Raw genomic sequence first — 115,343 nt, forward strand, 5'->3', positions numbered from 1 at the left:
CTGCAATTTCCTTATTAGAGTAGCCAAGTGTGATTAATGGTAAAACTTCACTCTCACGTTTGGACAAGCCAGCATAACCATCGAGGTTAACAGCGGTGCCATCGGTGTTAATTTTGGCCAAGTCATCAGTGGTGAGCTTGATGTTTTTATCCACGTACTCTTGACCGTTCATGAGTTGACGTAGCGCTTTGAGTAATTCATCGTCCGAGGAACTTTTCAGCACGTAGGACATAGCGCCATTATGCAGTGCTTGATTGATGTATTCCTGTTCTTCGTGCATCGATAGTATCAGAATACGGACGTTGGCAAAATTGTCATGGATTCGCTTGGTCGTAATCAAGCCACTTTCCCCAGGTGGCATGCTGAGATCCATAATTAAAATATCGATGTCGCCTTGCTCCACTCGTAGATAAGTTTCGGTCCCGTTAGCGGCCTCGTCAACGACGTTAAACTCAGGTTGCTTATTAACGAGTGTTGACAAGCCATAACGGACCACCGCATGGTCATCTGCAATTAAAACGTTATACATTAATTCTGTCCCCCTTAAGCAGTCGCCACTGGAAACTTGGCGGTCACCGTAGTACCGTTTCCTGGTTCAGATGTGATTTCAAATGATCCATTGAGCGCCTTTACCCGTTCGTTCATATTCATTAGCCCCAGTGAACGACCATTGAACTGACGGTGTTTTGGTACATCGAAGCCAACCCCGTTGTCGATAACTTCTAAATTAATAAAGTGATTGTGAGCGACTAATAACAAGCTAATTTCACTCGCTCGTGCGTGCTTCAATGCGTTATGAATGGATTCTTGGGCAATGCGATATAACACGCTTTGGACGTTAGTGCTCAGTTGATCGGTGTCTGCGTTGCCAACCACATCGACAGTGACGCCGGAGTTTTCTTCTGTTCGCTGGCCCAAAACACGAAGGGCAGGTAACAACCCGAAGTTATCCAAAACGGAAGGGCGAATATCCAATGCCATGCCCTTGACTTCAGTTAGCGTATCGTTTAACTGACGTTCAATAATCGAGGTCAGTTTGGCAACGTTGGCTTCGGAAAGTTCTTCTTCATTTAAGCGCCGGACGCCCATAATCGCGGAGTAGACGCCTTGCGCGATACTATCATGTAAGTCAGCGGAGATTTTTTTACGTTCCTCTTCATGGGCCCGGTTGACGTACTGGTTAAGTTGGCGTTGTTCAGCAACCTGATCCATGCGCTCGATGATGCCACGGCTCTTAAGTGTTAACGAAAAAACGTGATTGTCGGCATCGATGACGTGGTAAATCAAAAAGTACTCAAGCGGGTGAAGTTTGTCATTAGCAAGTGTGATTGGAATGGAAATTTCTTTCATCAAGTTGCGAATTGAGCATTTGAAACAATCGTCAGTTGGTGACAGTTTTTGTTTTACTGATGCATCCGCAACCTGAGCCAAATAGTTTGGATCAATCTTCAGCTCAGCTTGCAGGTCCTTGGCCAACTGATTGCTCACCAATAGGTTTTCTTCTTTAAAGATAAAGACAGCGTCCGTTACTTCATCAAAATAACGTTCGATCCAATTCAAAGTTTCCAGCAAAAAAGCCGACCTCCCAACGCCGCACTTTAAAAAGTGGTGAGGTAGTTGGCAAGACGGCTGGTTGATTCTTGTGAGACTTGCTGATCACTGCGATAGCCGGCTAACAATACGCCATCAACAATACGGATGGCACTTGTGTAGATGGGGATCGCGGCAGCACTTTGCAGGGCTTCAACTTGAGCGATTGGTGTATAGAGTTGGTTACTATACTCAAACCGTTGTAAGTTATTCTGCCAAAAAGGTTTACCAGTTTTAACAACCAGACCGGCAATGCCAATACCACTTCGTAGTACGATTTTTCGAAATTGCTCGTTCTGGTTACCAGCAACGAAGTACCACTTAATGGTGGACTGACCCGCAGCGGGTAGTGCAACACCAACGAAGTCGAAGTCCGTGCATTGGTAAACGTGATTCACCAAGCTTTGATAGTCGTTGTGTGCATCGAATTTTTCCAGACTCAAGTTTATTCCCTCCTATCATAACATTTTTATAAGTAATTGAAAGCGCTTAGACCTAAGAAATTCTCAAAAATAACATAAAATTGGAATAATGTGTCTATTCTGAATATTCCTGATCGATATCAAGCTTAAAATTCGGGTCAACATACTGACTGTAATGATCGTAGTCAGCCGCAATGGCTTGGATTTGTAAGTCAAGCTTATCCAGTCTATCATCTTTTTCCAGTGAACGCATCTCTTGATTGACCTCAGCAATCGTGTTTTCAACGAGTGTGCGACGAATTGTAAGGTCGGTTAGTGCAACCTGTAATAATTTTTGAAAATCAGGATCAGTCATTTGTGTTTTAGTCAGCATGACGTGTTACCTCCGGGGTATTGTAGTTAATGAATAATTCGGCGTTAGCAAAAGCAATGGGGTTGCAGCGTTGAACTTCAGTGATAAAGTAACTTAACCGGTAATCATCGAGTAATAAAAAGTCACGAAGTTGCGCGTGGTCGAGCGTCATATGCGCCAGCGTATAGTGATCTGCAACGGGCGTGCGAGCATAACAGTTTGCGTGATTAGCTAAGGTGGATAACACGTCCACGGAAACCAACGGATAATCAACGGCTAATGTCAAAAAATCCTGAGGTTGGTCAAATCGGCAGGCTACGGCATAAAGGCCGCTCAGTGGACCATTCTGGACAAAGGGTGGTTGGTCAACAATCACGTTAATATTGGCAGAATGAACAAATTGTTCAGTGAGGGCATCAACGTTACGGCTACTGGCACTTACTAGAACCTCATCACATAAAATCGTGAGCTTGTCGACGGCCAGTTGTGCGTTATTGACCGATTGATTTGGGAACTGATAAAGTGCCTTATCTTGACCAAATCGGCGTGAGCCACCACCAGCTAATACAACTCCAATCATGTTTAACGCCTCCCATCAAACCTAGTCTTGGTAAACAAAGTGACCACTTTTACCGCCGTCTTTTTCGACCAAGTGAACTTGGTTGATCAACATGCCGCGATCAATGGCCTTACACATATCATAAATCGTGAGTAACGTTGTTTGAACTGCTAGTAGCGCTTCAATTTCGACGCCAGTCACGTGTTTCGTTTTAACTTTTGCCGTCACAGTGATCGTATCGGTATCGTTATCAGTAAAGTGAATGTCGACGCCAGTTAGCGGAATGAGGTGACACATTGGAATGAGACTGCTGGTTTGTTTGGCGGCCATGATGCCAGCAACTTGAGCTACCGCTAACACATCACCTTTTTTGATTTGACCTTCGTGAATCCGGTTAAGGGTGTCTGGGTGCATCGTAATTTGACCAGTTGCCAGTGCCACACGGTGGGTAACCGCTTTATCCGTTACGTCGACCATTTTGGCACGGTTTTGGTCGTTAAAATGAGTCAGTTCATCTGACACGTGATCAACTCCTTGATGAATGTAGTTTTTGACCCAGTCGATAATGGCTGGTAAACCATTTAATGACGCGTCCGGGTGCTCAGACAGACTAGCAAAGACCTTTACATTGGCAAAATTTTGAAAATCTGACGCCTGATCTTGACTGCGTAACATCACAATTTTGGGGTAAGGGTCTGGTTTAAAGCCTTCAATCAGTAAAATATCCGATTGATCAGGTAGCCAGTCAGCGATGGCATCAGCACTCGTTGGTGCACCATCAGTTTGGTGATAAAACAAGCCTTGGTCAGACTGTAAGACCACACTGTGAGCACCGGCTCTGGCAAAACGGTCGGAATCAGTACCTTGGACGTCCATGGCAGCTTGGTGCGCGTCGTGCTTAATCGCATTGACGCGGTAAGTTGGACTGAGCGCTTTAATTAACGCTTCAGTAACAGCCGTTTTACCACTTTTTTTATAACCAATTATTTGAAGGGGAGTAACCATGTCGTCACCTCGGCGTTCAACGCAATTGGTTCAGTACTGTGAGGAATTTTAACTAAACAAGTCGTCGTTTGCAGGTTGCCGAGGGCCCCAGATTGGTCAGAACCATTAGGATAGACCTTCAAGCCGGTAGCGGCGAACTCAACTGTGCTCCGTAAGACCCGGTCATAACCGTTCGTTTTGTGATACGCCGCAGCCAGAGTAGCCGTTGTTTTGCGAACTCGCGAGGCTTGGTTTGTGAACCGACGCAGGAGGGGTTCGACGTACAGATAAAAACCAGTAAAGCAAGCGCCCGGGTTACCGGAAAGGGCCATCACAATGGTGTTGTCCTGAACAAAGGCTGTCGTCACACTACCTGGTCGCATTTTTAGTTTGTTGAATAACAAGTTATCAGCGTTCCGAGCAGCGTCGGCAACAAAGTCAAAGTCGCCAACTGAAACGGCGCCGTCAGTGATGACCATGTCGTTTTCAGCGATTGCTTTTTTCAGTGCGGCCTTCAACAAGTCCGTATCATCAATCAGTTGTTCGTAACTCGTAACTTCACCACCAGCTTCTGTGACCAACTGCTTGATCATTGGGCCGTTACTATTGTAGATTTTGCCAGCTTGGAGTGGTTCATCTGGCTGCATTAATTCGGTACCAGTAGTGATAATTGCAACGCTTGGCCGTTTGTAGACCGTGACATTTTGAATGCCAAAGGCCGCTAGAATTGCCAACCCGCCCGGATTAAGTTCAGTATCCTTGGCAATTAACTGGGCACCTTCAGCAAATTCAGTCCCCACTTCAGTGATATTCGAGTGTTTTTCGGTTACTAACATTTTGACGTGATCGGGATCATCTTCTATTTCGCGAGTTTGCTCCAGCATGATTACCTTACCAGCGTTTTCAGGCACAAATGCTCCCGTCATAATGCGGGCTGTTTCATTTTCACCCAGTGGACCGTCAAAGGTTGCACCGGCTGGAATATTGCCGACCACCTTGAAAACTTTAGGATAATTCTGGTCATCTTCGGCTCGAATGGCATAACCATCGTAACCAGAGCGGCGAAAATGTGGGTAGGCATATGGGGCCACTACGGCTTGCGCCAAGACACGGTGGTTCGCCTCATCGACTGAAATCGTCTCTGTATCAGTGGTCACACTTAATGCGTTTAGTTTTGCTTGTGCTTCGTCAATTGAAATTGGGTATCGTCTAGTTAACATTGTTGGTCTCCTATTATTTATTTACGTCGTTCAAAGAGAAGGTGTTCGTATTCCGGTAAAATGAGTGCCGTCATCGCAGTTTGGCAAGCGTTGGTGGAACCCGGCAGACAGTAGCATAGCTGTTGACGTGTGTTAAAACCGGCAATGGCGCGGGAAGCTAACGCACGAGTGCCAACCTCTTTAAAGGATAGTTCACGAAAAGCTTCACCAAAACCATCAATTTGAGTTGGTATCAGTGGTGTCAAGGCGGGGATGGTGACGTCACGTATTGCAATGCCAGTCCCACCGTTAGTTAAAATCATGTCTGGTGATTGTTGTTCAAACAGTAGAAATTGGGTTTGAATGTCAACTGCATCATCGATCACTACTTGGCGGTCCAAGACATTGACACCTTGTGATTTGAGCGCCGTTTCTAAGTACAGTCCCGATTTATCAGCGTTCAAATCACGGGTATCGCTAACGGTTAAAATCATGGCAGTTGTCATGTTCAAATCGCCTCCTGATTAATGGTTGATGCCAGAGCCTGTTTCAGACTGGCATAAATGGGTTGCGCTTCATCTAAAGTTGGTACTCCATATAACAGTAGTTTGCCGTTTTTAAATAAACTGACGGTGTAGTCTTGCCAGTTGAACGTGGTGAAACTTTTGAACTGACGGTTGGCAAGCTTGCGGTCATTTAACCAGTTGGCTAATTGATTGAGCGTTGGTGTATTGCTCATCTGGACGCTATAGGTTTGGGTGCCACAAAGCGTTGTCAACTGATCCGTAGTGTCATCAGCATCTAACGACCAATCATGGTGCTGGCAGACAGGACAATTAGTATTTTTGGTCACTTTAAAGGATTGCTGTGTTAGTTGCCAGTTATCGATTGTTACCAGTTGGTTAAAATTGACGCTTGAACGATCAACAAAGTAGTGAAGCGCCAATGATACTTGTAGTCCGGAAATAATCGGAATGAGTGCTGTATTGACGCCAATCAAGTCACAATCAGTTTGCTTGAGCGCTTCGAGATTGGGGTAAAGGCAGTTTAAACAAGCATGCTGGTTTGGCGAAACGGCCATGACGCTGCCAAAGGTACCCGCACAGCTGGCAAAAATGAAATCGAACCGATTATTGAGGGCTGCTTTATTAAGTAAATCACGGGTTCGAAAATTATCCAAACAGTCGAGGACTAAGTCAAAGTCTAGGTTAGACAGGTGCTCGCCACTTAATGGTTCAGGGTAGATGTCAATTGTGACGGTGTGATCGATTGCCAGCAAGTGTTGCTTGGCGGCTTCCACCTTAAACTGTCCATTTGCCACATCAGCTTCTGTAAAGAGCGCTTGGCGTTGCAAGTTAGTGGTTGAAACAACGTCGGGGTCAACTAATATCAAATGGTGGACACCTGCGCGAACCAGTTGGCTGGCGGTGTAACTGCCCAACGCGCCAACGCCAGCAATCAAGACAGTGGCGTTGCTGATGTTTTGCTGACCAAGCTTTCCAATGACTTTGACGCGTTCTTGTCGATCGTAACGGTTCATGTTGGGGCTCCTTTCTGGGTTTATTTCAATAGTATTGTGTTTTTAAATTTTTGGGGGAAGTGTCGGATGGTTGTTAGTCACCGGATTCTTTGTGAAGTGTTTCGCTGGTGGCTTGACTAAACGTGCGCCACCAAGCAGAGACTTGCATATAGTGAGCTTTGCCCGCAGTCCCACAAAGTTCGCGGAACCACGGGCAAAGCTCACTATATTTCAGTCTCTAACCGCTTGGTTCTGCACTCTGAAATATAGGACTTTCCCTAGTCGAAGTATACCAAGTCACATGCTAATCTTGATATTAGGGAAATGGCTTACTTTTAGATTTACCAGTTCTCGGAAAGTAATGCACCATTGATTTCGAACACAGAGGAGGTCGCAGAAAAGTGAAAAAATCCCGCTTTTTTAACCGCGTTGAAAAATTCAATGGGACCTTCACTCAGCTAGAAGAACACAATCGTCGCTGGGAGAAGCTCTACCGTCAACGCTGGGCACATGATAAAGTTGTTCGGACAACTCACGGTGTTAACTGTACGGGGTCTTGTAGCTGGAATGTTTATGTCAAACAAGGGGTGATCACTTGGGAACATCAAGCAACGGATTATCCTGAGTGTGGCGCCAACATGCCTGGTTACGAACCACGTGGGTGTCCTAGAGGGGCTAGTTTTTCGTGGTACGAATACAGCCCAGTTCGGATTAAATATCCTTATATTCGTGGCAAGCTATGGCAACTTTGGACGGATGCTAAAAAGCAATATGACAACCCAATTGATGCTTGGGGCAGTATTGTTGAGGATCCAGAAAAAAACGCAACTTACAAAGCTGCGCGTGGCCATGGTGGCATGGTTCGGGTTCACCGACCAGAGGCGTTGGAACTCATTTCAGCGCAGTTGTTGTACACCATTAAGGCCTATGGACCAGATCGGATTGCCGGCTTCACGCCAATTCCAGCCATGTCCATGATGAGTTATGCTTCCGGCGCCCGGTTCATTTCGTTACTTGGTGGTGAAATGCTGAGCTTCTATGACTGGTATGCTGATTTACCACCTGCATCTCCTCAAATCTGGGGCGAACAAACGGATGTGCCTGAATCAGCCGACTGGTATAACAGCCAGTACATCATGATGTGGGGGTCAAACGTGCCGTTAACTCGGACCCCAGATGCTCACTTTATGACTGAATCACGTTACCACGGTGCTAAAATCGTGGCCGTCAGTCCTGATTACGCTGAAAACGTTAAGTTTGCTGATAACTGGTTAGCACCAAACCCAGGGACTGACGCTGCTTTGGCTCAAGGTATGACACATGTGATCTTAAATGAGTATTACCAAGAAAAAGACGTGCCGGAATTCCGAAACTACGTCAAGCAATACACCGATTTACCATTCTTGATCACGTTACAGCCAAGTGCTGCTAATGATGAAGATTACACGTCAGACAGATTTGTTCGGATTTCAGATTTAACCAATGAAGCCATCGAAAATGCTGAGTGGAAGCCAGTTGTCTTTGATGCTAACCAACAAAAAATCGTGGTACCAAATGGGACCATGGGCCAACGTTGGGAGGCTGGTAAACAATGGAACTTAACCTTGAAGGATGCAGATGGTAATGCAATTGATCCAGAACTATCCATTAAAGCAGACCAACAAGTGACGGTTGATTTTCCGACCTTTGATAACGCTGGTAACGGCGTCTTAAAGCGCCATATTAATGCTAAAAAGCTAACGTTTGCTGATGGTAGCGAACACTTCGTAACCACTGTATTTGACCTCATGATGAGCCAATACGGTATCAAACGCGATGCCAACGATGACTTAGCGGCTAAGGGCTATGACGATGCCGACAGCTTCTACACACCGGCCTGGCAAGAAAAGGTCACCGGCGTTAAACAAAGTCTCGTGGTTCAAATTGCCCGCGAATTTGCTCAAAACGCGCTAGATACTGGTGGTAAGACCATGGTCATCATGGGTGCCGGGATCAACCACTGGTTCAATTCAGATATGACGTATCGTGCCATTATTAATAACTTGATTCTTTGTGGCTGTGAAGGCGTGCAAGGTGGTGGCTGGGCTCACTACGTTGGTCAAGAAAAGCTACGTCCTCAAGAAGGTTGGGCGACCATTGCCTTTGCCAATGACTGGCAAAAGGGTGGTGCACGTCAACAAAACGGGACTTCATTCTTCTACTTTGCTTCTGACCAATGGAAGTATGACGAGCTAGATAACAAGGCACTCAAATCACTAGTTGCCAAATCGTCTCACAGTTACGACCACACTGCCGATTACAACGAATTAGCCATTCGGCTCGGTTGGTTACCCTCATACCCACAATTCGACCGTAGCAACTTGTCGTTTAGTGAGCAATATGGTACCACCGATATTGCTGAAATTAGTCAAAAAGTGGTTGAAGAGTTGAAGGCTGGTAGTTTACACTTTGCCGCTGAAAACCCTGACGCTAAGCAAAACTCACCGAAGAGTCTGTTCATCTGGCGTTCAAACCTGTTTACCAGTTCTGGTAAGGGTCAAGAGTACTTCATGAAGCATTTGCTCGGAACTGAAAACGGTTTATTGGCTAAAACTAACGAACGCAACAAACCTGAAGAAATGGTTTGGAACGATGATACGATTACCGGTAAGCTGGATCTGGTTATTGACATGGACTTCCGGATGGTTGCAACGCCAATGTACTCTGACGTGATTTTGCCCGCCGCAACCTGGTACGAAAAAGAAGATTTGTCTTCTACTGATATGCACCCATTCATTCACCCATTTAATGCAGCAATCAGTCCAATGTGGGAATCAAAGAGTGACTGGCAACAGTTCAAGACTTTAGCGAAGACTTTCTCAGGCATGGCCAAGAAGTACTACGCTGAACCACAGTACGATTTGAAGACCCAACCACTAGGCCACGATTCCAAGGGTGAAATCACGCAGCCAATGGGTGTCATCAAAGACTGGAAGAAGGGTGAAATCGAACCAATTCCTGGTAAGACTATGCCATCATTAGCCTTGATCAAACGTGATTACACTGCTGTTTACGACAAATACGTTGCTTTAGGGCCAAACGCTCGAGGCAAGGTCGGCGGTGAAGGTTACGCCTATGATGTTTCGCCGGAGTATGATGAACTCAAAGACATGCTGGGGACGTTCGACCGTGGTGCTAATGAAGGCTGCCCTAAATTGGATGAAGATAAGAACGTTTGTGAAGCAATTTTGCATCTATCAAGTACTTCAAACGGTCACGTGGCTGTCAAAGCTTGGCATAATGCTGAAGAAATTACCGGTCAAAAGCTCAGTGATATTCCGGCTGGCCGTGCAGAAGACCAGATGACGTTCAAGAACATTACTGCTCAACCGGCAGAAGCTATTCCAACGCCAATCTTTACCTCATCGAAGCATGATGGTGATCGTTATTCACCATTTACGGTGAACATCGAGCGCTTAGTGCCATTTAGAACCTTAACTGGTCGTCAACAGTTCTTCTTGGATCACGAAATTTTCCAAGAGTATGGTGAATCCTTAGCCAGTTATAAGCCAACGTTGCCACCACAAGTTATGGCCCCAACGGATACAGAAGTGGCCCCCGCTGAAGATGGTCAAGAATTGACGTTGCGTTACATGACGCCTCATGGTAAGTGGAACATCCACACCATGTACTACGATAACTTGGAAATGCTCACATTGTTCCGTGGCGGTCCAAACGTCTGGCTCAGTCCTGTTGATGCCGATAAGATTGGCATTAAAGATAACGACTGGTTGGAAATTTATAACCGTAATGGGGTTGTGACCTGTCGTGCGGTGGTTTCACACCGGATGCCAGCGGGTTCAATGTACATGTACCATGCTCAAGACATGCAGATTCAAGAACCACTGTCGACCATTACAGGGAACCGTGGTGGGTCGCACAACGCACCAACGCAGATTCACGTTAAGCCAACCCAAATGGTCGGTGGGTATGCACAATTGAGCTACGCATTTAACTACTACGGCCCAATCGGGAACCAACGTGACTTGTACGTCAATGTTCGCAAGTTAAAGAAGGTGAACTGGAATGAAGATTAAAGCCCAAATCGGAATGGTGCTCAACCTGGATAAGTGTATTGGGTGTCACACCTGTTCCGTAACGTGTAAAAATACCTGGACCAACCGTCCGGGTGCTGAATATATGTGGTTTAATAACGTTGAAACTAAGCCAGGGGTTGGGTTCCCTAAACGCTGGGAAGATGAAAGTCACTACAAGGGTGGCTGGGAATTGAACAGCAAAGGTAAACTACAACTCAAGGCTGGTAACAAGATCAACAAGGTGGCCCTGGGTAAGATTTTTTGGAACCCCGACATGCCTGAACTTGATGATTATTACGAACCATGGACCTATGATTATCAAACACTGTTCGGTGCTGAACGTAAGCACCAACCAGTGGCCCGTGCGAAATCACAAATCACTGGCTTGAACATGGACCTAAAAACGGGTCCTAACTGGGACGATGATTTGGCAGGCTCACCGGAATATTTCAAGCAAGATCCGAACATGGACAAGATTGAAACTGACATTAAGGCGAACTTTGAGTCAGCTTTCATGATGTATTTACCACGACTATGTGAGCACTGTTTGAACGCACCTTGTGTTGCTTCTTGCCCTTCAGGCGCCATGTATAAGCGTGACGAGGACGGTATCGTCTTGGTTGACCAAGAACGTTGTCGTGGCTGGCGCTTTTGTATGACTGGCTGCCCTTACAAGAAGGTCTACTTTAACTGGAAGACCAACAAGGCTGAAAAATGTACGTTCTGCTATCCACGAATCGAAGAAGGCGAACCAACCGTCTGCTCCGAAACCTGTGTTGGCCGAATTCGCTACATTGGTGCCATGTTATACGATGCTGACCGCGTTGAAGCTGCTGCTGAAACCGAAGACGAAAGCAAGCTCTACGAAGCCCAATTGGACTTATTCTTGGATCCTAACGACCCAGAAATCGTTGAACAAGCCTTAGCAGATGGTATCACGGAAGAAATGATTGAAGCGGCTCAAAAGTCACCAATCTACCGCATGGCAGTTGAAGAAAAAATTGCCTTCCCATTGCATCCAGAATACCGGACGATGCCAATGGTTTGGTACATTCCTCCTTTGAGCCCAATCATGAGCTACTTTGAAGGCCGCGATTCAATTAAGGATCCTGAGATGATTTTCCCAGGTATCGATGAAATGCGGGTGCCCGTTGACTACCTGGCCAGCTTACTGACTGGTGGTAACGTGGACGCAATCAAGTACGCACTTTACAAGTTAGCTATGATGCGGTTGTATATGCGCGCACAAACTAGTGGCAAGGACTTTGATACCAGCAAGTTAGACCGCGTTGATTTGACTGAAGGCACCGCTACGAGTCTGTATCGCTTACTTGCTATCGCCAAGTACGAGGATCGTTTCGTTATTCCAAGAAGTCACAAGGAACATTTCGAAGACGTCCAAAGTGAACAGGGTGGTTTAGGCTACGATGAATGTGAAGGCTGTTCATTAGCACCACAACACGGCTCAATGTTCAAGAAGGCCGAAGCTGGTGAATCGACCAACCAGATTTACGCAGAAAGTTTCTATGGGGGGATTTGGCGTGATTAATTTTGATCAATTACACGCGCTTTCCGAGGCCTTCGTGGATCTTTCCCGGTTTGTTGACTATCCAGACGAAGAGACGTTTAACGACGAATCTTACGATGACTTTGTTAAACATTATCCGGAAACCGCGCAAAAACCACAGCTGATGGCAGTCATTGATGAACTCCGTCAAGATGACTTGCTGAAGCAACAAGCACATTATTCTAACTTGTTTGAAATGAACAAGCGCTACACACTGTATATGAGTTACTACAAGATGACTGATTCCCGGGAACGGGGTACTATTTTGGCCAAGCTTAAGATGCTGTACGAGATGTTTGGCGTGACTATCGACGGCAACGAACTCGCTGACTTTTTGCCAATGTTACTCGAATTTTTAGCTTTCGGTAGCTTTGACAATGATCCACGGCGGCAAGACCTTAAGTTGGCTTTTCAGGTCATCGAGGATGGAACCTATGAGTTGCTGAAAAACGCAGCGGCTGATATTGACGATCCATACTTCAGATTAATTCAAATCATCAGAGAAGAACTCAAGAGCTGTGTCGAAGTGGAGGTGGAAGCCAAATGAGTGACTTTGGTTCGATTTTACTTTGGGTGATTTACCCGTACGCCATGTTGTTATCCTTCGTCTTCGGCACCATCATCCGTTTCGGTTGGTTCCGTGGCGGTATCACCGCCGTTTCTAGTGAAATGCTTGAGAAACGTAAGTTGATGGTGGGAAGCCTAGTCTTTCACGTCGGGATTATTCTGGCCTTCTTCGGTCACATTTTGGGGATTTTAATTCCTAAAACCTGGACGGCGTTCTTCGGTATTTCTGACGAAACCTATCATATTTTTGGGTCATTAATGATGGGGACTGGTGCCGGGTTGCTGGCGCTGGCTGGTATAATCATCCTAACTTACCGGCGTTTTAGTAATCCACGGGTGTTCTTGACCAGTTCGTGGAGTGACTTGGTGGTTAACGTGGCGTTGTTGATCACGATTATTTTGGGGTTAGCCTCAACTATTTCTAGTGGGTTTGTGGAATTTGATTACCGCTCAACGTTATCAGTTTGGGCCCGGTCATTGTTCTACCTCCACCCACAGTGGCAATTGATGGCTACCGTGCCTTGGATCTATAAAATCCACGTGATTTGTGGATTCGCCATCTTCGGGTTCTTCCCTTATACCCGATTGATCCACGCACTGACCTTACCTTGGCAGTATATTTTCCGTCGGTTTATTGTTTATCGGCGTCGGCCAAGATATTAAATTGTAAATGATTTGTTGAAGCAGGCTTGATGATGAGCCTGTTTTTTTATTGCTTTGAAAATCATAAATGGAAACGATTCTTAAAATATACCCGAAACTAAACAAAAAATTTAATTAACAGAACAAACAAATTAAATTAATAACATAATACGTTAAAGGTATAGTAAAATAGCTACAAAGACTATTACCGTCAAATGCTCCGATACTAATTTTTGGCCCAGAGACTGGCACTGGTTCATACGGCAACAGTTTATAGCGTTACAAAGCATGATGTTTACTATACTTCTCATGGAACAAACTATCTACACAAGGCCTTACGTCATGCAAATTCGGCGAGTAAACTTTATCATTCCGCAATTAAAATTCGAAAATATCGAATAATAAAAATGCATATTTGATTAGTCATAGGTGAGAAAATGAAGAAATTAAAAATAGTACTAATAATTGTATTAATTTGTTTATTAGGGATCAGTCTACGTTGGCTACCATTTTCCTATAAAAATGCAATTAGATTTAATTTGCTAATGCACGGTCAAGTAGTTGGCTCAGTTTTTTGTGAGCCGACTTTTAAAAGCGCAAACGAATCACTGTCGTTACCAAAAAAGGGCGCCAAAATTTATTCTATTGGAAAGTACAATTATATGGACTACGATTTAGCATCAAATATCACAGATTACGAAGCGTATACTTTTAAAGGAAAAATCATTGCTAAACCATTGGCTGAATACATGCCTTAATTCTATTGATAGCCGTTCCTATTGGACTATACCAATATTCACTTAACAAATTCGCTTTAGTACATTAGTAGACGTTTCAAGGATTTCAAGTCTTGGAGCGCCTTTCTTATTATTGGTATAGGTAATTATCATTATTAGAATACCGCGTTTTAAAATCAAGTTAGCCACTCGCAGTAAAATTTTGAGCAAATAAACTTACCCGGATTTAAACTAGTAAAATATTTTAAGGTACACAAATAGGCCATAGAGATCTACACTTTAAACATCGACGAATAAAGAAAGAAGTCTCTTCATGATCCAAGTAAATACCACACCACTTGTACCTACCAACAACTTTCAGAAGCCGAAGGAGGTGCTATTCAAGCGTTTCATGAAGATCATTATTCTATTCGTGAGATTGGTAAACGACTTCATCGAAGCCCTAGTACCATCAGTCGCGAACTCTGGTGTGGCACCGTTCGTCAGCTTAATTCAGATTATTTGTCTTACTACCAATACTACGCCGTTGCTGGTCAAGCTAACTATCTCAAACACCGTGCTAACTCTCATTCTAAAGGGCTTTTCAGCGGTGCTGGTTGTTCTTTTCAATGCTCTGTAAAGCGCTCAAAACGCACGTTCGCGTTGATAGTGTCGATAGTTTCGTTCACCGGTTTCGAGCCATGCCCCTCAACACCAACCGTTTATCGGTACATCGACATGGGTCTGCTTAATTAGATAACACTGACTTGCCAGCCAAGCTCCGACGGCGTGTTAAAAGCACTCGCAAAGGCCATGCACGTATGAACAAGACAAACTTGGGAACTTCCATTGATGAACGCCCGGATTCCATCGATAACCGCCTAACACTTGGTGACTGGGAAGGCGACCTAGTCAAAGGTAAGCTAATCACTAGTGAACCCGCTGTATGACTTTGACTGAACGTTTGAGTCGCTTTGAAATCATCGTTAAGATTCCAGACTATCACGCTGAAACTTGTCGTGACATTCTTCAAGCGATTCTCAATGAATACAGTACTGAGAAGTTTCACTCGATTACTTTTGACAACGGTTGTGAATTCTCCTTAATGAACCAAGTTGATGGGACACAGATCTACTTCGCCCATTCTTACACACCTTGGGAACGTGGCAGTAACGAGAATCAAAACAGTTTGATTCGAGAGTTTATACCCAAAGGTAAATCACTGCGTGCTTACGATGAACACTACATCGCTCAAATTCAAGATCCTCTTAATCATCGTTTATGAAAATCCTTGAACTACCTGAGCGCTGGTGAAGCTTTTGAGCTTTTTTCACCGTTTCAGTTAAAGCTACGTTAACAGCAGCTCTCCATGGTCAGGTTATTCGGGTATGTGTCGCACTTGATTTGACAATTCGGGGGTAAATTTAATGTTAAAGAAGCTAAAATACATTTTAATTTCGATTTGTATTCTACTTGTTTTTATTTTTTATTTCTTTGTATGTACACCACTTGGCAGCGCATATGCGTATGTCCTGGTATATGATTGGAACGGCTTTCCACATGCGCTAAGTTATCGATTTTCCATAAAATATAAAAGTCAGAATACCATAGTGTATAAACTAAATAAACCGTTTAGTGACAACGGAAATTATGTATTAGAGTTCAAAGGAACACACGATGGCATCATTTGGAAAGTCGGACCACATAATGATCCGCTTGATTTTCCTAGTCCCTAAATCTTTTTCCCAAATTGCAATAAAATAAATGCCTTTAAACCTTAAGTTGAGTGACAGTTTCCATGTTAAACGAACAACCTTCATGATTTTTTGTGAGGGTTGCTTTTTTGCTAAATTCGTTACTAATCTGTGAAATTTAAATTTCTTGTCCTGTCTAATTTGCTTTTATTATCCGATATTGTTAGGTTCTATCTCAGGATCGGAGGTTAGGTCCGTGTCAACAAACAAAAAAATCTCATTGCCACAGGAGTTAGTTGATTAGAAGCATTGCAGTATGTACCACGGTGCATGATCACACAGCAAAGGACAGGAAGCATGAATTAAATTTTGGGTAATCGTTAAGAAACCGAACACTAATAAGGTTAGGACTGAAAACTAACACAGTGCCTATTAAATAATAGATGCAAGTCATTTTGGATATAGACTGGGTTCTTAGTTAGCTTATACAAAGCATTTTTAAATAAACTAAACAATAAAAATTGCACCTATTTTTCAATAGGCACTGTATCAAAGTAAAAAAGAAGTTTCGACACTAATTGAGTAACATGCGATCATTTTCACGGTAACGAGAACGGAGATTAGCGGTTTTTTTCGGTTGCAGTGACAAGTCCTTCTTAGCGCAGAGCGGTTAGAAGGACTGGACGTTTCTGAGACCCATGGGGTTGGGGCTCAGAAACGAGGCGGAAGCCACGCGTTTCATGCGTGGCTGAAGACGGTCCCACAGCAACCGAAAAAGGCCGCTAGGCGTAGTGGCAGTGGCCGAGAAAAGGATATGTAATCGATAACCTCATAAGTTGAAAATGAGGTGTAACTTCACTGAGTCAAGTTAATTGCTATTTCAACCCGAACTGACTATGATAATGACGCTTTAATCAATAAGCGTCGTTGTTGCAGCAGTGAATTAAAACTTGGAGGAGATAGTAATGGCTGAAACAATTAACTCAGGTGTCGCAGTACTGAAGACGTTGGAAAGTTGGCACGTTAATCATATTTATGGCATTCCGGGTGGAACCATCAATAATTTAATGTATGCGTTACACAAAGAACAAGAAAACATTCAGTACATTCATGTCCGCCACGAAGAAGTTGGCGCATTGGCTGCTGTCGCTGATACAAAGTTAACGGGGCATATTGGCGTGGCTTTTGGCTCAGCTGGACCTGGCGCAACCCATTTATTTCAAGGGGCCTATGATGCGATGGCCGATAAAGTACCCGTGTTATTTATCGTTGGCCAAAACCCTCAGGCAATGATGAATCAAGACTTCTTTCAAGAGTTCGATGAAGATCCGTGGTTTGATAATCCGGGAGTTTATGCTCGGACAGTGACAACTGCTGAAAGTCTGCAACACGTGATTGACGAAGCTATTCGGCGGGCATTTGCCGAACACGGTCCAGCTTTTGTAACCATTCCGAATGATTTGGCCAATAAACCGATCCCAGCGGATGGTTACTATAGTGCCGCGGCTAACTTTGCACGGCCAACTTTGGCTGCTGGGTCGGATGAACAAGTACAGCAGATTTTGGCACTTTTAAAAAACGCCAAGAAACCGCTGATTTATGTTGGTCAAGGTACGGTTGGCGCGGCAGAAGAAGTTATGCAGTTTGCCAAACAGTTCCAAGTGCCAGTGGTGACGACGGCGCTAGGTAAAGAGGTGATTCCATATGACTTCGAGTCGCTGCTGGGGTCAGCAGCGCGGGTAGCTTCGAAACCAGCAAACGAAGCGTTGAAGGAAACAGATTTTATGCTGTTTGTTGGATCAAACTATCCGTTTGCCGAAATCATGTTTAAACCAGACGTGAAATTCGCCCAAATCGATACGAACCCGGCGATGCTAGGAAAGCGGCACCGTACTGATGTTGCCATTTTGGGTGATGCCAAGGCAACTCTACAGAAATTAATCGTGTTGGGTGACACGGCGGCCCCATCGCCATGGTATCAAGCCAATGTAGCCAACGTTGCCAATTGGCACCAGTATAATGACGATATGATGAATCGAACCGAGGGCCAGTTACGATTTGAACCAGCTTTTAAGGAAATCAATCGGATTGCGGCTGAAGATGCGATTTTCTCAATTGATGTGGGTGATGTGACGCAAAATGCCGTTCGACTGTTAAAAGTGAACGGTAAGCAGCCATGGATCACATCAGGGTTATTTGCCACCATGGGTGTTGGGTTACCAGGTTCGATTGCTGGGCAATTAAGTTTCCCGGGACGACAGGTCTTTAACCTCACTGGTGATGGGGCGGCAGCTATGGTGATGCAGGATCTCAGTACGCAAGTCACCTATAAATTGCCAGTCATTAACGTGGTCTTTACGAACTTAGCCCTCGGTTTCATTGAAGACGAGCAGGAAGATGATGGTCAGGAGTGGTTTGGAATTAGCCTGCCGAAGACCGATTTTGCCAAAGTTGCTGAGGCGCAGGGGATGACCGGTATTACCGTTACAACGGTAGAAGAGATGAAACCGGCGTTTGACCGGGCACTGGAATTAACTCAGGCTGGCAAACCAGTGTTGATCGATGTCAGAATGTCTAATGAGCGACCGATTCCAGTTGAAAAGCTAGCACTGGATCCCGACCAATTTGACGCCGAAACTATCGCGGCCTTCAAGAAACGATACTACGCAGATAACTTGGCACCGTTGAGCCAGTATTTGAAGCAGTATGGTGTGTCGTAAAATTCGTTATAATAATTTGAAGTATTTTTCAAATTTGGTGATTGGAAGAAGAATGATTGCATTTCTCAATTAATTATGGCATGATTAGGCCACAAGCTAGGGGTGCTCATTCGAGCTGAGATGGCAGTCGCCAGACCCTTTGAACCTGAGAGTTAACACTCACGTAGGAAAGCTATTGATCGTGTGAATCAGACTCTCGAAGCTTGCTTCGAGGGTCTTTTTTTGTCTAACTTAGGTTCGTGGCTGAGTTTGTACCACGAAGGGACTTTGTAATATGGATAGTTCAAAAGCGTCATTGTTGGCAGCGGTAACGGCTCAACAAGACCACTTGGTGACAATTTTGTCACGATTGGTGGCCTTTGAAACAGTTTCACCACCCGCACGTAACACGATTGGTGTTCAACAGTACGTGGCCAATCAACTCACCGAAGCTGGCGCCACGGTCAATCAGCAGCCGTTTTATGAACAAGACCGCTTATTATCGGCCGTCCTAAGGGGCAGTAATCATATGCACTATCAGAGTTTGATTTTAAACGGCCATGTGGACGTGGCGGCACTGACGGATGCGGATAAGTGGGAAACCGACCCGTTTACATTAACGCAAGAGGCTGATCAGCTGTTTGGTCGCGGTGTTAGTGATATGAAAGGGGCGATGGCCTGCTTTATTTACCTGGCCTACTTATTAAAGCAACAAGGGATAACGCTGCCAGGAGATTTGATTTTTCAGTCGGTGGTTGGTGAAGAAGCGGGTGAGGCCGGGACTAAAACACTGTTGAAGCAGGGTGAGACAGCTGATTTTGCAATCGTGGGCGATACCAGTAATCTGACCTTTCAGGGGCAAGGTGGTGTGGTCACTGGCTGGATAACACTTCGTAGTCCGCATACCTATCATGACGGCAACCGGGTGAACATGTTGCGGGCTGGTGGTGGATTAAAGGCCGCAAGTATGGTTGAAAAAATGCCGGTGATCATTGAGGCCCTCCAAAAATTGGAACACTATTGGGCGGTGACAAAACAGTATCCCGGTTTTCCAGCGGGCACCGATACCATTAACCCTGCGTACATTGAGGGGGGCATTCACCCCGCTTTTGTTGCCAACGAATGTCGCCTCTGGATCACGGTTCATTTTTATCCAAATGAAACAGTGGCTCAGGTTACCAAAGAAATTGAAGCGCAAGTCTTGGCAGCAGCCAAGGCGGATCCATGGTTGAAAGATCAGTTACCAACCTTTCAGTGGGGTGGCGATTCAATGCTGGTCGATAAGGGTGAGGTATTCCCTGCGCTGCAAATCGACGTTCAGTCGCCAGCGGTTCAATTACTTAGTCAGGCACACGAGCAGCAGTTAGGTCACAAACCAGACATTTCAATGTCAACCACGGTCACGGACGGCGGTTGGTTTGAGGCCTACAATATTCCAGCAGTCGTATATGGACCAGGTGAACTAGAACAGGCCCACAGTGACAACGAGATGGTGCAGTTATCGCAATTATTGACGTATACCAAAGTGTTGGCGGCATTTGTAATTGATTGGTGCAATCAGGCCAAATAACGGGAGGATCCAACTATGAAAAAACATTTTCACCTGCAAGATATTATCTTAATTACTATGATTGCCTTAATTTTTGGGGCGATTTTTGTCGGTACAGATTACTTGTACAATGTATTATTTGTGGCGGTCGGGCCATTTGCAAATGAAATTTTGTTTGGTCTGTGGATCATGGCCGGACCACTGGCCATCTATCTTACCCGAATTCCTGGTGCGGCCATCGTCGGTGAAGTACTGGGTGCGGCGGCTGAAGTGATTTTTGGCGGTACCTTTGGCATTGCAGCCCTCTTGTCTGGTATCGTGCAGGGGGTCGGCAGTGAGATTGGGTTTGCCGTTTGGCGCTACAAACAGTGGAATTGGTTGAGTTTACTGACATCATCCGTGACAACCACCATCGTCGCCTTTACGTATGAGGTCTTCAAGCTGGGCTACATTCACTATTCGCTGGGAATGATCGTGGCCTTATTTACGGTACGGCTGATTTCCGTGATTTTCTTTGGCACCGTTTTGGTTCACAGTATCTTTGCACTGCTAGAGCGGGCGCATGCGCTTCGGCATTTGAAATCAGAAGAATAGTTGTGATTTGATTAAACAATTGGCAGTGATGTGGTGTGGTGTGTTTATTTAACTCTATGACATCGTCGAACCGTGAAGAAAGTGAAATTTTTTGAGCAAATTAAAAATACGAAGTCGAGACCCTTCACTGATACAGTGACTCAGGTTCTGACTTCGTATTTTTGTGAGTTGATCCAATGATTGCGCCTGTTTTGAAAGACGAAATCATACAAATCTAGCTGGTTATTTTCTATTCACGAACTCTGAGTGAGGCTGCGTGACCGATTCCTTTCGCATGTCGTGCCTTTAGCGGACGCTTCTGTGGTCGCCCAATCAAGAAGCCAAATGGATAAACTTTATAGCAGAACCAAGCAATCAAGAACGAGTAGGAGAGTACAAACAGGCTACCAAGTGGGATGGCAACGACTAGCGCCCAGTCACCAAGTTGTAAGTGATCCAAGATAAGTCGTAGGGTGATTAAACCAATGATTTGGTTCAGGTAAATACCGAAGTTGACCTTAGCACTGCGTTGGATGATGCCGTCCAACCAACTAGGCATGCCATTTTGCCGCCAAGCTGCGTATTGTTTGCCAATCCAGAAAACGACCATAATCATGATGACGTCATAGATAAACAGGTAAGGTTGTTGCGTATCATCAGATGAGCTTTGGCCGAGGTGTAAAACAGCTTCGTCCCAGAATCGGAAATAGACGGTGGTACCAAGTCCCATCACAACGGCGGTAATCGCCAGCGGTTTAATGTGCGCATTGATCCAATCATAGACTTCATTATAGTGAATGGCAGTATAGCCACCCGCAATGAAGTAGAATTGGTAAACAAACACGTTAATGCCAAAGGTTTTGAACCAGTACGGCCAACTTGTCAGGTCCATTTGTTCCAGTTTGTATTTGATCACAAACATCATGGCTAACTGAATCACGAAACTTACGGTGAGAAGCGTGCCGTGATGGCCTTCCAAACGCTTGAAGAGCCAAACGAGTCCAGGAAATAGTAAGTAGAGTTGCATGATGATAATCATAAAGTATAGGTAGAAGTGACTGCCGTGGACGACATAGTTTAAGTACGATAGACTGAACTTCGAGAACTGAAAAGTATCGTTGTTTGCCCACATGATGACAACCATCATCAGAAAGTTCCAGATTAAGTAGGGTGGAATGCTGCCTTTGAAACGTTTCTTCAAAAATGCGCCCCAGTGGGGTTCCTTGTTGTAGTAGTTCAACATCAGCACTAAACCACTCATGAACAAAAAGCCCATTCGCGTGTAGTGCGGAATCATGCGGATGCTGTCCACTAAGTAGTAGGGTAAACCTGAAGTAGAACTCATATGATCCGTAAATACATTGACACTGTGATTGATTAAGACACCAAAAATGAAGAAGAGTCGCATGAAGTCTACTTCATAGAGGTGCACTTTATGTTTTGGCGTCGTTTGAGCCACGTGCTCATCTCCTTGAAAAAGTCATGAGCTTAGGTTAAGCCGGTTAACTTAAAGTGGGCTTAAAGCTGGAAATTGATAGTTGACCGACTGTTAAATATACTGAAACCTTCAAATCGGTAGGAATTAGATCGATTGTATTGGATCAACATTAATATGTATAATACAAGTAATTGATGTAACAGCGTTTATTAGTGATATCTTTGAGCTACTAATTCTCCCTAAAATGCCAGAAGTGTATACAATAAATTAATCTTCCTATAAATATTTTATATTGTGCAGGGCAATTAACTATGATAAAGTCAACCGTAAGTAATGTAGGCGATTTCAATCCGAGGGGGATTTCATCATGAATAAAACAACTGTAACGACCGTTGTTGCACTTGCACTTGGCCTAGGGGGTGGCTATCTTGCCACGCAACAGCCAACAGTTGCCCAGGCATCAGCGAAGTTTGCTAAAAAGGATCTTCAGAATCCATCTGGCTATTATTACACCAATAAGGGCCGTTATGCCTTTCACTGGCAAAACAAGAAGTCCGGTCATAAAACTTACCATTATCTCGTGATGTCTGATTTTAAAGCGGGTATCGTGTATACCGGCAGCATTTCATACCACCAGATCAGTGCTAATCGCCGCACGTTTACGACCACGTTTCGACTGTTGGACAATGGTGGAAAGCTGACAAGTACGAAATATAAGTTCGGGTTATATAAGTTAAGCAACTCGAAGTACCGGGTTAAACTCTATAACAGTGGTTCTCGGCGCTTGGTCAGCAATCATGGGACGACCTACGCGATTACCAGAACAACTAAGAATCCGTTCACGCGGATGTTTAATGCTTATACTAAGAAGTCACTGAAAGCTGATATCAACAAGGTGCTGACCGAACGTTACAACGATGGTTATTCAAAGGTTGATCCGAAGAGTTCGGACGGTCAAAAAGCCTTGAATACGGGTGTGCACGCTGGTTATGTTTATGTGAAGGATGCGTTTAGTTTGAAGGGATAATGTTTAACTTTGTAGGTTTCTTATCCTGCCTAAATAATTATTTATAACAAGTAGAGGCGACACCCAAGTGGAAACCTGGGTGTCGCCTCTATTTGCGTATTGGTTGATTTCTTATTTCTGATAAATTGATATATTGTAACAAGCATAAATACGTAACATTGGCGAAAAATTTGCAAATATCTGAAAAAATCTATCAAGTTTATGAGCTATTTACACTCGGATGTATCAGTCAGTTATCAATCATACTTCCGAATCTGCTTTCTCTTCACGCAAAATATTATGCAGATCACGACATTTCATTATGCGCCCTTTCCCTAATAGCATTCCCGCCCACACCCCGGTAAACTAAAAGAAAACCATGAAACGGGGGACACATTTTGGGACAGTTTAACTTTGACTTGAACGCTTCGCGACTGGACGCAAGTGGTCACTATGATTTTCAAAACGTGTTTGAATTTCCAGACTTTATTGAAATGCGGCCGCGGTTGCGTGACGCCGTGCGAACGGTGGCGCAAGAAGCCTTTGATCAGCCCGTGTTGCCGGTGAAAGTAGAACGGCTGACAACTTCACTGGAAGAACAGTTAGAACGTGAGACTCGTAAGTATGCGCGCCAGTTAGGCGTTTATCCCAACCAGAAGGGTGAACGCAATGAACTGGTGCGGTTATTTACCCACATTCTGCAGATTATTAGTCGAACGGATGATATCGATGAAGAATTGGAAGATATGATATATGCGGTCAATCAGACTCGATTAAGTCTGATTGGGCTACCTGAGCTGACGGGTGAAGGTGAACTCTACAACGCGGATCAAGACCAAGAACTTATCCCTGGCACCTTTTATTATGAGGTGACTAAGCAGCTTGTTAAGCCGTATTTGATTAATTCGAAGGGTGAGATGGTGCCTGAAAATGTCACAGAAGAAGGGCGTCACTTAGTAGTTAAGATGACCACGTACGCATACCGTGATTGGGATGCTTACTTGATGCACGAATACGACGAGCAACACATTATCAAAAACGAAAAGGGCCTTCAAGACGAGACCTATTTCAATAAATTAGAGGAAATTGAACTCAAGTACGCTGACCACGCTTACGCAGAAGTGTTAGCTGACACTTATCAAGATTTCAGCAAGCTGTTGGTACCGGACTTTGTGCCAGCCTTTGAAATCATGTCGACGGACTTGCGGCCACTGATTGCCAAACAACCAGGCTTACGCATTCGATTGACCGCCAAAATTGCTGATCGATTTAAACTTGACGCTGACGGTTTCGAACACGTCATGGATCAGCCACTAAACGAAATCAAAACCAAATACAACTTTTACCGTCAAAACTTTGCTTAGGATGTGACGAAGATGATGAACCAAGAACCCTTAACAGGGCCAGAAGCCAAAATGGGTTTACCGGAATTTGAAAACACACTATTTGTGCTGGATGTGGCACCGACCCAAGCGAATATTGAAGACTTTGCCATGCAAGGTAACTTGTATCCAGAACCTTTGGATGATGTGGCATGGGCGCTACCTGGGTATTTATCCGACGATTACAATTTATTTCTGATATTTGCCCCGAACGTTTTGGAGAACTGGACAATTACATGTGCACAGGTCGAAATTGTGAACGGTAACGAAATCACCCATATGAGTAACGTGGTGCCAACTGGAACTGGTTTGAATGCGATTGCGTCTATCAGTAAGAGTGGGTCAATTGAATTATTAGCATACTTTAAAACGCTGCAAGCGAACGGTTTAGGTCATTTTGACGAAGAACTTTGGAAACAAGTTTCACATTAAATCGTTGATGTGAATGAAAAACGCCTCGGTATGACTACTCACACCGGGGCGTTCATTGCTTATTCATTTACTTAGTAGCTGTTGAGCCTGATAAAATCAGGTTAGCTTGATGGCGACTCAACTGATAGTTGTAATATTTCTGGTAGAAGGCTTGCGTCTTTTGGGTCATGTGGAGCTGCTTGAACTGGGCAGGATGTAGTTTCTGCGCAGCCCAAAGCACTTGAAGGGCTTCTTCTGCACTGTAACGATCCCACGGGAAGGTGCCTTGTGGGTTGCCGTATACGTGACCAGTTTTGACCGCAGTCAGTTTGCTGAGGACGGGGTCTTTTTTCAAGGCTTTTAGGGCATTGGCGGTGGTTGTACTACCGACAATGATGACGTCGGGGTTAGACTTGGCCAATTTTTCAGTTGTGACCGAAATCATGTTACCTTTTTGAGACAGGGCGTTTTGACCACCAGCTGCCTTGATCCATTCGTCCACAATCGTGTTTTGGCCATCCACCACGTTTAAGTTGGTGCTGTTGACGATGTGGAGCACCTTTGGCTTGTTGGTGACACCTTTCAGCTGAGTTTTAACGTAATTCAAGTTGCTGGTTAAGTCCTTTTGGTAATTCTTAGCAACTTTAGGCGCGTTACCGCCTAGTACGTTTGCGGTTAGGTTTACGGAACGACGTAAGCCCGCAAAATCCTGATACATGGCGTTCACGGTCGGTAATTTAGCGTTTCGGGCCTGTTTAATTTGGCCAGGGTCAGATGAAATCACCACGTCAGGTTTCGTTTTGAGTAGCGCTTCAATCTGCATGTCCTCTCCGGAAAACGGTGCTTTAACTTTTGAAATGCCAGGGAAAATGGCGTTGATCCATGGCTCTGTTTTAATCATTTGTGTGGTTGCCACTAATTTCTTTTGACCGCCGAGTAGCATCACGACTTGATTATTTGCGTGCCAAAGGTCAGCAACTCGTGAGACTTGGGTGGGAAGCTTAACTTTGGTACCACTCATATCAGTCACCGTTCGGGTGGTCGTTGAGCTGTTACTGCTAGACTTGCTAGTATTCCCACAGCCGACCACAATGGTAGCCAATGCTAGTATACTTAAGATACCAGCGACAAAACGAACTTGATGTTTCATATAACAAACTCCTCCCAGAATAAATGCAGTGGTTCAAATAATTGCTGTTCAACGATTTTATAGTGTTCCAACATGAAGAGAATGAAACCGCTTATAAAATAATTATATCGTATTTTTGGTATATTTTCACTTAATTGACAGGAATATTTAAGCATAAAATTGACTGAAAACGCCGTTATATCAGCATTAATTGCAGCTGTTCGTCCGGCATCATCAACTTGCACCTTAACTCGTTTCAACTGTAATTTATACGGCCAGAGCAACACGAATTGCAACGGATGTGGTAACATAGTGAAAGCAGTTATTTTACGTTATAAACCCGTGGGGAGTGCGGGTAAATTCAAGGTAGAGGAGTGCCAAAGATGGTTCACAAACTATGGCGCCAGTTTCCACGAGTTCAGACACAACTACAACAGTTGCAACCTTATCTCGTAGATGTGGTGACATTACCAAACCAACCGATACATAAACGAATACTCGCGTTATTACAATCTGGGGGCAAGCTCTTACGGCCCGGTCTGTTTTACTTGTTTACTGAGTTTGGTGAACAACATGATGAAGACGCTTTGCGTGCAGGGGCTGCATCCTTGGAACTACTTCACGTTGCTACACTGATTCACGACGACGTGATTGACCGTTCGCCACTACGTCGTGGTGTGACGACGATTCACACGCTGTATGGCTCACGAAACGCTGTGTACGCGGGCGATTATTTGTTCACGGTTTATTTTAATGAAGTCATGAAAGCCACCCATGATATGGCCGAATTGCAGCTGAATATCAACAGCATGCGCGACATTTTGATTGGTGAGTTGGAACAGATGACGCTTAATTACAAGCGTGACGTGACTGAAGATGAGTATTTCCAAGAGATTAGTGGTAAAACTGCCGAGTTATTCTGGCTTAGTTGTCGACAAGGTGCATCGTTGAGTCATAGCTCACAAGCTGTGGTTGACTTGGCTGGTCAAATCGGCATGACGATCGGTCAGGCATATCAGATCTTGGATGATATCTTAGATTATGATGGACAGTCCAAAGCCACCAAGAAGCCAGTTTTAGAAGACCTTAAGTCGGGCGTCTATTCGTTACCGTTAATTCTGGCAATGAAGGGGGCTGGTCAGGTCTTTAAGCCTTATCTGGCCAAAAAAGACCAGATGACTAGTGACGACATGGTGCAGGTTCAACGACTGGTGACGCAATATGATGGTGTGGGTCAGGCAAAAGCTAAAGCGGCTGAATTGACACAACAAGCTTTAGCGTTGATTGATCAATTACCAGACCAGCCCGTCAAACAGGATTTGGCAACCTTAACCTCATGGTTGCTTGGGCGGCAACAGTAATGATTTTGAAATATGACAGAAGTACTTAGAATTCCGGTAATGGAATTTTGAGTGCTTTTTTTATTGGGTGTCACTGATACTGTGACCAGCGGTTTACCTACAGTTCTCGACACGTTAGTTCGATCGGTATTTAAACGTATAACGGTCAAGTGACGTTAGTGTAGACAATCAGGCCCGGTCCGCAGCAGTGACAAATGGCTGTTGGTGCTTTAGTATTTACAACCATTGGACGGTCATGAGACTCGGGTTGTGAGGCTCATGACCGAAGCGTAAGACACGGGAAACGTGGCCGAAGCTGGTCCCACGGCAGTGGACCGGGCCTGATTATCGAAACGAAAGCGGTGCGTAAAAGCGCATCAAACTAATCTAAAAACTCGCGATGCCCAATAAAAAAACCACCAAGCAATTAAACTTGGTGGTCAAATGACTATACCGGACGCTTCTTAGCGTTGTCCATCATTCGCTTGGCTTCACAGTCGTAATCACAAGCTGCGCACTTGCCTTGTTTGGAACGCTTCACAGCGCGGTAAATCTGATAGCCGGCAAATCCAACAATGGCGGCCATGATTAAAATATTAACAATCAAACTCATCTCGAATGCCTCTTTTCACATGAACAAAGAACCAATCTGAAAAATCAAAAAGGCTAAACTATAACTGATAAATAGGCTAGAGACCACCGAATAAGTGGCCCACTTACCAGAACCAGTCTCTGACTTAATTGTCCCAATCGTAGCAAAACATGGGATGTAAAGCAAGATAAAGACTAATAATGCATAGGCAGATAACATGTTGAAACTGCCACCCAATGCAGCGATTAACGCGGTTTGGTTGCTGGTATGGAATAACACCATCATGCTGGAACTGATGACTTCCTTAGCGAGGACGCCAGTCAACAACGCGCTGATTGGCTGCCAAGTTGTAATGCCAATTGGCTTGAAGGCGGGCAGTAACAGTTGACCTAAGTTAGCCGCAAAACTTTGACTAATATTGGTGGTGTAACCGTGCAAACCAAAGTTTGATAACAGCCAAATTAAGACGGTACCGGCAAAAATAATTGTGCCGGCTTTTTTGACGAAGCCCTTGCCTTTATCCCACGTCCCGTGCCAGATAATGTCAGGACGTGGCATGTGGTACTGCGGTAGTTACACGATGAAAACTGAGTTCTCTTTAACGTGAAATAAAACGTGGTAAAACTTAGCCATTAACAGACCAACCGTGATCCCCAAGAAATAAATTGATAACACAATCACGGCTTGATGACGTGGAAATAGGGCGGCTACGAACAGGCTGTAAATTGGCAGTCGTGCAGAGCAACTCATGAAAGGTGAAATCAGGGTGGTGATCAGTCGCTCTTTGGGTTGTTCGATCGTACGTGCGGCCATGATACCGGTGACGTTGCAACCAAACCCAATAATCAGTGGAATGAACGCCTTACCGTTCAGGCCAATCAGTTCCATGATTCGGTCAGTCACGAGAGCTGCCCGGGCCATGTAGCCGGAATCTTCAAGAATCGAAATACAGGCGAATAACACGAAAATCTGGGGCATAAACACTAGCACACCGCCAACCCCGGCGATTAAGCCATTGACGACTAATGACCGTAACATCGGCAACGCGCCAACTTGAGTAAGAAAATGATTTGCCCAGGTGGATATCGGGCCAGATAACAGTGCATCAAGCTGGTTAGACAGTGGCGTGCCAATCCAGTCAAATGATAGTTTAAACATTAAAAAGAAGACACCAATAAAGACGGGTAAACCGAGTAACGGGTGGGTGACCACTTTATCGATTTTTGACGTTATCGTAACGTGCTTCGTGGATTCGAGTGTCTCAGTTGCTGTGGTAAGCGTTGATTCAATAAAGGCCAAGCGGGTCTCAAAAATCGCATCCTCAAACTTCTGAGCATCATAATAAGCACGTTGGGAAAGTAACGGCTTTAAATCATGTGCTTTAGCGTATTTTCGAACCACTTTATTGCAATTAATGTACTGGATTGATAACCAATGAGCAAATTGTGGCTCAATTTTATAATCATTTACTAATGAATTAGTTGCCTGTCGGATGGCTTGATTAACCATCATCGGATAGTCTAGTTTCAGCGGTGAATTTTCATGGATCTGAGCTTGATCTTTTACTAATTCAGATTTTAATTGTTCCAACCCCTCTTTGCTGCGGGCATTAGTGGTACGAATCGGGCAGCCTAGAGCGTTTGCGAGCGTTTCCAAATTATAGTAATGGCCAGTTCGCTTTAAGTCATCGATCATGTTAAGTGTGATGATGACTGGCAAGCCCAGTTCCAATACTTCGATGGATAACAGTAGGTTACGCTTGAGCTGACTGGCGTTGGTGACGTTTAAAATCAGGTCAGGCTTGCTCCTGAGCAGGTAATTAGTCACCACGGATTCGTCCTTAGTGATTGGGTTGAGCGAATAAATGCCTGGCAAGTCTACAACCATAGTGTCACTGTGTTTAATTTGACCGACCTTTTTTTCTACCGTTACACCGGTCCAGTTACCGACGTAGGCGTACTTATCAGTCAATTCATTAAACAGGGTGGTTTTACCGGTATTCGGATTGCCTAATAATGCGACGGTTGTCATCATCTAACCCCCTATGAGTTGTCGAAAGACTTGGTAGCGAATACCGATTCGCTGCTGGTCGACTTGAATAATGACGGGTCCATGAAATGGGTAAAAGCGCACGGTTGTGAGTACGCTGCCAGTTTGAAGACCCAAGCTATGTAGTCGTTGTGTGGTTGAGTCGTCGAGGCCATTAAACTGGTGAATGGTAAATTGTTTCATGATCATCAACCTTTCTCGCAGTTAAGCGAACAAAAATATTCTTAAATCAGTTCAATTTCAAATTGTTATTATGAATATCTTACACCATATACTATCTCATAATATGATTTTTTTAGGTATAAGGGAAATGCCTAGTTTGAATATCGTGAGAAAACCTCTATAATCTAATGATGTAATGAACAATATTTGCGCCGATAAAAGTAAATGGGATGGTGGCGGTTACATTTTGGCTACGTTTCAGAAATATTCCTAAATATTCTTGTTGGTGATGACTAACTAGTGGAGGATGATTTTAATGGCAACGCTCGAAGTGAAAGATCTGCACGTTGAGATTGAAGAAGAAAAGGACCAAACTCGCGAGATTTTAAAGGGTGTTAATTTAACCATGAATACCGGCGAGATTCACGCCATCATGGGACCTAACGGAACGGGTAAATCAACACTGTCACAGACCATCATGGGTAATAGCGCCTATCACGTTACGCAGGGTGACATTTTATTAAATGGTGAAAGCATCTTGGACATGCCAGTTGACGAGCGTGCTCGTAAAGGTTTGTTTTTAGCAATGCAATACCCAGCTGAGATCCAAGGCGTGACCAACGCAGAATTCTTACGGGCGGCAATTAATTCACGTCGGCCAGAAGATGACCAAATTTCAGTCATGGCTTTCTTAAAGGAACTGGATAAGAACCTTGAATTATTGGATATGAGTGAAGAAATGACGGAACGTTACCTGAATGAAGGCTTCTCAGGTGGCGAAAAGAAACGAAACGAGATCCTTCAGTTATTGATGATCAAGCCATCATTTGCCTTGCTAGATGAAATTGACTCTGGGCTTGATATCGATGCACTTCAAGTGGTATCAAAGGGTGTTAACTCAATGCGGGGTGACAACTTTGGCTCATTGATCATTACCCACTACCAACGCTTGTTGAACTATATCGTACCTGACGTGGTTCACGTGATGATGGGCGGTAAGATCGTGAAGAGTGGCGACGCTGAACTCGCTAAGAAACTTGAAAGCGAAGGCTACGCTGGTTTACGTGACGAATTAGGGTTGGATGTTAGTTTAGTTGACGACAACCGTTAAGGAGGGGTAGTTGTGAAGAGTGCAGTTCAAGATTATGAAGCAATCAAGGCTTCAGTTGAAGCAGCTGCTAACGAGCATGGCGAGCCACACTGGTTTGTTGATCGTCGGTTAGCCGCAATCGATGCCATGCAGGATTTAGCACTGCCACAAGTACAGCGCTATGACTACCATCGTTGGCCATTGATGGACAACATGGATCTGAGTTGGCACCGTTCAGATAAGGCGTTGGCGGATTCAGTTCCAGCCGCAACTGACCAAATTCGGTTTGTTCAAGTAGGTCAAACCACGGTTGCCATCAATTTACCAGATGAATTGGATGAACAAGGTGTCATTTTGACCGATATCTTCAGTGCCTTTCGTGAACATCCACGATTGACTGAGAAGTACTTTATGGATAAGGTCACCAAAGCCGATGAAAACAAGTTGACGGCTTATCACCAAGCCTTTTTAAACGCAGGGGTTTTCCTGTACGTGCCAAAGGGCGTGACCATCAAACAACCAATCGAAGCCTATTTGATCCAAGATAGTACGGTCAAACAAGCGATGGTGTCACACGTGTTGATCGTGGCTGAAGAAGACAGCAGCTTTTCATTCATTCAACATCTCAACACCAAAGGCGACGAACAAAACGCCGCCAGTTGCATGGTTGAAGTGCTCGCTCGTGCCAACAGTAACGTGCATTTCTCAAGTGTCGATGAATTGGGTGAACACACATACTCATTCCTTCACCGTCGAGCTAACCTCAGTCGCAATGCGCGGTTCGATTGGGCCATTGGGGTGGTTAACGACCAAAATACCCTGGGTGATTTCACCAGCGAATTGATTGGCGAAGGTGCACACTCAGAGTCAAAGGTGATTGCCGTTACCACGGGTAAACAAAGCAACGGGATCAATAACCGGGTTGTTAATAAGGGTAAGCACACGGTAGCCAACATTTCCCAACGTGGTGTGTTGCTTGAGAAGTCCGAATTGGTCTTCAATGGTATCGGTGACATTATCCATGGGGCCTCAGGTGCCAATGCGGAACAGGAAAACCGGGTGCTCATGATGTCAGATCAAGCTCACGGCGATGCCAACCCGATTTTGTTAATTGATGAAAACGACGTCATTGCCGGCCACGCTGCCAGTGTGGGTCAAGTTGATCAGAATCAACTGTACTATTTGATGAGTCGTGGGATTGATAAGGAACAAGCACAACGACTTGTTATTCGTGGTTTCTTAGGCCCAGTTCTGGAAGACATTCCGTTACCAGAAGTTCGTCAGGAAATGATTGAAGTGATTGAAAGGAAGCTTGAGGATGGCCAACACTTTAAGTAAACTTAACCAAGATTTTCCAATTTTGAATCAAACTGTTAACGATGAACAACTTGTTTATCTGGATAATGCAGCCACTGCCCAACGTCCAAACCAGGTGATTGAGGCACTGACCCATTTTTATCAGACGGACAACGCCAATGTTCACCGTGGAGTCCACACATTAGCTGAACGGGCGACCGCAGACTACGAAGAAGCGCGGCGTAAGTTGCAAGCGTTCATCAATGCACCAGAACCTGAAGAAGTCATTTTCACGAAGGGCTGTACGGATGGCTTAAACTTAGTTGCCAGCACGTATGGTGAGGCCAACATTAAAGCCGGCGACGAAATCGTCATTTCCATCATGGAACATCACAGTAACCTGATTCCATGGCAACAATTGGCGATTCGCAAGCATGCCACGTTAAAGTACATTCATTTAACTGACGATGGTGAGTTAGACTTAGATGAAACCGCACAATTGATTACCGATAAGACTAAGATCGTTGCCGTTGCCCACGCTAGTAACGTCATGGGCACCGTTAATCCGGTCAAGCAATTGGCCGCTTTAGCACATCAACACGGTGCTATTTTCGTCGGCGATGGTGCCCAATCGGTGCCACACATGAAAGTCGATGTCCAGGATCTAGACGTTGATTTTTACGCCTTTTCTGGTCACAAGATGATGGGCCCAACTGGCATCGGCGTCCTGTACGGCAAACGTGAACTGTTAGAAGCCATGCCACCTTATCAATTTGGTGGTGAAATGATCGGCTTTGTTCACCAATTTGACAGTACTTGGGCTGAATTACCTTACAAGTTCGAGGCAGGTACTCAAAACATTGCTGGGGCAGTTGGCCTTGGTGCTGCAGCTGATTACCTGACCAATATAGGGATGGATCAAGTTCAAGCCCACGAACAAGCAATCGTGAATTATCTATTACCGAAACTAGAGGCGATTGACGGTGTGACCGTTTATGGCCCACAAGATCCCGCTAAGCATACCGGAGTCATTGCGTTTAACCTGAACGACTTACACCCACACGATGTGGCAACGGCCTTAGACATGGAAGGCGTAGCAGTGCGTGCTGGTCACCACTGTGCGCAACCATTGATGGAATATTTGGGTCTGACTGCTACCGCACGTGCCAGTTTTTATTTGTACAACACCCAAGCAGATGCTGATCGCCTGCTTGAGGCACTTCAAGAGACAAAGGAGTTCTTCAATCATGGGACTAGCGAAACTAAATAATCTATACCGAGAAGTGATTTTGGATCATTCTGACCACCCACATCACAAACACGCTTTGGCGGATGCAACGCACAAAATTACGTTGAAAAATCCCACCTGTGGTGACGTGATCAACCTGGATGTTCAACTTTCCGATGATGACAAAATCACCGATATTGGCTTTACTGGCGAAGGCTGCACTATCAGCCAATCCAGTGCCAGCATGATGACTGACGCCGTCATGGGTAAATCAAAAGACGATGCCTTACACATGGCCAAGACATTTTCCGATATGGTGATGGGTAAAGAACACTCACAAGCAGATCTTGACCAGCTTGAAGATGCGGCAATTTTAAGCAACATCATGACCTTCCCTGCACGGATCAAGTGTGCAACATTGGCATGGTGGGCGCTTCAACGGGCATTGCTCAAAGATGAGTCAGGCGAAGAGGAAGGGGAAGTATAGCTTATGGCAGAAGGAACAGGCGCACAAGGTGTCCCAGACATCGTTGCCAAAGATCAAGACTATGAATACGGGTTCCACGATGATATCAAGCCGGCCTATTCAACTGGCCGTGGCTTAACTGAAGCGACCGTCCGTGAAATTTCGGCTGCAAAAAAGGAACCACAATGGATGTTGGATTATCGGTTGAAGGCGTACGAAGCCTACAAGAAGATGCCAATGCCAGATTACGGGCCAGATTTATCTGATCTAGATTTAAAAAACATGTTGTACTACCAAAAAATGACCGATAAAAAGTACCGTGATTGGGATGACGTCCCTGACGATTTAAAGAAGACCTTTGATCGGTTGGGGGTCCCTGAAGCTGAACGAAACTATTTAGCTGGATCATCTGCACAATACGAGTCTGAAGTGGTTTACCACAACATGCGTAACGACTTTGAAAAACTCGGGATTATCTTTACAGATACCGATACTGCTTTACGGGAATATCCAGAGTTATTTAAGAAGTGGTTTGGTAAGTTAGTGAAGCCCACCGATAACAAGTTTGCGGCGTTAAACGCTGCAGTTTGGTCAGGTGGCTCGTTCATCTATGTGCCAAAGGGTGTGCAGACTAAAACGCCAATTCAGTCATACTTCCGGTTGAACGCCGAAAACTCCGGTCAATTTGAACGGACATTGATCATTGTGGACGAAGGGGCGCGCGTGGACTACGTTGAAGGATGTACGGCACCAAACTATTCATCGGATAGTTTGCACGCTGCGGTCGTCGAAGTTAACGTTGAAAAGGATGCCTATTGTCGTTACACCACCATTCAAAACTGGTCGGATAACGTGTACAGTCTGGAAACGAAACGGGCTGCTGCCGAAGAAAACGCCACGATGGAATGGGTCGACGGCAACTTAGGGTCAAAAGTTACCATGAAGTACCCAAGTGTATACCTAAACGGTGAAAACGCCCGCGGCACGATGTTGTCAATTGCCGTTGCTTCAAACGGCATTCGGCAAGATTCTGGTGCCCGGATGATTCATAATGCACCGAATACGTCGAGCTCAATCGTATCGAAGTCAATTGCTAAAACCGGTGGTGCCACTGATTATCGTGGGACGGTTCGTTTTACCAAGAAATCGGATGGCTCAAAGGCTCACGTGGAATGTGACACGATCATTATGGACGATCAGTCATCATCAAACACGATTCCATACAACGAAATCTATAACGGTAACGTTGCCATGGAACACGAAGCCAAGGTCTCAAAGATTTCAGAAGAACAGCTCTATTACCTCATGAGTCGTGGTATTTCAGAATCTAAGGCCACTGAAATGATCATCATGGGCTTCGTCGAACCATTCACAAAGCAATTACCAATGGAATATGCGGTTGAATTGAACCGGTTGATTAGTTTTGAGATGGAAGGGTCAATCGGTTAAGGTGTGCAAGGTGCGTAAAGAGGCGTTTAGAGACTGGAGCCTAAGGCGTCCTGCACATAAAGCCCGAACTTAGCTTTATGTGCGGGACGCCTTAGGTGCAAGTCTCTGCCTCTTGTAGCCCGATTAGACTAGATATAAGTGGAGTGCCATAAGGCCCGAAGGGTTACTTTTAGTGCGAGCCATTGCTTTGTGTAGCCCGATAAGGCTAGATAAAAGTGGCGCACACATAAAGCGTCAAACTTTAATAAAATCAATCAAAAAGGAGCCAATGCCTCAACGAGAGAGACATTGGCTCCTTTTCCTAAAATGACGGTAATTCACAAATCATCCGCCCCAACGTCGGCTCATAAATCAGCTTCAACGGCGTCTGATAAGTCTGCTGCAATCGTTCTTCCGTCAACAACTCATCTGGCGTGCCAGTTTCAAATGAACCATCTGGCGAGAATAAACCAACCATATGACCCAATTGAAAAGCATGGTTCGGATTATGCGTGGTATGGATCACGGCAAAGTGGTGCTGCGCTAAATCCTGAATGAGTGCCAGTACTTGTCGCTGTCGGCCAAAATCCAACGCAGCGGTGGGTTCATCTAAAATGACCAACTGAGGTTCTTGAACCAACGCTTTAGCAATTGTTACGAGCTGAAATTGGCCACCACTGAGTGTGTTCACTTGCCGGTTTGCAAGTTGCGTCAAGCCTAATTGTGCAAGCGCGTCTTCAACCCGCGCATATTCTTCCGCACCGGGAGCTTGCGCAAACGACATATACGGTGTTCGGCCAGTAACGACGTAATCATTAACCGTTAAACTACCTGGATCAGGCACGTGCTGTGGGACGTAAGCGACCAACTGAGCAAGTTGTTTTACTGATTGCTTTGCTAAGGGCACGTTGTTCATACTGATGGTGCCACTGGTTGGCTTTAAAAGCCCCATCAGGCATTTTAACAGTGTTGATTTGCCAATCCCATTAGGGCCTAAGATCGTGAGTACTTGGCCAGCCTGGAGCTGGCAATTGATGTCTTGAAAAAGGACAGCTTGCTTAGGATAGTGATAGGCGAGGTGGGACACATCAAGTAAGCTCATCGCAGGGTCACCTTCCTTGTGGCTAGAATATAGATAAAGATTGGCGTCCCAATAAAGCCAGTTAGAATACTGAGCGGAATTTCACCAGCCGATAACGTACGAGCTAGTGTGTCCACAATCAACAAAAAGATGGCACCAATCAGACCAGAAAGCGGCAGTGAGTACCGGGTGTTGGGACCGACTAGCATTCGGGCCATGTGAGGCACCACGAGGCCAATCCAGCCAATCGTACCACTCAAGCACACTGAGGCAGCAGTTAAAACGGTCGCACAGAGCACGACGATGCGCCGTTCAGTTGTGACGTTAATGCCCATACTTTGAGCGGCCGCGTCACCGAGACCAAGGACCGTTAATCGCCAGCGCATGATAAATAAGACCAGCGTGCCCAAAAGCAGCATGGGCAGTACGGACATGAAACTATTAACGGTAACTTTCGATAAACTCCCCAGTTGCCAATAGACGATGTTTTGCAGTTGTGAATCGGGATCCGCCATGTACTTTAAAAGGCCTAAAATGGCCTGCATGAGACCGCTGACAACGACACCTGCCAACACTAAGGTCAAGTTGGTTGAACGTCCCATCAGGCGCGGAATCAACACACTCAGCATGACCGCAGCCAGGCCGACGATGAACGCGAGTACCTGGGTACCAAAGCTATGTAATCCAAGCAAAATGGCAAGCGCAGCGCCAACTGCCGCGCCGTTGGAGACGCCCAGTAAGTCGGGTGACACGAGCGGATTTTGAAAAATACTTTGATAAGCCGTCCCAGAAATGGCAAGGGCGGCACCAATGCCAACGGCGGCCAACATTCGAGGTAACCGTAAACTAAAAATGATGTTGCTTTCAATTGGACTGACCAGTGGTTGACCAGTGAATTGCGCTAATATTGCATCATACAAATGAGACATCGGAATCTGATAATTACCAAAGCAAAGCGAAATAATGGCAAGTAAAATTAGCGTCATTAATGCAAACATGATGGTCCGAAATTGATGATGGGTGGTCGAAATAGCGCTCACCGCCTTTCTAAAATCGATTGAATTTGAGCCACAAATTGTCTGAGCCGTTGCTGATCAGTCTTGTCCATTCGTAAATCAATCAGTAATGGGGCTACTGCACGAGTCGCACCAGTTGACTGCAATCGCGCGTCAAATTTGGTGACGGCTAAACCAAAGTCGTCGCCGTACGCAATATCACCGGAACCAGCTACCGCGTACGTGAGGTGCGTCAAATTGAGCTCACTTAACGCGTCGTACAGGTCCAAGCCCTCCTCAGGTAAATCACCTTCACCATAAGTATACGGAACGATCACGGCTAAGTCACACTGAAGTAAATCTTGTTCATTAAATTGTGACATTTCAACTTGAAGCGCATCAAAACCGCGAGCAACTAGCTCACTCGTGATAAATTCAGCAATCTCTTCATTATTCCCGGTCAGGGATGCGAAAATCACGCGTGCTGTGGTCATTCTCAACCCCTCTTTCTTAAGTCCAGTATATCATTTTCGATTTTGACAATTATTAGGGATTTGACTAATTCAATCAGGAATATTCTTTTGAAATAATAAGAGTTGTAATTAAGTTTAGGAAAAACGGGTGGTCAATATGTATTACCTCAACATCGGCGATTCACCAATTAATGTGGATGCGCTGTACCAAAAACTAAAGGATCCACAATACGGTGGCATCGTGACCTTTGTGGGAACGGTGCGACAGTGGACGGGTGACATTGAAACCAAATACATTGATTATTCTGCTTATCATCCGATGGCCGAAAAGCAACTTGAGAAATTAGCTGCGCCAATCGAAGCGAAGGGTGCACGAGTAGTCATCGCCCATCGAACCGGCCATTTGGAATTGACCGATGAGGCTGTTTTTGTCGGTGTGGCAGCTGCTCATCGTGGCGATGCATTTCGTTGGTGTGAGTATTTAATTGATACCCTGAAACAAGAAGTACCAATTTGGAAAAAAGAAACGGATACCGACGCTGTGAGATGGGGGGATTAGTGATGCAGATTCAAGTGAAATTGTTTGCAATGTTACAAGAAGCGCTGGGTGAGACCGTGACTGTTGAAGTGCCTGCCACGCCGAGTGCCGAGGAAATTAAGGGTGCGGTGAGTCAAATTGCACCAAATTTAAAGCAAATGATTCAGACATCGCGGTTAGCGGTCAACCAAGAATTTACCACCAATGCACCAATTCAGCTGCAGTCAACTGATGAAGTTGCGTTGATTCCACCAGTGAGTGGCGGTTAGGAGGAGCTAGAATGGAAAAACTATACGATAAGTACGATCGACTCCACGATTACGTCCGATTATCAATCACGGACCGCTGTAATTTACGGTGTGTGTACTGCATGCCCAAGGAAGGGTTACCGTTCTTTCCAACAGATCGAGTGCTCTCCCAAGACGAAATCGTGCAAATGATTCAAAACTTCGCTGATATGGGCGTTTCCAAGGTTCGAATTACGGGCGGTGAACCATTGCTGCGAACGGACGTCGTTGAAATTGTCCGTCGAATTAAGGCCATCGATGGCATTAATGATGTTTCAATTACGACTAACGGTTTGTTTCTTGCTAAGAAAGCAGCTGCCCTAAAAGAGGCCGGCCTCGACCGGTTAAACATCAGTTTGGACACCTTCAAAGCTGATCGTTACAAAGAGATTACGCGTGGTGGCAATATCAACCAAGTCCTTGAGGGCATCGACACAGCCAGCAAGTTACATTTTAAGAAAATCAAACTCAATATCGTCTTGATTCGTGGCCAAAATGAAGATGAAGTTTTAGACTTTTTGCACTATACTAAAGACCATGATATCAATGTTCGCTTCATTGAATTTATGCCGATTGGGAACCCACTAAAAACCTGGCAAAAGGAGTATGTTGGGTTAAAGAATGTGTTTGAAACGGCGGATGAAGCTGGCCTGGCTTATCACCCAATTGAGTTGAAGGGGAATGGGCCATCTGATAACTATCAAATTGAGGGGTATCAGGGCAGTTTTGGGTTGATTCACCCAATCAGTTCCAAGTTCTGTGAAAATTGTAACCGCCTTCGAATTACGGCGGATGGTTACGTTAAAGCCTGCTTATACTGGAATGAAGAAATTGATATTCGTAAGGCGATTCCAGACAAAGCGGCCTTCCGTGAACTGATTCAAAAGGCACTGGACAACAAGCCTTTGAATCACGAAATGGCGATGGCTGAAACTGATCGGATTATTGATAAGGCGCCAACTTGGCGTCATATGAGTCAAATAGGAGGGTAATATTATGGCAACGCAAGAAGATGTGGCACATGGTAGTCGGTATAACGCATACATGGCGTTAATTCTATCAACGATTGCAATGATTGTTTGTTTTATGTCTTGGTCTAACTTCGCACCACTGGCTGCGCAGGTAGCAAAAATGTTTGGTCTATCAGTTGGCCAAAAGACCTTATTGTTAGCAACGCCAGTTTTACTGGGGTCGATCATGCGGATTCCAGTCGGGATTTTAAGTGACAAATATGGTGGCAAGAAAGTATACATTATTTTAATGATTTTCATTTTAATTCCACTGTTCATGATCACTAAGGTCCACACTTTTGGTATGTTATTGTTCGCAGCCTTACTCGTTGGGATGGCTGGGACTTCATTCGCGGTCGGGGTTTCCTATGCGTCGGTTTGGTTTCCAAAGGAAAAGCAAGGCTTTGCGTTAGGAATCGTTGCCATGGGTAACATGGGTAACGCCGTTGCAGCGTTGACTTTACCAAGAATCTCAGCGTCAAAGGGCTTTACGAACGTGTACTATTTCTTGATGATTATTACGGTAATCATTATGGTTTTATTCGCAATTTTCTGTAAGGAAATGCCAACGGATAAGACCAAGTCAGTAGCCGGTGCTTTGTCAGTCGCTAAGGAAAGCAATACTTGGTATCTTTCATTATTTTACTTCTTAACGTTCGGACTGTTCGTGTCATTCACGAACCTGACGCCAATGTTTCTCGGGGACATCTTTGGTATCAACGCTGTTACGGCTGGGTTGTACGCCGCACTCTTTGCCTTCTTATGTACAATTGTTCGGCCCATCGGTGGCTCTGCCGCTGACAAATTCCGACCAATGTCGATGTTACAGTGGATCTTCATCATTATTGCAGCGTTCTCGTTAGTCATCATGTTCTCATTCAAGTCACAACCACTATTTATCTTAGGCATTGTCGGGACCGGCTTGGCTGCTGGTTGGGGCAACGGGGTCATCTTCAAGATGGTGCCCGAAGTTTCTAAGGGTAACACTGGTGCCGTAACTGGTTTCGTTGGGGCCGTTGGTGGTCTTGGTGGCTTCTTCCCACCATTAGTTGTGGGTTGGATCAAAGGCTGGACCGGCAGTTATCAATGGGGCATTGCCTTACTGGTCTTGACCGCCTTAGTTTGCTGGTACATGCTTCGGCGTCGCTTCATTAAAGGTGACGTACACATCGTTAAATAAATCGCAATTATATCGTGGAGGGTTTAGCTATGAAGGTTTTATCACCGGATACAACGGTTTCGGAAGGTCCAGATCGACTGTTATCGCAGCATCATTTATCAATAGTTCGACTTGTGTTGCCAAAGGGTGATACAATTAAGAGGCACAGGTCATTGATGACAGTGACTGTGGTCGCCATCAAAGGTTCCATTCAATTTCACACTGATGACGAAGAGACCACTTTGGTACCTGGGAAAGCCGTTGTCATGGCACCAGGTGAATTTCATTGGCTTGAAGCACCCGATGAAGCCGGTGAAGTCATGGTGGTTCACGGCGTCTTAGCACAATAAACCGCAATCACTGCGTTATAAATAGGAGGTTCTTGATATGTCAGAAGAAGTTGGCGAAAAGTTCTCGCCCGTTGAAAACAAAGTTATGACTGCCCTAGAAGACGTGATCGATCCGGAACTCGGCATCGATATGGTTAACCTAGGCTTAATCTACGATATTAATGTGGACGAAAAGGGTCAATGTGTAGTGACGATGACCTTGACCACCATGGGTTGCCCATTGGGTAACTTGTTGGCGGATTCAATCAATAGTGCTGTACTTTCCGTTGAAGGTGTCACTGCCTGTGACATCAACTTGGTTTGGGAGCCAGCATGGGATATTAACCGTATGAGTCGGTTTGCTAAGGTGGCCCTTGGCATTCACGGCTAGTCAAGCTAGATAGGATTGATAGTATGAATATCGGCAAATTTGTTGAGCGGCGCAAAGCTTTGCGCATCTCACAGGTCAAGATGTGTGAAGGCATCTGTACCCAATCAACGTTGAGTAAGTTTGAGAGTGGCGGTCACATTCCATCACTCGTGATTTTAACTAAACTTTGCGCACGGATCGGTCTCACCATTGATGACTTAAATGAATCGGATACAATCACCGCTAACCAACTCCAGGCTCAATTAGACGACCTAGAGCAAGAATTAGTGATGGAAAATTATCAGGGCGTATTAGCTGGCCTCTCACAAATTGACGAACAGCAGCTTGACTCAATCCTGTTAAAGATGCAGTTCTACTATTTGCGCGGTTTACTAGGCGCACTGATCAATCAGCCACCAGAAGAAGTTTTGTATGATTTTTCGCAAATTTTAAATGATTTGGACGAGAGTCATGAAACGATTTTTACCCAACTCGTTTACGTCGGCTCTGGTGTGATGTATAACCGGATGCAGCAGGCCGACCGCGCCAACTTCTACTTTAAGAAGGTCCATGCCTTTATAAAGAACGTGATGAAGGATGAAAAACTGTACTTCAGACGTGTGGGTGACAATTACTTACGGTTATTGACAATGGTGTTCTTTACCGCTAGCTACTACAACGGTGTTGGTAAGCTGAAACAAAGCAAGCAGTTGGTGGCGACGGGTGTTGAGATTTGTGCCCAACACCACGTCACCTACTTCTTGCCGCGATTGAAGTTTTTAGCCGCTAAGAACGCGATTGAAGAGGGACAAGAAAAGGCTGTCGTGGATCGTTTGATCAATGAAGTGCTGGCCTTTGCCCGAATTAATGAGAATCAAGTCATTGAAGTGAAGGCGGCAGCGCTGACCACCCGTTATGCAAAGGGCGAGTCTTTGGTCGATTTGACGCCTTAGTGCCCAACGCAATACTGATGTGTTGAAAATTAATAACATCTGTGAATAGGATGATTGCCGATAGTGGCAGTTGTCCTATTTTTCATATCGTGAAAACTGATGTTAGCAGTGATTTACAAGATGCTTGTCAGACTATCTACGTTTCTAGATAACTTAGAAAAACGGTTTCATAAAAGTATAGGGTGGATTGGTAGATTATGGTATGATGAATTTGTAATAATAAAGTTATCTTTGGATAGGTATTTTACTTTTGGACCATGGGGAGGTCTCAGGATGAATAAGCGGAATTGTCTAGAAAAAAAGGTACATTATAAAATGTTTAAGGCTGGTAAAAATTGGCTGTTTGTCAGTATGACAAGTGTCGCCGTGTGGGGGAGTGTATTTATCAGTACGTCGATGACGGCCAATGCTGATACTGCTGAAGTAACAACGACCAATACGCAAACAGCAACTCAAGGTACGCCAGCAACCGATGCAGCCCAATCGAGTACGGCAGCGTCAGACGTGCAGGCAACTACACCGGCAAAAACTGAATCGACGACGAAGACAACGGATGAAGCCACTGGTAACACTGAGCCTGAACAATCTCTGGTTTCGCCGACTCAATCGGCGACAGCAGCTACTACTGCGACGAACAGCATCACATCGAGTAGTCAAAAACAAGTCACACTAAAACCGGTAGCAATCAAAGCGACTTCGGCGTCCATATTGGGCACGCCAAAGACTGACGTGGCGGATGTCGCCAACGAGCACGTCGACTTACTGATTGGCCAATCACAGACAACCGAACCAGCCGAAGTTAACGTTAACGGTGAGAGCCGTTACATGTTAGGTGCGACTGGTCGATTCGATATCGATGGTGATAAAGTTGTTGCTGGGGCGAGTTTTGCCATTGCTAACTTAAGCATGGTCGCAGACGCCAGTGGGTACACAGTCCCACTCCAAAGCGATGGGGCTTCAATTGGCGGGTCGGTGGTGAACCAAGAAGGTAGGTCCATCGGCAGTGTCACGTTTGACAATGGGCAACTGAATTTTAGGGTTGCGGATAATTTTAGTCAGTCAGATACACCACTCTTAGGGATGGCTACCTTGTACTTCAACGGGCCATGGATGATGGTGATCAATTATCAAACCCCGGTTGATACCATTCGTAAAATGCCATTCTCAAATACCCTGCAGATTTCGTCATTGGACGGAACGGTACTAAATAGTTACAAGTTTAATTTTAGTGAAGTTAACGTGATACCACTCGATAAGTGGCTACCAACTTACTTAGTGATCAATAGTAGTGCTGCCGATACCCGGGTCAACGCGATGCAGACCACTGAAGTAATTCCAAACGTTGACGTTTTGCGTCAGTTGCAAGCATCAGGCGGTCAAACTGGTGATACGGTTTCTAAATCAAATTATCAGTTTGCCTATCATGTTTCTGCTGATCATTTATTTAAGTTCAAAGATAGTTTTGTTGATTTGTGGGGATTCGTTGCCAATTCGGACTCGAAAGAATTGGTTCGAATCGATCGACCGGGATTTAGTGCACCTTGGTTTGTCAAAACGGGTACTCGGGCCGAATACCAAGCTAAGAATGGTGCTACTTTGCAAGAATTAGAGGCACTTAATTTCGATGGTGCAGCCTATTCACTTCAAAGTGATGGCAGTTACCTGTTTTACTTTAATTTGCCAGCTGCCGAAGTTTCGGTAAAAGATGACACCTTAAACACCAAACAATCTGTTGAGGCCTCGTTTGACACTAGTTTTGACGCCGCTAGTCAAGCAACTCATGATTACTACATGGGTGCAATGGCGGGCATTCCACCGGTTTTTCAGCCGGTCATGGAATTTGACTTTGAAAACGAATATATTCCCAACACCGTCACGATGGATATGCTGGATCTAAATACTGGCGCCACGATTGATAGTAAAACCGTAACATCTGTGCCAAATCAGATTAACTTGAATGGTCAATCGTTGGCTGTCTACCATTACATTGATGCTGATTCTGGTGAGGTATTGCATACTGTTCAACTCGGCAGTTATTACACGCCAGATGGTACGAATTTGGAAACGGCACCAGCTACTGAAATTAGTGGCTATGAGTTGCTAACAAAAGTACCAGATGATTATCAGTTACCAGTGAACGCCGAGGGGACTGCGATTGCGGCCGATACACTAGAGGTATCGCGACCACAAACTGCGAACCTTATTAGCAACTATTATCTGTTGTATCAGACCAGTCGTGAGGTGAAAACTGCGACCAAAACGGTGACGCAGACGATTCATTATCTTGACGCTCAGGATCATAGTCACGTCTTGTCCCGGCCAAAGACACAGACGTTGAATTTCGCCGAAAACGCATTGTACGAGGATGCAACCGGTGATTTGCTCGGCTATGACACCGATGGGGACCGACGCGTGAATACGACGGTTGCCGATGAAGGCTGGCTACCGTCTGAGCAGTCCTTTACCGCCGTTCAATCACCCGATTTAACTAATGAAGGTTATGGTGTGGCAAGTCAGCCAACCGTTGCTGCCACGGCTGTTAGCGCTGCTGCGGTGACTGATGGGCAACAATTTAACGTTGACGTTTACTACGACCACGGTAGTAGTGACATCAAAACCGAGACCAAAACGGTGACACGAACGATTACCTATGTTGATGCTAACACCCGCCAAATGGTGGCGAACACGGTCACACAACCCGTTGAACTGTCTCGGACAATCACCACGGATGCTGTGACAAAGGCGGTGACTACTAGTGCTTGGACCGTAACAGCGGGTGCCTATGCCGCAGTTAATTCTCCGGACCTCTCAACTCAAGGCTATGGTCCAGCCAGCCAGAATGTTGACGCAGTGACTGTAAATGGCGACACGACTGATATGGCAGTTGAAGTCCTGTATGAACACCGGGTACGGCCAACCAACGAAGTCAAAACGGTTACGAGAACTATTCACTATTTGGACCGTCAAACCAATGCTGTACTGGCTGAACTACGAACACAGCAAGCCGCGTTTACCCGAACCAGTAGTGAAGACCTTGTCACTCACGTAGTCACAACGACTGATTGGCAGCCTGAAAAAGCCAATCTACTAAATGTCACATCACCAGATTTGACAGAATCAGGCTATCAGACACCAAGCCAGGTTACCGTCGGACCTTTAACTGTAACGCCGACTAGTGGGGATGTGGAGGTCAATGTTTACTATGACAAGGTGACTAGCCCTGCTCAACCGAGTCAGCCAACTGAGCGGAGCGAGCCAACAACGTCGGTAACACCGACTCAACCAGTTCAGCCTGTGGCACCAACCACGCCAACGACACCTTCGACACCGGTTCAACCAACAACGTCAGTTACACCAACTCAACCAGTAACACCAAATGAGTCGATTGAACCGACATTACCGGTTAATCGGATTGATCAAACCGTTACGCCTCGCTTAACTGAAGCGAAGCAACAAGCCAATTCGACCATTGGAGTGACAGATGCAGAGGCAAAGACATTGATTCAGCGAAATCAAACGCAAACACCAATGTTGCCACAAACCAATGAATCTCAATCAGTTGCTTCGTTGATTGGACTGGGATTGGTAACTGTTTTGACAGGCTTAGGTGTGCAAAAGAAGAAGCGTCGTGAGTAATTGATAAATAGGGTTAATATGTAGTTCATTGAAAGAGCCGTCCAATGATTGGACGACTTTTTTGCTATTTTAAAGTGATGAAGGCTAACAATCTTTTGCTTAACAGCGTTGACAGCCACCGCACCTAAAGCGCATATTGAGATTAAATTATGATGCAATGAGGTGAAATGATGCAACTCTTAATTAGTGACCCATCCGAATTGACCATGTTGACTCGACAAGCAGAAATTCAGCTTTTCTTTCAACACATTGGGTATCAATTGACTTATTCGGATGCAGACGGTTTACAGCTTAAGAGTGCGTATGCCACTGTTCAACTGACGACACCGGTGTTATTTGTGCGCTATGACCGAGAGCACTTTTTAAGCGTTCGAATGGAAAAGGTTGAACAACAATTACCGTATGTCCAATAAGCCGAAACAAAAAAACGGGTACCCGAACAGTCAACGACAAGTCGGATACCCGTTTAAAAATACGGTTGAGACTAGATTTTTTTGGTGATCTGATATTCTTTAGAAGCGTTCTGTTGCTTGGTTTGCTCCTTCAGGTGCGTAATCTCATTGTCTGCCAGGAACACATCAAAGCTCGTTTTGTTGACGCCTTTGACGACCAAGACATGACCATCTTGAATTTGGTTGGACTCACGATAAATTTGAGCGGTTCGAACAGCTTCATCGTAATCGTGGAAGTTGCCAATCGAATCACCTGGGTTAAATAAAATCAAATTATCCATTAAAATCACTCCATTCATGGTTCAAGTTCATTATACCGCAATCGCTTACATTTCACTAATCTAAAGAAAACCTTATGTGGTATGATGTTTGCTAGTATTACAGCGTTTTTTTTGCTAAAATAAAGTTTGTTTTTAATTGTGCTCCAGCCTTTGTCCGGTTGACAAGGGCTGGCACAAGTTCGACGTGCAAAATGGCGTCAATGAAACTGTAAATAGATGGGAAAAAGGGGATAACAAACATGTGTGGATTTGTTGGATACGTCAACCAATCAGATGTTCCTAGCGATACAATTGTGAAGATGGCGAACCGAATTCGTCACCGCGGACCAGATGATGAAGCTTACTTTAGCGATGAAAAGGCCACAATGGGCTTTCGTCGTCTATCAATTATTGACTTGGCTCATGGTAAGCAGCCTATGTACAACAATGATCAAACCAAAGTTTTAACCTTTAACGGTGAAATTTATAACTACCAAGAGATTCGTGAAGAACTTAAAGGTCTTGGTTACGAATTTAAGACAGACGTTGATTCAGAAGTCTTGATTCACGGCTACGATGCTTGGGGCCCAGATTTGCTCCAACGTTTACGTGGTATGTTTGCGTTTGTTATCTATGATTCAAAGACCGGTGAAGTGTTTGGTGCCCGAGATCACTTTGGTATCAAGCCGCTTTACTACTATGATGACGGCAACACATTTTTGTGGGCCTCAGAAATCAAGGCGTTCTTGGAACACCCTAATTTCAAAAAAGAATTTAATGAAGACTTACTTGCCATTCACTTGAGCTTTGAATTCATTCCATCAAAGGACACGATGTTTAAGAACGTCTTCAAGTTAATGCCGGGTCATTACTTCTTGCACCGGGCCGATGGTCACACTGAGACTCATGAATACTACAAGTTCTCATATGACAACATTGATGAGAATCAAACCATCGAAGGTGACGCTAAAAAGATTCGTAAGATCGTGGACGAGTCAGTTGATGCGCACATGATTGCCGACGTTGAAGTTGGTAGTTTCTTGTCTAGTGGGATCGATTCAAGTTATGTCTTGAATGAAGCCGCTAAACTCAAGCCAATCCAATCATTCTCACTTGGCTTCAATGATTCCAAGTACAGTGAATTAAGTTGGTCAACTGAATTTGCTAAAGAAATCAAGCAGCAAAACACGCCATTGACCATGACTGGTGACGATTACTTCGACATTTTGCCAACCATCATGTACTACATGGACGAACCACTTTCAAACCCTTCAGCTATGCAGTTATACTACCTGTCAAAGGGCACCCGTCAAAAGGTGAAGGTTGCCTTATCTGGTGAAGGTGCTGATGAGTTCTTCGGTGGCTATAACACTTATCTAGAAGCTAAGCCGTTTGAAACTTACCAGAAGTACGTCCCTGGTTTCGTTCGTAAGGGCCTCGCTAAGGCAGTTGTTAACTTGCCTCGTTTCCACGGTCGTCGTTTCTTAGTTCGTGGTGCTCAGCCATTAAGCGAACGGTATTACCGTGTCAACTACGTATTTGACTACCATGATCGCGAACGCATCTTGAAGCACCCAGAATTAAACCGGGATGCCGGTGAATACACCAAGCACATCTTTGATGACGTGAAGGGTAAGGACGAGATGACTCAGATGCAGTATTTTGACATCAACACTTGGTTACCTTACGACATCTTGCATAAAGCTGACCGGATGAGCATGTGTAACTCGCTGGAAGTTCGGACACCGTTGGTTGATAAAGAAGTCGCCAAGTTTGCGGCAACGATGCCAATCAAGACCCGGATTCGGGGCACTGAAACCAAGGTCTCACTGCGGACTGCTGCACTTTCTGAATTACCAGAGCGAGTTGCCAAGAAGGAAAAACTTGGTTTCCCATCTCCAATCGCCAGCTGGATCAAGGAAGATAAGTATCGTAAGCGGATCGAAGAAGCTTTCACGTCAGACGTTGCCCAAAAGTTCTTTAACACGGATGCTCTTTTAGAGATCCTCCAAGAACACATTAACGGCAAGTCATCGATGCAAAAAATCTTCACCATTTACACGTTCATTTTATGGTACCAAGTCTTCTTCCCAGAAGAGACCTCTGCTGATACCATCAGCAAGGTTAAGCGGACTGATATCGATAAGATTCCAGTTGCCAACTAAGCTCAGATTAATTTAACTAAAAAATGAGAAACCGGCCGCAATGTCGGTTTCTTTTTTGATGAAAACGTGAAATAATAGAGACTAGGACTCAATTAATTGGAGATGAATAAGCCATGTCACTTGATATGACCCAAGTGGTGACTTTATTAGATGAGCATCATTTATTAACTGAAGTGACGACGTTAAACGATCGACAGACGTTTAGCAATGTCACGTACAATTCAAAAACGGTGAAGCCCGGTGCGCTGTTCTTTTGCAAGGGTAATTTTAAACCGGACTACTTAGCATCTGCCAAGGCAGCAGGGGCCACGGCCTACGTATCGGAACGAGCTTATGATGAAGGGGACGGCATGACTCGCATCATCGTGAACAATATTCAAAAAGCCATGTCTTTATTAGGCGCAGCCTTTTATGACTATCCTCAAAACGACTTATTTATCATTGCGTTTACTGGTACCAAGGGCAAGACGACCTCATCGTACTTTACCTATGGCATCGAGCAGATTCACACGCATGACCGGGTTGCACTTTTTTCAACCATCGATCGCATCGTTGGTAACGCGCCAGAGGATCGGTTCAAATCCGATCTGACGACACCTGAATCGCTCGACTTGTTCCGCGATATGCGACGAGCTGTCGATAATGGTATGAGTCACCTTGTGATGGAAGTTTCCTCACAGGCGTACAAGAAGAACCGGGTTTACGGCTTAACTTATGATGTCGGCATTTTCCTTAACATTACGCCAGATCACATTGGTGAAAACGAGCATCCAACTTTTGCGGACTACTTATACTGTAAATCACAATTGTTGGTGAACGCGAAAACCTGCATTATCAATGCTGAAACTGATCATTTAGCTGAGGTGTATCAAACGGCTAAGTCAACGACTGAACCAGATCACATTTACCTCTACGCGCGTGAAGGTGCTCAGCTTAGTGAGAACGTGCCCTTAGATGTGACCTTTAAGAACGTTAACGAAACGTTACATCAAAGTGACTTTGAAGTGACCGGTTTGTCAGAAAAGGGCAAGCAACTTCAAGTTAACGGTGCTTATGAGCTTCACGTGCCAGGTGATTATAACGAAAGCAACGCGGTGAGTGCGATTATGGCCAGTGCATTAGCCGGCGCTTCCAGCACTGATGCTGTACAAGCACTAACGGACGTGCATGTGCCCGGTCGAATGGAAATGGTGACGAGTGCGGATCATGGCACCATTTACATTGACTATGCGCATAATTATGCAAGCTTAAAGGCGTTGTTGAGTTTCTTACGAACGCAAACAGACGCTGGCCGAGTTATCGTAGTCCTTGGTAGCACCGGTAACAAGGGTGTTTCTAGACGCCAAGGTTTTGGCCAGGCACTCAGCGAAGAAGCTGACGTGGCCATTTTAACCACCGACGACCCTGGCTTTGAGGACCCCAAGAAGATTGCCGAAGAAATCGATGCGCACATCGATCATCAATCAGTGCAGGTCCAGTACGTGATGAATCGCGCTGAGGCCATCCAAACTGCAATTAAAATGAGTCATCAAGATGACATCGTTGTGCTGGCCGGTAAGGGTGAGGACAACTATCAAAAGGTGAATGGCGTCAACACACCGTACGCAACAGACGTCACAATTGCCAAAAACGCTGTGGAGGAACTGTAAAAAATGTCAGAAACACCAAAGTTTACCCCAATCCTATTGGGTAGTGATTTTAATGTCTATGGAATGGCGCGGTCACTTTATGCGCTGTATCACCAACCAGTTAAGGCGTTTGCGTCAATTCAACTGGCACCCACTCGGTTTACCAAAGTTGTCGATTTGGAACTGTTCCCTGGCTTTGACGAGGATCCAGTTTGGATCAACACGATGCGCCAACTCAAGGAACGCTACCGCGACCATGAAGAACCCGTGATTTTGATTGGGTGTGGTGACGGCTATGCTGAATTGATTGCTAAACATAAGGACGAACTGTCTGACGTTTTCATTTGTCCATACATTGACTATGATTTGTTGAAGCACTTGAACAACAAGGAACGGTTCTACGAGATTTGTGACAAATACAACTTGCCTTATCCTGCAACCAAGACCATTTCTAAGGCAGAACATGACAATCAGACCGTTGTCGAACAACCATTTGATTACCCAGTTGCGCTTAAACCAGCAAACAGTGTGGAATGGTTGGACGTTCACTTCGAAGGGCGCAAAAAGGCCTTTCGAATTCAGTCACGAGAAGAGTTTGACCGAGTTCTCGATGCTGCGTACGCCAATGGCTACAAGTCTGATTTTATTTTGCAGGACTTTATCCCTGGTGATGATAGTAACATGCGGGTTTTAAACGCGTATGTTGACCAACACCACCACGTGAAGATGATGTGTCTGGGCCATCCATTACTGGAAGACCCAGCACCATCCGCGATTGGTAATTATGTCGCAATTTTACCCGAATATAACGAAGCCATTTACCAGCAAATTAAGAGCTTTTTAGAAGAGATTGAATTCACCGGTTATGCTAACTTTGATATGAAGTACGATGTCCGGGATAACACGTTCAAGTTGTTTGAAATTAACTTACGACAGGGTCGCAGCAGCTTCTTTGTGACCTTGAATGGTTATAACTTGGCCGATTGGGTTGTGAAAGATTACGTCAAACAAGACTTAGCTGACCAACCAACCGTGTATGGGAATCAAGATGAGTCCCAACATGCCCTGTGGTTAGGTGTGCCGGTAAAAGTCTTCAAAAAATACGCTCGTGAAAACGACGATAAGGCCCGTGCTCTGAAACTCATTGCGGCTGGTCGTTACGGGACCACTTACCAGTACTCAGACGATATGAATTTAAAACGCTGGGCGTTAATCAAGTGGATGAATCATAATTATACGAAGAACTTTGATCGCTACTTCGCAGAAAACAAGGGGTGATCTGAATGCAACACTTCTTTACGATTATCGGTGGGATGGGGACGGAAGCCACCGAAACCTACCTGCATCAGCTAAACGAACGGACACCTGCGCAACGTGATCAAGATTACTTGGATTATATCTTGGTCAATCACGCCACGGTGCCGGATCGAACGGCGTATATCAAAGATCATAGTCAGCCAAATCCATTACCGACTTTGCTGGACGATATTAAAAAACAAAGTCAGTTGGGGCCCGATTTCTTTGCGCTGCCATGTAATACGGCGCACTATTTCTATGATGACTTGCAGGCAGCGACCGATATTCCGATTTTGCACATGCCAAGAGAAGCGGTTAAGTCGATTAAAACGACGTATCCGAATGCGCGCAAAATTGGCTTGATTGCCACTGAAGGGACGATTTACGACCACATTTATGATCACGAGATTTTAAATGCTGGTTATGAATTTGCCGCACCAAGTCAGTCTGTGCAAGAACAGACTAATCGGTTGATTTACGACAACATTAAGGACAACAACGTGGTTGATCGACAACTTTACCACGGCCTTGTCCAACAAATGTTTGATGAAACGCACTGTGATGCGCTAGTCCTTGGTTGTACGGAACTGTCCTTAGCGCAGGATCGTGAGCCCGTGACGGATAAACCAATGGTGGACAGCCAGTCAATTCTGGTCGATCGTTCACTTGAATTAGCACTGAAGTATCAAAAGGGTAACTAGAATGCGTCAAAAAAGCAGCTTTGAGCGGACGGTAAGTTCGGCTCAAAGCTGCTTTTGTTGTTGTGATTAAATGGAATGAAGCGTCAGGACAATATCGATCACCGCGGTGATTAAGATGGCAACCGTGACGACCACTTGCCATTTGATTGGTAAAGACTGCTCCTGTTTACGGCCAAAGGCAATCTCAATTAAGATGATAACCAACACAGCCAGCAGGCCTTTGAACGAAACTAACAGTGGTGAATGATGAAACGTTCGAATCGTTAAGACCACCATGGCCGTAGCCATGATGAGGTAGATTAAGCGATCAAAGATTAACCACTGTGCGATTCTTTTTTCAGAGGTTCGGCTGAGACCAATCAGCGTAAAGGGAATCAGCAAAATTAAACTAGCAAAATAAATTGAGAGCCACATGAAGTTGTCACGTCCTTGAATTCTAGAGTTGGTGACGGGGATTCACCGTTGAAACGCTATCATTTCCAGTTTACCACGGTGACATGTAGATTTGAATTGGCTTTATGAAAGCTTATAGTGACTTTAAGGGGGTTGAAAGATATCCATGATGAAAAAAATTCCCTAGAACTTAATCTAGGGAATTTTAATAAATCTTGACACACGTTCATTAGTTCATCTTAAGCGGGTAACGGGAATCGGACCCGCGACACAAGCTTGGGAAGCTTGGATTTTACCACTAAACTATACCCGCATAACAGTAACAACTATAACATGAAATCATTCATTTGTCAGCATAAAATTGCATAAAAATGAACAGTTTTCAGAAAAAGTGTTCTGTTACGGTTTATTATTCGGCCTTCACTTTAGCTGGGGTGGCATCGCCTTTGCGCACGATGGCCCGGTTGTTCAGTTCACCAACTAAGATGCGGTCTTCGTTATCGAAACTTAAGATGTGAATTAATACGGCGTTTTCGTATACCTTTTCAATTTCACCTTCAAAATCGTGTTCAAAAGAGCCAAACTTCTTGCCCTTAACGTAGTCGCCGATCTGATGTTCTGCCATTTGGTCGTCCTCCACTTCGCATGATGAAAAAGATAATATCAGACTCCACTTGCAAATACAACCCCTTTTTCCAGATTCATTGGAATTTTAGAAAACTTGGTGTCAAATTGATTGATTCGCACCTGACTCGCCATCTAGGTCAAACTCATATATAATTAAGATAGCGTTTACATTAACTGTGAAGGGAGACGACAATCATGGCAAAGTTATCGAATTACAAGCGACTGTGGGCGGTATTGATCGTGGGTGTCCTCGCACTCATTTTAGCGTTTGGCGTTCAGCAAAACGGTTGGGCACAGCTCCTTGTGACGGTTTTGGGTTCCATCATTGCACTATTGATGTTTATCGATATGGTCAAAACACTGAGATCCGGTAAGTTTGGTGTGGATTTGCTTGCAATTACGGCCGTGATTGCCACGTTGGCGATTGGCGAGTACTGGGCGGCACTGATTGTGCTCCTAATGCTTACCGGTGGGGATGCACTAGAAGATTATGCGACTCACAAGGCCAATTCTGATCTGCAGGCGCTGTTAGAAAATTCACCACAAGTGGCGCACGTGATTATAGAAGAAGATTTAAAGGACGTAGTGGCTGAGGACGTTCAAGTCGGTGATAAATTACTGATCAAGCCGGGTGAGATTGTGCCCGTGGATGGGACAATTTTAAGTGGTACAGCAACGGTTGACGAGTCTTCGCTGACCGGCGAATCGAAGCCAATTGATAAAGGACCTGGTGACATGGTGATGTCTGGGTCGCTGAACGGTGATACGGCAGTGCGCTTAGTGGCTGATAAACGGGCGGCGGATAGTCAGTACCAAAATATCGTGAAGTTAGTGAAACAAGCGGAATCACAACCTGCCCACTTTGTTCGGCTGGCTGACCGCTATGCCGTGCCATTTACCATTCTGGCGTACGTGATTGCCGGTATCGCTTGGGCGGTCGCCGGTGACTCAACGCGGTTTGCGCAGGTACTCGTGGTCGCTTCCCCGTGTCCATTGATTTTGGCCGCACCCGTTGCACTGGTAGCGGGTATGGGCCGCGCTAGTCAGGCCGGTGTCATCGTTAAAACCGGAACGACGATTGAAAAATTGGCATTGATCAAAACAATGGCGTTTGATAAAACGGGGACGATCACGTTGGGGCAACTCACAGTAACCGAGACCCGTCCCGAAGCCGGGTACGATGCTGAAACGGTTTTAAAGTTAGCAGCTGCAGTTGAACAACAATCCAACCACATTTTAGCGCGGTCGCTGGTTCAAGCGGTGACCACGACGTTGCCTGATATTAGTGATGCCACGGAAGTGACTGGTGAAGGGGTACAAGCGACCATTGATGGCAAATTAGTTAAAGCCGGCAAAGCGGATTACGTCATGCCCAAAGGGGCCATTCAGCGTGTTGACGAAACAGCGGTGTATGTGTCAGTAGCTGGTCAATACGTTGGCTGCGTCGTTTTTGCGGATCGCGTGCGTCCCGAAGCCGCTGCTACGATGGCCCAATTGCACCAACTTGGAATTTCCCACCTCATGATGATTTCGGGTGACCGGCAGCCGATTGCCGCTCAAATTGCGGATGAAGTCGGTATCGATGACGTACACGCAGAGTGTTTGCCTCATGACAAAATCGCAGTCTTAAAGGAAGTGCCATCAACTCAGCATCCAGTTGCCATGGTAGGCGATGGTGTCAATGATGCACCATCATTAGTGACAGCTGACGTTGGGATTGCCATGGGTGTTCACGGTGCCACCGCTGCCAGCGAATCGGCGGACGTGGTGATTTTAAAAGACGACCTGATGCGAATTGCACGGGCGGTTAAAATCTCACGAGAAACCATGTCGGTAGCACGGCAATCCGTTTTAATTGGGATTCTCATCTGTACAATTTTGATGCTGATTGCCAGCGTGGGTGTGATACCAACCATTATTGGGGCGATGTTGCAAGAAGTCGTCGATACGGTGACGATTCTGTGGGCATTGAAGGCCCGGAGTCGGGGTCGAGAATGAATTTAAAAATCACGTGCTCTGGTTGTTATCATCGACTTTAGCACGTGATTTTTTTGATTTATTCTTGAGTGTAGCCCTTCATACGTGTAATTTAACTTCTTGAAACATCAAATAGCTGATGAGCAGCGTGTCAACTAGCGTAATGGTGACAATTGTATAGAAGTCTTCGGCCATCAAGGCGGCCGCAAACGCAATGATCCAGCTCAAGATAAATATCGTCCGTGTGAATAACCCATGGGCAAACGGTTGTCGGTTGAAGCGAGTTGCTAAGCCAATCCCAATATAAAAGAGTAATAACCCAAGGTAAAGCATGGTAACCGGAAAGTCGAAGTTATGATCTAATTCACCAACAAAATTTAACGCGACGGTGATTAGACTGAGCCCGAAAATAATCGGGTAGTGTAAGTAGATCAGTAAATTACCAGTTTCGCCACGACGTTGATTATTGATGAGATGGTCAAATTCGGCGATATACGTAAAGAATAACGCCACCACGACTGCAAAAACCATCACTGAACCGATGCTGAGGGTTTGCTTAGTGAAGTAACCCGCGATGGCGACAATGGTTTCGCCGAACATAATAATTGTGAGTAAGGATAACCGCTCCACAAGATGTGAAAAAATAATCGGGTGGTGCTTCGTGTATTTACCAGTGAAACTAGGTGCAATCCAACTACTGATAATGCCGACTAAGGCGAGTGGAATGCCGATCGGTTCTGGAATGAATCCGGCAATAAGCAGCGTGCAGGTTCGAATTAATAGAATATAGATAAACACCGTCGCAATCTGCTGGTCAATTTGGGCCGCTGTTTTTAAACGAACGCCTAAGTATTGCGCTAATAACGTTGCTGAGAGCAATCCGGCAGCGATGAAGAACGGATGTAAATCATAGGTGAGACTCCCGGAAAAGGAGTTAGACATGTAGAGCACGATTGCCATGTCGACAAAAGCGTAAAACATATCAGACCAAGATGAGCTGCCATAGCGATTGGTAAAAACGGTTTGAACCATCCACGAGTTAATAAACACGATAACGACGAACGTGAAAATTAAAAAGGTGGTGGGTTTAACGACGCCGTCAGTTAGTTGATGGATCAGTGCGGTGGCCCGTGAAATCATGTAGACAAACACTAAATCATAAAATGCTTCGATTAAAGTGACCCGTTTGGATAATTGTTCTGCCATTTTACTTTCCCCCAAGTTTTGCTTACTACGTTCATTATCCGATTGATTGGTCAAATCGGCAATTAGAAATTTCACTTAAAAAGTACTTGCCTTGAAGTCCACTTCAAGGGTTAAGCTCAGCTTGTGAGTTCGTAATGAACTGATAATGAACAGTTAATTAAGTTAATGGAGATGACAAATATGAAAACAGCAGTTTTTGTAAAACCAGGTCAAATTGAAGTTCAAGATTTACCAAAACCAGAGATTCAGCAACCAACTGACGCAATTCTTAAAATTGTACGGGCGTGTGTCTGTGGTTCTGATTTATGGTGGTACCGTGGCATCAGTGAACGCCAGCACGGCACACCAGTGGGTCACGAAGCGATTGGTATTGTTGAGTCAGTGGGCGACGAAGTGACCGATGTGAAACCCGGCGACTTTGTGATTGCACCGTTTTCACATGGATGTGGTCACTGTGCGGCTTGTCTTGCCGGTTTTGATGGGAACTGTTTAACACCGGTCGATGACGAGGTAGTCGGCTATCAGGGTGAATACTTACGGTACAAGCACGCCAACTGGTCATTAGTTAAAATTCCGGGTCAACCGTCAGATTATACGGACGATCAACTGAATGATTTGCTGACGCTTTCCGATGTAATGGCAACTGGTTACCATGCAGCTGCCAGCGCCGAAGTTAAGCCGGGTGATACCGTGGTGGTCATGGGTGACGGTGCAGTTGGGTTATGCGGTGTCATTGCAGCGAAATTACGTGGTGCGACCCGCATCATTGCCATGAGTCGGCATGCTGACCGTCAAGCACTAGCAAAGCAGTTTGGTGCTACTGATATTATTGCTGAGCGTGGTGATGCTGCAGTTGCAGCTGTTATGGCGCTAACTAATGGAACGGGTGCAGATGCGGTTTTGGAATGCGTCGGGACGAATCAGTCGGTTGAAACCGCTGTTCAAGTTGGTCGACCTGGTGCGATTGTCGGCCGAGTTGGCGTCCCCCAACAGCCAGAAATCGATACCAACGGCTTATTTTGGCGGAACATTGGTCTGCGTGGTGGAATTGCTTCAGTTACCACTTATGATAAAAAAATTCTGTTAGATGCTGTCTTGAAGGGTGATATTCATCCTGGGTTGGTCTTTACCAAGCGCTTTAGTTTAGATGACGTTCAATCAGCTTATGAGGCGATGGATAACCGCGAAGCCATCAAGTCATTGTTAATTGTTGATGAGCTATCAGAGAAGTAACACCCGTAAAGACGTATGGATACCCACAACAAAAGCGATTCAAGCTTTCCCGTTTAGGTAAGCTTGAATCGCTTTTTCATATAGAACTATATTCGATGTTTAATTAACCGGCGTTGCGGGTTTCTTTAACTTGCGACGCAGTGCCATTAGCATGGCTGGTAAGAGCGAAATTGCGACAATTGCCAACATAATGAGTTCAAAGTGGGCTTTGACGATGGCAATGTTACCAAGGAAGAAACCGGCTAGTACAGTCACGCTGACCCAGCTCAAACCGCCTAAAACGTTGTATAAGATAAAGCGATGATAGGCCATTTTACTAATACCAGCTGTGAAGGGAATGAAAGTTCGAATGAGTGGCATGAAACGGCCCAAAAAGACTGCGGCGTTGCCATGTTTGGTGAAAAATCGTTCTGTATCATGTAAGTACTTCGGTTTGATCCAACGTTGGAAACGTGGTGAAGTTAAATGATGGCCGAAGTGTTTACCAATTTCAAAGTTAACGGTATCACCAAGAATGGCGGCGATTGACAAGATGATAATGAGTAGCAGTGGGTTCAATGTCGTGCCGCTAAGGGCTGCCAGCGAACCACTCAAAAATAGTAAGGAGTCACCGGGTAGAAATGGCAAGACCACCACACCCGTTTCAATGAAAATAACGAGGAATAGTACAAGGTAAACGAGACTGCCATACTGGCCAATTAAAAGCGGCAGTAAGTGATTCAGATTTAAAAAAGCAACTAATAAGCTTGTAATCATAGGTTCATCTCCAGTAATTGATGGTTGTATTTAGCGAGCATTGTTATGGTTTAAGGATGAAATTAGTTTAACTGGATTTGTTCGCAAGCAAAAGTATGGTAATCTGAAGGCTAGATTAGGAATTCACAGAAATGGTGGTGACATGATGACAGCTATAACGTTTGAGGTGCCAAAACAGGTTACGGATGAGATGATGGTACTCCTCTTATCGGCAGATCCTGATGAACAAATGATTGAGTCCTACATTCACCGCGCCGAGATTCGGGTAGCTAAGTCGGCTGATCAGATTGTGGGGGTTATTTGTACATTGACGACGCGGCCCTTAACCGTTGAAATTGTGAATCTTGCTGTTCGTGATGACTATCAAAATCACGGCATTGGCGCTCAGTTAATTAATGAGGTTATCCAACATTGTCGAGCTGAAAAAGTAACGACTCTGGCGATTGGCACGGGTAGTACTAGTTTTGGGCCACTATATCTCTACCAAAAGTTGGGTTTCCGGATGGTCGGTGTGGATCGTGATTTCTTCGTACGTCATTATTCCCGACCAATTGAAGAGAATGGGTTAGTGTTGAGGGACATGATTCGATTGGAACTCAATCTAAAATAACCATTGATATAACAGCTTATTGTTACTTACAAATGGTTTTAATCGATTAAGTGTTTTTCAGATTCAGTATACAAGAATAGTAATTTAGCTCTTCAGGGCTGCTTGTGGGTTGATACGTTTAGTCGCTTTGAAGGGGCGATTTTAAACCGATAGACAAATAACGTCGCAGAACCCAGTTATTGAGTTCTGCGACGTTATCCTGCGGTAATGTTATTTAAGTTGTTCAGCAAATTTGCGCATGGCCGTTTTTACTTCCGTCACTTTTTCCGGTATCAAAAGTGGCATCAATTTACCGGCTAATTCGGTGAAAGCAGCTTTGTCGAAGCTGCCTTTTGCCTGTTGCTCAAATGCGCTTTGCAGAAAAGCTTTTGCTTCATCTTGCTTATCTGGCAGGGTTCTATCGATGAAAAAGTTCAAAAATTGTTGTTGTGAATTCATATGAGCACCTTCTTTAAGTTAATAATGTTAAGTATATCGTAAATCAAGTGATTCCACGTGAATAGTGCTCATTGAGAATCTTTCGAGCAAAATACATTGACTAGACCGCAAAAATTTAGCATCCTAAACACTGTAGAAACGAACGGAGATCACCATGAAAAAAATTTACTTTTTATGTACCGGTAATTCCTGTCGTAGTCAGATGGCTGAGGGCTTTGGCAAGGCATTAATGGGACCGGACTGGCAAGTGGAGAGTGCTGGGATCGAAATGCACGGTTTAAACCCCAAGGCGGTAACCGTGATGGCAGAAGTCGGCATCGATATTTCCAATCAGTACGCCAAATTAATTGATCTTGACTACCTCAATCAGTGTGATTTAGTGGTGACTTTATGTGGGGATGCTCGTGACAAGTGTCCCATGACACCGGCATCGGTGCAAAAGCAGCATTGGCCGTTACCTGATCCGGCCCAAGCGAACGGGACTGTGGCCGAACAATTGGCCGTTTTTCGAACAGTTCGAGATGACATTCGACACCGGGTGGCCGCGTTGGTATCGTAAGCAACATCATTTGGTGGCATTTTTTTGTCATCAATGATTGACAGAGTTGTTCTGTCATGGTTTAATGGTTTAAAATCTTAAACATATGAACGGAGTAATTAACATGCAGAAAGTATTGATTGTGGAAACAAACGTTACGCGATATGGTCAGACCAACGACCCAACCGGACTTTGGCTTGGCGAAGCTGCCGAATTTGTAGATGAACTTCAACGGGCCAACATTGAATTTGATTTTGTGAGTCCGAAAGGCGGATTTGTGCCACTAGATCCCCGCAGTATGAAGTACACGGATGATGAAATCATGCGGATCTACGAATCCCAAGATTTTGTGACGCGCGGCTTAACCAACACGATGACACCTGCAGAAGTTCATACTGAAGATTATGCTGCCATTTATTACACTGGCGGTCATGGCGTGATGTGGGACTTTCCAAACGACCAGCCACTCCAAAAAATCGCTCAGACAATTTATCAGCAGGGTGGGTACGTCACTTCAGTTTGCCACGGCATCGCTGGTTTACTCAACTTACGAGATGCTGACGGTCAATATTTGATTGCTGGCAAAAAGGTGACCGGCTTTACGACGGCAGAGGAGATTATTGCCGGCAAGAAATCGGTAGTCCCATTTTTGAATCAACAAGTGGCTACCAGTCACGGCGCTGTGTTTCAAAAGAAACGGTTCTACAAACCATACGCAATTGCAGATGGTCAGCTCATTACCGGTCAAAACCCATTTTCAGTCCGACCGGTTGCCAAATTACTCATTGCACACTTACAGGAGGCCTCATAATGGCAGAACAAACAATGGCGATTTTTAAACGGGGCATTCCCATTTTTACGATGATGCAAGATGAAAATCGACAGCGAATCGTCGTCATGCTTTGTAAGACGGATCAGATGACCGTTAACCAAATCACAGATGCACTCTCATTGTCACGACCAGCAGTTTCTCATCATTTGAAATTAATGAAGGATGCGGGATTGGTCAACGTCACTAAGAGCGGAACGGAGCGCTATTATAGCATTCATATGGATGACGCCTTGGCACTGCTGGATGAACTGTCAGCCTCGCTGCGAGCTGATTTAGGAAAAAAAGCCCATTAAGGCTTTCTTTTTTGAACAATAGGTTTAAATGTTTAAACAAATAAAAGGAGTAATTAAAATGACAAGCACGATGTTTCAACCACTAACACTAAACAACGGAACAGTAATAAAGAATCGCTTCGTAAAACCAGCCATGAGTGAAATTTTAGGTGATCATCAGCAACGACCGACTCAACTGTTGGTGAACTTATACCGGGAATGGGTACAGGGTGGTGCTGGGTTATTGATCACTGGTAATGTCATGGTTGATCGAACTGCCCTCGGTGAAAAAGGCAACGTGGTGATTGACGATGAACGTGATTTACCAATTTTACGGGCGTGGGCTCAGGCTGGTCAAACAAACGGTGCCCAGACTTGGGTTCAACTCAACCACCCGGGTAGACAATCGCCACGCTACATGAACCCAACGCCAGTGGCCCCAAGTGCTGTACCGCTGGAAGGCGACAATGCATTTGCTTTCAATGCCCCAAGAGCGCTAACAGTTGCCGAAATTCACCAAATTGTTGAGAAATTTGCGACATCAGCAGCTGTCGTAAAAAAGGCGGGTTTTGGCGGTGTTGAGATTCACGCCGCTCACGGGTATTTGCTCAGTCAATTCTTATCACCGATTGCTAATGTTCGAACCGACGAGTACGGTGGTAGTCTGATCAATCGGATGCGGATCATTGAGGAAGTGTACTTGGCGATTAGGCGTCAGGTTGGACCAGCGTTTCCGGTGGCAATCAAAATCAACAGCTCAGATTTTCGAGACGGTGGGTTCAGTGAAGCCGACTCCATTCAAGTGATTCACCGGATGTCTGATCTGGGTATCAACCTCATTGAAATTTCGGGCGGTAATTACGAGAACACCACCATTCAGGGGAGCAATGAGAAGGGCGCCTTTTTCACAAAGTACGCCGCTAAGGCTAAGCAGGGACTGAACACCCCAGTGCTGGTTACTGGCGGATTTAAAAGTTTAACTGGGATGGCACACGCAGTTGAAAACGGTGAAACCGAACTCGTTGGTTTATCCCGTGGCCTTGCGCTCATGCCAGATCTACCCAATCGAGCAGCTAAGGGCCAATTTCACGCCATTCAACTCGAACGACTATCAACTGGCATTAAAGCAGTTGATCAAAAGGCCGGTTCCTATATTGGCTTGAGTTATTACGAGATGCAGATGCGACGAATTGCTACGGGAAAAGCACCTAAATTAACGAAGAACGCTTGGGTGCCACTGATTTTTGCTTTGCGCACGCAAGGGCTAGCCATGATGAAACCGCAGCGGGCATGATATCAGTGGTATCGTTGAAATAGCGTAATGGATGCCAGGCTAATTGAGATACATCAAAATAACCGTTACCTTGATGAGGGTAACGGTTATTTTGGTTAAACTTATGAATTTCGATGTGGTAAACGGACTTCACCGGTTTGATGCAGCTGACGATTACCCCAGTTTTCTAACTGGTTCAACTCATTTTGAAACGCCTGACCATCAAGGGTCAACCGATATTGGTAATCCTGGGTTGAATCGACCAAGCTGAGATTAGTTAGATTGGAGAGGGCAATTAACAACTTAAACGTTGAAATGCCACGAACCTGCTCTCTGAGTGTCATAAAATCCTGATAGTCGCTATCCAAATTTTGAAGAATAAGCGCATACCACCGGTTGGATAACACGGCCAGGCCCGCTTGGGTGCCGATGCTGGTGTCACGAACGACCATTGTAGATCACTGCCTTTTTTAGTAGATACAGATTAGTATAAATGCGGGGATTGATAAACACCAGTAATGTGACTCTGGGTTTGAGTCTGGTCAGATGCTCTGAGTTAAGAACAGATTGACGGTACCAACCAATTCGAGTTGCGTCATGCCTTTCACGTATAGTCCAACATACAATGGAGGTATTAGACAGAATTAAAACTTGGCTCTAAACTAAAACTTATGCAAAGAAAGGTGGCGACATGTCGATGATACTCGAACAATTAATCAATGCTGGTCCAGTTGCCTTTAGGGGCCAATTGGCACAACAGGTGGATGCAGTTGTGGCTGAAACCAGTAATCAGTTGGTGCGATTCAATACAACAACTGATCAAACAGTTCGCCGGTCAGCCATGCAACACATCCTGGGCTACCCGTTGCCAGCTGAGACGGTGATCAATCCACCATTTCAAACTGACTTTGGGCCTCACACAAAATTGGGTCGGCACGTCTTTATCAACAGAGATTGCTTGTTCGTTGACCTGGGTGGCATCACCATTGACGACGATGCTTTGATTGGACCACGTGTTTCGTTAATTTCCGTTAATCACCAAGAAGATCCCGCTCATCGACGTGATTTAGAGTTGAAATCGGTGCACATTGAGCATGGCGCTTGGTTAGGCGCGGGTGTGACCGTGTTACCTGGTGTGACGATTGGCCACGATGCGATTGTTGGGGCTGGTGCGGTAGTGACCAAGGACGTACCGCCAAGGATGGTGGTCGCTGGGGTGCCAGCGAAAATTATCCGGCCAATTCAGGCCACTGATCAGGCCTGATGTTTAGCCAACGTTGACAGTTGCCTTGTCAACGCAGTATGCTAACTTTAACTTAATCAGTAAAGCTAGTGTCGCTAACGGATTGAAGTCCTTTTTTATTTTAAGCAAGATATTCAAACGAAATGACAGACACTTCCAACAAACCTAAGTCGCTAAGAATTTTTAGTGACTTGGGTTTTATTACTTGGATAGTAAGTTAGCCTGAATCAATTTTCGGCGTTAAAACGGAGGAAAAATTTATGACAACTAAAATTACTGATGGTTACTATGAAGGTGAACGTTCACTTTTTGGGCTAAATGGTGCTGATATTGATGGCACAACTTTTGGCAACGGTGAGTCACCACTCAAGGAAAGCCAAAACATCGCACTCCATCATTCAATTTTTCAATGGAAATACCCGCTGTGGTACAGTCAGCACGTCACGGTAGACAATACTATTTTTGAAACCATGTCACGCTCGGGTATCTGGTATACTCACGATATTAGTGTCACCAATAGTGCGCTGCAGGCGCCCAAACTTTTTCGGCGGTGCAGCCAAATTAAATTGGATCACGTTCACTTTTCAGACGCGGAAGAAACGCTTTGGACCTGTGATGATGTTCAGTTGACCAACGTGACCGTGAACGGTGATTATTTCGGCAAGGACAGCACTAACCTATATCTGGATCACGTTAATTTAATTGGCAATTACTGTTTTGATGGTGCCAAAAACGTTGAGGTCCATCACTCAACGCTGGTCTCCAAAGATGCTTTTTGGAATTGCGAAAATGTCACCATTTATGATTCAACCATTAGTGGTGAGTATTTGGCTTGGAACACGCAAAACCTAACGCTCATTAATTGTACGATTGAAAGCAATCAGGGGCTCTGTTACATCAAGCATTTGAAGATGACCAATTGTCGCTTGCTTCACACGGATCTGGCTTTTGAATACTGCGCCGATATTGACGCTCAAATTAATAGTGATGTTATGAGTGTTAAAAATCCCATTAGTGGCAAAATTAAAGCCCACGGTATTGGTGAGTTAATTTTGGATGACCCAGACATTGACTTTACTCAGGTTCAAATCACGACGGATGAGCCAATTTCAGAAAGGAAGACTGCGTAATGTATGACTTTGATAATGCGCCTCAGCGGTTGCACACTGATTCGGTAAAGTGGGACGTCAAAGACGGTGAGTTACCCATGTGGATCGCTGATATGGACTTTCAGACGGCACCTGAAATTGTGGCCGCGATGCAAGCCAAACTTCAATTGGGGGCCTTTGGCTATGAAGAGCCACATGATACTTATTTTGAAGCGGTTGCGGGCTGGTATGCGCGCCAACATCACGCGCAACCCGACACAGACTGGCTCAATTTAAGTACTGGCGTGGTCCCGGCAATCTCTTCGATTGTTCGTCGGGTTTCAAACGTTGGTGACAACGTTTTAGTTCAAGCACCGGTGTATAATATTTTCTACAATTCGATTGAAAATAACGGGCGTCACGTGTTATCTAGCGATTTAGTATACGATGGTAGTCAGTATTCGGTTGATTGGACTGATTTAGAGGCGAAGCTTGCCCAACCCTTAACCACGCTGATGATTTTATGTAACCCGCATAATCCAGTTGGTAAAGTCTGGTCTGAATCTGAGCTAACTCGTATTGCAACATTATGTCAGACACACCACGTGGTGATGGTCTCTGATGAAATTCATGGTGACTTGGTCTTGAATGGGCCAGATTACACACCGGCCTTTTCGTTACCAGCACCACTTAATCAAAATGTGATCTCATTAGTATCCCCGAGCAAGACCTTCAACGTGGCAGCGATGCATGTCGCAACCGTGATCGTCCCCAACGCCGATCTTCGTTCAGTCGTTAATCGGGGGTTGAATACGGATGAGCTGGCAGAACCCAACTTACTGGCCATCCCTGGTACGATTGCGGCGTATACGAAAGGTGATGCCTGGCTCGCGTCACTCAAGACCAAATTAAATCAAAACTATCAATTAGCGGTTGATTATTTGGCGGCCAACGTGCCAGCTGTCAAAGTGGTTCAAAGCACGGCAACTTATTTAATGTGGCTTGATGTGAGTGCCATCACGGATGATGCGGATGCACTGACAGCTTCAATTCGAAAAACCACAGGCTTGATTTTATCGTCAGGCTCAGTTTATCGCGGCAACGGGCCACAATTTTTGCGGTTGAACTTTGCCTGTCCAACAGCAATGTTGCAAGATGGGTTGAAGCGGTTAAAGCGGGGCATTGAGACATTTCAATCGTAAATGATTTTGATTCAATGTCTCAGGCAGATGGTTCTTAATTTCGTGTCGTATCTTCACATTAACGCAGCTTGACGTCGGTTTAAGCGGTTTGACCTTTATACGAGTCGCGTGTTAATCTTTTGCTAAGGTAATTATTCTGCCGCCGGGCAGCGCACCACAGTCACATCCTTTAGGCTTAATAGGATGTCGCTGTGGTGTTTTGTATTTAAAGGAGTGTATTAAGATGGCTTGGATTTACTTAGTGGTTGCAGGGGTGTTTGAAGTCGTGTGGGCAACATTCATGAAGTTTAGTGATGGGTTTCATAAGCTTGGGTTCACCGCACTGACGATCATTGGCATGTTGATTAGTTTTTGGTGTCTCGCAGAAGCGACTCGACGACTGCCGATGAGCATTGCATATCCGATTTGGACTGGAATTGGGGCGGTTGGGACCGTTATTATCGGTGTTGTCTTGTTTGGTGATCGATTGAGTCCGCTGACTTGGTTTTTCGTAGGGTGCTTGTTCATTGGCATCATTGGCATTAAACTGACGAGTCATTAGAAACTAATGGTTTGTGATATTGTCATGCAGAAAAAAGGCTAATTACTCTGAGTAAATCGGAGTGATTAGCCTTTTAAAATGTTAGGGGAATGCATTGGTTATTTAGTTTCTGGGGTGTCCTTATCAGCCGGTTTAGCCTTAGTCGCTTTATCAGCTGGTTTTGGTTCTTCTTCAGGGGCATCTTCTTTAGCCCAGATTTCTTTGATCTTGGCTTCAATTTCGGTTTGTAATTCTGGGTGATCTTCCAGATACTTACGAACGTTAGTCTTACCTTGGCCGATTCGGTCTTCGTTGTATGAATACCAAGCACCGGCTTTTTGAATGACGTTGTTGTCAACGGCCAGATTCAACAGATCAGACACACGCGATAGACCCTTACCAAAGACGTTTTCAACTTCAATACGCTTGAATGGGGCAGCAACCTTGTTCTTAGTGATCTTGATCTTAGTCATCTTACCAACAACTTCCATCTTGTCGCCTGAACCTTCTTTAACTTGTTCAGAACCAAAGACTTCCATTCGGATTGATGAATAGAACTTAAGTGCCCGGCCACCAGGGGTGACGTTAGGGTTACCGAACATCACACCAACTTTTTCACGTAATTGATTGATGAAGATCATCGTACAGTGGTTCTTGTTGATGGTCCCGGCCAGCTTACGGAGGGCTTGGGACATCAAACGGGCTTGTAAGCCAACGTGAGAATCACCCATTTCGCCTTCAATTTCAGCTTGAGGAACCAAAGCGGCCACTGAGTCAACCACGATCAAGTCGACTGCGGCACTGGCTGCCAACGCATCGGCAATTTCGAGACCTTGTTCACCCGTATCTGGTTGTGATAAGAGTAAGCTATCGAGATCAACGCCTAAGGCTTTAGTATAAACTGGATCAATGGCGTTTTCAGCATCGATGTAGGCAACGGTGCCACCATCGCGTTGAACTTGGGCAACGGCTGCTAGGGCCAAGGTCGTTTTACCAGATGATTCAGCGCCGTAAATTTCGATAATTCGCCCCTTAGGATAACCACCACCAATGGCGTGATCCAAGGACATCAAACCAGTTGAGAAACGGTCGATGTCGGTGTTAGTTGCGTCACCCATCCGCATAACGGCACCCTTACCAAAGTTCTTCTCAATTTTTTTAAGGGCGCGGTCAAGTTCGGCTTGGCGGGCTTCTTGGTTTTTAGCTTCAGCTTTAGTTTCGGCTTTTGAGTCTAATGATTTATAAGGCATTATTGCTGTATCCTCCAAATTTTAACGAACATTTGTTCTAGTCAGTATATTAATTTTAACATGGATTAACCAGATTACAAGTGGAACGACGAAAATAAAAACAGATAAATGAGTTTAAAAAAATAAAGTAGCGTTTATCCATTGAATCAGAAAATTTGACGCATGGCTAAAGAAAACCAACTGATGTTAACTACGCCAAGAACCCCAAAGATTGTTTCATTTTGTATGACGCACTTTTAGAAGTTTCTGGGTAAGTCAAGATACGATTATTGATTAAGTCTCTATTTTATCATCTAAATTGGTTTTCAATCGAAGAAAAGTGTCAAATCTTAATACTATTTTGAATGTATATAGCCATTATAAAAATTAATTTAAAATAAGAACATTGTGTCAATCAGTATCGGTGTCGATAACTTGTGCAATTCCTTGACAAGTTAAGAGGCCTGTACCTACTTTATTCAATTTAACGAATAATGGTTGCATAATCGAATCTGACTCTTTAAAATCGACTATACCAATTAGGAAATAATATACATGATTTCCTAACGGTATCTGTTGTATATGCATTTTGGAGAGGGTGGGTATAGGATGAAAAAGCAGACCAATCGACAACGGCAAAAATTGTTGGACGACGTCGAGCAGAAGAAGGTATGGTTTAAACTATATAAAGCTGGAACCAAATGGGTAATTGCCGGGTTAGCTACCGTAGCTTTTGGCATGACGGTTTCAGTGGGGCAGGTTAAAGCAGATACAACTGAATCAGGTGTGTCGTCAAGTTTGATCTCAGATCAGTCGACCGTTGCACCACCCGCAGAGCAACCAACGACTACTGATGTCGCAAACTTGAATACGGATGAAACTTCTACAACCGCAGATCAACTGGCGAATACTACTGACCAGACAAAGGGTGAAAGCCAGTCGTCAAATGCCGGAAGTAGCCAAACAGTGCAACCAGATAATTCAGCCACAGCTGGTACTGTCGCAGATTCACAGCCAACTGTGACACCACCGGCGTCCATTTCCGAATCATCATCGAACCCGACAACTCAACCCGAGTCAAATAGTAACACTACGGGTTCATCACAAGCTGAATCTGGTCCGCCAACAGTAGCACCACAGTCAACTACGTCTAATTCGGTGGCCGATTCTGGTACTGTGGTTGCGGCTCAACCGGTTGAAGTACCAGCGATACCCGAAAATATCGTGAACGCGCCGATTGCACCACTTGCATTGGCGGCTGTTGCGGCATCGACAGTTCACGCATCCGACATTAATACTGCGGCCGTTGATATCACTGCGATGGCTTTGACCGATGGGTTCGCAGCCAAAAAATTTCCTAGCCCAGTGATAACAACTGATGTCTCAAAACTTGCACCTGCAATTACCTATTATTTTGACGGAAAAGAAGTTATTCGAATAACCAATTTCACTATCAATCCAAATCAATCAACCTCGTGGACGCCGCTACCAAATAAATTATCGAATGAGATTTTGACTAATAAGATGTATCAAGGCAATTACACGTTGACTGCTACCAATACACGAACCGTGGACGGTCAGCTAGAGTTAACCCAAAATTCAGTCGTGACGCTTAATTTTGGTGCTAAAACGCTTACGTCAAGTGGCACGAATAAAATTGCCAACGATGTGATGATTAAATTAGCAACCTTAAATGGTGCTGGTGCGGTTACTTCAAGTAGTAATGTGGAGTTATATGATCCAAATTTCGCACGGTGGGAGTATGAAATAGTACCAATTACAATCCCAGGATATAAAAATGAGTTTACGTTCCCAACAGCAGACAGTTCACTAGTCTTTGAATTCCAAGAAATGATGGATAGTAACGACATTAACACGCTCCCGTTACCCGATGGTTTCTCCCTTCACTGGGGGTTCATGCAGGTAACCCCAACTACGATTAACCTGAATCCCGCGATAACCGATTGGCAGCCATACAATGGTGCTGGCACGGTAAGCAACATGATTATGAGAGGGACAGGGACGGCTGCTGGTGATACGATTACCATTTCCACAGTGGATGGCACTAAGTCGTTAAAGGTCGTAGTTGGTAATGACTACAATTGGTCGGCCAACTTGGCTGGGACGTTTAACGCCAATGATGCACTCTACGTTGTTGAGAGTAATAACTTGGGTGACACACCAGGTGCAGATATCGCCCAACAGAAAAACGTGATTTCACGTGTCATTAATTACGTGGACAGTAGTAATCAAGTGTTAGCATCCAAGACAACTCAAAACGTTGAAATGACACGTGCTGTTTCAGGTAATTACATCAATAGTAGCTTAAGTAACGTGACGTATGGCGCATGGCAAATTAATGACTCATTTGCGGCGGTCACGCCACCAACCGTTTCAGGTTATCTTGCAGCCACCGAGTTGGTGCCGGCAGCCAATGCAGATCCAACGAAGCCGTTAACAACTGTGAACGTGACTTATAACCCAGTTGGCCAGTACACCTTCACAGGCTATACGCAACCGGTGACGCCAATTGCGTACCCGAATGCGAAAGATGATCCAACTACCATCGATGTGACAGGAGTGGAAATTCCGTTCTATCAGGGGTATACGGCTCAAATGGATGGCAATCAGCTAAAGTTAAAGGATGCCAATAATCCAGTTGGCGGGTACATTGCCCCCGTCCCAGTTGACCCCTTGAAAAACACTGCGATTACCTATTCTGCAGATGAACAGAAAGTGACGGTAATTGGCCAAGACGTCACGGATGAAAGCAATCCAGTCCAACTTTTCATCTATGACCAACCAGGGTATTCCGGTGATATCATCAATTATTCACCTCAAGCTGATATTAACGATGCTATAAATTCAGGGTATTCAATGATTGAAAATCAATTTTCCGCCAGTGGCATGACGTACGATTTTGATCAAAATATCGATCAAAAGTATCTCATTAACTTTGTCCACATCTTAGCGCCAGTATCATCAAACACGTCGATTAAACCGGGTGAACCAGTCGACCCCAACAATCCTGATGGGCCAAAATGGCCGGCAGATTCTCAGGACGTTTCGGCGCTATCAAAAGTGGTGACGAGTACGATTGATTACGTCAATGATGAAGGCAATATTGTTTGGCCTTCTCAGACCCAAAAACTTCAGTTTGAAACGACTGGGACCATTGATTTGATCACTGGCGCACTCAATTCCGATGAAAAATGGGTACCAGTAACGCCTGATGCGAATGGTGAACCGGATACGACATTCGATGCAGTTGTGAGTCCTAGTGTGGCCCGTTATTATACACTTGATCCAGTAGTGCCAGAGCAGACGGGTATTTCCGAAAAGACGGTTGATCAAACCACCACCGTCATTTATTTAACTTTAGGAAGTTGGCAAACTAACGATCCTAATATTAAAGACATCCGGTACCCATTCGACCCGAATAATAGTGGGGGAATTTTACCAAACACTGCGCCAAATTATCCGGTAATTCCGTATGTACCTGGGATGACGCCGGTTGGACCGGAAGGTGTGCCGTTAGCGCCTAAGAATCCGTCAAACGTCAGTGAAGGCTATGTTCCGCCAACACCAACTTATCTAAGCGGCAACACAGAAATTAACTACCTTGCGGATCCACAACAAGCCACAATCACTTATCAAGATGTTGAAAATCCAGACGAGCCAAGTATTCTAGGTGACGTTGATCAAATTGAAGGTGATGCTGGCACTACGTCAGATTACCGAACGACTGACCGAATCAAAGCATTGGCGGCACAAGGCTACCAGTTACAAACAGATGATTATCCAACGGACGGTGTCGTATTTGATGATGATTATCAAACCGTTCAGACCTTTACAGTGAACTTCATTCATTTAGTCGTCACGATTACCCCAGATAAACCGGGGCAGCCAGGACAGCCGATAGATCCAGATGTTGCCGATGGTGCAAAGTGGCCCGCCGGAACGGATGACGTATCGGCCTTAACAAAGGATGTCACGTCCACGATTACTTATGTGTTTGAAAACGGTGATAATGCAGCGCCAACGGTAGTCGATCATGTGACATTCACTCGAACCGCAACGGTTGATATCTTGACTGGTATTGTCACACCTGCTGATACTTGGACAGTGGTGACTAAAAATGCTGATGGTACAGAAGATACGGCCTTTGACGCAGTCCTAAGTCCGGTGATTAACGGTTACATTGCCTCACTTAAGCAGGTGCCAGCAGTTACGGATGTAACGCCAACGACTGATAATCTCACGACTGAGGTGACCTATCGTCAGTTAGGGTCATGGGTGCCAACCGATCCTTCATTGCCGGCAATCATTTATCCCAATGATCCGGATAATGGTAACGGCATTCTACCGTTAACTGATCCTCAGTCACCCGTCATTGCTTACGTACCAGGTATGACTCCACTTGGACCAGATGGTAATGCGCTGATTCCTAAGAACCCGGATGATCCAACGCAAGGTTACATTCCACCAGTTCCAGCTGATTTGAGTCAACCAACGCCAATCACGTATACGGCTAATCCACAACGGGCTACTGTCACTTACCAAGACATTCAGATTCCAGACAAACCAGTTGCAATTGGCATCGTTGACGTACTGGTTGGTAAAACTGGCGAAACAATCGATTATGCTACGGCTGACCGGATTAACGAATTGGTGGCGCAAGGTTACCAACTAGTGGCTGATGGCTATCCAACGTCGGCCGTGAAGTTTGATAATGTGAATAACGAAGATCAAGCCTTTCTTGTGACGTTTGTTCATGCAAATGCTTCAATAACACCTGAACAACCAGGGGTTCCTGGTGATCCTATCGATGCCAACAATCCGAATGGACCAAAATGGCCTACAGGTTCTGATGATGTGGGGACCATTACCAAATCCGTCGTCGAAACGATACACTACGTTGAGGAAAGTAATCAATTACTCGCAGAAGATTATGTGAATCAAATTGATTTTGCCACAACCGGACGAGTAGACTTGGTTACTGGCACCATTACGCCTGACGAGACAGGTTGGCAAGTGACATCAAAAAATGCGTTCGGAAATCCAGATAACACATTCGAGGCAGTTAAAAGCCCCGTGATAGCAGGCTATTATACGAAGACAACCGTGATTGACGCTGTTCCAAATATTGATGCCAAGACGGCCGATATTGAGCAAACAGTTATTTACCTAACGCTTGGTGGCTGGGAAACCAATGATCCAGCTACACCGGTAATTTCTTATCCAAATGACCCAAACAATGGTGGTCAGTTACTACCAGCAACTGATCCAAATTACCCAGTGATTCCGTATGTACCTGGAAAGACACCAGTAGGACCGGATGGGAAACCATTAACACCAAAAGATCCCGACGATGCTACGCTTGGTTATTTACCACCGACACCTGAAGATCTTAGTAAACCAACCCCAATCACGTATACAGAAGATCCGCAACAAGCAACCATCACCTATCAAGACGTTTCTGATGAAAATCAGCCAGTGGTTTTGGGTGAAGTGGATCGCATTGAGGGTGAAGCCGGCACCACGGCGGTATATACCACAGCGAGCCGGATTGCTGAATTAACGGCGCGAGGTTATCAGTTACAAGATGACGAGTACCCAAAGGACGGCTTAGTATTTGACAACGATTGGCGAACGGTTCAAGACTTTGTTGTTCGGTTCGTTCATGCAACGGCAACGCTGACGCCAGATGCACCTGGGAAGCCAGGGGAACCAATCGATCCAAATAATCCAACCGGTCCGAAGTGGCCAGTGGGTACAGATGACGTTTCAGGTCTCAAAAAGGACGTAACGTCAACCATCACCTATGTTGTACCTGACACACAAACTGGTCCAGCCCAATATACGGATGTCATAAGCTTTGTCAGCACCGCGAGTGTCGACATGGTGAGTGGCACAGTGACGCCGAATAATGATTGGACGGTGGCCACTAAAAACTCGGATGGTAGCGATGATACCACTTTTGATGCCGTGAAGAGTCCACAAGTGGTCGGCTACTTTACCATGACCCCAGAAGTGCCTGCTGTGTCAGGCATTACGCATACTTCAGATGACATCTCAAACGAGGTGATTTACGAAAAACTGGGCGCTTGGACGCCAACGGATCCATCACTGCCAAGCGTTGATTATCCAAACGATCCGAATAACGCTGGTCAGTTGTTACCAACGGATGACCCGAATTATCCAGTTATCCCGTATGTACCGGGGAAAACGCCAGTTGACGCCGACGGTAACGCTTTGAAGCCTAAAGATCCTGCTGATATCACACAAGGGTATGTGCCACCAACCCCAGCCGATTTAGGTACTTCAACGCCAATTGATTACACGCTGAACGCTCAAAAAGCAACGGTGACGTATCAAGATGTTGAAGATAAATTACAGCCAAATACGTTAGGCAAAGTTGATGTCATAGAAGGTAAGACCGGTGAAGTGATGACCTACACGACAGCTGAACGAATTGCAGATTTAGTTGCCCAGGGCTTTGTGCTTCAAAATGATGAGTATTCGGCTAGCGACAAGACATTTGATCAGGTCGATCATGTGGACCAGGCCTTCGTAGTTAACTTCGTTCATGGAACTGCAACTATCACGCCGGAGAACCCCGGCAAACCCGGTGAGCCAGTTGATTCAAATAATCCGACTGGACCCAAGTGGCCAGTTGGATCAGACGATGTGACCAATCTGACTAAAGTGGTGACGGAGACCATCAGTTACGAAGGACCACAAGGCAAGGTTGCAGATAACCACAGTGATCAGGTGACCTTCACGAGAACGGCCACGATTGATTTGACCACGGGTGATGTGACGCCAGCTGCAACTTGGACAGTTCAAACTAAGAACGCAGATGGCACACCTGATACCACCTTTGATGCCGTTATCAGTCCAGTTATTCCAGGTTACTATACGACAACACCGGTAGTGGCGGCAGTCATGGACCTCAATGCAGATTCTAAAAATGTAGCTATTACGGTCACTTATGGCCAGCTTGGTGGCTGGACCACTGATAATCCGGAACAGCCTGTCATTGCATATCCGAATAATCCAAATAATCCGGGTGGTGTGCTGCCAGTAACTGATCCATCTGCGCCAGTAATTCCTTACGTGCCTGGACTGACACCGGTTGGACCTGATGGCGAAGGGCTTCAACCTAAGGATCCGAGCGACCCTAGTCAAGGCTATCTACCACCAACACCAATTGATCCTGGTCAGTCAACACCAATCAACTACATTGCCAACCCACAATTGGCGACGGTAACCTACCAAGATATTGAAGATCCTAATGCACCGATGACGATTGGCATCGTCGACAATCTAGCCGGAAAGACTGGTGAAACGAGTGCGTACCGTACAGCTACTCGAATTGCTGAATTAGTTGCAAAGGGCTATGTTCTCCAAGAAGACAACTATCCAACCGCCGGCGTAGTGTTCGATACTATCGATGATAATGTCCAGGCTTTTACCGTGACGTTCACACATGCTACAGCAACGTTAACGCCAGAAACCACCGTGACACCTGGTACATCAGTTGATGCTGATAACCCAGATGGTCCAAAATGGCCAAGCGGTGTTGATGATAAGAGTCAGGTCATTCGCAACGTGAGCGAAACTGTGACCTATGTGGATGTGACTGGTCAACAAGTGGCTGAAACACATCATGATAGTGTTCAATTTACACGAACAGTTACTGTAGATCTTGTAAATGGGACGGTAACGCCGGCTACTGATTGGACAGCTCAGAATGGTGATACAACGTTTGATGCAGTTAACAGCCCACTTATTAACGGTTTCTTCGCTAGTAAAGCGGTTATTGATGCCGTCACTAATCTAAACGTGGATAGTCCAAACGTGGTCGAAGAAGTCGTGTATAAACAGTTAGGTGGGTGGGTGACCGGTGAACCTGGAATCGCCCCAGTACCGTACCCGAACGACCCAACCAACGCGGCTGGCACTTTAAATCCAACTGATCCACAACTGCCAACGATCCCTTACGTACCAGGCAAGACGCCGGTCGGCCCTGATAGCGTTGCCCTGACACCGAAGAATCCGTCGGTACCAGCAGACGGGTATTTACCACCAGCGCCAGCTGATTTGAGTAAGGACACGACGATCACCTACGTCGATAATGACAATGGGGGCGTAACTGATACTGGCAACGGTACACCTGAAACACCGGAAACGGATGGAACGGGCGCAACACCTAACACTGATCAACCGGGCAAGGACCAGTCTGGTACCGATACCATTGGTGAAATCAGCCCCGGTACGGGCGTCCAGCAGACGGAGCCTGAAATTGATGTTCCCGGAACAAATGGGCAGGGTGAGCAGATGCCAAAGCCAGTTACTGAAAGTGCACCAACAACTGGTGTAAACGAAACGGGTTCACTGCAACCGGGACCATCTACCAATAAGTTAACGATTGGCACAGCGACTTCGAGTCAACAGAAATTACCGCAAACCAGTGACAGCCAGTCACTTTGGGCTACTATTGGTTTAGCTCTGATGAGTTTGTTAGCGGCGCTTGGTCTCTCAGGTAAACGTCGCAAAGAAGATGAGTAATTAGCTTATTGCAAGGTGCCCGTGAGTGGCACTGATAATCGCTTTTCAACTGAGCCTCTTCAACAACCACGCATATTCGCCGATGCGGGTTGTTGGGGAGGCTTTTTTGTGAAAAAACGTATCAAATCAAATGTTGTCATGTGCTATTCTTAAATTAATAAACAGTTAAGATTTCAATTAATAGTCTGTTAACATCGAGCAGATAAACTAATTAGTGTAAGGAGGGGATGACCATGACAGCCATACTGGAAATGCATGACGTTACGAAAAGGTTTGGCAAGCAACTCGTATTAGATCACGTGAATTTAACGATACAACGAGGGGATATCTACGGTTTAATTGGTCGGAATGGGGCCGGTAAAACAACGATTCTGAAAACCATCGTTCAACTGTTGTATGCAGATTCTGGCACGATTATGCTGTTTGGGGCCGACACGAAGCACGGGTATGGCAAACAACTTAAACGAACTGGTAGTGTGATTGAAACACCGGTCGCTAATGATCAACTCACTGCGCGTCAAAACCTCAAGTATTATTGCAAAATTAAAGGAATTGTTGATCAAGATGCAATTGAGGAAGCATTGAACTTTGTTGGCTTAACCGATACGGGCAATAAAAAATTTAAGCAGTTTTCACTTGGCATGCGTCAAAAATTAGGCTTGGCAATTGCGATGCTGAATAAACCCGATTTTCTAATCCTGGATGAGCCCATCAACGGGTTGGACCCAATCGCCATCGCTGAATTTCGTCGACTGTTAATTAAACTGAATCAGACTCAGCAAATGACGATTCTGATTTCGAGCCATATTTTGGAGGAATTATATCAAATGGCCACCCGTTTTGGCATCATTGATCGTGGCGTCATCTTAAAAGAACTGACTAAGGAAGAATTTGAGGCTCAGAGTCGGGAATATATCCGGTTACAAGTAGATCAACCACAATTGGCAGCCACCGTATTAAATCGAATGGGTGTTCAGGATTTCAAAGTGGTCGATCAAAACACAATCAACGTTTACGACCTGTCGCTTGATAACCAAACGTTAGTTGAGATGTTAGTGGCGGCAAACGTTGGTGTCAGCACCATCGTCAAGGAACACATTAACTTGGAGAATTACTTCAAATCAATTGTTGAGAAAACGGGGGTGTAATCATGTTAAATATGATGAGAGCGGACACTTACCGATTATTTCATTCAAAAGGGTTCTATATTACGCAAATTTTCATGATTTTGGTTGCAACAATCAATATTTTAACGGCGAGTTTGTTCATGATTGGTGGCAATGACGGCCTCTCAACCTTTTAAGACGCTAATCAAAAATTGACTTGGACTGTGTGCAATGTGTGAAGGCAATGACCAGTGAAGCCAGTATGTTAATTTACTTTTTATTACCCTTGTTCATTATGACGATTGGCTTTGAGTTTTCTCGTCAGATTTATAAGAATCCACTCAGTAGTGGGATGTCACGATTGAATTATTTTATTTCCAAGTATTTGGTATTTATTATCGTAGCGTTCAGTCAATTTGTTTTCTATTACTTTTTCGTATTCATCGCTGGTGGCATAAAAAATGGTTTCGGTCACGCTTCCGGCACTTTTGTCGGTAAGTTTGCGGGCACGGTTGGGATTCAGTTTGTTGAAATCAATGCCATTTTTGCAATCACTGTACTCGTGATGTACCTGTTCTTCTCGACCATCACTGCGGTTGTGACCACCATTATTTTGCCAATGATTTTGACCGTTGTCATCGATATTTTGTACAAACACGAGTGGCTACACAAGTTTAGTTTTCAAAACAATATTGATAACGCGTACTTTGCTACTTATTCCAATTCGGCATTATTTCAGCTCATTTTAGTGGGACTTGGCACGATTGCTGTCTGTACCATCCTCGCCTATCTTACTTTTCGGAAACGAGATCTTTAGTTGAGTCCACTAAAATAAACATCGATGAACCACTCAGAGTATGACTGGTTCATCGATGTTTTAATTTGTGCGCTTAAATTGAAGTTTTAGTTCGAATTCTAAGTCGTGCGTGGTTACAGAAACGGTGCCATGTTGTAATTGTGTGAGCTCCGAAATAATGTAGAGTCCCAGGCCAGCGTTCTGTTTTTGATGGGATAAATCTTCCGTGTAAAAACGGTCAATTAATCGATTGGCGTCCTTGATGGGTGTAGCCAGTTGATTGGCAGCGGTTAACTCTAATGTGTCATCGATTTGTTTAAGTGTGATGGTTGCCTTTTTCGAAGCATGATCCAAAATATTGCCAAGGATATTTTGAAAAATTCTGGTCATGGCTTCTTCATCTAGAGACCAGGTCAGTTGTGGTTGAATGTCTAAATTAAGCGCTAAATCACGTTGTTGGAGTGCATCGTACACGTTCAGACAGGCTTCTTGTAATCGTGCAGATACGTTCACGGGTGTCGGTGTGATGGTAATTCGATTTTCGATGAGACGATTATAGAGTAGGAGTAAGTCTAAATGCTTGGTTAGAAGGGCTAAGTTATGATCCAATTTAAGGACTTGCTGGTGAGCGTCGTCACTTAACGATGAATTTGTTTTGAGTAGTTGCGCGTAACCGCTGGCGACTGTGAGTGGGGTGCGTAAATCGTGAGAGATGTTATGAATCGCTAAGTCGAGCTGGTTCTTGGATTTGACCGATTGACTGAGCACAGCTTGGTGTTGATTTAAGAGTGTGTCAATTTCTTGGGTTAACGCAACAATTTCATGATGACGAGAGTGGACCCGAATTTGTTGATTGGTCGTGTGATGATTAATGAAGTGCAGTTGGTTGGTAATCGTCCGAAGATCCAGCTGAGCAATGACTAAATAGATGAGCAGAGCAACGAGGATGATGATCAGAACCAACATGCCGATAATTAAAATCATGCTAATCGCACCCCAATTCCCCAGATTGTTTCAATATATTCATGTTCCGGATCAAGCTGCTCAAGTTTATGACGTAAGTTACTCAAGTGAACGTTGATGGTATTTTCATCACCAAGGTAAGGTGTGCGCCAAATTTGTTCGTAAAGTTTTTCGCGAGTAAAAATCGTACTCGGATTTTGGAACAGAAGTTGCAAAATTTCGCATTCTTTTCGTTTCAATGTCAGTGTTTGATTGCCGTTAGTGATTTTAAATTGATCGGGCAACAAGGTCACACTGTGGTGATGCAAGGGCATAGTCGCCATTTGCGGTTGTGTTTGACGCAGTTGCACCGCGATTCGCGCCTTTAGTTCTTCAATATTGAAGGGCTTAGTTACATAATCGTTCGCACCCGCCATTAAAAGAGCAGCGATGTCCTTTGAATCGTCCAGCGCAGTGAGGATAATGATTGGAACCTGAGATGTTTTGCGGATAATTTTAAGCACCTCATCACCGCTTTTTCCTGGGAGCAGACGATCTAGTAAAATCAATGAAACCGGTTGTTGACCGAATAACAGTAAGCCTTCAGTACCGGAATAAGCCGGTATGATGTTGAAAGCTTGTGCTAAAAAGCCCTTGAGAAGCTCTTGCATATCATTATTGTCTTCAATAATTAGGATCGTTTTCAAAGCTGCCACCACCCTTCATTTCAAGTTAATTTTACTGGTATGTGAAGAAGGTGTCAAAATCAGTTATAGTTTCAATACGTCTATTTTTTCGGGAAATTAATGCTTTTTGAGAATTATTGTAACGGTTTTCTTTATGTAAAGGTAAGTAATTAACTGTCGTTAGTGGTCTACTTAATAATCGTTCATTTTTTTAATCGTTTAGTTAAAATTTTGAATGCTTTGGCCTATTGTGAATTTATACGTGATGACTATAATTAATTTTGTAATGAAGTATAAATCGTAGTTACTTTTGGGGAGGAATCTATTATGGAAGAGCAAAAAGTGATTCGTGCAACGCGTCGCTTACATCAAGCGGAGACTGAGTTGAAGGTTCGTAAGAAGCTATATAAATCAGGTAAACTTTGGCTTGCTGCCAGTCTCGCTACTGCGGCTCTTGGGGTGTCATTAGTTGGGAGTGGTGTGTCGGCCAGTGCGGATACTGAGAACCCCGCAACTAATTCACAGACAACAACTGCAGTTACGACAGCCGGAAATTCAAAACAGGTAGTCATTGGGAGTGATAATCAATCGGTTTCCCAAACAGATCAAACAACAAGCCAGACGACGGCAACTGTTAATCCAGCTGAAACAACAAAAGATGATAGCAAAACATCAGTTGAAGTTCCTCAGCAAAGTGCAGCTGCACATACTGATGAGAGCATTCAACCGCAAAATGATACAAATGTTACTCATGAAGAATCAACAGCCGCGACATCGGACGAAACAGAGGCTGTTTCCAAAACCGGACAGTCAAATACTAAAACTAATTCCACCGATGAGACTACTCAAGATGAGCAAGTAACTCAGTTAGGTTCAGCTACAAGCGACCAAGTGAAAAACGCAAAGGTTGAAGCTACAAACAACTTTAAAGCCACTGGAAAAACACAAAAAGTGACAGCTGCAGAGGCTACCACGCCAACAATTGTAGAAAAGGGGACTTATGGCACAGCAGCTTGGGATATTGATTCTAACGGGTTACTGACACTTCATGCTGGTACGATTGATGGCCAAAAGTATTTGTATACTCAATTTTCTTCGCCAGTCAAATCAATTTACGTTGATCCAAACGTTACTGTGGCCGCTACTGCGGGGAGTGGCATTTTTGGTAATCTCCACGATGTGACATCAATTGATGCCAGCAACCTTGATACTAGTTTAATGAAGAGCTTTGGTGGTATGTTTGTTAGTGACACATCGTTAACGTCATTAAATATCTCCGGACTGAATACAAGTAATGCGACGACGCTAGTGAACATGTTTATGAATGATGCTTCCTTGTCGTCGGTTGACGTCAGCAGTTTCGACACATCAAAAGTTGTTAGCATGAAAAATATGTTTAGTGGATCAGGCATCCAATCCTTGGACCTCAGTAACTTTGACATGACTAACGTGACTGATGCGACAGATATGTTGGCAAAAACGCCAAATTTATGGGACTTAAAACTTGGCGCAAATGATATTTTAACTGGCGTTAACTTAAGTGAGGCACCAGCGGCAGGTACTGCGATTCCGGCAAGTACAGACGGAGCGGTTACCGTCGCTCCTTCATGGCAGAAAGTTGGTAGTGGTAGTGTCACTTCACCAACTGGCGAAACCATCTCTGCAGCTGGTCTTATGAGTCAGTATGCAACTGCCGGGAATGGTGCAAGTGAAACCTATGTTTGGGCACAAGATGCATCTAGTGTCGTTAATTTTGTTGATGCGGCAACTGGTGCGAATTTAGGTTCTGCCATCATCAGGGGCCAATATGGTCAAACAGCCAGCAACGACATTACTTCACAATATCCAGCAGGATATATTTTGGCTGCTGGTGATGCATTAAATGGTCATACTCAGGCGGTTACACCGTTAGTTGTTGGAAGTTCTGACCAAACGTTGTATTTAGCAAAAGCGCCTACCATTGATATTTCGTATGTAGATGATACAGATAATGGTGCAGTTGTTTTAGATCGTACGTTGGCAGGAGCACTCGGAACAACTTCTAATTATAATAACTCAAGTGACTTAGCCGATTTAGCTACAGCGGGTTATGTTTTAAGTAGCAGTGATGTACCTGCTTCGTTAACATTTGATCAAGATGCAGCCACCTACACAGTTCATCTCACTCACAAAATTGATACCGTTAAAGGAACGGATGATACTGCCACTGATAGTCAGAAAAAGGAGGCTGATCTTACATTCCAAGGTCAACCTATTGGGACAACGTTGACAGCTAGTCAGGTGGTCCCTTCTGGTGACCTTGAGCAAGCTGTCTTCTTAGTTCGAGACAAGAACGTTGATGAAGTCCTGAAAGCACAAGGCAAACCAGTGAGTGAATATACCACATACGGACCTTGGTATGCGATCAACGATATAACTCCAGTTACTCCAGCGACTCCCGAAGGCTATATTCCAAGTGTCACCGAGGTCGACAACTTAGACTCGGTGATTCAAAATGATATTACAGCACGGCAGTATGTTATTGCTCAGGCAACCCAGATTTCAAACAAAGCAACAGATAAAGTCGGTGGCGATTTTAGTTTAACGATGCTCATCTCCTATACTTTGATGAAGTACACTGAGCCGATTGCGTATGTTGATCAAACCACTGGTGAGCCAGTTGGTCAGATTGAAAAAATTTCGGGCACGTATGATTCCACTACTTTTTATCCAGTTATTGCACCAGAAGGGTATGAAGTGGTCGATGGTCAACCAGAAATTGTAAATGGTAAAATTAACCTCACATTTACACCAGATATGCAACCAGTTGTTATTTACGTTAAACCGATTGTTTACGTACAAAACGCCACAGTAACTTATCAAACAGCAGATGGCAGTTCTATCGGTAGCGAGATGTTTAGTGGTAACTCGGGTGATGAAATTGCATTTGATACAGCTGATTATGTTGCGGATCACTTTGCTAAGTATACAATCAAGACGGATGAGACGGCCAATGGTGCAACCTACGATACTGATAGGGATAGTAACCAAGTCTTCCTCGTAACTTTAGCATTACGCCCAGTTACGACGCCAGTGACACCAACAGGGGTTGATGGACAGCCAATACCAAATACGACCCCAACCAATGAATCCGGTACACCTGGAGATCCGATCACTAGCTTGCCAACGGTTGATGGCTATACGTTGATTCCAAATCAAACACCATACTTCCCTGCAAATGATGGCACACCGACAATCGTTTATTACGTTGCTCATCAAGAATTGGCAACTGTAAACTTTGTTGATTAAAATGGCAAGTTGTTGAGTCGTTTAGACGAAATTGGTGCTGATAATACGCCATTAAATCATTCAGACGTCGCAACGCTGATTCAAAATGAATTATCCGCTAACTACAACCTTGTTTCAGATGGCACAGTTGGGGGTAACTTCGATGCTGACCCAAGTGAGAACCAGACATTCCTGGTCAAATTTGCCAAGATGGCTAGTCCAACAACGACAACACCAACTACGACCCCATCGACGACGTCTGATAAGCAGCGTGCAGAGGTTGTGTTCCTAGATGAAAATGGTAAACAACTCAATGCTAAATTGATTACCGGTGAAAGTGATAGTAGCGTTGATCATGGACAATTAACGGCACTGATTCAACAAACCATTAGTGATGGTTATAATTTGAAATCTGATGGTACAGTTGGCGCTACCTTTGACCATGACAGTGATGTTGACCAAACTTTTGAAATTGTGTTCACGCAAATTGTAGATACTGGCACGAATACGCCGACTACCACAAATCCAGGTGATGACACACCTTCAAATAATAATCCTGGAACACCAGCGCAGAATAATGAAACTACACCAGATACACCGGTTACACCAAACTCAACACCGACAACCGAGGTGACAACTCCTAATACGACGGTGCCTGAAACAGAGAATGGTACCACCACAGATACACCGGAAAACGAAACTGTTGATACACCAGATACACCAACAGATGACAATCAAGAAAATAATGGTGTCGTAACCACCAGTCAGACCACCACAAACGATACTTCGAATCAAACCGAATCAAGCATAAACGCTAATCTTTCGACAGGCCTGGATCAAGCGACTGCCAATTCGAAGATGGCTAATAAGGATCAAGCCTTACCACAAACAAATGAAGATTTGACCAATTGGGTAAGCCTTCTAGGATTATTGACGCTTGGCATGGTAGGTATCGGTATCGAGAAGAGACGAAAAAATTAGTGAGTCGTATCAGTAAAAATGATTAAATCCTATTCATCAAACAAAACCACCGAGATTCTCATCATGAGAATCTCGGTGGTTTTGTTTTTTTTTTAGCGTTAGAAGATAATCCAGATTAATTGTAGGTTAATCAGGCAACGAGGGGTCTTTTTGACCAAAATTAATCCGACCATTCAAGCTGACAAAGTAATTGGCAAGGCTGGAATGATGGTTTCCGCCGCCACTTGGAAATTTACGTGATAATTTAACCATTTCATTGCGATAGGTGACATTCAATTTCTGATTGGTATCCCGGTTAAAGTGAATGAAGTGCCAATTGTAGGTTTGCGGAAAGTTGGGCGTTTTGACCTCTGACGTAGGGTCGACCAGAATAGGTTCAGCAATTTGACCGAGTTGTGTCACGGCCGGCATTGAACGACGCTGAAGTTGCTTTGGCTTGGGTGACATTGGTATGACAATAATTTGATACTTTTTTAACGGCATTTCGAAGACAGTTGAGTCGGTAATTTGAGTGCTAATAATTAAGTTACCAGTGTGACGTAAATCAACTAATTGTTGATTGATAATGGGTTTAATTGGTGTATTTTTAGGCCCGTTTATAAATGGAACACGTCGTAATTGATTTTTTGGTGTCAAAATTTCGATTTCAGCAGGGACAGTTTCGGGAACGGTATCCGCTTGCAACTCTGGAAGCGGTGTTACCTTGGGATTGGCTCGATAATAATAAACGACTTTTTGGGCAATCGGGTTATATTGGCCTGTTGTATTACCGCTCGTGTAGTCTAACGTATAACCATCAATTGGTAATGCAGAAGAGGAGTAATTGCCATCGGGGTAAGTCCCCTGAGTGCTATCGACCGTACCTAAAGTTCTAGTTGAAAGAATCGCGCCAGTTGATTCATCGACATATTCCACGGTAACAGCGGCATTGGGTAAGTAAAACTCATATGGTGTTTCTTGGTGTGCGGGCATCTCACCTTGAAATAAGCCAGTAGTGGCAATGAGTGTGTAGCCAGTATATTGTTTTGGCTTTGCATTGATCGTGGTACCAGTCGTCAATGAAGATGTTTGTGAATCTGCAATTTGGACTAAAGGTTCATTGGCCAAGTTATTTTCGGGTGTTTCCGCACTTGTTTTTTGATAGTAATATGTCACCTGAACCGGTTGTTGCCCATTGGTTAAATCAGTTTGGGAAAACACACCACTAACTGGACCACTTGACGAGGCATAAGTATAGCCATTAAACGGAAGTTGAGAGTAATTTGTGCTGTAAGCATCATCTTCAAAAGCATTTGTAGATGGTATTGTATATTGCCACAGTAATTGTTTTGGATCGGCCAAATCAACGTAGGAGACCTCAATATTTGCTAGTGGTAAATATTCGAAAGAGTAAGTGTAATTACCAACACCAAATTGGTCTGGTACCACATCATCAATATTACCGACAAATTTATAGCCAGGAATTTCAGGTACATACGCTGCCTTGTTTGTGATTTTAGTTTGAGTTGGGTCGCTTGCATCTGTACTAATGGTGTAACTTGAAATATTACCATCCTTTTGAATTTGTCCGACATTGGTTTTGGCACCGTCCACTGTAATGTCAGATTGATTGGTTTGGTTTTTGAACTGGAAGGTAATCGTACCCGTTGCTGTATCCGAAATATTATTACTGTTCGAAGCGGACAGAGCGCTAGTTGACTGTTTACTCGTAGCCCCACCATCATTAGACTTAGCAGCTGTTGAGGAATCTGCTTGACTAGGTTCAGTACTAGATGTCGTCGTGCTGGTATCCGTGTCAGTTGGTTTGTTGGTCAAAGTCGTAGTTGAACTCGATTCATCTGTTGTGGTTGATGTCGACTTGGCTGGTGAGGGGGGCGTTTCCGCATGTGCTGGTAATGGTAAAAAGGTGGTAGTGCCAAAAATGGCAACAGAAAATAACCCTGCTATCATCCAAACTCTAATATCATGATTAGTTTGTTTCACTGCCATCACTTTCCTTCGGTATTACACCACTTAATTTACGTTTCTTGACGGATAAAATTATGTCAGCTAATTTGGTCCAGTCTAGTGAAGTTGGTGGATCTTGCCAAACAACTTGTTGTTTATGAACTTGTGGTGAGTGAAAGTCTGAAATATAAATATCAGTTTTGTTAGTAACCAGCACATCAAGTATGATATTGGCATGACTAAAAGATTGTAACGACGCAATTACATAATCGGTGTATAGCGTTCCCTGTGAGAAATCTACACAGATATGAACCTGGTCCTTCATCAATTCAGGCGGAATTGAGTTGATGAGTGCGAACATATAACTGAAGTATAGATTGACTGACATATGTTGATCAATCTTTAAATCACGTCGTTGTTTCAATTCATCAATTGTTTGGTGGATGCTTATATCAAATGCAGGGTATAATTCGGAGAAAAAATTAATTTGATTGGGGTTAATGAACGTTGTTGGTTCGATGAAAAAGGTCATGAACTGTAAATGGATATTTAATATCCGTTGCCAAAGAGCGTCGCTATTGATTAAACTTGTCTGTACAAGGATGTTTTGGTGCAAAATATTATGAATGAACTGGTTTGAAAGTTGAACAACGGTTGGTAAGGATGTCGCTGCACCAGATTGCAAAGATTCACCCAAAAATCCCTGTGTTAAGAGAAAAGCGTATAAGTAATTGAATTCTGCTTCATTAAATTTAATCCCCTTAACTAAAATGTCGTCAATCAACGAGTAGAGTTCCTTGCCAGACTGATCGGGATTGAGTGAGTCAAAAATGACGTTTTCGAGGATGTGGTGATTGTTCATCCTTAATAACCATACTCTTAGAAAGATGGATAATTTAGTAAGTTGAGTCGGTTTTAATTGCTTGGGTAAAATGGTTGAAATGACTTCAATCAGACGATCGACCAAGTTTGTCAAATCGGCAAAAGGGACTTCAACAGTGTTATAGACCGTGTAGTAAAGTTGAAATAGATGAAGTCGCGTGGTGAATTCATCGTCAGCAAACAACGTACTAGCAGTGTAAAAATGATGTGCGTTTAGCGTTTTTTCCAAATTTTCGGAAGCACGATAAAAGACAGAGGTACTCATGTAGTTCGCGCTGACGTATTCTTTTTGGGTATATAAATTATCGTAGAAAAAATTGTATTCGAGTGCAACGTAAAGTGGTGAACGGTTCAAATATAACAGTGCAACACGTTGAATAAGCAATGTATCAACTTGGAACGCTTGCCAATGTAAATTATCACTTTCATCCAAATAAGCGGGCTCATTGCCAGAGACTTGCATTAGGTCAGCATTAATCGAATTAAAAAATTTGTGTAATTGGTAGTTAGTCAAATCGAATTGCTCATTTAGTTCATGCTTAGAAATGCGCATATCTGAGCGCGTGTTCAACATTGTTAAAATGTCAAAACACGTCGCATCATTTTTACTAAATAAGTAATTGTAATTCATCTCATCAAGTTCCTTTCCGCTACTATTTATTCATATTATACATGATTACCCTCATATAAAAACGGCATTCAGGGGAATTTGTGACTACATATGAGTTCATTTTTTTAAAGGCGAAATTAAAAAACTGAACGAATTCCAGTCCAAGTTGATATTGATTTCACTTGAAAACGAGAGATAATGAAAGCGTAATAAATTTATAATAAGTTTACCAAGAGATAGGCAGGAGGGATAACGAGAATCTGGGAAGCGGATTGCCATAATATTACCGAGGGGAATTTAATCTAACAAAGTGGAATTTGTTCAGATTGAATGAAAAGGAGTGTTAATCGTGAAAAAAGATCTTGTGAGTAAAGTACTGATCTGTTCGGCAGTTTTGGGAGGTCTTACTTTAGCGAATAATGTTCAAGCTAAAGCAAACACGACAACAGATACAGCAGGTACAGATGGTCACACCGCAGTTGTAACTGACGATGCGGCTACCAAGGCTTCTAGTACGGTCGAGTTAAATGCACCACAGACGACGACTACTACGAATACAAATGTTTCCGCTACATCAAATAGTCAAGCACCTAAATCAAATTCTGCTCAATCTGTAGCAAATTCAGGGGAAGTTGGGACTTCCTCAACGACAGATGAAGCAAAAACGACCCAGTCAAATGAAACCGCTACATCCAGCCAATCTCAGGCAACAGTAGCTCAAGATGAATCTGATTCAGCTCAATCAGTTACCTCTAAGGTTCAAAATCTTAAGTCTGCGACAAGTGAAGAGGTAATGGCTGCCAAGCAATCTGCACGAGCTGACTATGACGCAACGGGTCAACCGCAGGAGATCAAGGCATCAGATGCGACAGCCGAGAAAACTGGACAGGTGGTTATCAATTATATTGATAAAGATACAAACAAGCTCATTACATTCAAAGTGGCGGATTCAACCCTCCCGGCTTCCGTAGGAACAAACTCTACTGGCACAGTTGTCACTTGGACGACCGATCCAGATCCACATAGTCAAAGCGCCTCTACAAATTTAACGGCTGCTTGGATCAAAGGCTACAAGTTTATGAATACGGACACTACAGACATGACATTAGGTACGATGGCTGAAAATAAGGTAATTAACGCATACTATGAGAAAGTAGCTGATGTTAAGGTTCAGTATGTTGATGAAGATAATCCAGATACAATTATTTATAGTTTTACCTTGAACGGAAGTTCATTCTATGGTGGCGAAGATTATGACGTCAGTTATCAGAAACCAACTTTTTGGGGTTATATTTACGATGCAGCCAAAACTGATCAAAGTGCCTTAAAAGGGGTATTCAAAGGCGTGGACGAAGTGCAGTCTCCAGTGTTAATTAAAATTTACTATAAGAAAACATACACTGACTCAAATGCGCCATCAGTTTATGTCAAGTCGCCGTTAGGTGCATGGTACTCTAATCTGAATGACCCAACCGGTCAAACTCATCAGAAAACAACTGAACCATCTGCTAATACAAGTACGCCTGGAACAGATGATAGTAATGCAAATACCGTTTTTGGTTCAATTTCTTTGCCAACAGCGGCGGTTAAATTAACGAATTCCGATACTGGTCCTCAACAATTTCAAAACTACACACTTTATGACTCTGAGGGTTTCCAAACGCCAATTTTTGGGCAAGAACTTGGGACTCATGATGACTACGTTGCTAATCAACCAGTAATGATTGAATTTATTGACGACGATGACAACTACAGTGAGATTACAACTAGAGAGATTGGCGCTTATGATCCATCCACTAATACAATTCCGGTGGGGGTATATGACACAAGTACTGTTCAAAATGAAATACAGCCTGGTTTGTTAGCACAAGGTTATCAGTTTGTTAGAGTCAATGGTATGACCACCGGGGCATATGACGATATGTACAGAGTTGTGTATTACCACTACGTTCACACAGCGTCATACAGTACCGCAACATCTACTCGAACCATTAATTTTGTTGATACCGACAATAATCAAGTTGCTGATTCAATCACGCAAACGGTCACATACAAGGTCACAACTGATAACGTGACTGGTGAATCGGTTTATACACCACAAGAAGCTTACTATCAATACGATGTGCCAACAGTTGCTGGGTACACAACAACAGAAACGGAAGTACCTCAAGTAGCACTTGCAGTTACGACCGATCAACCAACAAATACTACAGCAACTGTGACTTACACACCGAAAACCAACATTGAATACACGTTGATTCCAGTAGACGATGGCGGTACACCAATTGGTGATACGCAAACAAGAACGGGTAAAACTGGTGAGCCAATCACCGATACGCCAACGATTAAGGGCTATACTTTGGTACCGGACCAAAACCTTCTGGTGCCGGATGATGGTGGCAAGGTAACAGTAGTTTACACTGCTGACAACCAAGCTGCGAGTGTTTCGTATATTGATGATGTAACAGGTAAGACAATTGGCACGGTTCCACTGACAGGTAAAACAAACACAGCAATTAATTTTGATTTGGCAAAATCAAAAACAAAGGATTTAACAAGTCAAGGTTACGAAGTAATTAGTGATGATACTCAAAAATCCGCTGTTTATGACGATAATGACCTTACTGTTCAGTATTTTGAAGTTCATCTAACTGAAACAATCGTTGGCCCAACCATACCAACGGATCCTAAGGATGGTAACTATGATGCGACTCATAAGCAATTTATTGTTAATGTTACGGCGAAAAATCCGGCTGGCGTAACTGCTGACTTAACACCAGAAAATGGTCAACAGACTTTGAATTATGATCGAACTGTTACTACTAATGAAGTGACGCAACAACAACAATTTGGGGCATGGCAATTAGAAGGTTCAGATTATGCCACAGTATCAGCTACACCACTGGATGGATATCAAGCAAATCCAACTTCGATTCCTGCTGCGTCCACAGGAATTGCTGCCTTTGTAAAAAACAATAATGATGAGGATGGGCACTTTAATGCTGAAATCAACTACACGGCACTTTCACATGCTTATACGTTGGTACCAATTACTGCTGATGGTACCCCGATTGGGAGTTCAGTAACAGGTACAGGTATTACTGGTGAACCAATAACTGACTTTCCAACTATCGACGGGTATACACCAACGCCAGGTCAGAAAGTTTCGGTTCCTGACGGAGATACAACCGTCACGGTAACCTATACGCCAACTGGTACAGGTGGTAATACCACCGGAACACCAACCGGTACGGATGGTACGACGACGACGCCAACCGGGAATGGTGGCACCACCACCGGAACGCCAACCGGCACGGATGGTACGACGACCACACCAATTGGGAATGGTGGCACCACCACCGGAACGCCAACTGGCACGGATGGTACGACGACCACACCAACCGGGAATGGTGGTACGACCACCGGAACACCAACCGGTACGGGTGGTACGACGACGACGCCAACCGGGAATGGTGGCACCACCACCGGAACACCAACCGGCACGGGTGGTACGACGACCACACCAACCGGGAATGGTGGTACGACCACCGGAACACCAACCGGTACGGGTGGTACGATGACCACACCAACTACAAATGGTGACACGACCACGGGAACAGCTACGAGTACTACACCCGATACTCCAGCAGGCAATACTGTGAACACTGGCATTCCAACTACCACGACAGATACTGATACTTCTGAGTCAACAACCCCTGACGAAGAAGGCGATGATACAACAAATTCGGCGACTCAAGATGATTCTACTGCCACAGATCAACCACAAAGTGATCAAACAGCAGTTAAGAAGACCGTTGTAGTGTTACCGGAATTGACTAACAAGAGTTCACGAAATAATGGTCAAATGCATCAATCAACATTACCTCAAACTAACGATGGTCAAAGAGACGCAACATCATTGATTGGTTTAGGTTTATTGACAGGGTTAATGACGGTGTTTGGCTTAACTCGCAAATCCAAAAAGCAAGATTAGTCTCATGTACCTTAAAGCGGAATCAATGGGGGTTCCGCTTTTTGGGCTAATCGATTACTAACACAAATGTAGGATTGTTAAAAAGGGGGATCAAAAAATGACCCAGTGTATTGATTTAAGCAATCAGCGCTTTGGTCGATTGGTTGTAATAGAACGGGCGTCAAAGATTGCAAAAAATGGCAACGTTTGTTGGGTTTGTCTGTGTGATTGTGGCAATCAAGTCATTGCTGAGGGCTATTCACTTCGAAAAGGGATTACACGAAGTTGTGGTTGTTTAAGACGCGATATTTCTAGGAAAAACGCACTCAGCAATCCACGTTTTTTGGCAGCTCAAGCTGGACCTTTAGTTAATGAATCAGGCATCGGATACTCATCATTAATTATGTCCAAGCGCAATCATTCAGGTGTGATTGGCGTCTCGTTTGATAAGAAAGCCCAAATTTATATTGCTAGACTGATGTACCACGGGCGTTATGTTTTAAATCACGCGACTAAATCTTTTACAGAGGCAGTTGAATTACGAAAAGAAGCCGAAAAAAAGTACTTTCATCGTGGAGACAAACGTTAACCTTTCAAATAAAAATATTTTAAGCTTAAAAAAAGGCAGAACCTGTACGCAAAAGTGCAGGTTCTGCCTTTTTGATTGATATAAGTTAATGAAACGAATAACACTATTATAAATAATTCGTGTTTTTTAATTATTTGGTTTAAATTCTTAAGAATTGAGCTATAATAACATTGAAAACACGAATAATAACTTAGGAGGTCAAACATGCACTGGCTTGCAGATTTTCTCGCAGCATTTGGGGTTGTTTTGAATGGGATACCACAAGGAATTATGGCAATGACGTTAGGCTTTGCCGTTTTTCCGACCACTTTTTCGTTTCTGTTTGTGTCCGGAATCAATGGCGTATTTGGTTCGGTCGCACCAATTTCGTTTCAGGCCGAATCACTAGCCTTAACGGGTAACCTAGGTGATAGCATTCGTGAACGAACGTCGATTATTTTCGGTGGTTCGCTGATTATGATCGTGATTGGTGCCACAGGTTCGTTAACTAAAATCGTCTCTGTGTTAGGCAACAATATTATGGCGGCAATGATGGCTGGAGTTGGGATTATGCTGGCCAAGATTGCCATTCAGATGACGAAATCCGAAAAGTGGACCGGTTGGATTTCAATCGCGGTTGCCTCGATCACGTATCTATTAACTAAGGACCTCGTTTGGACAATCGTACTCTCTGTCGTTTTATCCAGTTGTTACGCAACGTTTGTTGAACACTACCGTGCTGAGTTGCCAGCATACGTGACTGCTCGTAAGTTTAATTTTATGAAACCAATGATTAACTTGCGGATTATCCGTGGGGCACTTAGTCTGGCATGCTTGAACATCGGTGCTAATATCTCGTATGGCTTGATTACTGGACAAATGACGGGAATTAAACCCAACCCCGTTAATTTAAATCTGCTGACGAGTGCGCAGGCACTTGCTGATATGGGGACAAGCCTGCTTGGTGGTGCACCCGTTGAAACCATCATTTCTGCTACGGCCAGTGCACCTGAACCAGTACTAGCGGGTATTTTGATGATGCTGATTATGGCATTGATTTTGTTTGCTGGTTGGTTACCTAAAATTGGTAAGTACGTGCCAAGCGCTTCAATTGCCGGTTTTCTATTTATTCTCGGTACAGTTGTCACTTTCCCAGAGAACGCTGTGACGGCCTTAAGTGGCTCGAATAGTTTGATTCCGGCTGTGACATTGGTTGTGACTGCTGTGTTTGATCCGTTCGCCGGTCTGATGACTGGTGGTGTCCTCAAATTTGTCTTGCCACTGATTGGCTTAGGAGTGTAATGATGACAAAAACCTATCAATTAAAACTAGGGCCATTGACCCGTGATTTACCGTTGATTCAGTTGAATCAAGATTTGACGATTGCTTCTTTTGTTTTGTTGGGTGATGCAGAACTAACGCATTATGCTGCAACTCAGTTTACTGAACTGTTAAGTGACGTTTCGTTTGATTATCTCGTGACGATTGAAAGTAAGGGGATTCCGTTGGCTCAGGAGTTGAGTTGGCTGACGCACCATGACCGCTACATTGTGCTGCGAAAATCAGTGAAGGACTATATGCAAGCCCCTGTTGAACAGCCAGTGTCATCGATCACGACCAGCGCAGATCAAGAATTAGTGTTGGATGGTACGGATGCTGATTTGATCCGTGGTAAACGGGTTGTGATTGTCGATGATGTCATCAGTACCGGTGGCTCGGTGTTGACCGCCAAGCAACTCATTGAGCAGGCCGATGCAACCGTAGTTGAACAGGTTGCCATTTTGGCCGAAGGTGACGCTGCTGAACGCAAAGACATCCGGTATTTGGAAAAATTGCCGTTGTTCTAGAATTAGCACGTAAATTCAAATAACGATACTCAAAAATAAATTAATGAGTATCGGTTATTTTTATGAGACTCGCAAAATAGATGATTTAAATTGATTAGTGAGAACTGCCATCAGCATTGGCCCAAGCCTTGTCAATAATAGCTTTTAGCCGTTTTTTTTGAGCGCGGTAATTTGGATCGTTTTTATATTTTTCATCAATCTCCGCTAAAACTTGTCTTGTTAGTTCAGCTTTCTCTTCATAAGATAATTGATCATAAGATTTTTCAATCATTTTGAAGTCTCCTTGATTTCAGATATGCATCAGTTGTTTTAAATACTATTTCAAAATTATTGTTACCAGTTTGTGAACTCATAAGTTGAGTATATTGTAAAATACCGGGATGATTAGTGAACCGGCTGATATCGTAAGAAATGACACTTAACAGCTGTAACTCATTTGTTTTTTTGTAATGAATAAATCCTGAAAGTCGGCTAATGAGTAATAGTACTCTTGTTATCTCAGAAGCAAAAACCTGAGAATAATCAGAATCATCTAGGAAAAAATTGGTGATTCTTTTCGTTAAAATCTCTGTCACAATCTTTGAATCATCGTTAGTATAACTGATATTTTTAAGATTTGTATCAAAGGCGTTAAAATCAATATTACGCAAGGATGGTTGAATTTGATCAAAAAATAAATCGAGTGCGTACGAGGTATAATCAAATTGTTTATTAATGAGATCAGCTGAGCGATTTTTGTTAGTCGTTCTAAATTGTTGCAACGCAATAATAATTCCAATAATCGTTGCTAGAGCTGAAAAAAACTGCGCAATTAATAAAAACATTTGAAAGTCTGATTGCATGAAAGTTAACCAAGATGGTGAATTAAGTATGGGTGTAAACATAGAACCTCCTGAAGTAAGTTATTTCAGTTATAATTACGACAGGTAATTTAATAAAGTTTCAACGATTCATGTCGTTTCGATTCTATAATATGCCTAGCTATTCATCGCCCTTAATCAAGAAACGTGATAAAGTTAAGTCAACAAATCTGAAGGAGCTGATAAGATGACCCGTACCCGAATCATGCTATACGTGAACGATGTTGATGCGATGACTGACTTTTGGCAACAAACGCTTGGTGCAACACGGACAGCCACGATTGAACTCCCAGAGAAACACCATGCAGTTGTTTTAGCGGTGGATGATACTACCGAATTAGCGCTCTTTAGTCACGCCTTCATTGATCAATTTTCGCCAGAAGTGGCTAATAACCAGCCTTCATTGATGTTTTTTAGAACCGATTTTGAGGTATTACATGAGCAAATCCCCGGTGCGACACCTATTGTAGATGATGCGGGCGTTCGCGCGTTTGGTTTTCCTGATCCAGAAGGACATTACTTTGCGATTGGTGAACCAAATAAATGAAACTGAATCCGATACTAATAATTGATTGATCAAAACAATTTTCAACATCGACTAGGTTCTCAGTCGATGTTTTTTGACTCAAAGGTGTTTGAACTAAGTGTGACACCAACTTAGCATTTATACGTGGGCAAGGCGAATGGATGTCGCATGCAATCTTCTTAAACTGTTAATATGTGAATCACAAAACAGGCGCTACTCAACTGAGTAGCGCCTGTTTTGATTGAAGTAGGTCAAATAACAATTTTATTCAAAAAATAGCCCGTTAATTAATACTCCGGTGTCCACTTCGTTTGTATGATGGCTGCGTCAACGTCGTCAATCTTGGTGCGGGTCAACTGTTGCACCACCGCACTCTGGGCAACCGCCGTAGCAACGGTCGTTGAAAAATCATTTAACTTCGAGACTGGTGGCAATACGGCTGCGCCAGCTTCGGAAGCATCAACGATCCCGCCAAGTGAGTGTGCAGCCGCCGAGATCATTTGATCATTTAAAACTTTTGCGGTTGAAGCAATCACGCCCAATCCGAGACCAGGATAAACCAGGGCGTTGTTGGCTTGGCCAATGTGGTAGGTGATGCTACCGTAAGTGACATCAGGTGATGGGACGCCAGTTGCGACTAATGCTCGACCATCGGACCATTTGATTAGGTCGCTGGCCTTGGCCTCAGCTAGCTTAGTTGGGTTGGACAATGGGAAGATAATTGGCCGTTCAGCATGAGCTGCCATCTCCGTCACAACAGCCTGAGTGAAAGTACCTGGTTGCGTTGATGTGCCGACCATAATGGTTGGGTGAACCGCCTTAACCACAGCCAATAAGTTGGTTAACTCATCAGGGTGATCAAACTCAGACCGTGCGCGTGCAAATGGGCGTTGCTCAGGCGTTAGAGTAGGGTCGTCATCAAACAGGAGACCTTGTTTATCCACCATGTAGAAGTGTTGCTTGGCTTCTGCCTCACTGAGACCATGGCGCATGAATTCAGCGCAGATTTGGGCAGCAATACCCGCACCAGCGGTCCCTGCGCCGAAACACAGGTAGATCTGGTCGGTTAATTGTTGCTTTGAAATGTTGAGTGCACCAAGGATACCGGCCAACGTGATGATACCAGTGCCTTGGATGTCATCGTTAAAAATCGTGTATTGATCTTTATACTGATTGAGCAAGACAGCCGCGTTGTCTCGGCCAAAGTCTTCAAAATGCAGGTAAAGATTATCAAATAATTGGTTGGCGGTAGTCACAAACTGGTCAACAAATTGGTGGTAAGCGTCACCCTTGATTCTGGCGTGCCGGTTACCTAAGTAAAGTGGATCGTCAAGCAGGGCTTGATTGTCAGTCCCGACGTCCAAGGCAACGGGTAGTACTTCGCTAGGATTGATACCAGCTGCTGCAGTGTAAACCATTAATTTACCAACGGCAATATCAACCCCGTTAGTCCCCCAGTCGCCAATGCCGAGAATTTCTTCAGCGTCGGTGACAACAATTAGACGAATTCGGCGCTCACCAGCAGCTTGTCGAAGGGTGGTTTCAATATCTTGTGGGTCATCGATCGATAGAAAGGCGGCACCCTGTGGTTGCACGAACAGGCGACTGTAGTTTTCAATTGATTCAGCAATCGTGGGGTCATAAACGATTGGCATAAATTCAGCCACGTGTTGACTAAATAATTTGAAGAATAACGTGCGATTTTCATTAAAGATGGTCATTAAAAATTGGCGCTTGGCTAGTGCGGTCGGCTTGGTTTGGTATTGAGCGTAAACTTGCTGCGTTTGTTGTGAAATTGATTGAACGACTGGTGGTAAGAGTCCGTTCAAGTTAAGTGAAGCGCGTTCTGCTTTGGTAAAGGCGGTACCTTTGTTTTGATATGGGTCGTTTAAGATGTTTAATCCGTTCATGATGAGAGCCTCTTTCTTTAAGTTGTGTTCATCATAAATCCCCGATATTTTGATAGTCAAAGATCGTCAATCTAATAAGAATTGTTTATAATGAAAATATAATCGCTGATATATCAACCAAAGGAGCTATACATTGAATACGAAAGATATTGCGTACTTTATTAAATTAACCGAAATCAAAAGTTTTTCCAAAGTTGCCAATACTTTTGGCGTTAGTCAACCAACTGTCTCGTTTGCACTCAAACGACTGGAAGAAGAACTCGGTACAACTTTGATTGTCCGTTTTCGAGCACAGAAAACGTTAAGGGTCACCGCTAGTGGTCAGCAATTTTTGGTCCACGCCCGTCGAATCCTCGACGAATTAAAAGTGGCTAGTCAAGAAATCACCGATCAGCGACTTAAACACCTGACCTTGGGGTTACCGCCAATTATTGAAAATAATTATTTTCCGCAAATTGCTAAAGCTTTAAAGCAAAGGGAATTATTGCGCAAAATTCAAACTCAAGAGGCGGGGTCGACAACCATGCTGACTGAGCTTCGGAGTGGTGAGATTGACCTGGCATTATTGGGGACAATCAGTCCGCTGAGTGATGCCGAGATTGAGACTGAAACATTTGGACGACAATCTTTTGCAATTTTTGTTGCCAAGGACCATCCGCTGGCGACCCAAAAGCAGGTTCGTTTTGCGGACTTGAAGCACGAGGACTTCGTGCTATTTAAGGACGGGTTTGTTCATAATCAGGCCGTCTCACTGTTAGCGAAGCGTAACCATCTGAAACCAAACGTGGTTTTTCGATCCAATGATATGCATAGTCTCATGAATCTAATTGCCAACGGTGTCGGAATTGGTTTTCTAACCGCTGGCACAGCACCGGTTCGTTCAGACGTGGTTAAACTCAACCTGGCTGATGAGGATCTGCCACAATTTATCGTCAGCATCGCGTACCGTCGAACCCATGTCTTTAATTCCTTGCAACAAGCAATTCTCGACGTCATACGGCAGACGTTACGTGGTGATGAACGTTATGACACAGTTCAACAAAAAGGTTAAAATAAAGGCAAAGCGATTAATTGGGGGGGAGTATTATGGGGTTATTCTTGTCGTCATTTGTCATCTTGTTGCTGGTGGCAATCAGTGACATTGTGGCGCGGTTGGTGCCGCACATTTCGAGTACTTATATTAATATTTTGATTGGTGTCTTGGCGGCTTGTGTGCCGGTGATCAACCACGCTATTTTAGGGTTTGAAAACGATGTGTTCATGACCCTGATTATTGCCCCACTCCTGTTTTTTGAAGGGCAGCGCACCGCTCTTCAAATTGTGGGCAGGCGAGTGCGTAGCATCTTTGGGAGTGCTATCGTGCTGGCGATTATTTCTGCAGTCGTGGCCACAATCGTTATTCGACCAATGCTAGGTGGTCCGTTCGCACTGGCACTCATTGTCGTTGCCATCAGTACGCCAACTGATGCAACTGCGCTTGGTTCAGTCAGTCAAGGTCATAAGCTGCAGCACAGCGTTGAAAAGGCGTTGACCTTAGAGGCGTTATTTAACGACGCTACTGGCTTGGTTCTCTTACAGGCCGCCTTGATTTGGTATCAAACGGGGCATTTGAATTTGCTTCAAAATAGTGGTCGTTTACTGCTCTCAGCTGGTGGCGGCGTTTTGATTGGTGCAGTGATTGCACTTGTAATGATGTTGGGTCGGCAGTTTTTATTACGATCGGCGGCAAATGTGATTTCATCTCAAACCTTGTTTTATCTGCTAACCCCGTTCATTGTTTACCTTGTCGCCGAACACCTCGGTATGTCTGGCATCATCGCAACCGTAACGGCGGGCCTGATCAACAATAGTGAAGCAATTCGCAGTCGGTTTTCGTCACCCCGACAAATGCACTTGGGCCTTCAGCTGGTTAACTTTGCGGATGATGTATTGAACAGCTTCGTTTTTGTTGTGTTGGGTATTAATTTAGGCCGCATCGTTTTGACGCGACATGCTAGCATGGTGCACAATCTGAGTTGGCTGGTGATTGGGATATCGGTATATTTGATTTTACTGGTCTGTCGATTCGTCTATGCCAAATTATTAGTGGCTGATCGAACTTGGCGATCCAGTGTTCTCTTCTCATTTGGTGGCGTCCACGGTACCGTCACGCTGGCGATGACTTTTTCAATTTTAGGTCAGGGACTGGCCAGTACGACCTTTAACCTGATTTTGCTGGCAGAAGCAACGGTAATTTTATTGAGTATGATTGTGCCAACGATCCTCTTTCACTTGATTTTGCCACGTGATTGGGATGAGGCCCAGCGACCTCAAATGATTAAAACCCTCCGTTATCGAGCGGTCCATGCTGGCATCAAAGCTGTCAAACAATTGTCACTTTCAAAAGAAGTGAAGCAAATTGTGATTTTTGATTTAAAAGATCAAATGGGTTTGACGACCCTCCGTTGGTTTTGGCGAGAATGGCGCGGTGTATCTGGCCAGAGTGCTGTCTTAACTAGCCTGCAAAGTGTCGAACAGCGTCGGGCTTTAATGCAGGCGTTCAAAGTGGAGCGTGATTACCCATACGAACAAGCTGCGACCCATCAGGTACCCTCGACCTACGTTTATGACGTATACGCAGAGGTGCTACTGGCCGAAACCATTGTGTTGGATCCACAGAATCAAGTCATTTAAACTTTTTTTCAAATTAGTGTTGCCTTGAAGTTACTGCAAGGGTCTATCCTTACTTTTGTTGTGAAACAGAACAATCAAAAGAGGGGAAGCAAACACCTTGAAAAATAAGCAGTTTGGCATGGTATTGCCAATTATTTTACTCAGTTACTTTATGATTTTACTAGACAATTCAATTGTTTTTACAAGTACCGTTAAAATTGCCCAAGACTTACAAATGTCTACTCAAGCCTTGTCGTGGGTGACCAACGCGTATGCGTTAACTTTTGGCGGGTTGTTGATGCTCGGCGGTCGGGCGGGTGACTTATTTGGTCGCCGACGAGTGTTTTTAATTGGTCTGTTGATTTTTAGTTTCGGGTCATTGATGGTTGGCGTGTCTGTGAATGGGATAATGATCATTGTGATGCGCGCCGTTCAAGGCATTGGTTCTGCCATTTTGGCGCCAACGACTTTAGCCTTATTAATGGATAGTTACTCCGGTAATATGCGAACTCGGGCCATTATTTACTACGGTGCCACTGGTGGATTAGGCGCTAGCTTTGGTCTTGTGATTGGTGGTGTGATTGCCAGTTATACGACCTGGCGCTTGGGCTTCTTGTTGAATGTGCCAATTGGTATTTTAATGATGCTACTCACCCTTAAATTCGTACCAGTCAGTCGTGCCGATACCGGTAAACTGGATTGGCCGGGTGCAATCTTATCTGTAATTGGCATTATTCTTTTGGTATATGGCATCAATGGTGCGTCACAACCGGTCATCACGATTATCGTTGCAATCTTGTTCTTAGCGGGTTTTGTTTGGCAGGAGCACCGCAGCCACAATCCCATTATGCCGTTAAGATTGTTTGCTGATCGTGAACGAAGTAGTGCTTACGTGGCCCGGTTCTTCTTTTTAGGCGCCATGATTTCATACTTTTTCCTGACACCACAAGCAATGCAGAATGTTTACCACTTCACACCGTTGATGGCTGCGATTGGTTTCTTACCGGAAACGGTGCCCCAATTTATTTTTGCAACGTTGGTCACACGGCTGAATACTTGGTTGACCAACGTCCAAATCATGTTGCTGGGCACGGTTATTACAACGATTGGCTTGTTGCTAGCCGCAGTGGTTCAAGTTCAGAATGGTTACTGGTTAGCGATTGGGCTACCGATGATCATCATTGGCGTCGGACAGGGGTTCACGCTGAGTCCATTAACAGTTTCGGGGGTGGCCAACACCGATCCTGAAATTGCTGGCTCTGCATCTGGGGTTGTCAATACCGTCCATCAAGTCGGCAGTTCTTTTGGGCTATCAGTTATCACCTTATTGACATCAGGGATCGTGAGCCCGGTCATGTCATATAACCGCGCTTTGGTCATCATGACGGGTTTTATGATTTTGGCATTATTAGCAGTTATTAATATTTTGGTTGCACATCGAACGGAGGTTAATCATGAACATTAAAGAAGCAAGTAAACGCACTGGTGTTTCGTCCGCTGCAATTCGGTATTATGAAAAAGAGGGCTTGATCCCACCAATTGATCGCAGTGAATCCGGTAACCGCGAAATTGATGACCGAATCATCCGCCGTATCAACTTTGCTCGGCAAATGCGTGCCGCCGGTATGACAATTGAAAATTTGCGGCACTACATTCAACTATTTGATGCACAGGAAGATAACACCAAGGAGCAAATTGCCTTGTTGAAGCAGCAGTTGGTGGAGATGGAAGAACGACGCGATGATATTCAAGCGGCAATCGATCATTTAAATTACAAGTTAAACCACTATGATGACCATATGGTGACAACTGAAGCTGAATTAAAGGCATTAGAGCAGGCCCACGATAAGGAGTTAAAAAATAATGACTAACATTTTGATTATTGGCGCAACTGGAACCGTAGGCAGCGCCACTCGTCAATACCTGTTGACACATACGGATGATCAGCTCACTTTAATGGCACGACACGTTGAACGACTCGGAAAACTAGATTCTGCCCGTGAAACTGCCATTTCTGGTAGCGTGATGGATGATGAAAGTTTGAAATCTGCACTGGCCGGACAGGACGTGGTGTTTGCGGCATTAAGTGGCAACTTACCAGCATACGCACAAGCCTTAGTCGACGCCATGTCACAAGTACCAGTAAAACGGTTGCTATTTATTACCTCAATGGGCATTTATGATGAGATTCCAACCGAACTTGGTGGTGGCAATGTCAGTCAAAATCCAGTTCTGAGACCCTATCGACAAGCCGCAGACATCATCGAGGATTCCGATTTGAATTACACGATCATCCGACCAGGCTGGTTCGATCATCAACCAGACACTAACTATCAGGTGACCCACAAGGGCGAACCATTTGGTGGTCACGATGTCGCCGTTGAGAGCATCGCAGATTTGGTGATGAAATTAGCCCATGATTCAAAACTCGGCAGCCGGGACAGCCTGGGAATTAATCGGCGAAATTAATTTTGATGGTTGACAAGATAAGATTATTTGATTATTATGAGAAACAATTAATAAATGCAGTGAGTAGTCAAAGTAAATTCTAACTTTAAGAGATCATTCGTAAGGCTGAGAGAATGAACCAGAATTGAAACACAACTACTAGCAGTTGTCCTGAACAAAGTGATTCAGTAGGGATGGCCGGCCACCCGTCGTTATTCGGGCCAAGTTTGTTAGAACTTGACGAGGTAGTTACTGTGAGGTAACTACGAATAGAGGTGGCACCACGAGCTAATCGTCCTCTCAAAGATTAATTTCTTTGAGGACGATTAGCTTTTTTGTTACCACAAATTAAATTGAATTGCAGAAGGGATGATGAAGAATGTTTCAATTGATGATGTTCAACTTAATAACAGCCAATGCGGGTCTTAAGCGACATCATCTGCATATGCGACATAGTCAGAACCGGTAATACAACGATGACCGTCAAATTTTGGGAGGAAAAGCATATGCAAAAATCAGTTAAGCGTTTTATTGGAACAGCGTTAGTGTTAGTCAGTGGTATCATCTTGGCAGGTTGTGGGAAATCCGCCACGAAGGTTCAACAAACGGCAACCATCATGGAACAAGCTGACATTTCGTCATTGGATTCATCACAAATTACCGATGTTGGCGCCCTTGAGACCGTGAACAACTCACAGGAAGGGTTGTATCGAATGAAAAACAGTACCACCGTGATTCCGGGACTTGCCACAGCCATCGTTAAACCAACCAATGGTCAAACGGTGTACACCTTCAAGCTACGCAAAAACTTGAAATGGAGTAACGGCGATGCCTTAACCGCTAATGATTTTGTTTATTCATGGCGACGGGCAGTTAATCCTACCTCTAAGGCAGCCAACGCCTACATGTTTTTACCAATTAAGAACGCCAAACAAATTGAAAACGGTAAACTGCCGGTATCTAAGCTCGGTGTTCAAGCCGTTAACAAAACCACTTTGAAAGTTACCTTGGCACAGGCAACGCCATACTTTAAGTATTTGGTTGCGGCCGTCCCGTTTTTGCCACTCAACCAAAAAGTGGTCGAGAAGTACGGTTCGAGTTACGGGACTTCCGCTGCTAAGACCGTTTTTGACGGACCATTCACCATTCAAAACTGGACAACCTCGTCAGCTAACTGGACCCTTAAAAAGAACCCGAACTATTGGGACAAAAAATCGGTTAAGTTGAGTAGCGTCAAATTCCAAGTGGCCAAATCGCCAGAAACGGCATTGTCACTTTATCAATCTGGTAAGTTAGACAACATTGTGTTAGCCGGGCAACAAGCCGCTCAGATGAAGAAGGATAAGGGATACTTGAGTTATCCAAGTGGTGAAACGGACTACTTAGCTTATAACTTCCGTAGCAAAGCCATGCGCAACCTCAATATTCGAAAAGCCATCTCACTGGCCATTAACCGCGAGAGTTTAACCCAGAACGTTTTGAAGAATGGTGCTAAAGCCCCTTACGGCCTGGCACCAGAGGAAATTTCAAAGAATCCGTCAAACGGCAAGGATTTTGCGAAGGATTCAAGTGTTAAAGAATCGGTGGCATACAACCCAACCCTTGCTAAGAAGTATTGGGCCAAAGGGATGAAACAGTTAGGCTTGACCAAACTCAACTTGAAGTTGGTTTGTTACGACGTGGATTCATTCAAAAACTCAGCTGAGTACATTCAAGCTAATACCAAGAAGTATCTGAAGGGCATCAACATCCAAATCGATGTCCAGCCAAAGGTTCAAGCCATTACGACGATGCAAAAGAAAACCGGTTATGATTTAGGCTTCACCAACTGGATCGCCTCATATCCTGATTTAAACGAATTCTTCCAGTTACTCAACACCAACAACGTCAATAATGCAGGTAACTATTCCAACGCTACTTACGACAAGCTTTATAGTAATGCTAACGTGAAAGACGTTACTAGCACTCAGAAGCGCTACGACGATTTCAAACAAGCCAATCAAGTGGCCATGAAACAACAGGCCATTGCGGCACTAAACCAAGGCCAAATTGCACGACTGAACAAGCCTAGTTTACAAGGGGTGACCTACGCCGCTGCTCAGGGGATCTCATTAAAAGATGCATACCGGACAAAATAGGAGGTTAAACCATGACAACGCAAACACCAATGATCGATGAAGAACAGATTTTAGCTGATTTTAACTACTTGCACACGCGTGGGGAGACCGCCTTTAACGAAGTGAACACCACGAACTACCTTGCCAAACGATTGGATGAAATGGGCGTTGCTTATGAGCGTTTCGATGATTTTACTGGCTTAATTGCCACCATTGGTGATGGGCGCAAACCCATCATTGGGATGCGATCAGACATCGATGCCTTGAAACAAGTCTATCAGGGTAAAACCCAAGTGCTACACTCTTGCGGCCACGATTCACACATGGCGATGGTCCTTGCCGTAGCAGCGTACTATGCTAAACGGCCTGAAGCCATTCCAGGGACTTTGAAATTGATTTTTCAACCAGCTGAAGAGACTGTGACCGGCGCTGATCGGGTCATCAAGAGTGGTAAGCTGGGTCAGTTAGATTATTTGTACGGCTTACACGTTTGCGCGCAAGATGAAGTGGCGGGCAAGCACGCCGAAGCCATGATTCCAGACATTGCGACGCGGACTTATTGGGTAACAATCACTGGTAAAACTGCTCACGCTGGTCGCCCCGAACTTGGCGCAAACGTGATTGACGGCTTTAGTGCCCTAAATGAAAAGTTTAAGCAAATCAAACTAGATACTAACTTGCCATACTCAGTGACCACCACCATGGTGCAGGCCGGTGAATCGTCCAACATCGTGCCAGATAAGGGGACGTTTGCCGTGGATTTACGTGCCCGGACGAACGACATGATGGATGAACTTCAGGCCCAAGCATTTCAAGCCATGAAAGACGTTTCAGTCAACGGCATCGAAGTGATCTTAGACGGCAATGATTTATCACCGGCGGCAATTCCAAGCGAACCAGCGATTTCAACCATGTCAAAAGCAATCACTGAAGTCCTTGGCGCCGATGGGCTGGTTGAACCTGCACCTACTCAAGGTGGCGATGATTTTCACTTTTACGCCTATGACGGCGTGGCTAAGGAATCGACCATGTTGGGGCTTGGTTGTGATTTGACGCCCGGTTTACACGTTCCTGGCATGACTTTTGACCGGTCGGCAATGTTTGATGGTGCTCAGATTATGATTAATGTTGTGCGGATGACGGGTAAGAATTAATTAAGATGTAGGTGAAGCTGAAACGATGAGATTGCGGCTTAATTAAAAAACGCTGTAAGTACCTTATTTCTGGTATTTACAGCGTTTTTGGTTTATTTATCTGATTATCGTGATGAAGTAGCTTCAGATTGGTGAATTTTCAATTTGAGGTTAATTGTTTTCTGGCGTTGCGTCCTTCGTATGACGATTATGTTTCTCTAAATCAGCCATGATTTGTTCACCCAACAATTCATCAGCCGTTACCGGGTGATGTCGCGACCAGAGATAACCGGCTAAACCCAGAATGGTCCAAGCGCCTAAGATGATATATTCGTATGGCCAGACTAAGGATACTGGGGTACCCGGAATCACTGTGATGGCGGCAATTGCCAGTGCAGCTAAGCCACCAATGGTTGGCCAGATCAAGCGCCGGTTGCGAAAACCGCCAATCATGGTGGGGTAATTGCGGCGGACGCGAATCAAACACCAGGCACTAAAGGCCCAAGCTAAAGCAATCAAGAAACCACCCATATCTAGGAAGTAAACCAGGGCGCCTTTACCCAACCAGCCAATACCAAGGGCGAGTACGAGTACCAGCCAAAGCGCATTAGTAGGGGTCCCATACTTTGGGTGCAACTTTGCCAGTGGTTTTGGTAGCATGTGGCCACGAGCCAATGAGAAAATGAGACGAGATGAGGCGGAAAATAAGTTCAAGAAACTCGTGAGTAATCCTAGCACCGCGATAGTGAAGGCAACGGTGCCTAGGATTGGGAATCCGGCTGCCTTAAAAGCATCGATGGTCCCCATGTTGAGGTTGGCTGTTTTTTGCCATGGATAAACCCAAGCTGAAGATAAAAGCACACCGATGTAATAAGTAGCGGCAACTACGATAGAAGCAATCACGATGATGCCGATTTTTTTGGCGGGCATCTTTGCCTCTTCCGCCATCGTTGCCACAGACTCCCAGCCAGTCAAGAAGGTCATGGCCGGTAGTACGAAGCGAATAATTGCGGGTAACGGTTGTTGCTTACTGCTAAAAGCAGGCCAGAAGTTGTGTGCGGAGCCCCGGCTGAAACCGACCACCATCAGTGTGACGCCTAAGATGACGAGGCCGACCATCATAATGGTTTGAATTTGGCCAGTTAATTTGGCACCCAGATAAGTAATTGTAAAAATGATGAGTGTAATCAGGATGCCTAGTCCTAACTCCAAGTAATAAACTTGAACGCCCGCAAATTGGTAGGACGGTCCAGTTGCGATTGCGGGAAAGAGCTGGGCAATGAGTAAACTGGACGCGGTTACGTAAAAGCCTAACGCGCTTAAGTAGCCGCCCATTAAAGTCCAAGCTGCAAATAAGGCGCCACGTTTTCCGAATGCGACGTAGCCAAACACCACTTCGCCGCCGGAACGGATGAACAGTGTCGCTAATTCTGCAAAAGACAGTGACGCCAGCACCGCAACGAACATTGCGAGCATCAGCCCAAAAATTTCGCCACCGGCGCCATACTCACTAAAAAACTGACTGTTGGTATAGATCCAACCACTACCGATGGTGCCGCCCGCGCCTAGGGAGATCAAACCAATGGTGCCAACACTTTTTTTAACGGTTTTTGTAGCCATTATGAAGTCCTCCTCAGCGTTATCTTAAATTAAGAATACGCTTACATTTTGATGAATCAAGGAAATTCCTGTGAACCTTCTTTGAAACCAAGTGTGTTGATTCGACCAGTGTCGCAACCTAACACAATTTTAAAACCGATTGTTCTAGAAACTGTAGAATACCGGATATTACGGCCCAGGTCAAGCAAAGGTAATGCTAAAGCGACAATCGCTAGTTTCAATCCGTTTGCCGCACGGATGATTGACCAGAGTGAGGCCAAGCCATTCAAAATCAATCGTTAACGGCGTGCATCGTTTGACGAAAGGCATTCTCGATAATATTAACCAAACATTAAGTTTCTTAGTGTGTGAGATTGAAGCCGCTTACGAACTGCGCCATCGTTGTCATTTGCGATAACTACTGGTCAATCCGGTTTAAAACGGTGCTTGACGGTGATTTATACCCTCTGTACAATGTAAAAGTTGGTGTCAATTTCAGTTGCGACCGGTGTAGCCTAGTACCGGTTGCCTTAACCGAATGTTTTGGGGAGAGAATAGATGCATTTATTTAGTAATTTTGTGATTTTATATCCGCTCATTGTGTCAATCGTTTGGATCACTGGCGCAATTTTTTTTGGAATTCTGCAGCACCAGGTGCCGTTACGTCGGCCATCTGAACAAGAGGCAACGCCATTAGTGTCGGTCTTGATACCGGCGCACAATGAGGAAACGACTTTACATGAAGTGGTTGAATCAGTGTCACGGTTAACCTATCAGCACATCGAACTGATTTTAATCGATGACGGCAGTTCCGATGAGACGTTGAACGTGATGCGAGCGCTTCAAACGCAATACGCGGCACAACTCCTAATTAAAGTTGTGCCTGTTAAGCAAAATGGTGGTAAAGCCAATGCGCTCAACGTTGGGTTGGATTCGGCTGAAGGCGAATACCTGCTCTGCTTGGATTCTGATTCCTACATTGACCAAGACGCTTTATCACATATGATGCTTCAATTTTATAATGACGACAAAATTGGTGCAGTTGCCGGTCGGCCAGTAGTCCGTAATCGAACCACGCTACTGGGCCGACTGCAACTACTGGAATACATTGGGATCATCGATATCATCAAGCGTGGGCAAGCCTTTATTACCGGTCACATCACAACGGTTTCTGGTGTGATTGTGGTTTACCGCAAACGGGCGGTTAAAGAGGTTAACCGCTGGACGGTTGAAGCCTTAACTGAAGATATTGATATGACTTGGAAATTATATACGAAACACTGGCGGGTGGCATATTGCCCCCAAGCAGTATCTTGGATACTAGTGCCTGAACACTTAAAGGCTCTGATCAAACAACGTCGTCGCTGGGCCCGTGGTGGCCTGGAAGTCTTAGTTCGTAACCGCCAGTTGATTTTAAACGGTCGGTTAGCGGAACAATGGCTGTTGGTTGATATGGTTATTAGTAATGCCTGGGCACTTTGCTGTACTTTCGCCGTTTTGATGTACTTCTTAACGATGGTATTTGCGCACGTCTTGATTTTGGATGGTGGCATTTTGTTCGTGCTTACCTTGATCAGCATCGTTCAGTTCATAATTGGGTTTACCAGTTCACAGCGACAGGGGTACGTTGATTGGCAGGATCTGTTGTTGTTGCCAATGTACTTTGTCTTTTACTGGGTGGTTAACCTGGTGAGCTGCATCACCGCGTTGGGCTCATTTTTCATTGATCCAAAACGCAAGGGCGTCTGGGCAAGTCCAGACCGGGGGGTGTAGGCATGGATAAACATCAATTAGTTATTCGCAAGAAAACCGGTTTGGCTTCGCGCTTGCGGCGTGCCATCTTATTGATTTTGTTATGGCTGTTTGCCATCTACGTGATTGGCATCAACCTCTGCTTCATTTTTGGCGTTTACACTGACAGTTTGGTGGTAAATTACTCGTTATTTAACTTATCATTACACGTGTATAAGTTATTTGGCATTCTAATTGTCGTCATTGGTGCGCTGATTTCGTTGTATGGCGTTGTGCACATTCGAAACCTCAAGCGAAAGGCGGCAGATCATGACTAAGATAATGAGAAAGTGGATCCTCGGAATCATTATTGTGGTCTTTTTGGGCCTAATAGCGATTAACGTTAAGAAAAATATCAAATTTGAACTTGGTAATCGCGAAAATTATGCCTTAGCTGCCAAGGATCAAAAAATCAAAAATGGTATCATGGTGCTGTGTTACCACCGAATTTTGAACGATAACCTGGCTGTTAAAACGGTGCAAGCGGTTAGTCCCAACAACCAATTGCACGCCTACAACGTGAACTTATCGGACTTTAAAGTTCAGATGAATGACCTTGAACGGCAACACATCAAGGTGATTTCAACCTCTGAGATGGTGAAGATGCTTAAATCAAATCAACCCGTTCGCGGCAAATACGTGGTACTGACCTTTGATGACGTTGACCGGACTTTTGCGGAGAACGCAGCACCGGTTATGAAACAGCACCATTACCCTTACACTGCCTCGATTATTACTGGAACGACTGGTGAATATATCGGTGGTGAACAACTCGCGACCTGGCCGCAAATTTTGAAATTGCGCAAGAGTGCTGGTAACCTGCTTGAATTAGGGGTGCACACTAATAACATGCACTACCTGATTCACGGCACTCCGGCTTTCAACTTACGTAAAAACTACACTCGCTTTAAAGCCGATTTTGCCACCAGTCAAAAAGTCATGTTGGCAAAGACTGGGAAAGTCTCACCGATTTTCACTTATCCATATGGGAGCGGAACGCCGCAAGTTGAGAATTTCTTGATGGCGCAACCGTCATTAAATGTGATTTACACCTTAAATAACGGGATCGTGACGTCGGCGCAAAACCTAAGTTTAACGCCACGGATGATCGTTAACACGGATAGCTGGCCAAGTATTAATCGTTGGTTGGCAACTAAAGCTTAATCTATAATTTTGAACTTAAATATACATGCTTAGGTTTGGCTAAGAACTAGTCTTTGATAGTTATCAAAGACTAGTTTTTTTGCTGTCTGGTGACAATTTTGTAAATTGACGCTTCAAACATAGGGAAAACCCTCGATGATAACTTTGAGGGTTTCACCGAATGGGCAGTTACCGCCAGTTGCGCGATGCTAGACTCATTACGATGGGAATGAGGGATACGCAGATGCCAGAGAAACCATATTATGAGGATGCCTATATATATTTTCCAACGGGGCGGTTAACGTTGATGCAAGCGCAACAGATCTTTAGCACGATTCCGTTCGAATTAGACTTAATTGACCATACTGAACACTTCACCTGGTACTCAGATCGACCGAATCGAGAACATGTTCGCCGAGTTGATCAGTTGGAAGAAACGGTGGAGCAATGTCATCCGGCCATGATTGTGCCCGGCGTGAAAGCAATCATTCGTAGCTTTCGCGAGGGTCGTCGCGATATGGTAGAACGTGCTGTCGTGATGAAAGGGCATAAAACCTTGGTTCAATATTATGCGTTACGGGATCCAAACGGTGAGTACCTCGGCACGATTGAATTTACTGGTAATGTCGATCACATTATTGATCTGTACGATCAGGGTGCATACAGCGCAGACATTACGTCGGGAGCCAGTACAAAAGCCGATAAGGCGCTTGGTCGCCAATTTCAGCAACAGGACGCCACTAGCGGTGCCTCAGCACAGATGACCCCACCAAAAATGACGCGTTGGTTCAAGTTTAAAATGGTCGTTGCTCACTTAATAAAACGGAACGATCATAAATAAGGCAAATGCTTGAATTAGTCAACTATGTGAAAAAACCACAAGCTAAATAGTGGTTGTCGTGTCGATCATGAGCTAAACTCCGAATACAATAAGCTGGACGGCAAGTAGACTGCCCGCCTTATTGTGTGACTGATGTTGTTGCCGATATAGGAGGGATGATCATGAATCGATTATCAAATAAAGTGGCTATCATTACTGGTGGGGCAGGCGGACTTGGTTTCGAAGACGCGAAAGCTTTTATTGCGGAAGGCGCCAAAGTGGCAATCGCTGATATGGCCGAAGAATTAGGGAAACAAAAGGCGGCGGAGTTAGGCCCAGATGCCATGTTTGTGACGTTGAACGTTACGGATGAGGCAAGCTGGGAAGCAGCCTTTCAGCAGGTCAGTGCGCAATTTGGGCCAGTGTCAATTTTAGTCAATAACGCTGGGATTGGTGATACACCATCGTATCTCAAAGATTTGGCGTTACCAGACTGGAACAAGGTGCTGGCAGTCAACTTAACCGGCGTGATGCTGGGTGTGAAGTATGGCATGCGCTACATGGCTGAAAATGGTGGTGCGATTATCAACATTTCGTCGGCCATTGGCAAGGTCGGGTTAGCCCGGGCTGCGGCCTATTCTGCAGCCAAGGCTGGTGTAGCGGAATTAAGTAAGACGGCTGCCATCGAAGCGGCGGAGTTAGACCTGCCAATTCGAGTGAACTCTGTCCATCCTGGTTGGGTGGAAACTGGGATCGTTCCAGAAGAAATGAAGCAGTTGGCCATTTCCAAAACGCCACTTAAACGGATGGGGTTACCATCAGACGTGGCTAGCATTCTGGTTTACCTGGGGTCGGACGAGTCGGTATTTGCCACTGGTTCCGAGTTTGTGGTTGATGGTGGTTTCTTAGCACAGTGATTGCGTTTCTTAATGATTAGTCAATCAAATTTAAAAAAACGGTGGCCGCTCAATGAGTAGTCACCGTTTTTGTTTGGCCAGACATTCCTTTTGAAAACAAACTATAAATAGTGATGGTGCGGGCAACTGTGATTTGATAAAGTGCTTGGTGTCATTGCTAAATCAAGATGATTCGGTCATAATGAACCCAAGTGGTCATTTAAGTCTGGTTGGCTGTTGGTGTGACTACAATTCATCAGGTGAACTAAAAAGGGGTCGGTATCATGACGGAACGAGTAATTTTAATAACAGGTGCTTCAAGTGGAATGGGGTACGCCGCAACCAAGTTATTTGCGCAACACGGCTGGGTGGTATACGCTGGTGCCAGACGAGTTGAGAAGATTCCGACTGGCCGCGACATCCATCCATTGAAACTTGACGTGACCGACGCAGATTCGCGACAGGCCTACGTCGAGGCTGCACTGGCGGGTAGTCACCAAATCGATGTCTTACTGAATAATGCGGGGTATGGTGAGTTTGGGCCGTTAGAGGAAGTACCGCTTGAAAAAGTTGAAAAGCAGTTAAATACCAATCTGGTTGGTGCCTCAGAACTAACCAAGTTAGTTTTACCAACCATGCGTCAGCAACAGTCAGGTCGAATCATTAACAATTCTTCGATTGGCGGCGACATCTATTCACCACTTGGTAGCTGGTATTATGTCACCAAGCATAGTTTAAACGTTTGGTCAGATGTGTTGGATACTGAAATTCGCCAATTTGGGTTACGGTCGTTAGTGATTGAACCAGGCGGCACCGAATCATCCTGGGCCGATATTGCCATGAAAAACGCACTGAATAATTTGCAACCCGGATCACCTTACACAAAGCTAGTTAAGGAAACCGAACAGGCCTTAAGCGGCTTCTTAAATGCTTCATCGGCCACTTCCGACGATCTCGCAAAAGTATTCTATCGTGCAGCAACCGATCGTCACCCCAAACGACGCTACTTCTACGCCATTAGTGATCAACTCATTTCCGGTGTCGCACGGACGTTCCCAGGTGCTTACCATAAGGTAATGACGGTGTTGACTGATCATTTGACTAAATCTCGAGATTAAAATTATGGGACCCAACTTTGGTTGAGTCCTTTTTTGTTGTGAGATCAATAAATCATGTGATTGAAGCATTCAACCAATTTTATATTGATAACTCAAAAATTATTTAGCATAATTGAAGTTATGTAATTGGGATTGACAGTACATATAGGGAGTGTCGAATTTTGATAAAGAAACATTTGGGTTTATGGATATTTTGTCTGGCGATGATGGGTTTAGTTATTGGCAGTTTCACCAGTGTGGTAACGGCTACTAAAGCATCATCTTCAAAAGCAGTGCTCGTCAAAGCATCACGTCAGCAGTTGGGTGTTTCGGTGGCAACGGATTCTGCACACGAAATTTTTAAGCAAGTGAGTGCCAAAACAATTGCGCGAGTCGCACATGAAGATCCGTTTAATCAGATGAAAGTGACGACTGTACTAAAACAACCTGAAAACTACAGCGGAATGCCGCTTTCAGTGAAGGGTACCGTATTCGCCGTGGATAACACGAGTAGTACCAACTGGACCAATGTTTTAATTCAGGTGGAACGCCGTACGCCAAGCCATTTGGTTCTGCTAAAAATCAGTAAATCAACCCTGGGGGCGGCACAAGCTTCCCAGTTACTTACGCCTAATCAGGTGATTCGAGTCGACGGCATTGTCGATGCGGACAATTCGAATTTAACTGCAAGGAAAATGACCGCTTCGGTAAACCACAATGTAACCGAAGTACTTTCGCCTGCATTCGTTCTCTGGGCCAAGACATACACGGTTTGACCGTGAACAGTGGGTAAGGCGCTTGAATCAGCTATCGATTGGCTATCGTTACTATTTATGATTTGATTACTTGATGAATTAACTATGGTATACTTCAATTAGATTTGATATTGATAGGGGGATTACCAGATGAAACGACATGTTCGTTTACTCGTGTTTTTAGGATTAGCGTTGATCGCGATGGTTGCAGTACTCAGCTTTGGGGGTCAAACTGCGAACGCTAAAGTTAAGTATTATAAGACTGTGCCAACTGCATTGAGAGGCACTTGGAGCACGAGTCATTGGAGGGGAAGCAAGGTACGTCAAACCTTCACAAAATACACTTGGAGGCAGTCCGGCCAAAAACTTTCGATGAAGGCTAATGATCCGAACAACCGCTTGGGCATTTATAAGGCTAAATCAGGCTACTATGTGATTGGTATTGCGCATGGTGATATGCCTGCACGTTTCAAACCAGTAAAGCATAATGGGAAGAAAGCTTTGCGAACGTATGCTTACGATTACACCAAGGGTAAGAATCAATTCTTTTACTATTATAAAAAGTAACTGCACACAAAAACGTCATCTCACCGATATTACGGTAGATGACGTTTTATTTTAGGATGAAATTAAGAAGAGAATGACGATTTAAGCAAGTAATTGACGGTTAAATAGGTACACGATGATTGTTAACGGCAACGTCAACGCCATAACCGGGTAAAGCCAAGCCCACGGCAGAACAGCAGTGATGAAGCCAGCAATGATTGGGCCGCCCGACATTCCGAGGTCGACACCAATGTAAAAGGTGCTGTTTGCTAACCCATGATCAGATTCGGGAACCAGAGTTAACGCCTTGGCTTGGCAAATTGAAAACATTAACCCGTATCCAGCCGCGAATCCAAAGGCCCCGACCAACAGCATC

101 protein-coding genes, 1 tRNA gene, 3 pseudogenes, 1 riboswitch and 1 other annotated feature (2 of these 107 cut by a window edge) are annotated in these 115,343 nt (G+C 44.6%); of the genes and pseudogenes, 69 read left to right on the forward strand and 36 right to left on the reverse strand.

All coding sequences use genetic code 11. The features are described from left to right. From FD04_RS05320 to FD04_RS05360, 10 genes and pseudogenes are all read right to left on the reverse strand, one after another. Positions 1-529, reverse strand: the 5' portion of a protein-coding gene (locus tag FD04_RS05320) for a response regulator (protein ID WP_054699697.1). It extends 125 nt beyond the left edge of the window; the window shows 529 of its 654 coding nt (coding positions 1-529); its start codon is at positions 527-529; the stop codon falls past the left edge of the window. Between the two features lie 14 nt (positions 530-543). Next, complete coding sequence (locus tag FD04_RS05325) at positions 544-1,572, reverse strand: sensor histidine kinase (RefSeq protein ID WP_056947559.1); 1,029 nt, start codon at positions 1,570-1,572, stop codon at positions 544-546. Positions 1,573-1,598: 26 nt separating this feature from the next. Further along, on the reverse strand, positions 1,599-2,033 hold the full coding sequence (locus FD04_RS05330) for a GAF domain-containing protein (RefSeq protein ID WP_054699699.1): 435 nt from the start codon (positions 2,031-2,033) through the stop codon (positions 1,599-1,601). 94 nt (positions 2,034-2,127) lie between these two features. After that, positions 2,128-2,385, reverse strand: a complete 258-nt coding sequence (locus FD04_RS05335) for a hypothetical protein (protein WP_054699701.1) — start codon at positions 2,383-2,385, stop codon at positions 2,128-2,130. Continuing rightward, positions 2,375-2,944, reverse strand: a complete 570-nt coding sequence (locus FD04_RS05340) for a molybdenum cofactor guanylyltransferase (RefSeq protein WP_056947561.1) — start codon at positions 2,942-2,944, stop codon at positions 2,375-2,377. The genes FD04_RS05335 and FD04_RS05340 overlap by 11 nt, the downstream gene beginning before the upstream one ends. A 21-nt stretch (positions 2,945-2,965) precedes the next feature. Continuing rightward, entirely contained in the window at positions 2,966-3,445 is a 480-nt protein-coding gene (moaC, locus tag FD04_RS12785; protein ID WP_056948196.1) for a cyclic pyranopterin monophosphate synthase MoaC, read from the reverse strand. 135 nt (positions 3,446-3,580) lie between these two features. Further along, positions 3,581-3,928 (reverse strand): annotated as a pseudogene (mobB, locus tag FD04_RS12790) (molybdopterin-guanine dinucleotide biosynthesis protein B); the annotation flags it as partial. Next, positions 3,907-5,127 carry a molybdopterin molybdotransferase MoeA gene (locus tag FD04_RS05350; RefSeq protein ID WP_056947563.1) on the reverse strand — a complete coding sequence of 407 codons (1,221 nt, stop codon included), beginning with the start codon at positions 5,125-5,127 and terminating at the stop codon, positions 3,907-3,909. The pseudogene mobB and the gene FD04_RS05350, both read right to left, overlap by 22 nt. Positions 5,128-5,144: 17 nt before the next feature. Continuing rightward, a complete protein-coding gene (locus FD04_RS05355) occupies positions 5,145-5,612 on the reverse strand; it encodes a MogA/MoaB family molybdenum cofactor biosynthesis protein (protein ID WP_054699713.1) in 468 nt (155 codons plus the stop codon). Positions 5,613-5,614: 2 nt separating this feature from the next. Next, positions 5,615-6,646, reverse strand: coding sequence for a HesA/MoeB/ThiF family protein (locus FD04_RS05360; protein WP_054699715.1), 1,032 nt, complete (start codon positions 6,644-6,646; stop codon positions 5,615-5,617). Positions 6,647-7,026: 380 nt separating this feature from the next. On the opposite strand from FD04_RS05360, the gene FD04_RS05365 reads away from it, so the two are divergent. From FD04_RS05365 to FD04_RS05415, 9 genes and pseudogenes are all read left to right on the forward strand, one after another. Further along, the gene (locus FD04_RS05365) at positions 7,027-10,701 is read left to right on the forward strand and encodes a nitrate reductase subunit alpha (protein WP_056947565.1); all 3,675 of its coding nucleotides are present in this window, start codon (positions 7,027-7,029) and stop codon (positions 10,699-10,701) included. After that, positions 10,691-12,250: a nitrate reductase subunit beta gene (narH, locus tag FD04_RS05370; protein ID WP_056947567.1), complete on the forward strand. Its 1,560-nt coding sequence runs from the start codon at positions 10,691-10,693 to the stop codon at positions 12,248-12,250. The genes FD04_RS05365 and narH overlap by 11 nt, the downstream gene beginning before the upstream one ends. Further along, on the forward strand, positions 12,243-12,815 hold the full coding sequence (gene narJ / locus FD04_RS05375; RefSeq protein ID WP_054700086.1) for a nitrate reductase molybdenum cofactor assembly chaperone: 573 nt from the start codon (positions 12,243-12,245) through the stop codon (positions 12,813-12,815). Before narH ends, narJ begins: the two co-directional genes overlap by 8 nt. Continuing rightward, positions 12,812-13,498 carry a respiratory nitrate reductase subunit gamma gene (narI, locus tag FD04_RS05380; RefSeq protein WP_054699719.1) on the forward strand — a complete coding sequence of 229 codons (687 nt, stop codon included), beginning with the start codon at positions 12,812-12,814 and terminating at the stop codon, positions 13,496-13,498. Before narJ ends, narI begins: the two co-directional genes overlap by 4 nt. Positions 13,499-13,914: 416 nt before the next feature. Next, positions 13,915-14,235 carry a hypothetical protein gene (locus FD04_RS05385; protein ID WP_156660405.1) on the forward strand — a complete coding sequence of 107 codons (321 nt, stop codon included), beginning with the start codon at positions 13,915-13,917 and terminating at the stop codon, positions 14,233-14,235. Positions 14,236-14,535: 300 nt separating this feature from the next. Then, positions 14,536-15,478: pseudogene (locus FD04_RS12315) on the forward strand (IS30 family transposase); the annotation flags it as partial. 1,374 nt (positions 15,479-16,852) lie between these two features. Continuing rightward, entirely contained in the window at positions 16,853-18,607 is a 1,755-nt protein-coding gene (gene spxB, locus FD04_RS05405; protein ID WP_056947573.1) for a pyruvate oxidase, read from the forward strand. Positions 18,608-18,695: 88 nt separating this feature from the next. Beyond that, a riboswitch (TPP riboswitch) is annotated at positions 18,696-18,794 on the forward strand. Between the two features lie 87 nt (positions 18,795-18,881). Continuing rightward, positions 18,882-20,156 (forward strand): acetylornithine deacetylase, encoded by a 1,275-nt coding sequence (locus FD04_RS05410; RefSeq protein WP_056947575.1) that lies wholly within the window; start codon positions 18,882-18,884, stop codon positions 20,154-20,156. Positions 20,157-20,171: 15 nt separating this feature from the next. After that, positions 20,172-20,729 carry an ECF transporter S component gene (locus FD04_RS05415; RefSeq protein ID WP_054699725.1) on the forward strand — a complete coding sequence of 186 codons (558 nt, stop codon included), beginning with the start codon at positions 20,172-20,174 and terminating at the stop codon, positions 20,727-20,729. A 229-nt stretch (positions 20,730-20,958) separates the two neighbouring features. Here the strand turns inward: FD04_RS05415 and FD04_RS05420 are convergent, their stop codons facing one another. After that, positions 20,959-22,167, reverse strand: a complete 1,209-nt coding sequence (locus FD04_RS05420) for an acyltransferase (protein WP_054699728.1) — start codon at positions 22,165-22,167, stop codon at positions 20,959-20,961. Positions 22,168-22,513: 346 nt separating this feature from the next. Here FD04_RS05420 and FD04_RS05425 point away from each other — a divergent pair, with 346 nt between their 5' ends. The 3 genes from FD04_RS05425 to FD04_RS05435 all read left to right on the forward strand — a co-directional run bounded on the left by FD04_RS05425 (position 22,514) and on the right by FD04_RS05435 (position 24,966). Beyond that, positions 22,514-23,173 carry a hypothetical protein gene (locus FD04_RS05425; RefSeq protein WP_054699730.1) on the forward strand — a complete coding sequence of 220 codons (660 nt, stop codon included), beginning with the start codon at positions 22,514-22,516 and terminating at the stop codon, positions 23,171-23,173. Between the two features lie 377 nt (positions 23,174-23,550). Next, the gene (locus FD04_RS05430; RefSeq protein ID WP_054699732.1) at positions 23,551-24,516 is read left to right on the forward strand and encodes a hypothetical protein; all 966 of its coding nucleotides are present in this window, start codon (positions 23,551-23,553) and stop codon (positions 24,514-24,516) included. Positions 24,517-24,528: 12 nt separating this feature from the next. After that, positions 24,529-24,966 (forward strand): hypothetical protein, encoded by a 438-nt coding sequence (locus FD04_RS05435; RefSeq protein ID WP_420806514.1) that lies wholly within the window; start codon positions 24,529-24,531, stop codon positions 24,964-24,966. Positions 24,967-25,033: 67 nt separating this feature from the next. Here FD04_RS05435 and FD04_RS05440 read toward each other — a convergent pair whose 3' ends face one another. Then, the gene (locus FD04_RS05440; protein WP_056947577.1) at positions 25,034-26,095 is read right to left on the reverse strand and encodes an ABC transporter substrate-binding protein; all 1,062 of its coding nucleotides are present in this window, start codon (positions 26,093-26,095) and stop codon (positions 25,034-25,036) included. A gap of 362 nt (positions 26,096-26,457) precedes the next feature. Between FD04_RS05440 and FD04_RS05450 the strand changes: the two genes are divergently transcribed. Further along, positions 26,458-27,435: a polyprenyl synthetase family protein gene (locus FD04_RS05450; protein WP_056947579.1), complete on the forward strand. Its 978-nt coding sequence runs from the start codon at positions 26,458-26,460 to the stop codon at positions 27,433-27,435. Between the two features lie 427 nt (positions 27,436-27,862). Here the strand turns inward: FD04_RS05450 and FD04_RS12320 are convergent, their stop codons facing one another. The 3 genes and pseudogenes from FD04_RS12320 to FD04_RS05460 all read right to left on the reverse strand — a co-directional run bounded on the left by FD04_RS12320 (position 27,863) and on the right by FD04_RS05460 (position 30,238). Next, positions 27,863-28,027 carry a FeoB-associated Cys-rich membrane protein gene (locus FD04_RS12320; RefSeq protein WP_082603143.1) on the reverse strand — a complete coding sequence of 55 codons (165 nt, stop codon included), beginning with the start codon at positions 28,025-28,027 and terminating at the stop codon, positions 27,863-27,865. A 15-nt stretch (positions 28,028-28,042) separates the two neighbouring features. Further along, a pseudogene (feoB, locus tag FD04_RS05455) lies at positions 28,043-30,037 on the reverse strand (ferrous iron transport protein B). Between the two features lie 3 nt (positions 30,038-30,040). Next, positions 30,041-30,238 (reverse strand): FeoA family protein, encoded by a 198-nt coding sequence (locus FD04_RS05460; RefSeq protein WP_420806515.1) that lies wholly within the window; start codon positions 30,236-30,238, stop codon positions 30,041-30,043. 295 nt (positions 30,239-30,533) lie between these two features. Here FD04_RS05460 and sufC point away from each other — a divergent pair, with 295 nt between their 5' ends. From sufC to sufB, 5 genes are read left to right on the forward strand one after another with little or no spacing between them, the layout of a single operon-like run. Next, positions 30,534-31,328 carry a Fe-S cluster assembly ATPase SufC gene (sufC, locus tag FD04_RS05465; protein ID WP_056947581.1) on the forward strand — a complete coding sequence of 265 codons (795 nt, stop codon included), beginning with the start codon at positions 30,534-30,536 and terminating at the stop codon, positions 31,326-31,328. A 12-nt stretch (positions 31,329-31,340) separates the two neighbouring features. Next, on the forward strand, positions 31,341-32,645 hold the full coding sequence (sufD, locus tag FD04_RS05470) for a Fe-S cluster assembly protein SufD (protein WP_056947583.1): 1,305 nt from the start codon (positions 31,341-31,343) through the stop codon (positions 32,643-32,645). Beyond that, positions 32,626-33,873: a cysteine desulfurase gene (locus FD04_RS05475; RefSeq protein WP_056947585.1), complete on the forward strand. Its 1,248-nt coding sequence runs from the start codon at positions 32,626-32,628 to the stop codon at positions 33,871-33,873. Before sufD ends, FD04_RS05475 begins: the two co-directional genes overlap by 20 nt. After that, positions 33,851-34,318: a Fe-S cluster assembly sulfur transfer protein SufU gene (gene sufU / locus FD04_RS05480; protein WP_054699740.1), complete on the forward strand. Its 468-nt coding sequence runs from the start codon at positions 33,851-33,853 to the stop codon at positions 34,316-34,318. Before FD04_RS05475 ends, sufU begins: the two co-directional genes overlap by 23 nt. Positions 34,319-34,321: 3 nt before the next feature. Further along, positions 34,322-35,746, forward strand: a complete 1,425-nt coding sequence (sufB, locus tag FD04_RS05485; RefSeq protein ID WP_056947587.1) for a Fe-S cluster assembly protein SufB — start codon at positions 34,322-34,324, stop codon at positions 35,744-35,746. A 301-nt stretch (positions 35,747-36,047) separates the two neighbouring features. Here sufB and FD04_RS05490 read toward each other — a convergent pair whose 3' ends face one another. Genes FD04_RS05490 through FD04_RS05500 form a run of 3 tightly spaced genes read right to left on the reverse strand, consistent with a single transcriptional unit; the run spans position 36,048 to position 38,295 of the window. Next, positions 36,048-36,827, reverse strand: a complete 780-nt coding sequence (locus FD04_RS05490) for an ABC transporter ATP-binding protein (RefSeq protein ID WP_056947588.1) — start codon at positions 36,825-36,827, stop codon at positions 36,048-36,050. Further along, on the reverse strand, positions 36,824-37,804 hold the full coding sequence (locus FD04_RS05495; RefSeq protein ID WP_054700087.1) for a FecCD family ABC transporter permease: 981 nt from the start codon (positions 37,802-37,804) through the stop codon (positions 36,824-36,826). Before FD04_RS05495 ends, FD04_RS05490 begins: the two co-directional genes overlap by 4 nt. Positions 37,805-37,842: 38 nt before the next feature. After that, positions 37,843-38,295 (reverse strand): flavodoxin domain-containing protein, encoded by a 453-nt coding sequence (locus FD04_RS05500; RefSeq protein WP_054699745.1) that lies wholly within the window; start codon positions 38,293-38,295, stop codon positions 37,843-37,845. A gap of 136 nt (positions 38,296-38,431) precedes the next feature. On the opposite strand from FD04_RS05500, the gene FD04_RS05505 reads away from it, so the two are divergent. From FD04_RS05505 to FD04_RS05545, 9 genes are all read left to right on the forward strand, one after another. Next, positions 38,432-38,833 carry a molybdenum cofactor biosynthesis protein MoaE gene (locus FD04_RS05505; RefSeq protein WP_054699747.1) on the forward strand — a complete coding sequence of 134 codons (402 nt, stop codon included), beginning with the start codon at positions 38,432-38,434 and terminating at the stop codon, positions 38,831-38,833. 2 nt (positions 38,834-38,835) lie between these two features. Then, the gene (locus FD04_RS05510) at positions 38,836-39,081 is read left to right on the forward strand and encodes a MoaD/ThiS family protein (RefSeq protein WP_054699749.1); all 246 of its coding nucleotides are present in this window, start codon (positions 38,836-38,838) and stop codon (positions 39,079-39,081) included. A gap of 11 nt (positions 39,082-39,092) precedes the next feature. Continuing rightward, the gene (gene moaA / locus FD04_RS05515; RefSeq protein WP_056947590.1) at positions 39,093-40,091 is read left to right on the forward strand and encodes a GTP 3',8-cyclase MoaA; all 999 of its coding nucleotides are present in this window, start codon (positions 39,093-39,095) and stop codon (positions 40,089-40,091) included. A 4-nt stretch (positions 40,092-40,095) separates the two neighbouring features. Then, entirely contained in the window at positions 40,096-41,289 is a 1,194-nt protein-coding gene (locus FD04_RS05520; protein WP_054699750.1) for a nitrate/nitrite transporter, read from the forward strand. A gap of 29 nt (positions 41,290-41,318) precedes the next feature. Further along, the gene (locus FD04_RS05525; RefSeq protein ID WP_054699752.1) at positions 41,319-41,618 is read left to right on the forward strand and encodes a cupin domain-containing protein; all 300 of its coding nucleotides are present in this window, start codon (positions 41,319-41,321) and stop codon (positions 41,616-41,618) included. 37 nt (positions 41,619-41,655) lie between these two features. Then, positions 41,656-41,988, forward strand: a complete 333-nt coding sequence (locus FD04_RS05530; RefSeq protein ID WP_054699754.1) for a metal-sulfur cluster assembly factor — start codon at positions 41,656-41,658, stop codon at positions 41,986-41,988. A 23-nt stretch (positions 41,989-42,011) separates the two neighbouring features. Beyond that, positions 42,012-42,920, forward strand: coding sequence for a helix-turn-helix domain-containing protein (locus FD04_RS05535; protein ID WP_054699756.1), 909 nt, complete (start codon positions 42,012-42,014; stop codon positions 42,918-42,920). A gap of 273 nt (positions 42,921-43,193) precedes the next feature. Further along, entirely contained in the window at positions 43,194-46,556 is a 3,363-nt protein-coding gene (locus FD04_RS05540; RefSeq protein WP_056947592.1) for a mucin-binding protein, read from the forward strand. Positions 46,557-46,726: 170 nt separating this feature from the next. After that, a complete protein-coding gene (locus FD04_RS05545) occupies positions 46,727-46,969 on the forward strand; it encodes a hypothetical protein (protein ID WP_054699762.1) in 243 nt (80 codons plus the stop codon). A gap of 71 nt (positions 46,970-47,040) precedes the next feature. Here the strand turns inward: FD04_RS05545 and FD04_RS05550 are convergent, their stop codons facing one another. Then, on the reverse strand, positions 47,041-47,289 hold the full coding sequence (locus tag FD04_RS05550; RefSeq protein WP_054699764.1) for a hypothetical protein: 249 nt from the start codon (positions 47,287-47,289) through the stop codon (positions 47,041-47,043). Positions 47,290-47,528: 239 nt separating this feature from the next. On the opposite strand from FD04_RS05550, the gene asnB reads away from it, so the two are divergent. The 4 genes from asnB to FD04_RS05570 all read left to right on the forward strand — a co-directional run bounded on the left by asnB (position 47,529) and on the right by FD04_RS05570 (position 53,058). Beyond that, positions 47,529-49,433 carry an asparagine synthase (glutamine-hydrolyzing) gene (asnB, locus tag FD04_RS05555; protein ID WP_056947595.1) on the forward strand — a complete coding sequence of 635 codons (1,905 nt, stop codon included), beginning with the start codon at positions 47,529-47,531 and terminating at the stop codon, positions 49,431-49,433. Positions 49,434-49,546: 113 nt separating this feature from the next. Beyond that, positions 49,547-51,082 (forward strand): UDP-N-acetylmuramoyl-L-alanyl-D-glutamate--2,6-diaminopimelate ligase, encoded by a 1,536-nt coding sequence (locus tag FD04_RS05560; protein WP_056947597.1) that lies wholly within the window; start codon positions 49,547-49,549, stop codon positions 51,080-51,082. 3 nt (positions 51,083-51,085) lie between these two features. Beyond that, entirely contained in the window at positions 51,086-52,339 is a 1,254-nt protein-coding gene (locus FD04_RS05565; protein WP_056947599.1) for a carboxylate--amine ligase, read from the forward strand. 5 nt (positions 52,340-52,344) lie between these two features. Further along, on the forward strand, positions 52,345-53,058 hold the full coding sequence (locus tag FD04_RS05570) for an aspartate/glutamate racemase family protein (protein ID WP_056947601.1): 714 nt from the start codon (positions 52,345-52,347) through the stop codon (positions 53,056-53,058). 66 nt (positions 53,059-53,124) lie between these two features. On the opposite strand, the gene FD04_RS05575 is transcribed toward FD04_RS05570, so the two are convergent. From FD04_RS05575 to FD04_RS05585, 3 genes are all read right to left on the reverse strand, one after another. Beyond that, the gene (locus FD04_RS05575; protein WP_056947603.1) at positions 53,125-53,472 is read right to left on the reverse strand and encodes a DUF1516 family protein; all 348 of its coding nucleotides are present in this window, start codon (positions 53,470-53,472) and stop codon (positions 53,125-53,127) included. A 221-nt stretch (positions 53,473-53,693) separates the two neighbouring features. After that, positions 53,694-53,764: transfer RNA gene (locus tag FD04_RS05580), tRNA-Gly, on the reverse strand. A gap of 96 nt (positions 53,765-53,860) precedes the next feature. After that, a complete protein-coding gene (locus FD04_RS05585) occupies positions 53,861-54,076 on the reverse strand; it encodes a hypothetical protein (RefSeq protein WP_054699768.1) in 216 nt (71 codons plus the stop codon). Between the two features lie 197 nt (positions 54,077-54,273). On the opposite strand from FD04_RS05585, the gene FD04_RS05590 reads away from it, so the two are divergent. After that, positions 54,274-56,076 (forward strand): heavy metal translocating P-type ATPase, encoded by a 1,803-nt coding sequence (locus tag FD04_RS05590; protein WP_056947605.1) that lies wholly within the window; start codon positions 54,274-54,276, stop codon positions 56,074-56,076. 78 nt (positions 56,077-56,154) lie between these two features. On the opposite strand, the gene FD04_RS05595 is transcribed toward FD04_RS05590, so the two are convergent. Continuing rightward, the gene (locus FD04_RS05595; protein ID WP_056947606.1) at positions 56,155-57,261 is read right to left on the reverse strand and encodes a low temperature requirement protein A; all 1,107 of its coding nucleotides are present in this window, start codon (positions 57,259-57,261) and stop codon (positions 56,155-56,157) included. Positions 57,262-57,441: 180 nt separating this feature from the next. On the opposite strand from FD04_RS05595, the gene FD04_RS05600 reads away from it, so the two are divergent. Beyond that, entirely contained in the window at positions 57,442-58,494 is a 1,053-nt protein-coding gene (locus tag FD04_RS05600) for a zinc-dependent alcohol dehydrogenase family protein (protein WP_054699770.1), read from the forward strand. 99 nt (positions 58,495-58,593) lie between these two features. Here the strand turns inward: FD04_RS05600 and FD04_RS05605 are convergent, their stop codons facing one another. Next, positions 58,594-59,250 carry a VTT domain-containing protein gene (locus FD04_RS05605; protein WP_056947608.1) on the reverse strand — a complete coding sequence of 219 codons (657 nt, stop codon included), beginning with the start codon at positions 59,248-59,250 and terminating at the stop codon, positions 58,594-58,596. Positions 59,251-59,395: 145 nt separating this feature from the next. Here FD04_RS05605 and FD04_RS05610 point away from each other — a divergent pair, with 145 nt between their 5' ends. Next, on the forward strand, positions 59,396-59,860 hold the full coding sequence (locus tag FD04_RS05610; protein WP_056947611.1) for a GNAT family N-acetyltransferase: 465 nt from the start codon (positions 59,396-59,398) through the stop codon (positions 59,858-59,860). Between the two features lie 210 nt (positions 59,861-60,070). Here the strand turns inward: FD04_RS05610 and FD04_RS05615 are convergent, their stop codons facing one another. After that, complete coding sequence (locus tag FD04_RS05615) at positions 60,071-60,298, reverse strand: hypothetical protein (protein ID WP_054699773.1); 228 nt, start codon at positions 60,296-60,298, stop codon at positions 60,071-60,073. A 154-nt stretch (positions 60,299-60,452) separates the two neighbouring features. On the opposite strand from FD04_RS05615, the gene arsC reads away from it, so the two are divergent. The 4 genes from arsC (at position 60,453) to FD04_RS05635 (ending at position 63,234) form a co-directional block, all read left to right on the forward strand. After that, positions 60,453-60,857, forward strand: a complete 405-nt coding sequence (gene arsC, locus FD04_RS05620; protein WP_056947613.1) for an arsenate reductase (thioredoxin) — start codon at positions 60,453-60,455, stop codon at positions 60,855-60,857. Between the two features lie 103 nt (positions 60,858-60,960). Next, complete coding sequence (locus FD04_RS05625; protein WP_056947615.1) at positions 60,961-61,647, forward strand: type 1 glutamine amidotransferase domain-containing protein; 687 nt, start codon at positions 60,961-60,963, stop codon at positions 61,645-61,647. After that, entirely contained in the window at positions 61,647-61,961 is a 315-nt protein-coding gene (locus FD04_RS05630; RefSeq protein ID WP_056947617.1) for an ArsR/SmtB family transcription factor, read from the forward strand. Before FD04_RS05625 ends, FD04_RS05630 begins: the two co-directional genes overlap by 1 nt. A 58-nt stretch (positions 61,962-62,019) precedes the next feature. Beyond that, entirely contained in the window at positions 62,020-63,234 is a 1,215-nt protein-coding gene (locus FD04_RS05635; protein ID WP_056947619.1) for an NADH:flavin oxidoreductase/NADH oxidase family protein, read from the forward strand. 101 nt (positions 63,235-63,335) lie between these two features. On the opposite strand, the gene FD04_RS05640 is transcribed toward FD04_RS05635, so the two are convergent. Then, complete coding sequence (locus FD04_RS05640; protein WP_054699775.1) at positions 63,336-63,665, reverse strand: winged helix-turn-helix transcriptional regulator; 330 nt, start codon at positions 63,663-63,665, stop codon at positions 63,336-63,338. A 245-nt stretch (positions 63,666-63,910) separates the two neighbouring features. On the opposite strand from FD04_RS05640, the gene FD04_RS05645 reads away from it, so the two are divergent. The 4 genes from FD04_RS05645 (at position 63,911) to FD04_RS05660 (ending at position 67,287) form a co-directional block, all read left to right on the forward strand. After that, positions 63,911-64,477 (forward strand): DapH/DapD/GlmU-related protein, encoded by a 567-nt coding sequence (locus FD04_RS05645; protein WP_235805656.1) that lies wholly within the window; start codon positions 63,911-63,913, stop codon positions 64,475-64,477. A gap of 239 nt (positions 64,478-64,716) precedes the next feature. Beyond that, positions 64,717-65,586 carry a DUF3737 family protein gene (locus tag FD04_RS05650; RefSeq protein ID WP_054699777.1) on the forward strand — a complete coding sequence of 290 codons (870 nt, stop codon included), beginning with the start codon at positions 64,717-64,719 and terminating at the stop codon, positions 65,584-65,586. Then, a complete protein-coding gene (locus FD04_RS05655; protein ID WP_056947621.1) occupies positions 65,586-66,746 on the forward strand; it encodes a MalY/PatB family protein in 1,161 nt (386 codons plus the stop codon). The genes FD04_RS05650 and FD04_RS05655 overlap by 1 nt, the downstream gene beginning before the upstream one ends. A 223-nt stretch (positions 66,747-66,969) precedes the next feature. Next, the gene (locus tag FD04_RS05660) at positions 66,970-67,287 is read left to right on the forward strand and encodes a DMT family transporter (RefSeq protein ID WP_054699779.1); all 318 of its coding nucleotides are present in this window, start codon (positions 66,970-66,972) and stop codon (positions 67,285-67,287) included. Positions 67,288-67,385: 98 nt separating this feature from the next. Here FD04_RS05660 and recA read toward each other — a convergent pair whose 3' ends face one another. Continuing rightward, a complete protein-coding gene (recA, locus tag FD04_RS05665) occupies positions 67,386-68,516 on the reverse strand; it encodes a recombinase RecA (RefSeq protein WP_056947623.1) in 1,131 nt (376 codons plus the stop codon). Between the two features lie 588 nt (positions 68,517-69,104). Between recA and FD04_RS05670 the strand changes: the two genes are divergently transcribed. The 4 genes from FD04_RS05670 to FD04_RS05680 all read left to right on the forward strand — a co-directional run bounded on the left by FD04_RS05670 (position 69,105) and on the right by FD04_RS05680 (position 78,992). Further along, positions 69,105-77,069 (forward strand): mucin-binding protein, encoded by a 7,965-nt coding sequence (locus tag FD04_RS05670; RefSeq protein ID WP_056947624.1) that lies wholly within the window; start codon positions 69,105-69,107, stop codon positions 77,067-77,069. A gap of 233 nt (positions 77,070-77,302) precedes the next feature. Then, positions 77,303-78,217, forward strand: a complete 915-nt coding sequence (locus tag FD04_RS05675) for an ABC transporter ATP-binding protein (RefSeq protein ID WP_054699800.1) — start codon at positions 77,303-77,305, stop codon at positions 78,215-78,217. A gap of 2 nt (positions 78,218-78,219) precedes the next feature. After that, positions 78,220-78,372, forward strand: coding sequence for a hypothetical protein (locus FD04_RS12445; RefSeq protein WP_156660407.1), 153 nt, complete (start codon positions 78,220-78,222; stop codon positions 78,370-78,372). Between the two features lie 38 nt (positions 78,373-78,410). Further along, positions 78,411-78,992 carry a hypothetical protein gene (locus FD04_RS05680; protein ID WP_235805657.1) on the forward strand — a complete coding sequence of 194 codons (582 nt, stop codon included), beginning with the start codon at positions 78,411-78,413 and terminating at the stop codon, positions 78,990-78,992. Positions 78,993-79,052: 60 nt separating this feature from the next. On the opposite strand, the gene FD04_RS05685 is transcribed toward FD04_RS05680, so the two are convergent. Further along, a complete protein-coding gene (locus FD04_RS05685; protein WP_054699804.1) occupies positions 79,053-79,955 on the reverse strand; it encodes a sensor histidine kinase in 903 nt (300 codons plus the stop codon). Beyond that, complete coding sequence (locus FD04_RS05690) at positions 79,952-80,620, reverse strand: response regulator transcription factor (protein ID WP_082603146.1); 669 nt, start codon at positions 80,618-80,620, stop codon at positions 79,952-79,954. Before FD04_RS05690 ends, FD04_RS05685 begins: the two co-directional genes overlap by 4 nt. 306 nt (positions 80,621-80,926) lie before the next feature. Between FD04_RS05690 and FD04_RS05695 the strand changes: the two genes are divergently transcribed. Next, complete coding sequence (locus FD04_RS05695) at positions 80,927-83,887, forward strand: mucin-binding protein (protein WP_056947627.1); 2,961 nt, start codon at positions 80,927-80,929, stop codon at positions 83,885-83,887. A 9-nt stretch (positions 83,888-83,896) separates the two neighbouring features. Continuing rightward, on the forward strand, positions 83,897-84,847 hold the full coding sequence (locus tag FD04_RS05700; RefSeq protein ID WP_235805658.1) for a mucin-binding protein: 951 nt from the start codon (positions 83,897-83,899) through the stop codon (positions 84,845-84,847). A 126-nt stretch (positions 84,848-84,973) separates the two neighbouring features. On the opposite strand, the gene FD04_RS05705 is transcribed toward FD04_RS05700, so the two are convergent. Both FD04_RS05705 and FD04_RS05710 read right to left on the reverse strand, forming a co-directional pair. Continuing rightward, positions 84,974-86,836, reverse strand: coding sequence for a MucBP domain-containing protein (locus tag FD04_RS05705; RefSeq protein ID WP_056947630.1), 1,863 nt, complete (start codon positions 86,834-86,836; stop codon positions 84,974-84,976). Continuing rightward, positions 86,817-88,307, reverse strand: coding sequence for a hypothetical protein (locus FD04_RS05710; RefSeq protein WP_056947632.1), 1,491 nt, complete (start codon positions 88,305-88,307; stop codon positions 86,817-86,819). The genes FD04_RS05705 and FD04_RS05710 overlap by 20 nt, the downstream gene beginning before the upstream one ends. A gap of 328 nt (positions 88,308-88,635) precedes the next feature. On the opposite strand from FD04_RS05710, the gene FD04_RS05715 reads away from it, so the two are divergent. The 4 genes from FD04_RS05715 to FD04_RS05730 all read left to right on the forward strand — a co-directional run bounded on the left by FD04_RS05715 (position 88,636) and on the right by FD04_RS05730 (position 94,674). Continuing rightward, positions 88,636-92,280 (forward strand): mucin-binding protein, encoded by a 3,645-nt coding sequence (locus FD04_RS05715; RefSeq protein ID WP_056947634.1) that lies wholly within the window; start codon positions 88,636-88,638, stop codon positions 92,278-92,280. Between the two features lie 97 nt (positions 92,281-92,377). After that, a complete protein-coding gene (locus tag FD04_RS05720) occupies positions 92,378-92,848 on the forward strand; it encodes a hypothetical protein (RefSeq protein WP_056947636.1) in 471 nt (156 codons plus the stop codon). A gap of 204 nt (positions 92,849-93,052) precedes the next feature. Continuing rightward, the gene (locus FD04_RS05725; protein WP_056947638.1) at positions 93,053-94,129 is read left to right on the forward strand and encodes a hypothetical protein; all 1,077 of its coding nucleotides are present in this window, start codon (positions 93,053-93,055) and stop codon (positions 94,127-94,129) included. A 2-nt stretch (positions 94,130-94,131) separates the two neighbouring features. Continuing rightward, the gene (locus FD04_RS05730; protein ID WP_156660408.1) at positions 94,132-94,674 is read left to right on the forward strand and encodes a phosphoribosyltransferase family protein; all 543 of its coding nucleotides are present in this window, start codon (positions 94,132-94,134) and stop codon (positions 94,672-94,674) included. A 94-nt stretch (positions 94,675-94,768) separates the two neighbouring features. Here FD04_RS05730 and FD04_RS12450 read toward each other — a convergent pair whose 3' ends face one another. Both FD04_RS12450 and FD04_RS05735 read right to left on the reverse strand, forming a co-directional pair. After that, positions 94,769-94,945, reverse strand: a complete 177-nt coding sequence (locus FD04_RS12450; protein ID WP_156660409.1) for a hypothetical protein — start codon at positions 94,943-94,945, stop codon at positions 94,769-94,771. After that, positions 94,938-95,516, reverse strand: a complete 579-nt coding sequence (locus tag FD04_RS05735; protein WP_235805659.1) for a hypothetical protein — start codon at positions 95,514-95,516, stop codon at positions 94,938-94,940. Before FD04_RS05735 ends, FD04_RS12450 begins: the two co-directional genes overlap by 8 nt. Before the next feature lie 205 nt (positions 95,517-95,721). Between FD04_RS05735 and FD04_RS05740 the strand changes: the two genes are divergently transcribed. Beyond that, on the forward strand, positions 95,722-96,081 hold the full coding sequence (locus tag FD04_RS05740) for a VOC family protein (protein ID WP_054699826.1): 360 nt from the start codon (positions 95,722-95,724) through the stop codon (positions 96,079-96,081). Between the two features lie 266 nt (positions 96,082-96,347). On the opposite strand, the gene FD04_RS05745 is transcribed toward FD04_RS05740, so the two are convergent. After that, positions 96,348-98,009, reverse strand: a complete 1,662-nt coding sequence (locus tag FD04_RS05745; protein WP_268873326.1) for a malolactic enzyme — start codon at positions 98,007-98,009, stop codon at positions 96,348-96,350. Positions 98,010-98,103: 94 nt separating this feature from the next. On the opposite strand from FD04_RS05745, the gene FD04_RS05750 reads away from it, so the two are divergent. From FD04_RS05750 to FD04_RS05780, 7 genes are all read left to right on the forward strand, one after another. After that, positions 98,104-99,021 (forward strand): LysR family transcriptional regulator, encoded by a 918-nt coding sequence (locus FD04_RS05750; protein WP_056947641.1) that lies wholly within the window; start codon positions 98,104-98,106, stop codon positions 99,019-99,021. A 35-nt stretch (positions 99,022-99,056) separates the two neighbouring features. Further along, a complete protein-coding gene (locus tag FD04_RS05755) occupies positions 99,057-100,643 on the forward strand; it encodes a cation:proton antiporter (protein WP_056947643.1) in 1,587 nt (528 codons plus the stop codon). A gap of 97 nt (positions 100,644-100,740) precedes the next feature. Then, a complete protein-coding gene (locus FD04_RS05760; protein WP_054699830.1) occupies positions 100,741-102,087 on the forward strand; it encodes an MFS transporter in 1,347 nt (448 codons plus the stop codon). After that, positions 102,077-102,493 (forward strand): MerR family transcriptional regulator, encoded by a 417-nt coding sequence (locus FD04_RS05765; RefSeq protein WP_054699833.1) that lies wholly within the window; start codon positions 102,077-102,079, stop codon positions 102,491-102,493. Before FD04_RS05760 ends, FD04_RS05765 begins: the two co-directional genes overlap by 11 nt. After that, on the forward strand, positions 102,486-103,091 hold the full coding sequence (locus FD04_RS05770; protein WP_054699835.1) for an NAD(P)H-binding protein: 606 nt from the start codon (positions 102,486-102,488) through the stop codon (positions 103,089-103,091). Before FD04_RS05765 ends, FD04_RS05770 begins: the two co-directional genes overlap by 8 nt. Positions 103,092-103,141: 50 nt before the next feature. Continuing rightward, positions 103,142-103,373, forward strand: a binding site (T-box leader). A gap of 203 nt (positions 103,374-103,576) precedes the next feature. Then, positions 103,577-105,208: a peptide ABC transporter substrate-binding protein gene (locus FD04_RS05775; protein WP_056947645.1), complete on the forward strand. Its 1,632-nt coding sequence runs from the start codon at positions 103,577-103,579 to the stop codon at positions 105,206-105,208. An 11-nt stretch (positions 105,209-105,219) separates the two neighbouring features. After that, a complete protein-coding gene (locus FD04_RS05780) occupies positions 105,220-106,341 on the forward strand; it encodes an amidohydrolase (RefSeq protein ID WP_056947647.1) in 1,122 nt (373 codons plus the stop codon). A gap of 150 nt (positions 106,342-106,491) precedes the next feature. Here FD04_RS05780 and FD04_RS05785 read toward each other — a convergent pair whose 3' ends face one another. Next, positions 106,492-107,940: an APC family permease gene (locus FD04_RS05785; RefSeq protein ID WP_056947649.1), complete on the reverse strand. Its 1,449-nt coding sequence runs from the start codon at positions 107,938-107,940 to the stop codon at positions 106,492-106,494. An 81-nt stretch (positions 107,941-108,021) separates the two neighbouring features. On the opposite strand from FD04_RS05785, the gene FD04_RS12795 reads away from it, so the two are divergent. The 9 genes from FD04_RS12795 (at position 108,022) to FD04_RS05825 (ending at position 114,988) form a co-directional block, all read left to right on the forward strand. Further along, positions 108,022-108,222: a hypothetical protein gene (locus FD04_RS12795; RefSeq protein ID WP_235805660.1), complete on the forward strand. Its 201-nt coding sequence runs from the start codon at positions 108,022-108,024 to the stop codon at positions 108,220-108,222. A gap of 255 nt (positions 108,223-108,477) precedes the next feature. Continuing rightward, positions 108,478-109,692, forward strand: a complete 1,215-nt coding sequence (locus FD04_RS05790) for a glycosyltransferase (RefSeq protein WP_054699846.1) — start codon at positions 108,478-108,480, stop codon at positions 109,690-109,692. Positions 109,693-109,694: 2 nt separating this feature from the next. Continuing rightward, positions 109,695-109,988 (forward strand): hypothetical protein, encoded by a 294-nt coding sequence (locus FD04_RS05795; protein WP_054699847.1) that lies wholly within the window; start codon positions 109,695-109,697, stop codon positions 109,986-109,988. Further along, positions 109,981-110,874 carry a polysaccharide deacetylase family protein gene (locus FD04_RS05800; RefSeq protein WP_054699848.1) on the forward strand — a complete coding sequence of 298 codons (894 nt, stop codon included), beginning with the start codon at positions 109,981-109,983 and terminating at the stop codon, positions 110,872-110,874. Before FD04_RS05795 ends, FD04_RS05800 begins: the two co-directional genes overlap by 8 nt. 223 nt (positions 110,875-111,097) lie before the next feature. Further along, positions 111,098-111,694, forward strand: coding sequence for a PAS domain-containing protein (locus tag FD04_RS05805; protein WP_054699849.1), 597 nt, complete (start codon positions 111,098-111,100; stop codon positions 111,692-111,694). 161 nt (positions 111,695-111,855) lie between these two features. Continuing rightward, entirely contained in the window at positions 111,856-112,590 is a 735-nt protein-coding gene (locus tag FD04_RS05810) for an SDR family oxidoreductase (RefSeq protein WP_056947651.1), read from the forward strand. A 263-nt stretch (positions 112,591-112,853) separates the two neighbouring features. Next, complete coding sequence (locus FD04_RS05815) at positions 112,854-113,687, forward strand: SDR family NAD(P)-dependent oxidoreductase (protein WP_054699850.1); 834 nt, start codon at positions 112,854-112,856, stop codon at positions 113,685-113,687. Positions 113,688-113,848: 161 nt separating this feature from the next. Further along, complete coding sequence (locus tag FD04_RS05820; protein WP_156660410.1) at positions 113,849-114,442, forward strand: hypothetical protein; 594 nt, start codon at positions 113,849-113,851, stop codon at positions 114,440-114,442. A gap of 129 nt (positions 114,443-114,571) precedes the next feature. Next, positions 114,572-114,988 (forward strand): hypothetical protein, encoded by a 417-nt coding sequence (locus FD04_RS05825; RefSeq protein WP_054699853.1) that lies wholly within the window; start codon positions 114,572-114,574, stop codon positions 114,986-114,988. An 81-nt stretch (positions 114,989-115,069) separates the two neighbouring features. On the opposite strand, the gene FD04_RS05830 is transcribed toward FD04_RS05825, so the two are convergent. After that, positions 115,070-115,343, reverse strand: the 3' portion of a protein-coding gene (locus tag FD04_RS05830) for an MFS transporter (RefSeq protein WP_056947655.1). Its footprint extends 884 nt past the window's final position; 274 of the gene's 1,158 nt are visible here — the last part of the coding sequence; its start codon lies beyond the right edge, outside the window — the gene reads right to left on this strand; its stop codon occupies positions 115,070-115,072.

Origin of the sequence: Secundilactobacillus odoratitofui DSM 19909 = JCM 15043, assembly GCF_001434895.1 — a bacterium.
In the GTDB taxonomy this organism is placed as follows: Bacteria; Bacillota; Bacilli; order Lactobacillales; family Lactobacillaceae; genus Secundilactobacillus; species Secundilactobacillus odoratitofui.

What these genes read in the sequence shown, in the direction of transcription:
- FD04_RS05590 (WP_056947605.1), top strand. Translation starts at nt 54,274, where the DNA reads ATGGCAAAGTTATCGAATTACAAGCGACTGTGGGCGGTATTGATCGTG.
- FD04_RS05780 (WP_056947647.1), top strand. Translation starts at nt 105,220, where the DNA reads ATGACAACGCAAACACCAATGATCGATGAAGAACAGATTTTAGCTGAT.
- recA (WP_056947623.1), bottom strand. Translation starts at nt 68,516, where the DNA reads ATGCCTTATAAATCATTAGACTCAAAAGCCGAAACTAAAGCTGAAGCT.
- FD04_RS05435 (WP_420806514.1), top strand. Translation starts at nt 24,529, where the DNA reads ATGATGAACCAAGAACCCTTAACAGGGCCAGAAGCCAAAATGGGTTTA.
- FD04_RS12320 (WP_082603143.1), bottom strand. Translation starts at nt 28,027, where the DNA reads ATGAGTTTGATTGTTAATATTTTAATCATGGCCGCCATTGTTGGATTT.
- FD04_RS05640 (WP_054699775.1), bottom strand. Translation starts at nt 63,665, where the DNA reads ATGGTCGTTCGTGACACCAGCATCGGCACCCAAGCGGGCCTGGCCGTG.
- asnB (WP_056947595.1), top strand. Translation starts at nt 47,529, where the DNA reads ATGTGTGGATTTGTTGGATACGTCAACCAATCAGATGTTCCTAGCGAT.
- FD04_RS05505 (WP_054699747.1), top strand. Translation starts at nt 38,432, where the DNA reads ATGTATTACCTCAACATCGGCGATTCACCAATTAATGTGGATGCGCTG.
- FD04_RS05740 (WP_054699826.1), top strand. Translation starts at nt 95,722, where the DNA reads ATGACCCGTACCCGAATCATGCTATACGTGAACGATGTTGATGCGATG.
- spxB (WP_056947573.1), top strand. Translation starts at nt 16,853, where the DNA reads ATGGCTGAAACAATTAACTCAGGTGTCGCAGTACTGAAGACGTTGGAA.
- FD04_RS05675 (WP_054699800.1), top strand. Translation starts at nt 77,303, where the DNA reads ATGACAGCCATACTGGAAATGCATGACGTTACGAAAAGGTTTGGCAAG.
- FD04_RS05795 (WP_054699847.1), top strand. Translation starts at nt 109,695, where the DNA reads ATGGATAAACATCAATTAGTTATTCGCAAGAAAACCGGTTTGGCTTCG.
- FD04_RS05800 (WP_054699848.1), top strand. Translation starts at nt 109,981, where the DNA reads ATGACTAAGATAATGAGAAAGTGGATCCTCGGAATCATTATTGTGGTC.
- FD04_RS05685 (WP_054699804.1), bottom strand. Translation starts at nt 79,955, where the DNA reads ATGATTTTAATTATCGGCATGTTGGTTCTGATCATCATCCTCGTTGCT.
- arsC (WP_056947613.1), top strand. Translation starts at nt 60,453, where the DNA reads ATGAAAAAAATTTACTTTTTATGTACCGGTAATTCCTGTCGTAGTCAG.
- FD04_RS05600 (WP_054699770.1), top strand. Translation starts at nt 57,442, where the DNA reads ATGAAAACAGCAGTTTTTGTAAAACCAGGTCAAATTGAAGTTCAAGAT.
- narI (WP_054699719.1), top strand. Translation starts at nt 12,812, where the DNA reads ATGAGTGACTTTGGTTCGATTTTACTTTGGGTGATTTACCCGTACGCC.
- FD04_RS05595 (WP_056947606.1), bottom strand. Translation starts at nt 57,261, where the DNA reads ATGGCAGAACAATTATCCAAACGGGTCACTTTAATCGAAGCATTTTAT.
- FD04_RS05565 (WP_056947599.1), top strand. Translation starts at nt 51,086, where the DNA reads ATGTCAGAAACACCAAAGTTTACCCCAATCCTATTGGGTAGTGATTTT.
- FD04_RS05525 (WP_054699752.1), top strand. Translation starts at nt 41,319, where the DNA reads ATGAAGGTTTTATCACCGGATACAACGGTTTCGGAAGGTCCAGATCGA.
- FD04_RS05540 (WP_056947592.1), top strand. Translation starts at nt 43,194, where the DNA reads ATGAATAAGCGGAATTGTCTAGAAAAAAAGGTACATTATAAAATGTTT.
- FD04_RS05410 (WP_056947575.1), top strand. Translation starts at nt 18,882, where the DNA reads ATGGATAGTTCAAAAGCGTCATTGTTGGCAGCGGTAACGGCTCAACAA.
- FD04_RS05630 (WP_056947617.1), top strand. Translation starts at nt 61,647, where the DNA reads ATGGCAGAACAAACAATGGCGATTTTTAAACGGGGCATTCCCATTTTT.
- FD04_RS05510 (WP_054699749.1), top strand. Translation starts at nt 38,836, where the DNA reads ATGCAGATTCAAGTGAAATTGTTTGCAATGTTACAAGAAGCGCTGGGT.
- FD04_RS05805 (WP_054699849.1), top strand. Translation starts at nt 111,098, where the DNA reads ATGCCAGAGAAACCATATTATGAGGATGCCTATATATATTTTCCAACG.
- FD04_RS05635 (WP_056947619.1), top strand. Translation starts at nt 62,020, where the DNA reads ATGACAAGCACGATGTTTCAACCACTAACACTAAACAACGGAACAGTA.
- sufC (WP_056947581.1), top strand. Translation starts at nt 30,534, where the DNA reads ATGGCAACGCTCGAAGTGAAAGATCTGCACGTTGAGATTGAAGAAGAA.
- FD04_RS05650 (WP_054699777.1), top strand. Translation starts at nt 64,717, where the DNA reads ATGACAACTAAAATTACTGATGGTTACTATGAAGGTGAACGTTCACTT.
- FD04_RS05775 (WP_056947645.1), top strand. Translation starts at nt 103,577, where the DNA reads ATGCAAAAATCAGTTAAGCGTTTTATTGGAACAGCGTTAGTGTTAGTC.
- FD04_RS05425 (WP_054699730.1), top strand. Translation starts at nt 22,514, where the DNA reads ATGAATAAAACAACTGTAACGACCGTTGTTGCACTTGCACTTGGCCTA.
- moaA (WP_056947590.1), top strand. Translation starts at nt 39,093, where the DNA reads ATGGAAAAACTATACGATAAGTACGATCGACTCCACGATTACGTCCGA.
- FD04_RS05550 (WP_054699764.1), bottom strand. Translation starts at nt 47,289, where the DNA reads ATGGATAATTTGATTTTATTTAACCCAGGTGATTCGATTGGCAACTTC.
- FD04_RS05520 (WP_054699750.1), top strand. Translation starts at nt 40,096, where the DNA reads ATGGCAACGCAAGAAGATGTGGCACATGGTAGTCGGTATAACGCATAC.
- FD04_RS05500 (WP_054699745.1), bottom strand. Translation starts at nt 38,295, where the DNA reads ATGACCACAGCACGCGTGATTTTCGCATCCCTGACCGGGAATAATGAA.
- FD04_RS05545 (WP_054699762.1), top strand. Translation starts at nt 46,727, where the DNA reads ATGCAACTCTTAATTAGTGACCCATCCGAATTGACCATGTTGACTCGA.
- FD04_RS05475 (WP_056947585.1), top strand. Translation starts at nt 32,626, where the DNA reads ATGGCCAACACTTTAAGTAAACTTAACCAAGATTTTCCAATTTTGAAT.
- FD04_RS05660 (WP_054699779.1), top strand. Translation starts at nt 66,970, where the DNA reads ATGGCTTGGATTTACTTAGTGGTTGCAGGGGTGTTTGAAGTCGTGTGG.
- FD04_RS05720 (WP_056947636.1), top strand. Translation starts at nt 92,378, where the DNA reads ATGACCCAGTGTATTGATTTAAGCAATCAGCGCTTTGGTCGATTGGTT.
- FD04_RS05770 (WP_054699835.1), top strand. Translation starts at nt 102,486, where the DNA reads ATGACTAACATTTTGATTATTGGCGCAACTGGAACCGTAGGCAGCGCC.
- FD04_RS05450 (WP_056947579.1), top strand. Translation starts at nt 26,458, where the DNA reads ATGGTTCACAAACTATGGCGCCAGTTTCCACGAGTTCAGACACAACTA.
- FD04_RS05815 (WP_054699850.1), top strand. Translation starts at nt 112,854, where the DNA reads ATGACGGAACGAGTAATTTTAATAACAGGTGCTTCAAGTGGAATGGGG.
- FD04_RS05530 (WP_054699754.1), top strand. Translation starts at nt 41,656, where the DNA reads ATGTCAGAAGAAGTTGGCGAAAAGTTCTCGCCCGTTGAAAACAAAGTT.
- FD04_RS05735 (WP_235805659.1), bottom strand. Translation starts at nt 95,516, where the DNA reads ATGCAATCAGACTTTCAAATGTTTTTATTAATTGCGCAGTTTTTTTCA.
- FD04_RS05645 (WP_235805656.1), top strand. Translation starts at nt 63,911, where the DNA reads ATGATACTCGAACAATTAATCAATGCTGGTCCAGTTGCCTTTAGGGGC.
- FD04_RS05570 (WP_056947601.1), top strand. Translation starts at nt 52,345, where the DNA reads ATGCAACACTTCTTTACGATTATCGGTGGGATGGGGACGGAAGCCACC.
- FD04_RS05605 (WP_056947608.1), bottom strand. Translation starts at nt 59,250, where the DNA reads ATGATTACAAGCTTATTAGTTGCTTTTTTAAATCTGAATCACTTACTG.
- FD04_RS05560 (WP_056947597.1), top strand. Translation starts at nt 49,547, where the DNA reads ATGTCACTTGATATGACCCAAGTGGTGACTTTATTAGATGAGCATCAT.
- FD04_RS05810 (WP_056947651.1), top strand. Translation starts at nt 111,856, where the DNA reads ATGAATCGATTATCAAATAAAGTGGCTATCATTACTGGTGGGGCAGGC.
- FD04_RS05340 (WP_056947561.1), bottom strand. Translation starts at nt 2,944, where the DNA reads ATGATTGGAGTTGTATTAGCTGGTGGTGGCTCACGCCGATTTGGTCAA.
- FD04_RS05440 (WP_056947577.1), bottom strand. Translation starts at nt 26,095, where the DNA reads ATGAAACATCAAGTTCGTTTTGTCGCTGGTATCTTAAGTATACTAGCA.
- FD04_RS05490 (WP_056947588.1), bottom strand. Translation starts at nt 36,827, where the DNA reads ATGAGCTTACTTGATGTGTCCCACCTCGCCTATCACTATCCTAAGCAA.
- FD04_RS05790 (WP_054699846.1), top strand. Translation starts at nt 108,478, where the DNA reads ATGCATTTATTTAGTAATTTTGTGATTTTATATCCGCTCATTGTGTCA.
- FD04_RS05385 (WP_156660405.1), top strand. Translation starts at nt 13,915, where the DNA reads ATGAAGAAATTAAAAATAGTACTAATAATTGTATTAATTTGTTTATTA.
- FD04_RS05460 (WP_420806515.1), bottom strand. Translation starts at nt 30,238, where the DNA reads ATGAAACAATTTACCATTCACCAGTTTAATGGCCTCGACGACTCAACC.
- FD04_RS05355 (WP_054699713.1), bottom strand. Translation starts at nt 5,612, where the DNA reads ATGACAACTGCCATGATTTTAACCGTTAGCGATACCCGTGATTTGAAC.
- FD04_RS05615 (WP_054699773.1), bottom strand. Translation starts at nt 60,298, where the DNA reads ATGAATTCACAACAACAATTTTTGAACTTTTTCATCGATAGAACCCTG.
- FD04_RS05350 (WP_056947563.1), bottom strand. Translation starts at nt 5,127, where the DNA reads ATGTTAACTAGACGATACCCAATTTCAATTGACGAAGCACAAGCAAAA.
- narH (WP_056947567.1), top strand. Translation starts at nt 10,691, where the DNA reads ATGAAGATTAAAGCCCAAATCGGAATGGTGCTCAACCTGGATAAGTGT.
- FD04_RS05610 (WP_056947611.1), top strand. Translation starts at nt 59,396, where the DNA reads ATGACAGCTATAACGTTTGAGGTGCCAAAACAGGTTACGGATGAGATG.
- sufU (WP_054699740.1), top strand. Translation starts at nt 33,851, where the DNA reads ATGGGACTAGCGAAACTAAATAATCTATACCGAGAAGTGATTTTGGAT.
- FD04_RS05655 (WP_056947621.1), top strand. Translation starts at nt 65,586, where the DNA reads ATGTATGACTTTGATAATGCGCCTCAGCGGTTGCACACTGATTCGGTA.
- FD04_RS05695 (WP_056947627.1), top strand. Translation starts at nt 80,927, where the DNA reads ATGGAAGAGCAAAAAGTGATTCGTGCAACGCGTCGCTTACATCAAGCG.
- FD04_RS12450 (WP_156660409.1), bottom strand. Translation starts at nt 94,945, where the DNA reads ATGATTGAAAAATCTTATGATCAATTATCTTATGAAGAGAAAGCTGAA.
- FD04_RS05495 (WP_054700087.1), bottom strand. Translation starts at nt 37,804, where the DNA reads ATGTTTGCATTAATGACGCTAATTTTACTTGCCATTATTTCGCTTTGC.
- FD04_RS05625 (WP_056947615.1), top strand. Translation starts at nt 60,961, where the DNA reads ATGCAGAAAGTATTGATTGTGGAAACAAACGTTACGCGATATGGTCAG.
- FD04_RS05670 (WP_056947624.1), top strand. Translation starts at nt 69,105, where the DNA reads ATGAAAAAGCAGACCAATCGACAACGGCAAAAATTGTTGGACGACGTC.
- FD04_RS05755 (WP_056947643.1), top strand. Translation starts at nt 99,057, where the DNA reads ATGGGGTTATTCTTGTCGTCATTTGTCATCTTGTTGCTGGTGGCAATC.
- FD04_RS05335 (WP_054699701.1), bottom strand. Translation starts at nt 2,385, where the DNA reads ATGCTGACTAAAACACAAATGACTGATCCTGATTTTCAAAAATTATTA.
- FD04_RS05710 (WP_056947632.1), bottom strand. Translation starts at nt 88,307, where the DNA reads ATGAATTACAATTACTTATTTAGTAAAAATGATGCGACGTGTTTTGAC.
- FD04_RS12445 (WP_156660407.1), top strand. Translation starts at nt 78,220, where the DNA reads ATGTTAAATATGATGAGAGCGGACACTTACCGATTATTTCATTCAAAA.
- FD04_RS05765 (WP_054699833.1), top strand. Translation starts at nt 102,077, where the DNA reads ATGAACATTAAAGAAGCAAGTAAACGCACTGGTGTTTCGTCCGCTGCA.
- FD04_RS05415 (WP_054699725.1), top strand. Translation starts at nt 20,172, where the DNA reads ATGAAAAAACATTTTCACCTGCAAGATATTATCTTAATTACTATGATT.
- FD04_RS05825 (WP_054699853.1), top strand. Translation starts at nt 114,572, where the DNA reads ATGAAACGACATGTTCGTTTACTCGTGTTTTTAGGATTAGCGTTGATC.
- FD04_RS05725 (WP_056947638.1), top strand. Translation starts at nt 93,053, where the DNA reads ATGCACTGGCTTGCAGATTTTCTCGCAGCATTTGGGGTTGTTTTGAAT.
- sufB (WP_056947587.1), top strand. Translation starts at nt 34,322, where the DNA reads ATGGCAGAAGGAACAGGCGCACAAGGTGTCCCAGACATCGTTGCCAAA.
- FD04_RS05360 (WP_054699715.1), bottom strand. Translation starts at nt 6,646, where the DNA reads ATGAACCGTTACGATCGACAAGAACGCGTCAAAGTCATTGGAAAGCTT.
- FD04_RS05585 (WP_054699768.1), bottom strand. Translation starts at nt 54,076, where the DNA reads ATGGCAGAACATCAGATCGGCGACTACGTTAAGGGCAAGAAGTTTGGC.
- FD04_RS05575 (WP_056947603.1), bottom strand. Translation starts at nt 53,472, where the DNA reads ATGTGGCTCTCAATTTATTTTGCTAGTTTAATTTTGCTGATTCCCTTT.
- FD04_RS05535 (WP_054699756.1), top strand. Translation starts at nt 42,012, where the DNA reads ATGAATATCGGCAAATTTGTTGAGCGGCGCAAAGCTTTGCGCATCTCA.
- FD04_RS05705 (WP_056947630.1), bottom strand. Translation starts at nt 86,836, where the DNA reads ATGGCAGTGAAACAAACTAATCATGATATTAGAGTTTGGATGATAGCA.
- FD04_RS05730 (WP_156660408.1), top strand. Translation starts at nt 94,132, where the DNA reads ATGACAAAAACCTATCAATTAAAACTAGGGCCATTGACCCGTGATTTA.
- FD04_RS05785 (WP_056947649.1), bottom strand. Translation starts at nt 107,940, where the DNA reads ATGGCTACAAAAACCGTTAAAAAAAGTGTTGGCACCATTGGTTTGATC.